The sequence below is a fragment of the Massilia sp. CF038 genome (assembly GCF_900129765.1).
In the GTDB taxonomy this organism is placed as follows: Bacteria; Pseudomonadota; Gammaproteobacteria; order Burkholderiales; family Burkholderiaceae_D; genus Telluria_A.
The window spans coordinates 1,259,879-1,372,371 of sequence record NZ_FQWU01000002.1; the positions used below are offsets into that span (position 1 = coordinate 1,259,879).

A 112,493-nucleotide genomic window follows, 5' to 3' on the forward strand; every position below is an offset into this window, starting at 1 on the left:
CGCCGAAGTAGGCCAGCGCGCGCGCCGCTTCCACCTGCGAGCGCATCGACATGAGCATGCGCCGCACGTCCGGGTGGTGAATGATCGATACCGGACCCGGCGAACCGGCCAGGTCGCGCGACTGCACGCGGTCTTTGGCAAAGGCCACCGCTTGCTGATAGGCGCGGTCGGCCAGGCCGATGCCCTGCATGCCCACGCCGAAGCGTGCTGCATTCATCATGATGAACATGTATTCGAGACCGCGGTTTTCTTCGCCTACCAGGGTGCCGATGGCGCCGCCATGGTCGCCGAACTGCAGCACGGCAGTCGGGCTGGCCTTGATGCCGAGCTTGTGCTCGATCGAGACGCAGTGCGCATCATTGCGCGCGCCCAGGGTGCCGTCGGCATTGACCAGGAATTTCGGCACGATGAACAGCGAAATGCCCTTCACGCCAGGGGGCGCGTCCGGCGTACGCGCCAGGACCAGGTGCACGATGTTCTCGGCCATGTCGTGCTCGCCGTAGGTAATGAAGATCTTGGTGCCGAAGATCTTGTAGGTGCCATCGCCCTGCGGCACGGCGCGGGTGCGCACGGCAGCCAGGTCGGAACCGGCCTGCGGCTCGGTCAGATTCATGGTGCCGGTCCACTTGCCTGATACCAGTGGCTCCAGGTACGTCGCCTTCTGCTGGTCGGAGCCGGCTGTCAGCAGCGCTTCAATGGCACCATCGGACAGCAGCGCCACCAGCGCAAATGAAATCGAAGCCGCATTGAGCATTTCGATGCACGGCGTGGCAACCAGCTTGGGCAAGCCCTGGCCGCCGAATTCGGTCGGGTGCTGCACGCCCTGCCAGCCCGCTTCGGCAAAACTCTTGAACGCTTCCTTGAAGCCCTTGGCAGTGGTGACCTGGCCGTCGTGCCAGAAGCTCGGGTCCTTGTCGCTGGTCCAGTTCAGGGGCGCGACCACGCTGCCGCAGAATTTGGCATTTTCTTCGAGTACCGCTTCGACCGTGTCGGCGGTGGCGTCTTCACAGCCAGGCAGCGCGTTGACGGTGGACAGTCCGGCCAGTTCGTTCATCACGAACAGCATGTCTTTGATGGGGGCGTTGTAGCTCACCATGATCTCCTAGTTTTGTTCTGTAAAAGTTAGCGCCACTTTTATCGCCCTCGCGCAGGTGCAGGCGCATGCGCCTGCCCCATAGCACGCTGACCGAATTCGGACATGTGTTATAGATCCCCGCCTTCGCGAGGACGACACCGCAAAAAAAAACGCATCCCGCCATGGGTTCTTGCCTCATGGTGGAATGCGTCTTTGCGCTGGCTATCAGCCGAGTTGCTTGACCAGGTCTGGCACGACTTCGAACAGATCGCCCACGATGCCGTAGTCGGCGACCGAGAAGATCGGCGCTTCCGGATCCTTGTTGATGGCAACGATGGTCTTCGAATCCTTCATGCCGGCCAAGTGCTGGATCGCGCCCGAGATACCGACGGCGATGTACAGCGATGGCGCCACGATCTTGCCGGTCTGGCCCACTTGCCAGTCGTTTGGCACGAAGCCTGCGTCGACCGCAGCGCGCGACGCGCCCATGGCTGCGCCCAGCTTGTCGGCCAATGGCTCGAGGATCTTGAAGTTGTCGCCCGAACCCATACCACGGCCACCAGACACGATGACTTTGGCAGCGGTCAGTTCCGGACGGTCCGACTTGGCCAGTTCACGGCCAACGAAGGACGATTTGCCCGAATCGGCAACGGCGCCAACTGCTTCGGTGGCGGCCGAACCGCCAGTGGCGGCAGCCGAATCGAAACCGGTGGTGCGCACGGTGATGACCTTGACCTTGTCGGACGACTGCACGGTGGCGATCGCGTTACCGGCGTAGATCGGGCGCTCAAAGGTGTCTGGCGAATCGACCTTGGTGATTTCGGAAATCTGGGCCACGTCCAGCTTGGCGGCCACGCGCGGCAGGATGTTTTTACCGTAGGCGGTGGCAGGCGCGAGGATGTGCGAGTAGGCGCCGGCGATGGCCAGCACTTGCTCGGCCACGTTTTCGGCCAGGCCGTCAGCGTGGTGAGCGGCGTCGGCCACCAGCACCTTGGTCACGCCGGCGATCTGCGCAGCTTCCGCTGCGGCGGCGCCGCAGTTGCTGCCAGCGACCAGGATGTGGACTTCGCCACCGCACTGCGAAGCGGCGGTAACGGTGTGGTGGGTGCTTCCCTTCAGGGATGCGTTGTCGTGTTCTGCGATGACTAATGCGACCATGATCTGTCCTTTATTAAATAACTTTGGCTTCGGTGCGCAGCTTGGCAACCAGGGTTGCGGCGTCCGGAACCTTGATGCCGGCCGAACGCTTGGCTGGCTCGACAACTTTCAGGGTCTTCAGGCGCGCGGCCACATCCACACCCAGGTCTTCCGGCTTGACGACGTCAAGCGGCTTTTTCTTGGCCTTCATGATGTTTGGCAGCGTCACGTAGCGCGGCTCGTTCAGGCGCAGGTCGGTGGTGACGATGGCTGGCAGCGTCAGCGCCAGCGTTTCCAGGCCGCCGTCCACTTCGCGGGTCACGGTCACTTTACCGTCTTCCAGCACCACTTTCGAGGCGAAGGTCGCTTGCGGCCAGCCCAGCAGGGCTGCCAGCATCTGGCCGGTCTGGTTGGAGTCGTCGTCAATGGCTTGCTTGCCCAGGATGATCAGCTGTGGCTGTTCCTTGTCGGCCAGGGCCTTGAGCAGCTTGGCGACTGCCAGCGGCTCGAGTTCGGCGCTGGTTTCCACCAGAATGCCGCGGTCGGCACCAATGGCCATGCCGGTGCGCAGGGTTTCCTGGCACTGGGTTACACCGCAGGACACGGCGATCACTTCGGTCACCTTGCCGGCTTCTTTCAGACGCATCGCTTCTTCGAGTGCGATTTCGTCGAACGGATTCATCGACATCTTGACGTTGGCGATATCGACGCCGCTGCCATCGGACTTGACGCGTACTTTGACGTTGTAATCGACAACGCGTTTGACGGGAACCAGGACTTTCATAGGTATGCCTTTGGGAAATGTAATTGGTGACGTTTGCTAAAGTGGCCTAGATTATAAGAGGAAAATCGTTTCAACACTAAATTAAAGCACGATCGTGCGATTTTTAGCTAGAGGAAAACACCTAATCTTCATGGGCGCGCGATTGAATGGGAAACAAGGGGCGAAGGTACGAGCCTGCCCCAGTGAAAAATGCTTATTTGCGGCGCATCAAAAACGTGAACTCGAAGCCGTTTTGCGAGTGCGACAACAGGGCGTTGCCGGTTTGCTTGGCAAAGGCCTGGAAGTCGCGCACGGAACCGGAATCGGTTGCGACGATTTTCAGCACTTCCCCGGTGGCCATCTCGGCCAATGCCTTCTTGGCTTTCAAGATTGGCAGTGGACAGTTGAGACCGCGGGCATCAAGTTCCTTTTGGAATTCCATGATTTCGTTGTCGAACGTGGTATCGCTCATCGAATGCTCTGCTGGGTTGGTTGTCATGCTCACGGAAGTCAATATACCTGAATTCCATAAATTTGACGCACCGCACCAATATATAAGTTTTTTGTTGCATGGTCACAACGACAATGGACATGTCGCAATTGCCACGTTCTAATGCGGCTGACAGAGGGAGAAACGGGGAGGAACGGCAGGAATGCAGGAGGCATGAGGACTTAGGTAAACCCCACTAAAACGTCGTCCTCGCGAAGGCGGGGACCCATTCCACGTGACCGAAGTTGCTCAACGTGGGATGGGTCCCCGCCTCCGCGAGGACGATGTGGTATTAGGCGCGCTGGGCCACCCAGGCTGCCACGCCTTGCAGCGCTGCTGGCAGGCCGCTTGGATCGGTACCACCAGCTTGCGCCATGTCTGGACGGCCGCCGCCCTTGCCGCCCACCTGCTGGGCGACAAAGTTGACCAGCTCGCCCGCCTTGACCTTGGACGTCGCGTCGGCGGTCACGCCGGCAATCAGGCTGACCTTGCCATCGGCCACGCTGGCCAGCACGATGGCGGCGGTTTTCAGCTTGTCCTTGAGCTTGTCCATCGTCTCGCGCAAGCGCGCCACGTCGGCCCCGTCGAGGGTCGCGGCCAGCACCTTGATACCGTTCACGTCCACTGCCTGGGTCACCAGTTCGTCGCCCTGCCCGGCTGCCAGTTTCGACTTGAGCGCGGCCAGTTCCTTCTCGAGCGACTTGACGTGATCCTGCACCTGGGCGATGCGGGCGGTCAGTTCGTCCGGATGGGTTTTCAGTGCGCCTGCGGCTTCTTTCAGGTTCTTGTCGAGCGACTGCACCACAGCCAGCGCGCCCTCGCCCGTCACCGCTTCCACGCGGCGGATACCGGAAGCGACGCCGCCTTCAGCGACAATTTTAAACAGGCCGATATCGCCCGTGCGCTGCACGTGCACCCCGCCGCACAGCTCTTTCGAGGTGCCGATGTCGAGCACGCGCACTTCGTCGCCGTATTTTTCGCCGAACAGCGCCATGGCGCCATGCTTGACGGCGTCGTCAAACGACATGTGCTGCGCCTGGGTCGCATGGTTGTCGATGATTTCGCGGTTGACAATGGTTTCGACCTTGGCGATTTCTTCGGCCGTCAGCGGCGCGTTGTGCGAGAAGTCGAAGCGGGTACGCTCGGCATCGACCTGCGAGCCTTTTTGCGCCACATGGCCGCCCAGCACTTCGCGCAGCGCCTTGTGCATCAGGTGGGTCGCGGAGTGATTGCGGATGGTGCGCGCGCGGATCGCTTCATCCACATTGGCGCTGACCGCGTCGCCCACCTTCAATGCGCCGGACTTGAGCACCCCGTGGTGGCCGAAGACGTCAGCCTGGATCTTGAGCGTGTCGCTGACGACAAACTGCGCGCTGCCCGCGCTGATGACACCCTGGTCGCCCACCTGGCCGCCCGATTCGGCGTAGAACGGGGTGGTGTCAAGCACCACGATGCCGTCCTGGCCAGGCGCCAGTTCCTGCACTGCGCTGCCATTGGCATACAGTGCCACGACCTTGCTGCTGAAAACGAGATTGTCGTAACCGACGAACTTGTTCTTTTCGCCCGCGTAATCGACCTTGCTGTCCTTGGTGGTCTTGCCGCCTTTGCGCGACAGGTCCTGGCTTTCTTTCAGAGCCGCGTCGTAGCCGGCCTGGTCGAACGACAGACCGCGCTCGCGGCAAATGTCAGCCGTCAGATCGGGCGGAAAGCCATAGGTTTCGTACAGGGTGAAGGCAGTCGCGCCGTCAATGCCCTTGCCGTCTTTGGCCAGCTGCGCTTCCAGTACTTTCATGCCGGTTTCCAGCGTCTCGCCAAAGCGCTCTTCCTCGGCCTTGAGCATCTGGGCGACGCGGTCCTTGGCTTCTTCCAGCTCCGGATAGGCGGCGCCCATCTCGATGGCGAGATCGGCCACCAGCTTGTAGAAGAAGGCCTTGGTCTGACCCAGCTTGTGGCCATGACGCAGGGCGCGGCGGATGATGCGGCGCAGGACGTAGGCACGGCCTTCGCTGCCAGGAATGACGCCGTCGACGATCATGAAGGCGGACGCGCGGATATGGTCAGCGATCACGCGCAGGGACTTGTTTTCCAGGTCGGTGGCGCCGGTTTCGCGCGCAGCGGCTTTAATAAGGGCCTGGAACAGGTCGATCTCGTAGTTCGAATGCACGTGCTGCAGCACGGCGGCCAGGCGTTCCATGCCCATGCCGGTATCGACGCATGGTTTTGGCAGCTTGTGCATCACGCCCGCTTCGTCGCGGTTGAACTGCATGAACACCAGGTTCCAGATTTCGATGAAACGGTCGCCATCTTCGTCGGGCGAGCCAGGCGGACCGCCAGCGATGTCGGCGCCATGGTCGTAGAAGATCTCGGTGCAAGGGCCGCATGGGCCGGTGTCGGCCATCTGCCAGAAATTATCGGACGCGTAGCGCGCACCCTTGTTGTCGCCGATGCGGATGATGCGCTCTTTCGGCACGCCCACTTCGTTGGCCCAGATGTCGTAGGCTTCGTCGTCTTCCATGTAGACAGTGACGGTCAGCTTGTCGGCCGGCAGGCCGTAGACCTTGGTCAGCAGCTCCCAGGCGTAGTTGATGGCGTCGCGCTTGAAGTAGTCGCCAAAGCTGAAATTGCCCAGCATTTCAAAGAAAGTGTGGTGACGCGCGGTGTAGCCGACGTTTTCCAGGTCATTGTGCTTGCCGCCGGCACGCACGCAGCGCTGCACGGAGGTGGCGCGGGTGTAGGGGCGGCTGTCAGTGCCGGTAAACACGTCCTTGAACTGGACCATGCCGCTGTTCGTCAACAACAGGGTGGGGTCATTCCCCGGCACCAGCGAGCTGGAACGGACAATCGTGTGGCCTTTGGATTCGAAGAATTTAAGGAATTTGTCGCGAATTTCGGATGATTTCATGTCGTTTGGGCGAGAAAGAGCAGCATGCTATAAAAAATCGATTATAGCGTAGTCGCCGGGAGGGATATACACAGGGGAGCCTTGCCGACTTCGGGCAAGTGGAATAGCCCCCCGCCTGCGCGAGGGCGATGTTTTGGCGGCGCCAAGATCAGTGTTACATCGCACTCGCGAAGGCGGGTGCCCATGCCACCTCATCGAATTCGGACAAGTGGAATAGCCCCCCGCCTGCGCGAGGGCGATGTGGTAGCGGCGCACGGAGATAAGTGTTACATCGCACTCGCGAAGGCGGGTGCCCATGCCACCTCACCGAATTCGGACAAGTGGAATAGCCCCCCGCCTGCGCGAGGGCGATGTTTTGGCGGCGCCAAGATCAGTGTTACATCGCACTCGCGAAGGCGGGTGCCCATGCCACCTCACCGGATTCGGACAAGTGGAATAGCCCCCCGCCTGCGCGAGGGCGATGTGGTAGCGGCGCACGGAGATCAGTGTTACATCGCACTCGCGCAGGCGGGTGCCCATGCCACCTCATCGAATTCGGACAAGTGGAATAGGCCCCCGCCTGCGCGAGGGCGATGTTTTGGCGGCGCACGGAGATCAGTGTTACATCGCACTCGCGAAGGCGGGTGCCCATGCCGCCTCACCGGATTCGGACCACTGGAATAGGCCCCCGCCTGCGCGAGGGCGATGTGGGGCGGCTCAGCGTGGACCCGCAGGCCCGATCAAATCAATCCGGTCGGTACACATGCCGTCCACACCCCAAGCCATGATTTCCCCGGCACGCGCGGCATCGTTGACGGTGTAGCAAAACAACCCGAACCCGGCATCCTTGATCTGCCTGGCCAGCGCCGGCGTGAGCAACTTGTGATTGGTGTGAACAGCCACCGCTTCCAGCACGCGCGCCTGGGCCAGCCAGTCGGGCGGAACGTCATCAATCAGCAAAGCACGCGGCAGATCCGGTGCGGCGGCCTTGGCAGCGGCCAGCGCCACGGTACTGAACGACGACAGCAGCGGCACCATGGGATCTTCGCGCGCGATCTCCAGCCCGAAGATGGCGCGGGTCAGCTCGGCCACGGCCTTGCCTGTGGCCTCTTCAAAGCCGTCGGCCGGCTTGATCTCGATATTCATCCAGATGCCGTGGGTGCGGCAAAAGTCGACAAACTCGGTAAAGAGCGGCACCGGCTCGCCCTGGAAGCGGGCCCCAAACCAGCTGCCGGCGTCCATGGCCACCAGTTCGGCGGCGTCGTAATCGAACACGTTGCCGCTGCCGGCCACGGTGCGGCCCAGGTAGGGATCGTGCATCACCACCGGCACGCCGTCGCGCGCCAGCATGACGTCGAATTCGACGGCGCGGTAGCCGTGATCGAGGCCGCACTGCAAGCCGGCGATGGTGTTTTCCGGGGCCAGCTTGCCGCCGCCACGGTGCGCGAGAAATCGAGGGTAGGTCCACATGGGCGCCATGCTAGCACTATTGACCGGCGGCGGCGCGAAAACGGCGCCGGTACTCGGCCGGCGTATGGCCGACGTGGCGCTTGAACAGCGCGCCGAAGGTGGCCACATCGCCATAGCCCACCGCCTCGGTCACCTGTGCCACGCTGCACGCATCTGTTTCAAGCAACAACTTGGCCTTGCCAATGCGGGCCTGCTGCAAATACGCCAGCGGCGACTGGCCCGTTTCGTCTTTGAACCGGCGCAGCAAGGTGCGTCCGCTGACGTGGAAGGCGGCAGCCAGCGTCGCCAGGTGGTAGGACTCGGCCAGGCGCAGATCGAGCCAGCGCGCCACGTTGGCGGCGAAGCTCGCTGCAGGGCGCGGCAGCATGCGCTGGTCAACCCATGCCGCCTGGCTGCTGCGTTCATCGAGCAGCGCCATGCGCGCCACTGCGCGCCGCACGCGCGCACTGGCGCTGGCGCCAATGAAGTGGAGCGCCAGGTCAAAGGCCGCGCTGAATGAACCGGTGGTGGCAACGCCACCATCGTCCTGCAAGAGTGCGGCGGGATCGACTTTGGCCGCCGGAAACCGCTGTGCCAGTTCGGCCGCGAACATCCACGAGGTGGTCGCGCGGCGCCCGTCCAGCAAGCCCGCCTCGCCCAGCAAAAACGCGCCAACGCAGACAGCGGCCACGCGGGTGCCGCGGGCAAATGCGCGCGCGATATAGGCCACCTCGGGCGCCAGCTTGGCATGCGGCGCGAGACAGGCGGCGCGGTTGCCCAGGTCCATGCCCGGCACCACCAACAGGCCGCGCGGCGCCCGGGGCGCCCGCTGGGTTCCCAGCCGCAGACCGCCAGCGGCGACGATCTCGCCGCCGGACAGGCTGATCACGCTGACGCTGAACAAGGCTGCACTGCCTGGCTCGAGCGCCTGCGCGACACGGTTGGCCAACAGCAGGGTGTCGGACAGGCCGAATACTTCCATTCCCATGCATCCCGGGTAAGCGAGCAGCGATATGTGTTGTGTCGTCATGCTGGCGATAATGCCATAAAAAATGGCGAAGCCGCCAATACCTGGCACGCAGGAGACAGCCCACAATGCTCCCATCAACCACAGGAGAACCAGAATGCGACTTTCAATTTTGCTGTTTGACGGCTTTACCGCCCTTGATGTGGTGGGCGGCTATGAAGTGCTGGCCAATGTGCCCGGCATGACGCTTGAATTTGCCGCCGCGAGGCCAGGTCCGGTGGCCGCCGACAGCGGCGCGCTGGGCCTGATGGCCACCCTGTCCTACGCCGATCTGCATGCCACCGATCTCCTGTATGTGCCGGGCGGACCTGGCGTGCAGGCAGCGCTGCAGGACAGCGCCCTGCTGGCCTGCATTGAACGCGTGAGCCCGGCCAGCAGCTGGACAATTGGCATCTGCAACGGCGTGCTGCTGCTGGGCGCCGCCGGCTTGCTGCGCGGGCGCCGCGTGACAACCAACTATTTTGCACGCGAACAGGCACGCGCATTCGGGGCCGAGGTGCTGCCCGAGCGTTTTGTGCACGACGGCCGTCTGCTCACCGGCGCCGGGGTTTCCAGCAGCGTTGACACGGCGCTCTACCTGGCCGGCCAGCTTGGCGGCACCACGCTGGCGCGCACCATCCAGCTCGGCATTGAATACTATCCTGCGCCGCCGTTTGGAAATGGCACGCCGGACGGCCAAGCCCAAGCCTTGAAGGATGTGGTGGCGCAAGTCGAACGCACAGCCGCACAGCGCCTGGCAGCACGGCACATCCCCTTTTAAGACAGGCGCACCATGCACATTACCCAACTGCGCAACGCCACCATCATCATTCAAACCGGGGCGCACCGGATTCTGGTTGACCCCATGCTGGCGCCGAAAGGAGCCCTGCCGCCCCTGCGCCTGTTTGACGGCAAACGCTTGCGCAATCCGCTGCTCGATTTGCCAGACGTTGCCGAAGCGGCGCTAGCAGGCGTGACGCACTGCCTCATCACGCACTGCCAAAAAGGCCATTTCGACCATCTGGACCGCGCCGGCAAACGCTTTCTGCGCGAGCGTGCCATACCGGTGTTCTGCAGCGCGAACGACGCGCCGTACTTGCGCGCACGCGGCCTGCATGTTCAGGCGCTGGCGCCGGCCGACGCTGTGCCCGTGCCGTTCCTGGAGGGCAGCATCCAGACGGTACGCTGTACGCATGGCGAGGGGTGGGTGGGGCGCATCATGGAACACGGGGTCGGCTACCTGATCCGCATGCCAGGCGAGCCCAGTCTTTACCTGAGCGGCGACACGATCCTGTCGCAGACGGTGCGCGCCTTTGTGCTGACGCACCAGCCGCAAGTATGCGTGATTCCGGCCGGCGGTGCGCGCCTGGATCTGGGCGGCGAGATCATCATGGGGCCTGATGAAGCGCTGGCGTTTGCGCAGCTGGCCACTGGTGCTGTCATCGCCAACCACCTGGAAGCACTGAGCCACTGCCCGCCCACCCGCGCCGCCCTGGCGCAGGCAGCGCGTGCGTGCGGCCTGGGCGCGCGCCTGCTGGTGCCGGGCGACGGCGAAACGCTGGCGTTTACCGCAAGTGGCGCAGTGGCGACCAGGGTGACACCAGCCAGATGAACAAACCGGCATTCAGGACGATCGTGACCCAGAGGCGGGCGCGGAATGATTGCTTGCTTGATTTGTGACGCAGCAGCGCCTGGGCCAGCACGGCGCCTGGCCAGCCGCAGGCCAGGCCAGCGAGCAGGAGCAAATTTTCGGAGGTGCGCCAGCGCCCTGCACGCGCCGCTGCCTTGTCCATCATGTACATGACGAAGCACAGCACGCTGCCCACGATGTAGGGCGCCGCAATCCAGGGGGTCCGCCCCCACCATTCGATGGCGCCGGCCATGGCGGCTGCAAAGGCAATCAGGGCAAGAAAAAGCATGGCGAATTATTGATGCACGGAAAATTTGAGTGTATGCCGCCAGGCAATACAAGTCCATCCCTTCCCTGTTTTCGGCTGAAAGTCTGTTGCCGCGCTGGCGGCTTTGTGCGATATTTGTTTTTTAAATAAGATTGAGATTCGATCATGCACCCACTTTCCCGCACTGCCCTTCTGCTCGCGCCGCTGCTGCTCGTTGCCTGTGGCAAGAAAGCACCGGATACCACCGCGCCGCCAACCTTGCCCACCCCGGCCCCGGTCGCCGCGCCCGCCGCGCCGGCGCCATCCGCCGAACCAAGCGACGAACAGCGCGCGCAAGCGGAAAAACAAAAGGCACTCGAGTACGCCACGATGGAAGACCAGTACATCAACGATCCGCGCGCGCAATGGGCCAGCACGGCCAGCGCCTCCAGTACCTTTGGCGACCCGGCACCGTCGGACAGCAATCTGCCCAAAAATGCCACCGGCAAGGTTGACGGCGACGATTGGCTCAACAACAACCAGACCATCGGCTTTGATACGCTCGAGCTTGGCTATGAGAAGCCGGTGGCGGCCACCGAAGTGCGGGTGGTGGTGCCCTCGGGCGAAGGGATCGAGGCCATCAGCAAAGTCGAACTGCAAGATACCGAGGGCAAGTGGAATGTGATCTGGAGCGGCGTGCCGGACGCCAAACGCGACGATCGCGGCCCGCGCAGCTGGTACGTGCGCAGCTTTGAAAAAACGCCGTACAAGGTCAAGGCCGTGAAGTACACCTTTGCCAACAACCTCTATCACGGCTATAAAAAAGTGGACGCGGCCCAGTTGATCGGCGATTAAACGGCCTGTCCATGCGCTCGGTGTGATGCCGAACAGATCGATTCGGCCAGACCGCTTACGCTCCAGTGCTCAAGACGGCGCGCCCGGCGCGCCGAAGTTTCTTTCTCGCACAATTGGAGGCACGCAATGGCATTCGATATCGGCAATTTACTGCAGCAATATCTCGGCGGCGCGCCCAACGTGAACGCAGGCCGCGCCCTGGACGACTTCGACCAGGTGGCCCAGAACGCGCCGCGCGCATCCGTCGCGCAGGGCGTGACCGAAGCGCTGCGCTCGGACCAGACGCCACCATTTGCACACATGGTCAGCCAGTTGTTTGACAAGAGCGACGCGACCCAGCGCGCCGGCATGCTCAACCAGATGCTGCGCGGCATCGGGCCCGGCACGCTGGCCTCGCTGGCGGGCGGCGCTCTCAGTCATTTATTCCGCGGCAATGAAAGCCCAGCCGCGCTCACGCCCGAGCAAGCGGCCCAGATGACGCCCGATCAGGTGCGCCAGATTGCCGAAGACGCGCAACAACAGGACCCCGGCATTGTCGAGCGCATGGGCGACTTCTACGCAGAACATCCGACCCTGGTGAAAACCATCGGCGGCGCCGCACTGGCCATTGTCCTGGGGCGTGTTGCCGAAGGCATGCGTCATTAACTTCACCTTAAAGGAGTCACACCGTGGGTATTCTCAGCAATATTTTCCATAAAATTTTCCCATCCTCGCATCCGGCCGTGCAAACCACGCCGGTCACGCCAGGCGGCTCGATGCAGTCCAGCGCACCGCAGGCGGCACCGGCCACGCAGGCAAGCGCAGCGCCGCCTGCCGCGCCGATGGAACAAATCGACGTCGAATCCATTCTAAGTGGCATGCCACAGGCACAAACGCTCAACTGGCGCACCTCGATTGTCGACCTGCTCAAGCTGCTCAATCTGGACAGCAGCCTGCAGTCGCGCAAGGAACTGGCGGCGGAGCTCGAATACAAGGGCGACACCGGCGACTCCGCCTCCATGAATATCTGGCTGCACCGCCAGGTCATGAACAAGCTGGCCGCCAATGGCGGCAAGGTGCCGGCCGACCTGCGCGACTAAGCAGGGCTACCGCGCTCAATCGGGCAGCGCAAGTTGCCCTGGTGCGCCGCACGCAAAGCAGAAGCGCGCAAACGCGCTTTTGCGTGTGTGGCAACTGGCGCATGCATCGAACAAGCCGATGCCACAATGCGGGCAAAAGTCGAGCCCCGTGTTTTTCAGATCCAGCGGCCGCTCGCAGCCGGGACAGACCGACTTGGCCAGGCGCGTATAGACCATGTCATAGCGCAGTGTCTGGCGCCGTTTGGCTTCCGGCAGCGCTTCGCTTGCCTGCTGGCGCGCCAGGTAGCGCTGCAGCGCTGCAATGGCGTAGCGGCCAGCCAGTACCGTAACCACGATCCCGACGATATAGCGCACATAGCCGCCATAGCTTGGCAGGTAAGGCACCAGTTCCACAAAAAACGCAAACGTGGCAAAAAAGATGAAGCCCCAGACAAACGGCCAGGACGGGGTATGGCGTTTTTTGGCAAACAGCCAGCCCGCCACCACCAGCAAGGGCAAGGTCAGCGCCAGGCGATACAGGAACACGCGCAATTCACGCGCCCGCTCCGCCTTTGCCAACGCGGCCCGGGCCGGCGTCTCCAACGCTGCCTGTGCCTTGGCCGCGCGTTCACGCGCCTGGTGTGCGTCCAGCAGGGCCTGATCCTGCTCTTCCACCTGCGCCAGCGCTTGCCGTTCGGCCGCCTTGAGCTGGTCCAGCGCGCGGGTGCGTTCGATCAGTTCGCTGTCCTGGTCGGGCCGCGCCGTGACGCGACGGGTCATCAGCCAGTTGGCAAAGGTGCTCTGGGCCGTGGCGGCGTTGGCGCGCGCCACCTTGTGTTTCTGTGCGGCCTGGTCGCGCGCATCGTCGGCCCGCTGCAATGCGCGCTCGGCCTGTTCGGACGCCAGCTTGACCGCGCCACCCTGTGCAGGATCGATGAACTGTTCCAACCGTAGTGGCGGCTCGACATCCCACAAGTTATCCACCAGCTTACCACCCAGACCAATCAGAAATCCGGCAAAGACAAATGCCACCAGCCAGAGCGCGCGCTGCATCCAGCGCTGCGTCAGACGCAATCGATTGCTCATGTCGCCTCCGTATAGAAAGTGCCAAGGCTCGCATGCCGGCAGGCGCGGGGCCAGCGCGTGCGCGATAGCAGCAGCGCACGCCACGCACGGGATCGGAATCTGCTACTGGTGCCGTGCGTGGGCGCAACAATTGCAGGTAAAATACTTGGGTCACCCATTTACCATTGAGAACCATGAAACCACTGCTGCTTGTAATGTTGCTGGCATCCACACCGGCATTTGCCGATGATGCCGCGGTCCTGACCTGCCGCAACCTGAAGGACCCGGCCTTGCGCCTGGCTTGTTACGACGGCATCAGTGTGGCCGCCAAGCCGCTGGCCAAGGCCACTGAGCCAGCATCGCCAGCGGCCATCAAAGCAGCCGAGCAATCGTTCGGGCAGCCGCAGAAGGCGGTGATCAACGCCATCGAAAGCACGATTCCAGGCAAGTTCGAAGGCTGGGAACCGAACCAGCAATTTACGTTGGCCAACGGTCAAGTGTGGAAGATTGTCGACGGCAGTTCGGCCTATTTCGTCGGCAACGACGTCAAGGTCCGCATTGAAAAGGGATCGTTCAGCGCGATGTTCATGAAAATCGAAGGCAGTACGCAATACCCGACCGTACGGCGTGTCAAATAAAAGCCGGCTCTGAGGCCAATGCAAGACCTATCCACAGCATGACTGCGCTGCGTCAGCTTGCTCCTTGAAATACGAACTTTCCCGTTTTGGTGGCCATCTAATTTTTCAGATGATCACCATGCGGGCAAGCTTCATGACTCAAGCACCGTTCGACCCCAGCGCTGGCCGCCTGCAACTGTGGGGCGGCCTCGAATGCACCGTCAACCGGATTGAAAGCGACTATTTCAACCAGATCGAACGCAATGGTCACCTCCATCGCGATGACGACATTGCCCGTTTTGCCTCGCTCGGCATTGCGGCCATCCGCTACCCTGTGCTCTGGGAAAGTACCGCGCCAGACGGACTGGCCAAGGCCAACTGGTCCTGGCCCGACCGCCGCCTGGAGGCGCTGCGCGCCGCTGGCATTGCGCCCATCGCTGGCCTGGTCCACCACGGCAGCGGGCCGCGCCATACCAGCCTGATCGACGACCACTTTGCCAGCGGGCTGGCCGAATTTGCCGGCGCCGTGGCGCGCCGCTATCCCTGGGTATCCGATTACACGCCCGTCAACGAACCGCTCACGACTGCCCGCTTCAGTGCCCTGTACGGCCTGTGGTACCCGCACGGGCGCAGCAACACCCTGTTCATCCGCGCCCTGCTCAACCAGTGCAAGGCCATCGTGCTGTCCATGCGGGCCATCCGCGCGGTCAATCCCCAGGCCCGGCTGGTGCAAACCGACGATCTGGGCAAAACCTACAGCACCCGGCCCATGCGCGCCACTGCCGCCTTCTACAACGAGCGGCGCTGGCTGGCCTGGGATCTGCTGTGCGGCCGTGTCGGCCCCGGCCATGCACTGTGGCGCTACCTGACCCGTCACGGCGCCACGCCGGCCGAACTGAGCTGGTTCCGCGCGAACCCCTGCCCGCCCGACGTTATCGGCGTCAATTACTACGTCACCAGCGAGCGCTGGCTCGACCATCGGGCCGAGCGCTTCCCTGCCCACTACCGCGGCCACGCAGGCGCGCGCCCCTGCGCCGACATTGAAACGGCGCGGGCGCTGGCTACACCCACGGCCGGCATTGGCCCCCTGCTGGACGAAGTCTGGCAGCGCTACGGCATTGCCCTGGCCGTTACCGAAGCGCATATCGACGCCAATCGCGAAGACCAATTGCGCTGGCTGCGGGAAATCTGGAACGCAAGTCAGCGCGCGCGTCAGCGCGGTATCGACCTGCGCGCGGTCACGGTCTGGGCCCTGCTCGGCTCGTACGACTGGAACAGTCTGGTGACTCAAAACAAGGGCTACTACGAACCCGGTCCGTTCGACGTGCGCGGGCCGCAACCGCGCCCCACCGCGCTGGCCGGCATGATGCGCGAACTGGCGGCCGATGCGCCGCTGTCCCATCCGGTGTTGCACGGACTGGGCTGGTGGCGCCGTTCCGGCCGCTTCCTGTGCCCGCCCATTGCCACGCGCGCCGGAGCGGCGCTGCCGCCTGAGACCAGCGCCGCGGCGCCATCGCCCATTTTGATCACTGGTGCCACCGGCACGCTGGGCCGCGCCTTTGCCCGCATCTGCCAGCGCCGCAATCTCGCTTACCGCCTGCTCACGCGCGAGGAAATGGACATTGCCAACCCGGCTTCGGTAGAGCGGGTCATGCAGCAGTACGCACCCTGGGCCGTGATCAACGCCAGCGGCTATGTGCGCGTTGACGACGCAGAACACGATGTCGAACGCTGTTACCGCGAAAACGTCCAGGGCCCGGCCACGCTGGCCGCCATCTGCGCGCGCCACCAGGTCCACCTGACCACTTTCTCCAGCGACCTGGTGTTCGACGGCATGCAAGCCTTCCCCTACATGGAAGATGCCGAGGTGGGGCCGCTCAGCATCTATGGCCACAGCAAGGCCGCGGCCGAGCAGATCGTGCTTGCCCAGCACGCCGGCGCGCTGATCGTGCGCACCAGTTCCTTCTTCGGCCCCTGGGACAGCGCCAATTTCGTCACCATCGTGCTCGATACCCTGGCGCGCGGCGCCCCGTTTACCGCCGTGAGCGACATCACCGTCTCGCCCACCTATGTGCCCGATCTGGTGCATGCCTGCCTCGACCTGATCATCGACCGCGAGTGCGGGGTGTGGCACCTGACCAACGCCACCGCCCTCACCTGGGGCGAGCTGGCCCATGCAGCCGCATGCCAGGCCGGCATCGATCCTGGCCGGCTCGAACTGCGCCTCGCGGCCGACTTCCATTACCCCGCGCGACGGCCGTATTACAGTGCCCTGAGCAGCCGGCGCGCCATTTTGCTGCCCCCACTGGACGACGCGCTGGGCCGTTACATTGCCATGCGCACAGAGCCTGAACAGCTTGACGAGCGCCTGTTCGTGGCCGAAACACGCCACGTGCCAGGGCAAGCCCAGCGCCAGGCCAGTTAACACGCCATTGCGCAACACCCCTTGCGCTAGAATAGCCGCCAAACTATTCTGCAAGGACGACCCGGTGCAAGAACATGGCTTCCCCTATCTGCGTGAAATTCTCCTGTTCCTCTCACTGGCCGGCATTTTAATTCCCACCCTGGCGCGGCTGCGCATCAACCAGGTGCTTGGCTTCCTGGCCGTCGGGGTCGTGCTGGGTCCGTTTGGCCTGGGGCTGTTTGCCCAGGCCACACCCTGGCTTGCCTACCTGACCTTCCCCCGCGTCGACGGCGTGATGGCACTGGCCGAGCTGGGTGTCATGTTCCTGATGTTCATGATCGGGCTGGAATTATCGGCCGCGCGCCTGTGGGCCATGCGGCGCTGGGTCTTTGGCGCTGGCAGCTTACAAGTGGGCGCCAGTGCCCTGTTGATTGGCGCGGCCAGCTGGCTGCTGTTTGGCCGGCTCGATACCGCCATCATTGTCGGCTTCGTGCTGTCGCTGTCCTCGACCGCGGTGGTGATGCAGTTGCTGACGGCCCAGAACAGCACCACCAGTCCGCTCGGCCAGGCGGCGTTTGCGGTTCTGATGCTGCAGGACCTGGCGGTGGTGCCGCTGCTGATTTTGGTGGGCGCCATGCGCCAGGATGCGCCTGGCAGCCTGGGCGCACTGGTGGCGCTGGCGATGCTCAAGGCGGCGCTGGCCATCGCCATGATTTACCTGGTGGGCGGGCGCGTGGTCCACCCTTTGTTTCGCGCGTTTGCCCGGCACCGCCAGCCGGACGTGTTCATGGCGCTCATTTTGCTGACCACGCTGGGCATTGCCGGCCTGTCGGCGGCAGCGGGCCTGTCCATGGCGCTGGGCGCGCTGATTGCCGGCGTGCTGCTGGCCGAGACCGAATTCAAGCACGAAGTCGAACTGATGATCGAACCGTTCAAGGGTTTGCTGATGGGCTTGTTCTTCATGACGGTGGGCATGAACATGGATGTGCGCCTGATGCTTGCCCATCCATTGTGGCTGGCCGCCGCGGTGGCGGGCCTGTTTGCGGTCAAAGGCAGCGTTGTCGCACTGCTGTTTCGCGCGGGCGGCCTCAGCTGGGGGCGCGCACTGGAAGGTGGCTTGCTGCTCGGTCAGGGCGGCGAATTCGCCTTCATTGTGATCGGCTACGCCGTGGCGGGCAAGCTGGTGGAACCGGGTCTGGGCCAGCTGATCACGCTGGCCGTGGGCCTGTCGCTGTTTGTCACGCCGCCGCTGGCGCGGCTGGGGCGCAGCCTGGGCGAACGCTGGGAAAGCGCGGCTGATTTGGCTGCCGCCGCGCAGGCGCACGACGCGCTCGAAGCGGTGCGCGGACGGATTATCATCGCCGGGTTTGGGCGCGTGGGGCGGCAGCTGGCGCGCCTGCTCACGGCCCAGGGCATCGCGTTTGTGGCGTTTGAAAACGATGCGCGCCTGGTGGCCAAGCTGCGCGCCGAGGGCTTGCCAGTCTACTTTGGCGACGCCTCGCGCGCGGAATTGCTGCGCCGGGTCGACGCCGGCGCGGCACCTGCCATTGTGCTGACCATGGACCACGCCGCATCGGCCCTGCACGCGGTGCGTGGCATCCGGCGCGAATTTCCGAAAGTCGCCGTGTACGCCCGCTCGCGCGACGAAAAGCATGCGCTCGCGCTGAAGCAGGCTGGCGCCACCATGGTGGTCCCCGAAACGCTGGAGGCGAGCTTGCAGTTATCTGCCTCGGTGCTGGAAGCGATGGGCATGGATGCGGCCCATGTCGACCGCATTGTCGACGCCGAACGCGGCCTGTTTCTGGCCGCGCTGGCCGACAAAGCCGGTGCATCCCAGTGATATGATAGCCGTATGAACAAGCACATTGCACAGATGGTGCTGGCGGTGGCAGCGATGCTGGCCGGGATATGGGCCGCGCCGGCGCACGCCGAACCAGTGCATGTCTACACTGCTGCCAATTTCGCGCCGCTGATGCTGGCCGACGGGCGTGGCGTGTATCCGGACCTGGTGGCCTGGCTCAACCGCCAGAACCTGGGCGAGCTGCAGTTTGAATTACATTACATGCCGCGCAAGCGGCTGCAGGTCAAGCTCGAAGACGGCACCCTCGATGGCATTGTGATCGGCATGATGCCCGAATGGCTGGACGACCGCGCGCAGAAAAAATACCACTGGACCGTCCCCTTCGATACCGACCATTTCGCCCTGGTGTCGCTGGCTGCGCGGCCCGTCATGCCGAACCGCCCTGCTTCGCTCAAGGGCGCCACGCTCGGTGTCACGCTGGGTTACGTCTATCCTGGCCTGGATGACTGGATCGAGCGCGCCGGCTTGCTGCGCAGCGGCGGCATCAGCGACGAAAAAAACATTGAAAAGCTGCTGCGCGGGCGCATCGACTGCGTGATCGTGGCCGAATCCATGGCGCGCTACTTCATCCGCACGCACAAGCTGGAACACAAGCTGCGCTTGGCGCCGCTGCCAGGCCAGGCGACCGAGCGCCGCTTCCTGGTACAGCACCGCGACGCGGCCGTATTTGAACTGCTGGCGCCGGCCATGCGCCAGCTGCACGACGACCCCGCCTGGCAACAGGCCCTGCACGCCTACCAGTAAGCGCCGCCGGCACTACGCTAGAATTTTTCGCGCCGCCTCGCAGCCCCACCATGCCGCCTCTTCGAACACAGAAAAACCGGACAGGTCGCCATGCGCGAACAGGATCGGCCCGTCCGCCTCGCGCAACGCACGCAGGCCCGCGTTACTGCGAAAGCCTGGCAGCGGCGCCGCCATGGCGTGACCGCGCAAAGTAATGTCGACCCGCTCCACGTTGGCAGCGAACTTCCAGCCGTAGGCGCTTTGCAGGTCGGTGCTGGCCAGGGCCACCAGCTCGCTGCCGCTGGCGGCCAGCATCCATTTGCGCGCCGCGTCCGGCGTGCGGTCCGACAGCGCCACGTAAGCGCTGAACACGGTTTTGGGCGGTGGCGTCACGCGGATGTCCTGATGGGTCGACACCACATAGCCCAGACCGGGCTCCTGGTACACCACGTTGTCCCACGACAGTGGCGCATCGGGCAGTTCGGGCGGAAACCCCTTCATCAGGAAGTTCGCCACCATCCACGGCGCATACACGGGCGTGTGCAGTTTGGGGTCGAAGCCCAGCGCGGCGATGTCTTCCACCACGCGCGCCGCCACATACAGCGGCATGGCGCAAATCGCGCGGCGCGCCCTGACCAGGTAGGTACTGGGCATGCCATCGGCGAGCGTGAAGCACAGCGCTTCGACGCCGGCCCCGCTGCGCTTGACCGAGACGACCGTGCCAGAGCGCCGTTCAATGCCGGAAAACGCGGCCATTTTTTCGGCCACGGGTTGCAGTCCCCCTGGCCAGGTCAGCCAGGCGCCATTGCCCGCGTTGGCCGCTTTGCCCCAGCGGCTGCAGTAGTAATGCAGGCCGGCCCAGGCCGAGACCTTGTCGTAGCGGGTGCCGTAATCGTCGCGGCAGCAGTAGTTCAGGTACCAGTGCAGGGTTGGCGACGTGTAGGCATTCTGGTCAAGCCAGTCCTTGAGGGTGATCCGGTCCAGGCCATCGTAGGCGGGGTCTCGCGAGGAGCGCACCGTGGGAAAGACGAACACGCGCTGGCCGTCGCTCCCACGCAGCTGGCGCAGGCGCTCGACCTCGGCGAAGAAGCGCCGGTGTTCGGCCAGTTCGGCCGCAGCCAAGCCATGCGTGGGCAGGAAGCCCTCCTGCCAGGCGCCCTGGTACAGCAGCCGCTCCTCCGGGCCGTGCAGGATGAAGCGTTCGTCATAGGTCGGTCTTTCGGCAAACGGGTCGCGCTCGATGATGCCAAGGTCGTACAGGATTTCGCGCACATGCACCGACTCCGGCGAGGGCAAAGGCAGGTAGTGGCCACCGGTCGGATATGCCAGGTCGCCGAACTGGCCGCCGGCCGCGTTGCCGAATGGCTGAGGGCCGTCAATCATCATGGCGCCGCGGTGCCCGCCTTTTTTCAGCTGCATGGCGGCGGCCAGGCCGGCAATGCCCGAGCCAAGGATCACGACGTCGGTGTCGATGCTGGCCGAGGGCGCAGGGAGCGGCTTGCCGCGCAGGTCGCGCAGAAAATGGCCTTCGGCGCGGCCCGGATAATGCACGCGCGGCGTGATCTCCTGCCATTGGTGGAAGGCCAGGCCGCTCAGGGCAGCCGCGCCGGCAGCACCGGCGACAGATAAAAAGGAACGCCGGTCCATCAGCGAATCACCTTGCCCCAGTCGCGTTCAAACTCATTGACCAGCGACTGGGTATTGAGCTGATTGGGCGCCATCACCCGGCGCGGCATATCGGGCGGGAAGATGAACATTTCGCGCGTGGTCGCTTCGTTCAAAAAGCGCATGGGCAAGCGGTACGACACGGGTGGACGGAACGCGGCCTGGGGCGAGGCCATGACAAAGCCCCACTCGCCAAACGACGGTACATAGGCGTGGAAGGGCCAGGTCCGCATGCCCACTTCGCGCAGGGTCGCGTCAATGGTCCAGAAAGCATTCGGCGCAAAAAATGGTGAGGTCGACTGCACCACCACCAGACCGTTGGCAGCCACGTGTTTTTTCACCATGCCGTAGAACGGCACCGAATACAGCTTGCCAAGGGCGAAACTGGAAGGATCGGGGAAATCGATGATCACTGCATCGAACATTTCGGTGCTGTTTTGCAGCCAGATGGCGGCGTCGGTATTGATCACGCGTGCGCGCTTGTCGGAAAACGAGCCGGCGTTGAGCTTGGCCAGTTCGGCGCGCCGGGTGAATGCGCCCGTCATGGCAGGGTCAAGGTCAACCACGGTGGCATGTTCGATATTCGGATAGCGCAGGACTTCGCGCAAGGCCAGGCCATCACCGCCACCGAGGATCAGCACGCGTTTTGCCCAGGGCAGCGACTCCAGCGCGGGATGCACCAGCGCTTCGTGATAGCGGTATTCGTCGCGCGAAGAGAACTGCAAATTGCCGTTGATGTAGAGGCGCGTGTCGTCCTTCCATTGGGTGATCACCAGGCGTTGGTAGGGCGTGGTGGTGGCATACACGATCTGGTCGCCAAACAGGCCATGCTCGCCCCAGCGCACCATGGCGTCCGACAGCGAAAAGCCGCACACCAGCACCAGCATCACGCCAGCGGCGCGCAGAGCGCGTCCCCCCGTATTTTTCAGCTCCTTGCGAAACACATACAGCGTCCAGATGCCCACGCCCACGTTGAGCATCCCGAACAAAAATCCGGTGCGCACCAGGCCCAGGTAAGGCGCCAGCACCAGTGGGAACAGCAGCGAGACCGCCAGTGCGCCCAGGTAGTCAAAGGTCAGCACCCGGCTCACCAGTTCATTGAAGGCGGTGTCGCGTGCGTTCAGCGCGCGCATCACCAGCGGCACTTCCATGCCCACCAGCGCGCCAATTATGAACACCAGCACATACAAGAGGGTGCGAAACGGCGCTGTCATCCATGAAAACGACATGAACAGCAGTGCGGCCGAGACGCCACCAATCAGGCCGACCGCCAGTTCAATATCGATGAAGCGCGCCAGCACGTCGTCTTCGCTGACATACTTGGAGAAGTGCGCGCCCACGCCCATGGCAAACAGGTAGCAGCCGATAATGGTGGAAAACTGCAGGATCGAGTCACCCAGCAGGTAGCTCGACAAGGCGCCGGCAATGAGTTCGTACGCCAGGCCGCAGGAAGCGACAACAAAGACGGACAGGATCAGAATTTTTTTGGTCATGGGGCGCTTTTTAAACTATGATTCCGCAGATGCTGTCAATTTGACTATTTTACTTGGGGAGGACCGCGTGCCCGCCATCCTAAACTATCTGCTGCACCTTGCCACGGCGGTCGCGCTGGTCATGGCGTATTTCGTCATCTACACGCGCATGACGCCGTACGACGAAGTGACGCTGATCCGCCAGGGTAACCAGGCCGCAGCACTGTCCCTGGGCGGCACCCTGATCGGTTTTGCCCTGACCATTGCGTCAGCGCTGATGCATACCCAGGACTACTATCAGTTTCTGGGCTGGGCCGGTGGCGCCATGCTGGTCCAGGTGCTGGTATTCCAGATTGCCACGCGCTTGCTGAACATGTCGAAGGACCAGATCGAAGCGAACAACTGCGCTTTCGGCACCCTGCTCGGTTCCCTGTCGATCGCCATCGGGCTGGCCAACGCCGGCGCCATTTCCTGATTTACCCGCATTCACCGCACCGGAGGCTACCATGTCACTAGGCTCATTCATCAAGAAGCAGTTTATCGACGTTTTGCAGTGGAACGAGGAGACCGAAGGCGTACTGGCCTGGCGCTTCCCGATGCAGGACTTTGAAATCCAGAATGGCGCCATCCTCAATGTGCGCGAATCGCAGGTGGCGGTGTTCGTCAACGAAGGCGTGATCGCCGACGTGTTCGGCCCCGGCACCCACAAGCTGACCACGCAAACGCTGCCGATTCTGACCAACCTGAAAAACTGGGACAAGTTCTTCGATTCGCCATTCAAGTCCGATGTGTACTACTTCAGCACGCGCGTGCAGACCGGGCGCAAATGGGGCACGCCGCAACCGATCACGATTCGTGACAAAGACTTCGACATGATCCGTGTGCGGGCCTTCGGCATGTTCTCGTACCGGGTCGCCGATGCACGTAAATTTTTCACCGAAATCAGCGGCACGCGCGAGGTGTACACCCGCGACGAAGTCGAAGAACAGCTGCGTGGCCTGCTGATGGCCACCATGGCCTCATCCCTGGGCGGCGCCAATGTGGCCTTCCTCGACATGGCAGCCAACCAGGCCCTGATGGCGCAGTCGGTCAAGGGCGACCTGGCTGCCGCGTTTGCCCGCTATGGCATTGGCCTGGATGAATTCAACGTCGCTTCCGTCAGCCTGCCCGAAGAGCTGCAGGCCGCGCTGGACGAGCGCATCTCGGCGGGCATGAAAGGCGGTCTGTCGGCCGACAAGATGGCTGGCTTCACCAAGTTCAATGTCGCCAGCAGCATTCCCCTGGCCGCGCAAAATGAAGGCGGCCTGGCCGGCATTGGCGCTGGCCTGGGTGCCGGCGCGATGCTGGGCCAGGCGATGGCGCAGGGCATGGCCAGTGCCACTGCGCAGCCGGCTGCCCCGGCAGCAGCGGCGGAGGTGCCAATCGAAGAGCGTCTGGCCAAGCTCAAAGGCTTGCTCGACAAGGGGCTCATTTCAGCCGCCGACTACGACAGCACCAAGGCGGAGCTGCTTAAAAAGCTGATCGGCTGACCGCTACTCCATGCAGACTGTCTCCTGTCCGAGCTGCGGCGCCCCGGTTGATTTTCGTTCGCACGCCTCCGTCATGGCGGTGTGCGTGTACTGCCGCGCGTCCGTCATCAAGGATGCCGATGCGGTCAAGGATCTGGGCAAGATATCAGCGGTGCTGGAAGACTTTTCGCCTCTGCAGATCGGCACCGCCGGCACCTTCGGTGGCCGCGGTTTTACCGTGGTCGGGCGCATCCAGCTGCGCTACGACCAGGGCCTGTGGAATGAATGGTATCTGCTGTTCGACGACGGCAGCAGTGCCTGGCTGGGCGACTCGTCCGGCCTGTTTACCATCACCACAGCGCAAGACATCGGTCCGCCCTTGCCGGACTTTCATGAGCTGGTACCCGGCCAGAGCTACCAGATCGGTAGCGAAAATTACACCGCATCCGAAAAACGCGAGGCGCAATGCATCGGCGGTGAAGGCGAGCTGCCGTTCCGGGTGGGCGATGGCTGGACCATCCGCGTGGTCGATTTCCGCCGCGCCAATCTGTTCCTGACGCTCGATTACACTGACGGCGCCGTTCCCGTGGTCTACCGCGGGCAGGCAGTGCTGCTGCCCGAACTGCGCTGCCAGCTGCTGCGCGACGAGGATCAGATCAAGACCAGCACTGGCAAATACCGCGCGCGCGTCGAGGCGCTTGACTGCCCTTCCTGCGGCGGCGCGATCAAGTATGTGCCAGGCATGACGGCCAACCTGGTGTGCCCGAGCTGTGCCACCCAGCTCGACGCGTCCGGCCCCGAGGCCACCGTGCTGGCAGCCGGCGAAACCGTCGAGCGTATGGTCAACACTCTCGCGCTGGGCGCGACCGCCATGATTGCCGGCAGTAGCCATACCGTGATCGGCGCCATGGTGCGCACCGACGAAGAAGGCACCGAATGGACCGAGTATCTGGTCTATAGCGCTCGCGCCGGATTTTTCTGGCTGGTCGAAACTGACGAGGGCTGGTTCCGCGCCAGCGTGCTGCCAAGCTGGCCGGAGCCTGCAGCGCCAGGGGCGCATTCGGTCCGGGTCGACAACCACGCCTACACCAAACTGTACGACTATACGGCCACGGTACGCTATGCCGCCGGCGCCTTCAACTGGCGCGTCGCTGTCGGCGACGAGGTCCGGGTATCGGAATTTGAAAGTGGTCAGGCCACGCTGGCAGCTGAGCTGACCGAACACGAGCTGACCTGGTCGCGTTCCACGACGGTCGCCTTCGATCAGATCAAGACCTGGTTCGGTGCCGACGTCAAGGGCACGGGGCCGGCGGCCGTGAAGGCGCCATCGTCCCTGCTTGGCGGCCAGATGAAATTCGTCTGGTGGATCCTGGGCCTGAACGCGATTCCGATCCTGTTCGCCTTTGGTGAGACCTTCCTCATGACCGTGGCAGCGCTGGTTGCGCTGTTTTACCCGGCCAGTTATTTCCAGGGCAGCGACAACGAATGAACAACAAATACATCGCCTACGCCGTGGTACTGACCATCGCCATCACCATCATCAACTGGTACAGCTTTCTGAGCACGGCCCGCAGCAGTGGCGGGCGCGGTAGCGGCTGGAGTTCGCACAGCAGCAGCGGCTGGGGCGGCGGCAGCGGCGGCGGACATAAATGACGACGTCGTCGCACCGTCCCGCAGGTTCGCACCTGCTGGCCGACTTCTATGGTGTGGCGCCCGAGGCGCTGGTGTCGTGCGACGCCATCGATGCCCTGCTGCGCGATGGTGCTGCCGCTGCCGGCGCCCATATCCTGCACAGTCACTTCCACAGTTTCGGTGCGCAGCAGGGCGTGACGGGCGTGGTGCTGCTGGCCGAATCGCACATTTCAATCCACACCTGGCCCGAATTCGGCTTTGCCGCAGTCGACATTTTCATGTGCGGCAGCGCCCGCCCCGCTCTGGCGCTGGCGGTCATCGAGCAGGCGCTGGGACCGGCGTCCTCGATCGTGCAAACGATCGCCCGGGGCGGAGCTGTCCCGCTATAATTGCTGCCTCTTTTGCAATCAATCACCGACACCATGACACAAGCATTTGAAGCCATGCCCAAGGCACTGGGCCATATCCGCGTTCTCGATCTGTCGCGCGTGCTGGCCGGCCCGTGGTGCTCGCAGAACCTGGCTGACCTGGGTGCCGATGTGATCAAGATCGAACGGCCCGGCGTGGGCGACGACACCCGCGCCTGGGGCCCGCCCTACGCCAAGGATGCCGATGGCAACGACACCACCGAAGCGGCCTACTACCTGGCCGCGAATCGGGGCAAGCGTTCCGTCACGGTCGATATCGCCAGCGCCGATGGACAAGCGCTGATCCGCGAACTTGTGCTGCACGCGGACGTGGTACTGGAAAATTACAAGGTCGGCCAGCTCAAGCGCTATGGTCTCGATTACGATGCGCTCAAGGCGATCAAGCCGGACCTGGTGTACTGCTCGGTCACCGGCTTTGGCCAGGACGGGCCATACGCCCACCGCGCCGGCTACGATTTTCTGATTCAGGGCATGGGCGGACTGATGTCCGTAACCGGTGAACGCGACGACCTGCCCGGCGGCGGCCCGCAGAAGGCCGGCGTGGCGCTGACCGACCTGATGACCGGCATGTACGCCACCGTCGCCGTGCTGGCTGCGCTGACGCACCGCGACCGCAGTGGCCAGGGCCAGCACATCGACATGGCCCTGCTCGACACCCAGGTGGCCATGCTGGCCAATGTGGGCAGCAACTACCTCAATAGCGGCAAGGCGCCCAAGCGCTGGGGCAATGCCCACGCCAACATCGTGCCCTACCAGACCTTTGCCTGTGCTGACGGCCATATCATTGTTGCGACCGGCAATGACGGGCAATACCAGAAGTTCGTGGAAGTGGGCGAACGTCCGGAACTGGCCACGGATGCGCGCTTTGCCACCAACCCGCAGCGCGTCAAGCATCGGGACGTGCTGGTACCGATCCTGGCCGAGATGGTCAGGACGCGCACGCGTGACCAGTGGATTGCGCAGCTGGAGGCGGTGGGCGTGCCCTGTGGCCCGATCAACGATATCGGCGAAGTATTCGACAATCCGCAAGTCAAGGCACGCGGCATCGCTGTCGAAATGGACCATCCGGCGGCCGGCAAGGTCAAGCTGGTACGCAGCCCCATGAAGCTGTCCGTCACGCCGGCCGAGGCAGCACTGCCGCCGCCACTGCTTGGCCAGCATACCGATGAAGTGCTGCGCGAGGTACTGGGCCGCAGCGAGGCGCAGATCGCCACGCTGCGCGCCAACGGCGTGCTATAAGGTTTTTGCAGCTTGCGCGGGACAGGCGTTCAATGTCAGCGCCTGCAGCACGTCTCCCTGGTCGGTCTGCACAAACGCGCTCACGCCCATTGTGTCGGGCGTGGCGCCCGGCGGCAGGGTCAACCAGCGCGCCAGAGACGCTTTGCCGTCCTTCCCCAGCACCGTTGGCGCCAGCCAGTCGCGCACCACAAATGCGTGTTTCAGGGTGCGGCCGCCGTTTTCTCCAGCCGTTACCTTGCTGGTAGCTGACTGCTGGATCAGCGCCACATGCAAGGCCGCGCCCGGCGGTCCCTGCGCGTCGATTCGCACGGGCAGACCGGCAGCCGCGGGCGCATCGAGCTTGATGGCGATGCCGGCGCGCGCCGGCATGGCGTTGATGCGGGCCACGGCCGCGTTCAAGCCACCTTCCCAGTTGCGCAGCTCTTTGCCGGCGACAAAAAACTCGGGCGTGTAGATGGTGCGCGTGTGCGCCAGATCGGACAGCCAGCGCTGCCGCTCAGTGAAGGCTTTGCGCGAGAACGGGTCCGTCCAGCCGATATAGTTCCAGTAATCGACATGCAGCGCCAGCAGAACGGCCTGGCCGGCATGCAGCCCGGCGCTGCGGCGGGAAGCAAGAAACGCATCGGCCGGCGGACAGCTGCTGCAGCCTTCCGACGTGTACAGCTCGACCAGCGCCACGGTCTGGGCGCCACTGGTGGCGCTGCAGCCAAGCGCCCACGCCGACTGTGCGGCCAGCGCAAGCGCGCCGCCCAATAACAATTTTTTCATTCGCGTCTCCCTGTCCTGACGATTGGTCGGCCGACAGCGCCAAACCTTACACCGGCGCGTCGAACCGGTAGCCAACGCCATACACCGATTGCAGACATTCCCCCAGCGCGGGCACGGCGGCCAGCTTGCGGCGAATATTTTTGATATGGGAATCGACCGTCCGGTCATTGATGTCGCGCTGGTCCTCGTGCGCCAGGTCGAGCAGCTGCTGGCGCGAATAGACGCGGCCCGCATGCTCGATCAACTCGGCCAGAATGCGAAACTCCACCGGCGTGAGAGGGAAAACAGCGCCGCCGTGCATGATCCGCAGGCCGCGCCGGTCGACCGCAAGTGGCGTCGCCGTAGCCGCATGCGCGGCCGACCGGCGCAAGTGCGCCCTGACCCGGGCCGCCACTTCGCGCGGACTGAAGGGTTTGCAGATGTAGTCATCGGCCCCGCTATCGAGCCCCAGCAGGCGGTCGACTTCATCGACCCGGGCGGTAATCATGATGATGGTCGCATCCGTAAAGGACCGCGCCTGGCGGCATACTTCCAGCCCATCGAGTCCCGGCAGCATCAGGTCAAGCAAAATCAGGTCGACCGCTTCCTGTCTTAGAAAGGCCAGCGCCTGGGCGCCATCGCCAATACGGCTGACGCGGTGACCATCGGCCTCGAGATAGTCGGCCAACAGGGCGGCAATCTTGACGTCGTCCTCCACCACCAGCACATGCCTTGCACTCATTGCTTGCCTCCTTCGAGTGGCAGGCGCAGTTCCATGCGCACGCCGCCCAGCTGCGACGGATAAGCGGCAAGGGTGCCGCCGTGGGCACTGGCCATCGCCTTGCAGATGGACAGCCCCAGTCCGCTGCCACCGCGCGCGCGCGAACGGGCCGCGTCAACCCGATACAGGCGCTCGAAGATCGCTTCGAGTGCTTCAACGGGCACGCCGGGTGCGCTGTCTTCGACGACCACGCTGGCCCAGGCGCCCTCGCCGCTCAGACTGACAGCAATCCGGCCACCGCTATCGGTATAGCGTACGCTGTTTTCCAACAGATTGACGAACAGCTGGGTGAGCCGGTGGGCATCGGCGCGGACCGGCATGGAGCGCGGCGCCAGCGCCACGTCAAGCGCCAGGCCAGCACCAGCGGCGCGTTCGCGATAGCGCGCCAGCAGCGGGGCCAGCAGCGCGCCCAGATCCACGCGCTGCCATTCAAATTGCAGCCCGCCGGCATCGGCCAGCGTCAGCTGGTGCAGGTCGTCCACCAGTTTATTCAGACGCAGTACTTCTGCATGCAGCGAGGCCAGGGCGCTGGTGTCGGCCGTGCGAATGCCATCGATCAGTGCTTCGATCTCGCCGCGGATGACGGTGAGTGGGGTACGCAGTTCGTGGGCCACATCGGCCAGCAGTTTGCGCCGGTCGCGTTCACTCGATTCGAGCGCCTGCGCCATCGCGTTGACGTGCAGCGCCAGCTCGGCCAGCTCGTCGCGCGACAGCAGCGGCGCCCGTGCCTCGAACTGGCCTTGCGCCAGGCGCGCGGTCACCTCGCGCAGGGCCGCCACGGGCCGCAGCAGATGGCGCGCCAGCCAGAATGCCAGCAAAACGGATACGAGCACCAATATGCACGCGACCAGCACGATATCGCGTACCTGCTCGCGCAGAAACAGCGACGCGGTGGCGTCCTCGCCGGCAGTGCGCACGAGGGGACGCAGGCGAATCGTGGCCACCGTCCTGCCATCGACGACGACCGCGCGCTCGATCGTGCGCGGCACCTCGCGCGGTCCGAACAGGGGTTCGCCATCGGCATCAAAAATGGACAGGCGCGGCGCGATGCCCATCGGGTCGCGCATGCCGGGCCGCTCGCGCATGTCACGGGGGCGTTCGTCAAAGCGCTCTGGTGCTGTGGGCAGGCGGCGCGCTGGAAGCCCGCCCTCGGCCTGCAATTGCGGCGTCATCTGCGCCAGCAGCTCGGTGATGGCGCGCGGGCGGTGCCGCAGCCAGTCGAAATTACCCTCGTCACGATAGCGCCTGGCGAGCAGGCTGCTCATCTGCTCGATGTCCTTGGCCTGCACCTGGTTCAGGTAGGCCACAAAGCCGCGCTGCAAATTGATGCTGGCGACCCAGGCCATCGTGCCGACGCAGAGGATCACAATGGCGATCACGGCCAGCGCGATCTTGCGCGCGATCGTCAGCCGCATGCTGCGCTCTGGTGGTTGCGTATCACGGCTGGCCTTTCCGCTCTAACGGTCAAGGCCCCATCATACCCGCCAAATGTGCAGCGAATGTGGATTCAGGCTGGCAGCGCCTGGGCAGGGGCCAGCGGCTCCAGGGCACGCAGGTGCAGCGCGATGGCCAGCGCCAGACCGAGCGCCAACGCCAGCAGCGCGACCACGCCAGGCCAGGCGCCCCTGCTCCAGACCACACCGGAAAGCGAGCCGATGACGCTCGAACCAACATAGTAAAAGAACAGATAAAGGGCCGATGCGAGCGCATTGGCACCGCGCGCGCGGCGCCCCACCCAGCTGCTGGCCACCGAATGCGAGGCGAAAAAACTGAAGGTAAACACGGCCATGCCAGCGACGATCAGTACCAGGGTATTCGACAGCGTCAGCAGCAGGCCCGCCAGCATGGAGGCAATGACCATCCACAGCACATTGCGCCGGCCAATGCGGTCAGCCAGGCGTCCGGCCCAGACAGCGCTGAACATGCCGATCAGGTACAGCACCGACAACAAGCCGACCGCGCTCTGGCCAATTGCAAAAGGGGCCGCCAGCAGGCGAAAGCCAATGTAGTTGTACAAGCTGACAAAAGCGCCCATCAGCAGGAAGGAGAACAGGAACAGCCAGCGCATGCCGCTGTCGCGCAAATGGCCGCGTGCGTCGTGCAGCAGCGCCAGCGCCCCGCCCTTCTGCACGGGCGCTGGATTGCCTGGCTCGGGCAGGCTGCGCCAGAATTCGAACGCCGCGTACATACCTGCCGCGCCGGCAGCCGCCATCGACCAGCGCCACGAAGCAAAATCGCTGATCAACGATGCCGCGACGCGGCCGACCATGCCACCCACGGCAGTGCCGCCGATGTACACGCCCATCGACAAGCCCAGCGAACCAGGTTCAATTTCGCGTCCCAGATACGCCATCGCCACCGCGGGCATGCCGCCCAGGGCAAAGCCAAGCAAGGCGCGCAGCACCAGCAACTGCAGGAAATTCTGGGCAAATGCGCACAGCAGGGCCAGCACGGCGGCCGCTGCCAGCGCGCCCGACATGAGACGTTTGGCGCCGATCCGGTCCGCGACCGGGCCGCTCAGCAGCAGTGCAATGGCCATGCACAGAGTCGAGATCGACAAGGTCCAGCTGCTCTGCGCCGGCGTCAGCGCGAACGCGTGGCCCAGAACCGGCATCAGGGGCTGGAGGCAGTACAGCAGGGCGAAAGCGGAAAAGCCGCCGTACAGCATGGCTTTGTTAATGCGCTTGAAGGCGGGGCTGCCGGCGGTGGCAGGGTGGTACATGGCGGATCCTTGGAGAGTGCTTATGCACATCGTATGATTGCGCATTAATACTGTCCAATATATATTTGTGCGACATTTAATATAAAAAATCGATTTATTATGGAATTACGCCACCTGCGCTACTTCATCGCTGTCGCCGAGGAATTGCACTTCACCCGTGCTGCCGAGCGCCTGCACATCGGCCAGCCGCCCTTGAGCCAGGCCATCCAGGCGCTGGAAGCGGACGTGGGCGCCCAACTATTCGAACGGACCAAACGCTCGGTGCGGCTGACTGGCGCCGGCCAGCTGTTCCTGGCAGACGCGCGCCGGATCCTGGCGCTGGCCGACGAAGCCACCGACACTGCACGGCGCGCACAGCGTGGCGAGGCGGGCGAACTGCGCATTGGTTTTACCTTTTCCACGCCCCTCACGCCCCTGTTTGCTACCGTGATCAACCGCTACCGGCGGCAGTATCCAGCCGTGAGCCTCAAGCTGCACGAGATGGCCACGCTGCCGCAGCTGGACGCACTGTCGCAGCGCACGCTCGACCTGGGCTTTGTGCGGCCGACGGAGACGGCGGCGCCGCCGGAAATCGTGTTCGATGCGCTGCGCGAGGATCCGCTGGTCGCGGTGTTGTCCACGGCGTCGCCGCTGGCACGCAGACGGCCGGTCGCCATGCACGAGCTGAAGGACATGCCGTTCGTGATGTATCCGCCCACGGCGGGGGTGGGGATCTATCCGCAGATTTTCAGGTTGTGCCGCGAGGCGGGTTTTACGCCAACCATCGGGCATGTGGCGGGGGAAGCATCGACCATCATTGGGCTGGTGGCGGCCGGGTGCGGAGTCTCGGTGCTGCCTTCCTCGTTCAACCGGATTCACATGGATGGGGTGTGCTATCGGCCCATTACCGACAGCGGTGCCACCACCACGCTGCTGCTGGCGCGGCGCAGTGATGAGAAGACCGCGCTAGTGGAGGCGTTTGTGGCGCTGGCGATGGCGGCGGCGAGTGAGTGAGTTTGCAGGGAGAGCTGAGGTGGTATGGGCACCCGCCTGCGCGAGTGCGATGGAGTGGCGGGCTACCACATCGCACTCGCGCAGGCGGGTGCCTATTCAACGCTTGCGCTGGCGTCAGCCGTAATCGGCATCCAGCTCCGAACCGGCATAGTTCTCCAGTTCCGCGAACAGGGTTTTCATGGCAGTGCGGGTCGGGATCTTTTGAATCACGGTGCAGTGGGTGCGATACGATTCGATCCGCTCGGCGATCACCGGCTGGTGCTGCGCCGGCACCTGGGCCAGCAGCGCCGCCCAACCGGCCTCGTAGTCCGGCTTGTTCTTGCGCACTGACTTGACCATGCGCTCGAACTCCTTTTGCCCGGTACGCGCGACAATGCGCCCGCCGCCTTCAATGGCCGAAATGATGGCCACCGCAATCACGCCTTCGGCATTGAGATCGGGATCGTTGATCGGCCCCGCGTAGTGATGGCGCCGCAGCCAGCCTGCCGCACGCACAATTGCCTGCACCTGCTTGCGCTGGGTGTGCTGCTGCTCGTATTTCTCGTAGCCGGCCCAGTTCTGGCCCGGATCGGCGTGGCAGATGTCGACAAACAGCTCCTTCAGGCGGCGCTGCAGGTAGACCGGGTCCTGGTCGTACTCGCCCACCAGCGAATCCTCGGGCAGCGCAGCAAGCTCGCGAATCAGGCGAAACCCCGCCTGGAACGCGTGCTCGGCGCCGTGCTCGATGAGGAAGTCGAGCGCGGCGTCATCGCCCTCGTGCAGCAGTTCGTGCTCCAGCCCGAGCGAAACCCCGCCCACGGTCAGGAACAGCGCCTTCTGAATGCCTTCGGCGGTTTTATCGTTGGTGAATTTTTCAGCCACCATGGCGGTGATACCGGCCAGTTCGTCGGCCAGGATGACGGCTTCATCTTCGACCGGGCGTGTGCCCAGCACGCGCAGCGCGCGCACCAGGCGAGGCAGGCGTTCTACAACGAGTGCTGGCAGCATGGCTGGTGCGGCCCCTGTCACGAGAAGATTCCGGTGCCAATGCTCTTGCGGGTGCCGCGCTTGGGCACCGCGCTGCGGGCCGACGGCACCTGCTTGCGCAGGCGGTACAGCAGCTCCTTGGTCGAGCGCTGCAGGAATTTGGGCTCTTCGTCCGGGTCGTCCGAGAATTCGGCGTCGGCCAGGTCGCCACTGTGGCGGAAATCGGGGAACAGCTCGAACAGGGCGCGGTCCCAGCCATCTTCACTGGCCTTGGCCAGTTCGATCGCCAGCGGCACGATGTCGCTGTCGGACGAGGTCTGGCCGGTGATGTACGGGCCTTTGGCCAGAATTTCGCCTGCCACTTCCAGAATCTCGCGCGGGGCCATCGAGAACAGGATGGCAAACGCGGTCGAGCCATGGTCGCTGGCCGAGGCTTCAGCGAGCAGTTCGTGGCGGCGTTCCACGTCGTCGGTGGAGAACACGATGCCATGCACGTGGGCGAACAGGGTTTCAGCCACGCGCTCGGGATCGTCCTCGATCATGTCGTCGGACCAGGTGGCGGCAAAGAAGGCCAGGCTGTCGGCCCAGGCCTTGGGCGGCACCAGCAGCGTGGCCAGCGAGGTTTTGCCGCCGTCAAAGCCGGACAGGTGCAGCGCGGTGACCTGGGGCGGCAACTGGCCCAGCACGTCGACCACGGCCAGGTCGCCATGCTGCTCGACCGCTTCGGAAAACGCCTGTTCGGCGTGGTGCAGCGAGCCGGCCAAAACCAGCTCGGTGACCTGCTTGTGCAATGCCGGGAGATTGGACTTGTCGCTCATTTACTCTCCTTCCTGGTCGAACATGTTGGCAAAGTCGTCGGACACGCCGTCTTCGTCGGCCACATCGTCGCCGTCATCGTTTTCGCCCAGCTGGTCGAAGGACTGGTCGTCTTCGTCCCACATGCGCGGGTGCTTGAACAGAAAAGCGGTGATGATGGCCTGGCGCGCCAGGTCGGGATGGTTCTCGGTCATGGCTGCATACATGGCCGCGGCCTCGCCTTCGCAGGCAGCCATGGCGAATACTTTGGACGGATTGCCGCCGTCGTATTCGGCAGCTTCCGCCAGCAAGCCCTTGGTATTACTGAAGGTGATGTGATCGACCAGGGCAAAGCTCATCATGTTGACGTCTTCGATGCCGCCGCCGTCGGCGTATTCGCCGATCAGGGCATCCTGCATCATCTGATAGTTCTTGCGGTTTGGCGGGTCGCCCAAAATGCCGTCGATCTGGCCGCCAAGTTCGCGCGACTGGTAGGCAAATTCGGGATGTACTTTTCTCATGTTCTGGTCCTGTTGGTGTTGCTTGTTCTGATTAGGCTGGCAAGGCCACGCCGTTCAACTGGAATACGGAGCGCCATAGCTCGAAGGCTTCGGCCTCGGCATCGAGGATGATGCGGTGGTTCACGCTCTGGTTGTATTCGTCGCGCTTGACCGGATCGGACAGGATTTCGTAGGCCTTGGTGATGCTCTTGAAGCGCACTTCGGCGCCTGGCGCGTCGTTGCGGTCAGGGTGGTAGCGCATGGCGAGCGAGCGGTAGATCTTCTTGATCTCGTCGTCGCTGGCATTGGGCGCCACTCCGAGGATAGCGTATAAATTTTCCACTAGGAAACTCCGGCGGCAGCCAAACTATAAAGCAGGATTATCCTATAGAACGCGGCTGGCTGGTAAAACCGCCAAACATCGTCCTCGCGAATGCGGGGACCCATAGCGCCTTGTCGCCGCCATCCGTTCAACTTCGGCCAGGTGCTATGGGTCCCCGCCTTCGCGAGGACGATGTGGTGGTGTGCTTGCTATGTGTTTATCGGTGGTTTTGGGCATCGCACTGTGCCTTGTACGGTAAAATGCCCGCAACCTGATCATTTCACGCCCTATTCCTTCATGAGCAACGATAAAAGCACTCCCGCGAACGCGCCCTCGTCGAATTTCCTGCGCGGCATCATCGAACACGACCTGGCGGCTGGCACCCACGTGCGCCCGGGTCTGCCGCAGGTCATCACCCGCTTCCCGCCCGAGCCGAACGGCTATCTGCACGTCGGCCACGCCAAGTCGATCTGCGTGAACTTTGGCCTGGCGCGCGACTTTGCCGGCCGCTGCCACCTGCGCTTTGACGATACCAACCCGGAAAAAGAAGACACCGAATACGTCGACACCATCATCGACTCGGTCAAGTGGCTCGGTTTCGACTGGAAGCAGAGCGACGCCGAACACCTGTACTACGCCAGCGACTACTTCGAGCAGCTGTACACCATGGCCGAGTACCTGATCGTCAACGGCCACGCCTATGTGGACAGCCAGAGCGCCGAAGACATGCAGAAAAACCGCGGCAATTTCGGCACGCCGGGCACCAACTCGCCCTTCCGCAGCCGCCCTGCCGAGGAATCGCTGGCGCTGTTCCGCGCCATGCGCGCCGGCCAGTTCAAGGATGGCGAGCATATCCTGCGCGCCAAGATCAGTGAAGACGCGATGGCGTCGCCGAATATGAACATGCGTGACCCGGCCATTTACCGGATCCGCCATGCGCACCACCACCGCACCGGCGACGCCTGGTGCATCTACCCGATGTACGACTACACCCATCCGATTTCAGATGCGCTGGAAAACATCACGCATTCCCTGTGCACGCTCGAATTCCAGGACCACCGCCCGTTCTACGACTGGCTGCTGGCCACCCTGACGCCAGGCGGCTTCTTTGCCCAGCCGGTGCCGCGCCAGTTTGAATTTGCGCGCCTGAACGTGACCTATGTGGTGACCAGCAAGCGCAAGCTGCGCCAGCTGGTGGACCAGGGCATTGTCAGCGGCTGGGACGATCCGCGCATGCCGACCATTGTGGGCCTGCGCCGGCGCGGCTATACGCCTGAATCGATCCAGCTGTTCTGCGACCGCATTGGCGTGTCCAAGGCCGACAGCTGGATCGACATGAGCATCCTGGAAGGCGCCTTGCGCGACGACCTCGATCCGAAGGCGCCGCGCGCCACGGCCGTGCTGCGTCCACTCAAGCTGATCATCGATAACTTCCCCGAAGGCGAAAGCGTCGAGTGCACCTCGCCGGTCCACCCGCACTTCCCGGAGCGGGGCGTGCGCACCTTCCCCATCACGCGCGAACTGTGGATCGAGCAGGACGACTTCATGGAAGTGCCGAGCAAGGGCTACTTCCGCTTCTTCCCGCCAAATGGCGACACCCCTGGCAGCCGGGTGCGCCTGCGCCACGGCTACGTGGTCGAATGCACCGGCTACGACAAGGATGCCAGCGGCGCCGTCACCGCCGTGCACGTGACCTATTTCGAGGACAGCAAATCGGGCACCGAAGGCTCGAACAACTACAAGGTCAAGGGCAATATCCACTGGGTCAGCGCCGCCACCGCGCTGGCGGCTGAAGTGCGCCTGTACGACCGCCTGTTCACCGAAGCGCAGCCCGACGCCGGCGGCAAGGATTTCCTGGCCGCGCTCAATCCAAACGCCCTGGAAGTGGTCAACGCCTACCTGGAGCCGGGCATGAGCGCGGCTGTGGCCGACCAGCGCTTCCAGTTCGAGCGGCACGGCTATTTCGTGGCCGACCGCATCGATTCGCAGCCAGGCAAACCGGTGTTCAACCGCGTCACCACGCTGAAAGATAGCTGGGCAAAATAACAGGCCCGCAGCGTCGCCTTGGCGCGACAAATCGCTCAAGCAATCCCGCTCCGGCTCACGCTGCAGCGGGATTTTTTGATTCCGCGCAATTCTTTCTGTTTGAAACCTATCAGTACCGATAGGTACTTTATTTGCCTCCCATGCGTTAACTTAGATCAAACCATGCATCGCCATTTGCGGCTACCGAAAGGATTGCAACGCGCAATGCGTACCCTACAATCACCTTTGAATCTGTTTTCGACCACGCGGCCGGTCATGTGGGTAGGTTTGCCGCTCTCGCTTGCCGTGGGCCTGGCCTTCTACTTCACCACCGCCAGTTCGATCGAGTCCGATTCGCGCCAGCGCTTCGCCGCCCACGCGCAAAATGCCAGCAACATCATCGTGGCGCGCATCAAGTCGTACACCGATGTCCTGCGCGGCACCGCCAGTATCTTTCAGACCAGTTACCCGCTCACGCGGCGCCAGTTCCATGGCTATGTCAGCGGCCTGCAACTGGAAAAATATTTCCCGGCCATTGAAGCGATCAGCTATGCCGAGTACGTGAAGGACGCCGACCGCGATGCCTTCGAACGACGCATGAATCAGGAGCTGACGACCGACAATGACATGACGCAGCCGTTCAAGATTCGGCCGCCCGGCCGGCGCGCCGAGTACAGCGTGCTGACCTATATCGAGCCGCTCGACAATGGCAACAAGGCGGCCGGCTTCGACCTGCAAGCCAATCCGCTCCAGCATGCCAACCAGATTGCGCTGCGCGATGGCGGCCAGCTGATTTCATCGGGCATGCCGATTGCCGCCATGGCCGGCCCGAACCGCACCGGACTGGGCATGCGCTTGCCCATCTATCTGCCGCATGCACCCACCAATACCATGCAGGAGCGGCGCGACGCCTTTGTCGGCTCGGTCGGGATTGCCTTCTCGGTCGACAAGCTGGTGCTGGGCGTGATCAACCAGATGCCGGTGCAGAATGTGCGCATGATGCTGGTCGATAACGCCGTCAGCATTGAAGGCAAGCGCGGCCGCGTGCTGTTCGACACGGCGCTGGAGGCACCGGCCGTGGAGCACTCCAGTCTGCTGCGCGGCGGGCGCTTTTCCACCACCCTGGCAATTGACTTCAACGGGCGCGCCTGGGATGCCGTGTTCAGCGTCGACGCGAGCGACCTGTACACCGGCTTTGAAGAATTCGTGCCCTGGCTGGCGTTGCTGGCCGGCTTTGTCAGCACCATGCTGCTGTACGCCCTGTTCCATGCCCTGACCTCCTCGCGCCGGCGCGCCATCAAGATGGCCAAGGGCATGACGCGCGAATTGCGCGAAAGCCAGGCCAAGCTGCAGCAGTCGCACCAGAACCTGCGCCGCCTGGCGGCCCACGCCGACCAGATCAAGGAAGGCGAGCGCAAGCGAATAGCGCGCGAAATTCATGACGACCTGGGCCAGAACCTGCTGGCCTTGCGCATCGAAGCAGACATGCTGGCCACCCGCACGCGCGAGCGCCACCCCCGCCTGCATCTGCGCGCGCGCTCGACCCTGTCGCAAATCGACGCCACCATCAAGAGCGTGCGCCAGATCATCAACGACTTGCGCCCGAACGTGCTCGACCTGGGCTTGTCGGCAGCGGTGGAATGGCAGATTGCCGAGTTCAAGCGGCGCACCGGCATTGCCTGCGAACTGATTGACGAACCCAAGGAAGTGCTGCTGGGCGACCATGCCGCCACTGCCTTCTTCCGCATCTTGCAAGAGTCACTGAGCAACATCGTGCGCCATGCGCATGCCACCAGCGTGCGCGTGGAGCTGCGCTCGAATGGCCGCCAGCTGACCATGACGGTGACGGACAACGGGATCGGCCTGGGCGCGCGCGAACGGGGCAAGGTTGGCTCGTTCGGGCTGGTGGGGATCGAGGAGCGTATCAGCATTCTCGGCGGCTCGTTTTCGATCAGCAGTACCGACGGGGAAGGCACAACAGTCTGCGTGTCCGTGCCCCTGCATGCCGAACCGCATCATGCGGTCACGCCCGGCCTGGGCTTGCATGACCGGCACGCCGCCACTGTCTGACACCTGCGCGTGTTGTCCTAAACAGACTCGGGATGATGCAGAAAGCATGCTGTCGGCGGACGCGCTATGCGCTAGGAATAAACCATTTTGTTTGTTGAGTTAAGTCAAAAAGACCAGGACGCACGGGCGCACCATCCTCATCTAGTAACGGGAATCAATGTAATTAGGAAAAATTTCCCACTAGAAATCAGGACGAGGAAATCCACCCGTACTGTCTCCACCGTCACAAAAACCAGGGATGCTTTATCACAACCACACTCTATAAAGAGGTTCAATCATGCTCAACAATTCCACCTTCCAAGCTATCGCCGCGCTCGACCTGGAGCCGATTAAAACCAAGCTCATGCACGTTGCGTCGGGCGAAGGCTGGAGCCAGGCACGGGCCGATGCGATCGAAACCGAATACCGCCGCTTTCTGTACCTGATGCACGCGTTTCCGCAGGAGGAAACCGCGCCAACTGTTGACGTGGACACGTTCTGGCACTATCACATTCTGGACACCATGAAATACGCCACCGATTGCGACCAGGTGTTCGGCTACTTCCTGCACCATTACCCCTACCTGGGCGTGCACGGCGAGAGCGATGCCGGCGCCGAACAGCGCGGTGGCGAACGCATGCGCGAATTGTATGAAGCGACCTTCGGCGAAGCGTATATTCGCGCTGAATCCTATGGCAGCGCCGCAGCGTATTGCATGATCCGTCCCGACCAGCAAGCCGACGCGGCGCAGGCAGCGTACTGCATGATCCGGCCTGACCAGCCAGCCGCCGCGGCGCAGGGCGCCAGTGCCGCGTATTGCATGATTCGCCCTGACGATGCGGCTGGCCAGAGCGCAAATGCGGCGTACTGCATGATTCGTCCTGACAGTGCGGCGGCCAAGGGCGCGAGCGCGGCCTATTGCATGATTCGCCCGGACAGTGTGGCTGCCAACGCTGCGGCGGCGGCATACTGCATGATTCGCCCAAGCACGGGCGCAGCCGCGAAGGCGCAGACAGCCTATTGCATGATCCGGCCTGGGAAGAAAGCAGCCAAGGGCGCTGAAGTGGCGTACTGCATGCTGCGACCGGGAAGCCAGAGCGCCGCGGACGCGCAAGCCGCGTATTGCATGATCAGGCAGGAAGACGCCGCAGCCGCCGGCGCCAGCGACGACGCTGCGCCGCGCGCCATGCTGGTCAGCAGCGCCGGCGTGCAGTGCGCCAATCAGGGTGGGCACACGGCAATGGCCGTGGCGGCATGAGGTAGATGCCCGGCTTCATGCTGGGCTGGGTGGCGCGTCCAGCAGGACGCGCCAGCGGGCACGGCGGCGCTGTGACTGGCAGCCGCCTGCCCCGAAGCTGCAGGGCTTAGCCGGCGGCGTTGAATGGCGTGATCGTCACGCCCATCAAGGATTTCAATTCCCGGATACTGAATTCGCTGACCTCGTGCATGCGCAGCAGAATCGTCGCGCCAATCGGCAAGGTGCGATGGCGAATCTTGCTGATCACGGGCGGCGCCACTTCCAGCGCGCGCGACAGCGCGGCATCATTCTTCAGATTCAAGCGTTCCATGATCGCATCGAGGACCTTGTTGGGGTCATAAGTCGGTTCGGTAGGCACGTGGCGGATCGTCGTCATGAGTCAATTCTTTCAAAAAATCACATTCCGCGGCAAATTCGCCCGCGGCGCTTACATACAGTAAAAAACGCGTCTATATCCCAGGATCGGCAGAACAAACTGTGGCCTCTGCGCGAACAGCAAGATCAACGACAGTCTTGTTGACATTTGCTCAAGCCGTGACATTTTCACACAAAATATCACGTTTTCGAAAATGTTTCTAGCGTGCGTGGTATTGCTGTAGCACTTGTCTCACTGGGGCGAGCATCCAGTCGAGGGCAATTCGGGCCGCTAGCTGCGAGTACGATGTGGGAATTAGATAGAATTGCACCAAAGCAGAAGTGGGCGAAGTTTCCATCCGCCAGCCGAGCTGACGGCGGATTTCTTCCGGCGGTGGCGGGGGACGGCGCGCCACTTCGCGCGCCAGCATGTAGGCGCGAACTTGTTCCTTGGTAGGTTGAATGATGCGGTGCGGCATATGGCGGGCTCTAGCACATGTCCATGCAAGTGTGACGACATGGCTCACGATACGGCCCGCTGCCGGGGCGCACTTGAGAAGACTCAAATGCGCGCGGGGAAGGAATTATTTCTTTTGGCTGGACAGGTAAATCGTCTTGGCATCCTGATGGGCCCGGTCAAGGTTGCGCAAGGCATCGTTCTCGTCATGCGCAACAAAAAACTCGGCATCTTGCGCCTTGACCACCAGCTTGATGGCGGCCGCATCGCTGAGATTGTATTTTTCGGTGATCAGGGTGGTGACCTCATCAAGATATTCTTCGTACGTCATGGCGTTCTCATGGTGCTGGGTTGGAAGCGTCATTTTACCAGCGCCATGGCGGCCACGGCAGGCACCAGATCCGGATAGCGCAGGCGCACGCCCAGCTCGGCCTTGATGCGGCCATTGCGCATGCGGCGCGACTCCGACATGAACGATAGCAGCATGGGCGAGACTTGCGCGGCCAGTTGCGCGCGCGCCACGCGCGGCGGGCGCGGCATGCCGAATGCATCAGCGACGGTGTCGAAATAATCGGCCATCTTCATGTGGGTATCGTCCACCGCATGATAAATCCGTCCAGGCCCGCCCCTGAACAAGGCCAGCGCCACAATGCGCGCCAGGTCGTCGGCATGAATGTGGTTGGTGTACACATCGTCCTGCGCCAGCAGCGCCGGCGTGCCCTGCTCCAGCCGTTTGAGCGGCAAGCGCTCGGGCGCATAGATGCCCGGCACGCGCAGGATGGCCAGATGGCCGCCGCGGCGCCGGGCCCAGGCGCGCAGCACCTGCTCGGCATCGACCCGGCGCCGGGCGCGCGCATTGTGCGGGGCCACCGGCCGCGTTTCATCGATCACGGCCCCACCGCAATCGCCATACACGCCACTGGTGCTGACATAAACCACACGCGCGCCCTCAGGTAGAATGGCGCTCAGATGGCGGGTGCGGCGGTCCAGCAAGCCCTCGGACTGGGGCGGCGCCAGATGCACCACCCGGTGCGCCAGCGCAGCCAGGCGCGCCAGCGTCTGTGGCTGGTCCAGGTCGGCCACGATCGGAATGGCCCCCGCCGCGCGCAACAGCGCACAGCGCGCCGGGTTGCTGGTGACGGCAAACACGCGAAAGCGCGCGCGCACCAGCGGCAGCAAGCGCATGCCGACATCACCGCAACCGAGAATCAGCAGGCGCGGACGCTTGCTCTTGTTATTGATTTGTTTCATAAGGATAGTATGAGTTTCCAGATCACTGTTCAGCCCAGCGGCCACCAATTTGCCTGCGACGCCGACGAAACCGTTCTCTCGGCCGCCATCCGCGCCGGCATCGGCCTGCCTTACGGCTGCAAGAATGGCGCCTGCGGCTCATGCAAGGGCAAGGTCGTCAGCGGCATGGTCGAGCACAAGGCACACCAGCAGCGCGCCCTGACGGACGATGAAAAAGCCGCCGGCTTCGCCCTGTTCTGCTGCGCCACCACCGGCGCCGACCTGGTGATCGAAGCGCGCGAAGTGGGCGGCAGCAGCGAGTATCCAGTCCGCAAAATGCCATCGCGGGTGGCCAGCATCGAAAAAGTCGCGCCGGACGTGGCCGTCATCACCCTGCAACTGCCGGCCAACGAAGTGCTTGCCTACCGGGCCGGACAGTATATCGAGTTTCTGCTGCGCGATGGCAAGCGCCGCAGTTACAGCATGGCCAGTGCGCCGAATCTGGATGGGCCGCTGACGCTGCACATCCGCTACATGGCAGGCGGCATGTTTACCGAACACGTCTTCAACACCATGAAAGAGCGCGACATCCTGCGCTTCGAAGGGCCGCACGGCAGCTTCTTTTTACGCGAAGAATCGGACAAGCCAATCGTGCTGCTGGCCTCGGGTACTGGCTTCGCCCCGATCAAGGCGCTGGTTGAGCACTTGATCCACCTGGGCTCGACGCGGCCCGTGCATTTGTACTGGGGCGGACGGCGCCCGCTCGACCTGTACATGCACACCCTGTGTGAAAGCTGGGCCGCCACGCTGCCGAACTTCCGCTACGTGCCGGTGATCTCGCACGCCTTCCCTGAAGACCACTGGACGGGCCGGACCGGCTTCGTGCATGCAGCGGTGATGGCCGACCTGCCCGACCTGTCCGGCTACCAGGTCTACGCCTGCGGCGCGCCGGTCGTGGTCGATAGCGCGCGGCGCGACTACGTGGCCCAGTGCGGCCTGCCGGCGGACGAATTCTACGCTGACGCCTTCACCAGCGAAGCCGACCTGCACACCTGAGCGTCCGCTCCCGGGCGCACAGCGCCCGCCTTCACAACGTGCCACATCTGCACCCCAGGTCGCAGAACACATCTCTGCCCAAAACTAACCGGGGTCAGACCTCAATACTGCAATTTTTTGGTGCCATAGCCGCAGCTTTGTTTGTGGTTTGTGGCCCGGACGCATCCGTCCTGCGACATCTGGTCCCGCAGGATACGAAAAGTATTGCAGAAACGAAGTTTGGGGCCATGTTGCAGTAATGAGGTCTGACCCCGATTGGGGACATACGCCGATACAGCAACATGTTGGTGTCTTCAGGTCGGGTTGTGTGGCGTTTTGTGGCCAGCGCGCACCGGTTCTTCGACGCCAGGTGATGCAGGCGACGAAAATCTTGCAAAAATGAGGTCTGACCCCGGTGGGGTTAGCGGCGTTTGACGGTGCTGGCGTCGAACTGGTCGCTGTTCTTGCCGGTGATGCCGGCGTAGAACTGCTGGATTTCGGCCATGTCGGCAGCGATGTCGCCAGTGGGCATGAACATGCGGCCGATGCCGCCGGTCTTGTGCTTGAAGTCGAGGTAGGCCAGCGCGATCGGCACACCGGCCCCATGCGCCATGTGGTAAAACCCGGTCTTCCAGTGCGTGACTTTGCCGCGCGTGCCTTCGGGCGCCACGATGATGGCCAGCCGCTCACGCGCGCTGAAGGCGGCAATCGTGTTCTGCACGGTATTGTTGGAGGCGCTGCGGTCAATCGCGATGCCGCCCAGCCAGCGCGAGAGCCAGCCAATCGGCCAGGTAAACAGGCTGGCCTTGGCCATCCAGTACACGCGCAAACGCAGCACGAAGCACAGCATGAGTGTGATCGGGAAATCCCAGTTGCTGGTGTGGGGAGCGGCAATCAGCACGAATTTTGGGTGCTGTTCAATTTCGTCCGGCGTCATGCCTTCGGTGCGCCAGCCGCTGGCACGCATGGCCAGCCCGGACAGCGCGCGCATCACGCGATTGACGATGGGTGTTTCAAATATGGTGTGGTGCATGGCGGAGCGGCCCGGCATGCCCACGCCCGGCAGGCGGACGCAACATCGGGCACAATAGCGGGTTGGTTCTCTAAAGCATCATTTTACCCCAGCGGCATCCCTGCCCCGAAAGTTCTTTATGTCCCTGATGTCGCCGTCCAACGGTGCGAGCGTGCTGCGCCACCGCAATTTCACGTTTTACCTGGGGGCGCGCCTGCTCGGCACGCTGGCGGTGCAGATGCAAAGCGTGGCCATCGGCTGGCAGGTGTACCAGATGACGGGCAGCCTGTTTGACCTGGGCCTGATCGGGCTGGCGCAATTTGCGCCCTTCCTGGTGCTGATCCTGCTGGCCGGCCACGTGGCGGACCGCTTTAACCGGCGCAATATCATCATTGCCTGCCTGGCAACCCAACTGGTGTGCGGGCTGCTCCTGCTGTGGTTCACCCATGCGGGGCTGTCGCAGGTGTGGCCGGTGTTCGCGATCCTGGTCCTGTTCGGCAGTGCGCGTGCCTTCATGATGCCAGCGACCCAGGCTGTGCTGCGCAATCTGGTGCCGACGGAAAGCTTCGGCGCCGCGGTCGCCCTCAGTTCTTCCGCCTTCCATGTGGCCGTGATTGCCGGCCCTGTTATCGGTGGCCTGCTGTATCTGGCCGGCCCGTCCACGGTGTATCTGGTGGCCACGGCTCTGCTGGTGCTGTCGGTGCTGCTGATGGCGCGCACGCGCGCCGCGCCGCAGGTGATCAGCACGGAACCGGCCACCTGGCACACGGTGCTCGAAGGCTTGCGTTTCGTGTGGTCGCGTCCCATCATGCTGGGCGCTATTTCGCTGGATTTGTTCGCGGTCCTGTTTGGCGGCGCCACTGCCTTACTGCCTGCTTATGCGCACGACGTGCTGCAGGTGGGCCCGACCGCGCTGGGCCTGCTGCGCACCGCGCCCGGTGCCGGCGCCGCCTTGTGCTCGGTACTACTGACCTTCTATCCGATCCAGCGCCGGGTCGGCGCGTGGATGTTTGGCGGGGTCGGCCTGTTCGGCCTGGCCACGGTGGTACTGGGGCTGACCGACAACTTGATCATCGCCCTGCTCGCCTTGCTGGTGCTGGGCGCGGGCGACATGGTCAGTGTGTATGTGCGCCATCTGCTGGTGCAGTTCGAGACCCCCGATGAAATCCGCGGCCGCGTCAGCGCGGTCAATGCCGTCTTCATCGGCGCCTCGAATGAACTGGGGGAATTCGAATCAGGACTGACAGCTGGCTGGCTGGGACTGGTGCGCGCGATTCTGTTTGGCGGTGTGGCCACGCTGGCGGTCACGGTGCTGTGGATGGTGCGCTTTCCGGTGCTCTCGCGCATGGACCGCTTCCCCCATCACGAGAAGGAATTGGCGGCGCAAACATAGCGGCGGGGGGCGTTCTTATTGAACCTGAACAAGATTTGCGAAAGGTGTAAGATAAAGCCGTGTGCGACGATGTCACCGGCTCCGGCAGGCCGCCTTTGCGCGCCCTTGCCGCACACGTAAGGCCGGAGTTGGATTTTTTTGAACAACCGGGAGTGAGCTTATGCAAATTAACATCAATACCGACAAAACGATCGAACGCCATCAAGGTCTGGACGACCATGTGCAAGCCGTGGTCTCAGCTGCGGTGCAACGTTTTGCGGACCACATCACTCGCGTCGAAGTTCACCTCAGCGACGAAAACAGCCAGAAATCCGTCGATGGCGGTAACCGTTGCCTGCTTGAAGCGCGCGTCACGGGTTACCAGCCAGTTGCGGTCAGCCATCACGACGTTGCCTTGCATGTCGCAATCAGCGGCGCGGCAGACAAGCTCAAGCGCGCAATCGAAAGCGCCCTGGGCCGTCTGCACGGCAAGACCAAGCATGCCACGCCCACCCTGGTGGACGAGCCAGACGAAGTGAACGAGTAAGCAGCACTTTCCTGGCGGCCGCAAGGGCTGCCAGGCGCCCTACCCGATGCCCAGTTGCTGCGCCAGGCTGCGCAGATAGGCCAGGCCTGCCACCGAGCGGCTGCCATACCAGGACATCATTTCCCCATCGACTAAAAAAACCGGTTTGCCGATCTGGCGCTCCAGCGCGTCGGCATGCGACTGCGTGAAACGGTAGGGCTCAGTTGACAGCAGTACCGCATCGATGCCCTCCACCAGTGCCGCATTCCATTGAAACACCGGATAGCGCGCCTCGCCCAGCGCCGGTGTGCGCCAGCCAATTTCCGCCAGCATGCGCGCAATATAGGTGTCGGCCGAGATGCTCATCCAGGGATCTTGCCAGATGCAGTACAGCACCGTGGCAGGCCGCCCTTTGGGCATGGCTTGCAGCAAGGCGTACTCGCGCTCGAATGCGGCGCACCAAGCGGCCGCGCGCGCTTCCACGCAGAAGATGCCCCCCAGCAGATGGGCCAGCGCCAGGTTGTCGCGCGGCGCCAGCGGATGGGTCACCACCAGATTGGGCACGAACTGCGCCAGCGCGTCCGCCGTGGGCTTTTCATTTTCATCGATATTGAGCACCACGTGCGTGGGCGCCAGCTTGCGAATTTTGTCGAGGTTCACGTCCTTGGTGCCGCCCACCTTGGCAATGTTGCGCACGACATCTGCAGGGTGGATGCAAAAGCCGGTGCGCCCCACCAATTGGGGCGCCAGGCCAAAGTCGCACAGCATTTCGGTGATCGATGGCACCAGCGACACGATGCGCGCAGCAGGCGCTGCGGCGTGGCGGGTACCTTGGGCGTCAGTAAAAGACATGGACAGGGGCTCCAGGCGGGCGAAGCTGCTATTGGAACACTGATATGATGACATTGCCAAGAGTAGACACCCCACACACGAGAGAGATCACTTTGGAACAGACAGGCACCTTCGGCCAATCGAGCTACCGCATCGGCGACTTGCAACTGTTTCGCGATGCCGACCCTGCGCAGCTGGCGCCCTTGCTGGCGTCCTGCCCCATCATCCGCATTGGCGCGGGCCAGCCGGTGGAAGATCCGGCGCGGGCCCGTATGTACATTGTGCTGGCCGGGGCGCTGGCGGTGGCGGCCGATACCGAAAGCGGCATGGCCGACGGCAGTGTCAGCCGCATTTTGCCGGGCGAGAGCGTGGGTGAGCAGGCCGTGCTGGACGAAAGCGCGAATTTGTCGGCCATGTCGGCCATCGTCGATTCGGAACTGCTGGTCATTGATGGCGAGCTGGTGTGGAAGATGATCGACCTGTCCGGTGGCCTGGCGCGCAATCTGTTGCGCATGCTGTCGTTCCGCATACGCGCTGCCAATGCCTTGCTGCGCCGGCGCCAGAAGCTGGGCGAGTTCTACCGCCAGCTATCGATGAACGATGGCTTGACGGGGCTGTACAACCGCTCCTGGCTGAGCGACATGTTGCCCAAGCTGGTGGCCACCGCGCACCGCGCCGGCACCCCGCTGGCCCTGATCATGATAGACCTTGACCACTTCAAAATGTTCAACGATACCCACGGTCACCTGACCGGTGACGATGCCTTGCGCGCCGCGGCCGGCGTGATCAGCGTGGCGCTGCGCCCGTCCGATTATGCGGTCCGCTACGGCGGCGAGGAAATGATGGTGATTTTGCCCGAAACCACGGAACTACTGGCAGTGCTGGTGGCCGAGCGGCTGGTGGCGCGCATGCGCGAAGCGCCGATTTTCCCGGACATGCGACTGCCCTTGCCGCATGTGACGGCCTCGGTGGGCGTGGCCAGCCTGGCCGCCGGCATGGATGAGCAAGGCTTGATCGCAGCGGCCGACGCGGCCCTGTACCGCGCCAAGCACGGCGGGCGCGACCAGGTGGCGCTTTAAACCCTGCCCTTCGGCTTGGCCTTGTCGGTGGCGTCACCTTCTTCAGTGGCAGGCGGCGCTGGCGGTGTGATGAAGTCCTGGTAGCCCTTGAGCACCAGGTCGCGCGTCTTGTTGATGCCGGCGGCAATGTCGCCGCCCAGCACTTTCAGGCCATCGAGCACGTCCTGGGCTTCCTTGAAGCCCTTTTCAAAGCCCCCCTGGATCACGCCAATGAATTCCTTGCGCGTGGCTTCATTGTCTTCCAGCCCTTTTTGTTCGCGGTACGCCTCATAGAAGGCGGTCGACAGGCTCACGATGCGCTGGGCCGTGGCTTCAGCCGAATTGTCCTGGGTGGCGGCCGCATTCTGGATCGCATCCTTGCCCAGGGTGGGCTGCAATTCTTCATTGATGCCATTGATGGCTGATTTAAGCAGCAGCGCCAGCGGCTCGTTACCGGACGACAAAGACACGCTGATCGATGTCTGGACGATGGCACTGTTGAGCGAGGCGCGTGCCTTGGCCGTGCTGGAGGCCGGGCTGTCCACGTCCTTGACCTTGTTGTTCGACTGCGCGTCAAGCTTGTTGTCGTTGTCGACCGTGGCAGGCAGCGCGGAAGGTTTTCCGCCGGTAATAGAAACAGGGATTGACATGGTGCTTCTCCTTAGTCCAGCATAAGCGCCACATCCGGGCGCACAGTCCACCTTCTATTAGCGGCAGCAATGCCAGAACCTGTAGCCCGCTACAGCAAGATTATTTCTATGACCACCCATACTTTCCTTTGGCATGACTATGAAACCTTTGGCGCCCAGCCGCGCCGCGACCGACCGGCCCAGTTTGCCGCCATTCGCACCGATGCCGAATTGAATGAAATTGGGACGCCGATCATGCTGTATTGCCAGCCAGCGCCGGACTTTCTGCCCGACCCGGTGTCCTGCCTGATCACCGGAATTACCCCGCAGCAATGCCTGGAATGGGGCGTGCCGGAACATCAGTTTGCCGCCACCGTGGAAGCCGCCTTCAGCGAACCGGGCACGATCGGGGTGGGCTACAACACCATCCGTTTCGACGATGAGGTCACGCGCTTTCTGTTCTGGCGCAATCTGATCGATCCGTATGCACGCGAGTGGCAGCACAATTGTGGCCGCTGGGATTTACTGGACGTGGTGCGCATGACCTACGCCTTGCGTCCGGAAGGCATTGAATGGCCGCTGCGGGACGATGGCAAGCCCAGTTTCAAGCTGGAACACTTGGCGCGGGCCAACGGCCTGGTGCACGAAGCAGCGCACGACGCGCTGTCGGACGTGCGCGCCACCATCGCGCTGGCGCGCCTGATCCGCCAGCGCCAGCCCAAGCTGTTCGATTTCTGTCTGGCCCTGCACAAGAAGGACAAGGTTTCCGCCGAAATCGGCATGCACCTGGCGCTGCCGCAGCGCCAGCCCTTCCTGCACGTGAGCGGCATGTTCCCTGCCGAGCTCGGCTGCATCGGCCTGGTGTATCCGCTCGGTACCCATCCGACCAACAAGAATGAAGTGCTGGTCTGGGATTGCCGCTACGATCCGGCCGAACTGTTCGGGCTCGATGCCGACACCATCCGCCTGCGCATGTTCAGCAAGAGCGCCGATCTGCCGGAGGGCGTGACACGTTTGCCCATCAAGAGCATCCATCTGAACAAATCGCCGATGCTGGTGTCGAACCTGAAGACGCTGACGCCAGCCATGGCCCAGCGTTGGGATCTGGACCTTGAGCTAGGCCGTGTGCATGCACAGGCGGTCGCGGCGGGGCCAGACATGGGCGCCATGTGGGAGCAGGTTTACCAGCGTCCTGCAGCTGCTGGCGACACCGATGTGGACGAAGATTTGTACGGCGGCTTTATCAGCAAGGACGACAAGCGCAAGCTTGAAACACTGCGCGCAGACAAGCCCGAAAGGCTGGCTGCGGCGCGGCCGTCGTTTGATGACGAACGGTTGGGCGAACTGTTCTTCCGCTACCGCGCGCGCAATTTCCCGCACACGCTCAGCGTGGACGAGGCCGCCCACTGGGAGCAGCACCGCGCCGCACGCCTGTTCGATGGCGAGGCAGGCGCGCGCACGATCGAGCAATTGTTCGCAGAAATTGATACCTTGTCGGAAGAAGCAGATGAACGCGCCGAACAGATCCTTGGCGCGCTGTATGACTACGCCGAAATGATCGCGCCCTCACGCCGCTGAGGCCGCAGCGTCCGGCAGGCGCGCTTAGCGATACAGATTGATCGCGTCGCGCGTTTCCAGGGCCACCCGGCGGGCGGCGTCGGCAAAATCCTCGCCTGCAACTGGCTCGGCATACAAAATGGCGCGCGAAGAATTGATCATCAAGCCGCCGCCGCTGGCTGTTTTACCGGCCCGCACCGTTGCTGCCACATCGCCACCCTGGGCACCGACGCCCGGCACCAGCAAGGGCATCTCGCCGACCAGCGCGCGCACTTGTGCCAGTTCTTCCGGGAAGGTGGCGCCCACCACCAGGGCGCACTGGCCATTCTGGTTCCATTTGTTGCCCACCAGGCTAGCGACGTGCTGATACAGCGGTTTGCCGTCAACATTTAAAAACTGCAGATCGGAGCCGCCCGCGTTGGAGGTACGGCACAGCACGATCACGCCGCGCTCACGCCATTCCATGTAAGGCTCGACTGAATCAAAGCCCATGTACGGATTGACAGTGACCGCGTCGGCACCGTAGCGGTCAAAGGCTTCGCGCGCGTACTGCTTGGCGGTGGCACCGATATCGCCGCGCTTGGCGTCCAGAATCAGCGGCAGATGGGGATAGTTGGCACGCAGGTAAGCGCACACTTGCTCGAGCTGGCGCTCGGCGCCCAGGGCCGCAAAATAGGCAATTTGCGGCTTGAAGGCGCAAGCCAGATCGGCCGTGGCATCAATGATCGCCTTGCAGAAGGTGAAAATACCGTCCGGCTCATTTTGCAGCGCGGCCGGGAGACGGGCCACGTCGGGGTCCAGGCCCACGCACAACATCGATTGATTGGTGGTCCATGCAGCGGACAATTGTTGGATGAAAGTCATGGCGGGCCCCGGGTTGCTTTTGCTAACCCGGCATTGTACCGCGTCCACGTACACGGTTGAAATGGGCATGTTGTTGGCATTTAGCGTATATTTTTGGCTATTCGACAACTCGCAATGGACCAATCATGACCACTATTTACCGCACACGCTGGGTTCAGACCCTGTTTGCCCTGGTGTTTGCCAGCCTGCTGTCGGGCTGCGGCTACAACGATTTCCAGACCAAGGACGAGGCCACCAAGGCAGCCTGGGGCGAAGTCGTGAACCAGTATCAGCGCCGCGCCGATCTGATTCCCAACCTGGTCAATACCGTCAAGGGCTATGCCGCCCATGAAAAGGAAACGCTGGAAGCGGTGACCCGTGCACGTGCGGCAGCGACCAGCTTCCAGATCACGCCGGAAGTGCTCAACGATCCGGCCGCGTTCCAGAAGTTCCAGCAGGTGCAGGGCGAGTTGTCGGGCGCCCTGTCGCGCCTGATGGCGGTGTCCGAGGCCTATCCGAACTTGAAGGCCGATGCCAATTTCCGCGACTTGCAGTCGCAGCTGGAAGGTACTGAAAACCGCATCACGGTGGCGCGCCAGCGTTATATCGCTGCGGTACAAGACTATAACGTGCAGGTTCGCAAATTCCCGACCAATCTGACAGCGATGATGTTCGGCTATGCCGTCAAGCCATCGTTCACGGTCGAGAATGAAAAGGCGATCTCGACCGCTCCTGCCGTCAACTTCGGTAAATAAGATGCACTTGATGCGTCTGCTTTGGCTGTTGCTGCTGGCCAGTGTGGTGCACCTGGCCCAGGCCCAGGATCTGGTGCCCGTCCCGGCTCTGGCTGCGCGCGTGACCGATCAGGCCGGCCTGCTCAGCGCCGAGCAGCGCAGCCGGCTGGAAGCCGTGCTGGCCGATTACGAGAGCAAGACGGGCAGCCAGATCGTGGTGCTCACCGTCAAGAGCACGGCGCCCGAACAGATCGAGCAATACAGCATCCGCGTGACTGACGCCTGGAAACTCGGGCGCAAGGGCGTCGATGACGGTGTGCTGCTGCTGATTGCCCCCGGCAATACCAGCGCCATGCGGCGCCTGCGCATCGAGGCCGGGCGCGGGGTGCAGGGCGTGCTGACTGACGCCCAGTCCAAGCGCATCCTGCAAGACATCATCGCCCCCCATTTCCGCGAGAATCAGTATTACGATGGCCTGGTGGCCGGGGTGGGCGCGATTGCCACTTTGCTCAACAAGGAAGCCTTCCCTGCCCCGCCTGCGCCCGCGCCAGCCAGCGGGCAGCAGGACAGTGGCGGCAGTTCCTTCCTGCTGCCCCTGCTGTTTTTTGGCGCCATCATCCTGATGCGTTTCATGCGGCCGCGCCGGTCACGCCTGGCGCGCGGCGGCTGGGACAGCGGTGCCACCGGTTTTATTTTGGGCAGCATGATCGGCAGTGCGGGCCGGGGCGGCGGCGGTGGCTTCGGTGGTGGTGGTGGTTTCGGCGGCGGCGGTTTTTCGGGTGGCGGCGGCAGTTTTGATGGCGGCGGCGCCTCGGGAGACTGGTGATGGCAGGATTCATGGATCGATGCAAGCGCCAATGGCGGCACTGGCGCGCCAGCAGCAGTCAAGCGCGCAGCCTGTTCCCCGACGCGACGCTGAGCGCGCTGGGCCAGGCCATTGCCAGTGGCGAACAGCGGCACCGGGGCGAAGTGCGCCTGATTGTGGAGCATGCGCTGCCGTCGGAAGCAATCTGGGCTGATGTCAGCATGCGTCAGCGTGCCCTCGCCTTGTTCGCCGAATATGGCGTGTGGGACACAGAAGAGCGTTGCGGCGTGCTGCTGTATGTGAATCTGGCTGAACGGAAGGTGGAAATTGTGGCCGACCGGCAGATTGCCGGCAAAATTGACGCGCCTGTCTGGCAACAGGTGTGCCGGCGGATGACGGATGGCTTTGCGCGTGGTGATTTTCTGACAGGCACGCAAGCGGCGATCGACCAGGTCAACGGCTTGCTGGCGACCCATTTCCCTGCCAACGGCAGTCGTCCGAACGAGCTGCCAGACCGGCCAGTCGTGCTCTGAGTGCAGAAAAACAGCGCGCATGCGGGCCGCAATGGTTAAAATTCGCTCTTTCAACCACGCCTGAAAGCAAGCCATGAGATTAGAACAACGCGTTGCCATCGTCACCGGGGCCACCCAGGGCATCGGACTGGCTTGTGCCGAGCGCTTGCTGCGCGAAGGCGCGCGCGTGATGCTGGTCGATATCAAACCGGAGGGCGCGGCCGTGGCCCAGGCGATGGGCGAGCACGCCCGCTTTTTCGCCGCCGATGTCAGCCTCAAGGTGGACGTGGACGCGATGATCGCCGCCACCATTGCCGCCTTCGGCCGGATCGATATCCTGGTCAATAATGCCGGCGTGACCCATGCGGCCGATTTCCTCGACCTGGCCGAAGACGACTTCGACCGGGTGCTGCGCATTAACCTGAAATCCATGTTCCTGTGTGGCCAGGCTGCCGCGCGCCACATGGTCGGTCAGCGCAGTGGCTGCATCATCAATATGTCCAGCGTCAACGCTGAGCTGGCCATTCCGAACCAGGTGCCTTATGTGGTCTCCAAGGGCGCCATCAACCAGCTGACCAAGGTCATGGCCCTCAATCTGGCCCCGCACGGCATCCGCGTCAACGGCGTCGGTCCCGGTACCATCCTGACCGAACTGGCGAAAAAAGCGGTCCTGGCCAGCCCGGAGGCGCGCCATACCATCCTCTCGCGCACGCCTGCCGGGCGTTGCGGCGAACCGGAAGAAGTCGGCGCCGTCGTGGCTTTCCTGGCCAGCGACGATGCTTCCTACATGACAGGCCAGACCATGTATGTCGATGGCGGCCGCCTCGCTCTCAACTACACGGTACCGGTGAACGAATGAACGATGACGCGAAGCAGGCCGCGACGCCTGGTGTGAACATGCTGGCGCTGGATAACCAGTTCTGCTTCGCGCTGTACTCGGCGTCGCACGCCATGACCAAAACCTACAAGCCCATGCTCGACCGGCTTGGCCTCACCTATCCGCAATACCTGGTGATGCTGGTGCTGTGGGAGCAAGATGCCATTCTGGTCAAAGAAATCGGCGCCCGCCTGTTTCTCGATTCCGGCACCCTGACGCCCTTGCTCAAGCGCCTGGAAGCCAATGGCCTGGTCTCGCGCAACCGCGACCCGCACGATGAACGCCAGGTCCGCATCGTGCTCAGCCCGCATGGCCGGGCCTTGCGCAAGGCGGCCCTGGAAATTCCGCCCCAGGTACTGTGTGCCAGCGGCCAGGAAGTGGCGGCGCTGGGACGGATGCGCAGCGAGCTGGCCCGGGTGCGTGATGATCTGTTCAAGAATCTGGACGGCGAGGCATAAGCGCTGGGCGACAGGCTGTTGAGGCGATAGCGATAATCAATTGCGTACAATTTAATTGTGCGCTATAGTTCATTCATCGGCAACGGATGCCGCCTTCACCCAACCAAGGAGATTCACATGCAAGTACTTTACACAGCACACGCAACGGCAACCGGTGGCCGCGAAGGCCGCGCCAGCTCAAGCGACAAAGCCCTGGATGTGGGCTTGTCCACCCCCAAAGAACTGGGCGGCGCAGGCGGCACTGGCACCAATCCTGAGCAGTTGTTTGCTGCTGGTTACGCAGCTTGCTTCCTGTCGGCCATGAAGCTGGTGGGCGGGCAGATGAAAACGCCGATCCCGGCAGATGCCAGCATCAATGCATCGGTGGGCATTGGCCCGAACGCGCAAGGCGGTTTCGGTTTGAGCGTCACCCTGGCGGTCTCGACCCCGGGCATGGACCAGGCCGCAGCGCAAGCCGTGGTCGACAAGGCGCACCAGGTGTGCCCTTACTCGAATGCAACGCGCGGCAATATCGACGTCAAATTGACCGTCAACGCGTAAGTTATGCTGATTTCGTATGTCTGATATGAGAAATGACAATTAGACATATATGATGCTGCGCACCATAATAGTGCCTGTCTCCACTATTCTCCTCCAAGAAGATAGTTTAAGCCCGCTTTCACCAGCGGGCTTTTTTTTTGGTTGTTTCAGATTCGATTTCGTTCGCCGAAATCGTAGCGATATTGCGCTATGTCATAGCCAAGTCACATTCCCTGACTATACTGAGTTCAGCTTCTGTACATGCAACTGATATGCGTGACAAGGCCAGGTGTGCCGACCTTGATGGCGGCACGCCAACCAAATTCCAACTCTTGCCCGATTTTCTTGGGTTTCGCCCGCCCCAAAAGCGGGCACTTTTTTTCCGATGCGCACCAAAATGAACAAGGGTTGACGCGCCCCAAAATCGCGCTTGAAGGCGACGCACGTTAACCTATTATTAGAATCCTGCCGCATCGTTCTCACCATCGACAACAGGGGAGATTTTAATGAGTGAATATCTACTGGAACCAGAAACGCAAGAAACCCTGGACCGCCCCGTCCACCAGCCCCGTCCGCGCGAACCGCAAGAAGCGCTGATCCTCAGCGAACTGGCGCCAGACACCGTATTTGACCATCTGGACGATGACGGTCCAGTCGACCTGATTACCTTCGGTGCCGTGCGCGAACTGTGCCCTGCCTGCCGTCAATCGCATCTCAAACTGGTCTTGCGGCAACGGCGCGTGCGACTGGCCCACCTGTTCTGCGCTGACTGCCTGCGCTGCTACGACGCGCACTATCCCAACGGCAGCGCAGCTTTGACCATCTGAACCTCGGGTACGGGGCAGCAAGACTGCGCAGTGTCGCGGTACGTGCTATCGTGGCGTTTTTTTTCGCCACCGCTCCATGCAACAATTTCTGCACCTGCTCACGCTCGACCAGCGCCTGCGCCCATGGCGCTTGCGTGCCGCCTTCTGCATGTATGCCCTGATCCTGATCGCCGGCTCGATTCCCGGCGCGCGCGCCGACATCGGCCAGGTCGCGCCCGGCGTCATGCTGCACAGCCTGGCCTATGGCATTCTGACCTTCCTCTTGTTTACCGGCACCGTCGGCAGCCGGACCGCACGCGCCGTGCGCGCCGTGCTGGCCATCGCCGCCATGGGGGCCGCCGACGAAATGGTACAAAGCCTGCTTCCCTACCGTACTGCAGCGGTGGCGGACTGGCTGGTCGACGTCGGCGCCGCCATCGTCTGCGCCAGCCTGCTCTGGGCTCTTCTGCCGGCACCGCAATCCGAGCAGGCACGCTGAACCGCCCGCCCTGCGAGCGCATGGCACCACCCCGCCCGAACCGCCCCACCCTTTGACGTGGCTCATGCGTCCTGAAAGCATGGGGAACGTCGCCCGACATCGCGCCTCTTACCTTGGTGGCACGCGGCACTGTCACGCACACGGCAACATACCCAACCAAAGGAGTGGATCATGAAGCGTATCGAACAAAGCGTGCTGCTGGCGGGCTTGCTGGCACTGGGGCTGGCGGCATGCAGCTCCACTGGCACCAGCGGCAGCGACAGCATGGGCGGCAGCTCGGGCATGAGCAGTACCAGCGGCGGCAGTGGAACGGGCAGCAGCGGCACCAGTGGCAGCGGTGCAGACAGCACCGCCAGCACTGCCGAAAGTGGCGCTACCAGCAGCATTGGCAGCGGTAGCGGCAGTAGCGGCAGCAGCACGGCAGGCAGCAGCGGCGACACCAGCAGCTACGGCAGTACGGCTGGCACCGGCAGCAGCGGCGCAGGCTCAGGTAGCGGCAGCATGGGGGCAAGCGGTACCGGAAGCGCGGGGAGCACCGCGAGCACCGGGAGCGCGGGCAGCCTCGGCAGTACTGGCAGCACCGGCAGCATGGGTAGCACTGGCAGCGCCGGCAGCGGCAGCGTGGCGGGCTCAGGGAGCGGAAGTGGCAGCATGGCAGGAACGGGGAACGCTAGCGGCCAAAGTCACTCTGGTAGCGCCAGCGGTCAAAGTCACTCCGGTAGCGCCACCGGCACTGGTAGCACGTCCGGCACGGCAGCTGCAAGCGCACCAAACAGCACCGTTGCCAGCATTGAAGTGATACAGCGCCAATCCGGCGGGGCAGCAACTGGTGCAGGAACAGGGTCCAGCGCGGCTGTGGGCGGAAGCAACAGCACTGGCACCACCGGCTCCAGCATGACGAGCGATCGCCTCTATCGCATCACCCTGCGCACCGACGACGGCCGGACCCAGGTCATCACGCAGGAATGGGCGCCGACCTTCGCCACCGGCGACCGCGTGCGCCTGGTCAGCGGCGCCATCCAGCGCTAAGGCGCCGAGGGACGGCGTTGGCTCGCAAGCGCAAGCACGAGCGCACGCCGTCCGCACCTTGACCTCGCCTCGCCTCGCCCTGATCTCGTATCACCGGCAAGTTGCCGCAATGTTCAGGTGCACGGGCGGCCCGTCAGTGGGCTGCGCGGCATCCGGTTTGTTGCGGCGACGCCGACTGCAATGCAGGAGTCGCGCTCAGCGGCAGTGGGCATCGTGCTGGCATGCGTTTTTCCGCGCCCAAACGTCAGCGCATTCCTCGCGCTACAGGGCCGCACATGCGAGCCCGCCTTCGTCAGAGCGATGTATTGCCACCCGCGCAGATGCACTGTGACACCCCCTTCTGCTTGCAGCACCTGAACACGCACGCGCGTCAACCGGTGAAGATGGCAAACAAAAAAAACAACGCCAGATAAATGAGCGTCTCAGACGCCAGCGGTGACGTGTCGACGAATCCGCAAACGGCAAGCGTATTCGGCGATACCCGCGCCTGGGCCGTGCGCCAGCGGCGAATCAACAATGCGGCAAACAGGTACGGGGCCGCATGGCAAATCGGCGTTCAGGGCCCAACGCCGATTGTGTTGTTGCGCCCGCACCGTCGTTACGCCCAAACTGCCCAGCTGCATTTACTCGGCACCGGCACGCTTTGCGGCGTCCGCACGCAAACGCAAGACGCTGTCGGCCGCCTTCTTCCCAGCCAGGAAGGCATGATCGGAATTGTAATACTCCCACTCACTATAGCGCCCCGCCAGAATGATATCGTGCCGGGCAAGCCACGCTTTCACCGTGGCCACATTGGCCGCGCGCGCGTGGTCATACACCACGTAGGCGTACGGCATGTCCACCTGGTTGCTTGTGATCATGCGATCTTCCGGCGTGAGCATGCCGACTGCGACACAGTCGGCAATGCAGCGGTCAATCAAGGCCTGGCCTTCAAGCGGCAGCGGCTTGCTCGGTGAATATGAAATCTCGCAAGTGAGGCCGAAGCCGCCAGGCGGGTTGCAATGCGGACTGGCGTTGCCCTGAACAAAAATGCGATGGAAGATCGTCTCTTCGGGATAGTAAATCCAATGCTTGTCCGTGATGTTCTCGCGCGCCACACCCAGGTTCACGCAGCGCACGGAAATGTGACGCAAGCCAGCCGCAGCGCGCTGCACTTCGGGCGGCGCGGCATCGCCCATGAGGCGAATCAGCTCCGGTAACGGCATGGTACTGATCAAGTGATCGTAGCGATACCGGCTGCCATCTGCCATGAGCAGAAGGTGTTCGCGCGGGAACAGCTGCGCGGCCGCCGCATTCATTTCGATCCGGCCCTTTATATGAGGCAAGAAGCCTGACATCAGTGCCTGGAATCCGCCCGACAGCGGGTAGCCGAACCGTGCGTTCGGCCCCATTGGCTTGCCCACCGGTTCCAGCGCGCCTTCGATAATCTGCTCCAGATCAGGCAGCCGTACCCTGCCGCCCAGCCACGACGTTTCCATCTCGTCAAGCGGGACGGTCCACAGTTTGCGGTTGTAGGGAATTGCAAAATGCTTGGCGATACCCTTGCCCCACACTTTGTAGATGAATTCTTCAAAATGCTGGGTCTCCTGGCGCCGCGGCGCAATGGTGGCGGTATTGCCGACCTCTGCGCTGCCGTCGGCGCAGCAATCATCGATCGGCTTGACCGTACAAGGCGGGGTGGATGATGGACCGTCCAGACTGCCAAAGCGTGCCTCGACAGCGCCGACAATGCATTCCGAAATCACCTTCGGCGGCAAGCCATACAGGGCGCCCTGGAAGGGATAGCGCGTGTACACATTCTTGCTGTAGACCCAAGCCTCGCGGTCTTGCCAATGCAGATTTGGACCCAGCAGCATGTCGTACAGCTTGAGCACGTAGGGATCGTTGGAAAACATAATGTGGCCAGCGTGATCGAAGGTGAAGCCGTGGTCGTTGAGCGACCGGCACCAGCCGCCCACGCTCGCGTTCTTCTCCAATAGCAGTGCCCTCTCGCCCAGATGGTAAGCGGCCGACAGGCCTGTGGGGCCCGCGCCGATAATGGCAGTCTGGACTGGCTGCGCCCCACTGTGCGGACGCAGGGCATTGAGTTTGCTACGGCTCTGCTGCGCACTGCCGGCTTGCGCAGCGACCGCGGCGGGAACGAAGCGCGCCGCCTCGCGCCGCGCCGGTGTATGCGCCAGCAAGTCGCGCATTTGTTCAGCCGTGACGTCCCAGGAGGTGGTCTGGACGATCTCGTGCATGCACGTCAGCATGGCAGCGCGGGCCTGTTCGTCCATGGCCAGGGCCGCTTCGCAGGCACGAATGAAAGCGGCGCTATCATGGGCAATCGCCACCACGTGGCCATATGGCTGCGCGACATCGGCTATTGCAGTGCTCACGATCGGCAAGCCCGCGGCCATGTATTCCAGCACCTTGGTCGGACTGATGAAGCGCGTCGCCTCGTTCAGGGCAAACGGCAGCAGGCACACGTCCCAGCCCGCCAAAAAGGCAGGCAAGTCGGCATAGGTTTGCTGGCCCAGGTAATGGATGTTGGCATGCTGCGGCAAGGTGGATGCGTCGATTTTGACGACCGGCCCAACAAGCACGATTTCCCACTCGGGATGGGCAGCGGCGACACAGCCCATCAGCGCGCTGTCGAAGCGCTCGTCAATGACGCCATAGAAACCCAGTCTGGGGCGGCGTATTGCCTGCTGCAGCGGGTGCGCGCTGCCACCAATCTGGGCCCGGGCAAAATGTCTGACGTCCACGCTACTGGGGAAGCAATGCACATTCGCGTGCCGCGCGCGCTTGGCATTGAACAGGCTGGGCCCGCCCGCGAACACCAGATCAGCGCGATTGAGCAAGGCCGATTCGCGTTGCAGCAATTGTTTGGGGGAGTTCTTGAAGGCAGCCAGCTCATCCATGCAGTCATACACCACCAGGCTGGGTTGCAGGTCGCGCAGCAACGGCAAGGCCATCGGCGTGTAGAACCACACGATCGGCGCCTCACCTGGCGGTGCCAGTTCCGCCAGCAGCGGTTGCAGCAAGGGCAGCTGGTCATCATGGAAACCGCTGGCCTGGCTCGGCGTGTGCGGCCGGCAGACCGTGACGTTGGGCACGGGGCTCGATGTTTCGATATGGCTTTCGCCTGCATCATGCACGGGCTCTTCAACAAACAGGATGCGGTAGTGCTGTGCCAACCTTGAAAGTAACTGCTGCGGTCGCTGATACACGAAATCCCAGCGCAGATGACAAAATACGATAATCGTTGGCATGATGGCTCCTTTGGCCCGTGCGGCCGTGCGTGAAAGAATTCTGAATGGGCGTGCGGGTCGGCTCCTTGCTAGGATCCGGCTGGTTTTTCCTCCGTGGTGCCGGCCCGGGTGGCCGCATTGATCATCTCCAGCGCCACCTTGGGGGTGCGGTCAGCGCACAGCAAACCGTTGGCCTCCTGGAAGGTGTCACTGAACTGGGTGTAGCAAAAGCCGCTGAACATGGTCGTCGTGTTGACCACCTCCAGCAGGCGCCGATACAAATCGATAAAGCTGTCCTCGGTATGCGCGCGCGAATAACCCCAGGTTTTCAGTTCCTGCGCGGCATCCTTGTCGAAGGCAATGCCGCCGAACTCGGTCAGGACGATCGGCTGCCCCCGGTGCGGGAAACCATCGAGCGTGAGAATGCGCCCGCCCGGGCGGCGTTGATCAAACAGGGTTCGGGTTGGCTCCGTGGTGGTATACCGCGCCGCCAGTTTGTCGGGATTGCAGTCGTAGTCGTGGATGCCCAGGATATCGGTGGCCGATGCTTCCCAGCCATCGTTGCCAATGACGGGACGGGTGGCATCGAGCGTGCGCGTCAGGTGATACAGCGCCTCGACCGCGTTGCGATGGGCCTGGGTCAGGGTCAGATTCGGCACACCCCACGATTCGTTGAACGCGACCCAGACAATGATGCAGGGGTGGCTGTAGTCGCGCTCAATGGCCTCGGTCCATTCACGCACCATGCGCGTGATGGCCTTGGGGCTGAAGCGGTAAGCCGAGGGCATTTCCTCCCATACAAGCAAGCCCAGCCGATCGGCCCAGTACAGGTAGCGGGGATCCTCGATTTTCTGGTGCTTGCGCACGCCGTTAAAGCCCATGGCCTTGGCCAGCTCGACATCACGCTTGAGGGCGGCATCGGAAGGCGCCGTCAACAGCGAACCGGGCCAGTAGCCCTGATCAAGCACCAGCCGCAGCGCGTACGCGCGGCCGTTGAGCATGAAGCGGTCACGGTTGATGGCCACGGAACGCAAGGCCGTGTACGACACGATGCGATCGAGCACGACGCCCTTATGGTGCAAGGTGACTTCCGCATCGAGCAAGGTCGGCCGCTCAGGACTCCAGAGCAATTCGTTGCGCGAATCATCGATCCCGGGATCGGACAAGGCAATCTTGCGGTTCGCTTCGTGGCCGAGCAGCTTGTAATGGTCATCGGCCAGCAGATTGTCGCCATGCCAGATCTTGACTTCGACGAACAGATCCTCGTTGACATCGCCGGTGGCGAAAATTTCGCAGCCAATTTCGTAGGTTTCGAAGATCGGCGTCCAGCGCAGGGTCTGAATATAGGTGGACGCCACCTGCTCGAGCCACACACTCTGCCAGATGCCCGTGGTGCGCGGATACCAGATTGAATGCGGTTCCAGCAGCCAGTCCTGCTTGCCGCGCGGCTTGGCCAGATCGTGCGGATCGTCCTCCACATACACGGTCACCACTTGCTTGCCGTCTGCACGCAGTGCAGTGCTGATATTGCACGAAAATGGCGTATGGCCACCTTCGTGCTCGGCCACCAGGTGCCCGTTGACCCAGACCCGGGCGCGATAGTCGACTGCCCCGAAATGCAGGATCGTGTGACCGTTGTGCGGGCCGATCTCGAACTCGCGTTCGTACCAGCATACCCAGTGAAACCCGGTGTCGCCGATCCCGCTCGCTGTTGCCTCGGGCGCAAACGGCACCTCGATCGTGTGCGTCCATTCGATCGGGCCGTCCGGAATTTTGTAGGTGCGCTCGTCGTCGTAGCGGAACTTCCAGGGGCCGTTCAGGCTCATCCAATGTTCGCGCACCAACTGCGGGCGCGGGTACTCGAAATCACTCATCTGTCATCCTCTCTGTCGGTCGGAACGGGGATCAGCAGGCTGCCTTGCATGCCGCCGTCGTTGAAGCGAGCCAGTGCAGCCCGGCCGGCGCCGGCTGCCATGCCACGCCGGCACAGCGCCACACAGGCGCCGCCAAAGCCGGCACCGGTCAGGCGCGCGCCGTACACACCTGGCTGCGCGCGCAACATCTCGCTCAGAAAATCAAGGGCCGGGATCGAGACGGCATAATCGTCGCGCAGGCTGGCGTGCGAATCATTCATGAGCTGGCCAAATCGCACAGCATCGATCCCAGCCAGCGCTTCCAGGACGCGCTGGTTTTCATGCACCACGTGGCGCGCGCGTTCGCGCAGTGGCGGGGGCAATGCCTGCACACTGGCCGGATCGGCCACGTCGCGCAGGCTGGCCACGCCGAGCTGGCGCGCGGCGGCGTCGCACTCGCTGCGCCGTTCGTTGTATTTGCTGCCCGCCAGCGTGCGCGGCACGCCGGAATCGATCACGATCAATTCGCTCTCAGGCGGCAGTGGCGTCAGCCGGTGCGCCAGCGTACGCGCATCGATGAACAGCATGTGCGTGCTGTCCGCCAGACTCGCCGCCATCTGGTCCATGATGCCGCAATGGACTTTGGCGTAATGGATCTCGGCCCGCTGCGCCATGCGCGCCAGGGCCACGTCGTCGAAAGGCAAGCCAAGCAAGATCCGCAAGGCACGCAGCATGGCGATTTCAAGCGCAGCGCTGGACGACAGGCCGGCGCCCACCGGCAGGCTGGTGCTCACGTGCACGCGCAGTGGCGGCACGGTGATGCCTTCCTGCTCCACCATGCGGATGCAGCCTTCGAGATAGCGGCCAAAGCCGGGCGGCGCGCTACTGTCGCGGGCAAAGCGCACACTGCTGTCGAGGGTGGACGAATACAGCGTGAAGAAGCCGTCGGCACTGCTTGCCAGCGCCACCTCGGTGCGTTGCGGTGTGGCCACCGGCAGCATGAAGCCGTCGTTATAGTCGGTATGCTCGCCCAGCAGATTGACCCGGCCGGGGGCGGAGGCGTGCGCCTCGGGCGCGCCGCCAAAGAAGGCTGCGGCGCTCAGCATGGCCGCCCTTTTGTGTTCGGCCTCATGGCGCCTCCGGATCGACCGCGACCTGCTGCAGCTGGGCAGCGCTGGCTTCGGGCAACACATCCATGGCAAAGAAGCCCGCGCCCAGTTCGGTGCCGGCAAGATACTTGAGGCGGTCGCGATTGCGGTAAGGCGGAAAGAACTGGGCATGCAGCTGGGTTGCCGGATGGGCGGCGCCGTCGGTGGGCGCCTGATACCAGGCCATCAGGTAGGGGAAAGGCCGGTCCCATAAATGTTCGTACTTGAGCAGGACGGTTTTGAGGGCGCGGGCCAGATCGGCGCGCTGCGGCGCGCTCAGGTCGGCAAATCCGGCGACCGGCACCCGCGGCATGACCCACACCTCGTACGGGTAGCGCGCGCAAGGCGGGACGAAGGCCATGGCGTGTGGGCCTGCATAGACGACCCGGGCGCCGCTGGCTGCTTCGTCGCGCGCCAGGTCGCACAGCAGGTTGCTGCCATGCTCAGCGTGGTATGTACGTTCTTGCGCCAGCATGCGGGCCGGCACCGGGGGCACCACCGGATAGGCGTAGATTTGCCCGTGCGGATGATGCAGCGTCACCCCAACTTCCACACCGCGGTTTTCAAACGGCAGTACATAGGCGATGTCGGCCTGAGCGGCAAGGCGGGTGGTACGGTCGCCCCACACTTGCAGCAGCAAATCGATCCGGGCCAGCGGCAGAGTGCCCAGAGAAGACAGCGCGTCTTGCGTGAACACCACCACTTCGCAGTGGCCCTTGGCCGGCATGGTGGGCACCGTCAGTGCCGGTGCGTCGCTCGCGTCCGGCGCCAGCGAGGGAAAGCGGTTGTCGAAGACCGCAATCTCGTAATCGCCTGCCGGCATTTCGGTCGGATGGGCAGGGTCGCGCATGGGCGCGAGGGGATTGTATTCGGGCGGCGGTTGATAGGTGCGGTGTTGCCGATAGGCCGCGTAGGTGACCCATTCGCCGCGCAGAGGATGCCAGCGCAAATGCGGATTGGCCAGCTGCGGCTGCGGAAACGGACTGGGCGCGGACAGCCCGGCCGCAATGGGCGCGCTGCTGTACAGGGTCATGCTGCGCCCATCGGGTTTGGTCAGATCGAGACTGTGCATGGCGTCGGCGGTTGCGGTCAGGGAGCGGATCCTAGCACGCAGTTTTTGCCGTTATTGACGCCAGTCAGGTGGCTGGATTTCCTCTAAAAAATTGACTTCGACCGCTTGCGCGCAATGCACTCGCATCCCAGATGAACTGCCTATGGGAGGACGATGAAAATCTCACCGCGCAGGTATTGAACACGGTTGCATTGTGTAGGCAGTGACCTACACAATGCATCGGCATTTTTACGGGTGAGATCGAAGCGAACACGTCGCCGTGCGCAGGTCGCATTCGCGGCTTATTTGGCCAACTCCACCATGACCGCGGTCACCATTTCCAGGTTCAGCAGCAATTGCTGCGTCGTGATGAACTCGTGTTCCGAGTGGCCCGTGTAGACCGCGCCCGGCATCGCTGGACCGAACGCGACCGCATGCGGGAACAGGCGCGAATTGGTGCCGCCGCCAATCGCTATCGGTTTCGGGTCGGTCTGCCCGGTGTAGTGCGCGTACACGGACAGCAAGGTCGGCAGCTGCGGCGCATCGTCCTGGACCCATGGTTCGCTGAGCTCGATAGCAACCTTGCCATCATGACCGTGGCGCCCTTGCCAGGCCGTGATCGCCGCGCGGATTTCCTGCTCCAGCACGGCGCCCTGCTTGCCACGGGGACGGCGCAGATTGATGTTCAACTCATCGCCCGCAGGCGAGGCCTTGATTACCGTGGGCGCGAACGTCATCGGCCCCATGAAGGCATCGCGGTAGGCAATCTTGCCGAAGCGCTCGCCATACCAACCTGTCCCCACCAGGTCGTTGAGGAAATTGACCAGGGCACCAGGGCCACGGTCGGGCCAGCTTCTGACCTTGAGCGCGTCGGCCAGCATGCTGATGGCATTGATGCCATCTTCCGGTTTGGAGGAGTGGGCCGAGACGCCACGCGCGGAAATGGCCAGGCGCTTGCCCGTCAGCTTGAACTCGTAATGCATGCCGTTTTGACGCGCGGCCCGTGCGCGCACCGCTGCGGCCAGCGCCGGCGTGGCGTTCTCGATCACTGCGCTGGCGTCTTCCGGGATCTGGCTGCCGAAAAAGCCGCCTGCGAAGGCAGCGACAAACGGGCCGCTACCCGCCGCGCCCTTGGCCGGTGGGAAATTGACGCGCACGGCGCCCCAGCCTTTTTCCGCCACCACGGCCGGATATTCCGCATCGAAGGTCAGATTGATCTGGGGCGGCACATGGGTCTTGAGGAAAACCGTGAGCGGGTCCCAGTCCGATTCTTCCGCCATGTACACATACAACTCGAGCCGCTTCTTCAAGGGCAGATTCTGGTCGCGGATGGCTTTCATGGCAAACATGGCAGTCGCGATCGACCCCTTGTCGTCCTCGCTGCCGCGGCCGAGCAGGCGGCCCGGCTCGCTGGTCCGGTCCAGTTCAAAGGGCGATTTTTTCCACTTGCTGGGGTCGACCGGCTGCACGTCGCCGTGGGTGATGAGGCCGATGCGCTCGCTGCTGTCGCCGAAGCCGATCACCACCACCGCCCCATGATCCTTGAAATCGAGACCCAGGCGCGCGGCTGTTTCCTTCAAGTAGAGCTTGAACGCGATGTGCTGTGGATTGCGTTCCAGCGGCAGCGCCGGGTCGGCAACGGTATTGAAGCTGACCATCGCCGCCAGGCTGTCGACCACCGCATCCTGATAGGTCGTGACGGCATGGCGGGCAGCAGCGCTGGCCTGCGGCGAAGGGGCGCCGGCCATGGCCGCGGTGCTGGCGAAAAAGAGACTGGCAACAAGAGCGGGCAAGCGCATGAGAGCACATCCATGAATTTACGAATCGACAAGTCTAGCACGCAGACGACGGGCTGACCTGGGTCAAGCCAGCGCAGTGAACGGGGGCCACCCGGGCCAGTCGAACCGGGATGATGCGGCGCATGTGCCCCCGCATCCTGGGGGACACACACGATGAGGGAACTTGTATGCATCAGCCACGATGACACCTGGGCTGCGCGGCTGCCCACCTGGGACGTGCAGCTGGTATCCGGCCTGGCCGAGGCGGCGCGCCTGCTGCGCGCCACCCCTTGCCTGACCGGATTGATCGACCTGCCCGCAAGCGAAGGCGAGGCCGGTTTGCGCGCGCTTGACCGTTTCCTGCGCCTGCACTGGCGCACCCACTGGATCGCGCTGGCGCCGCCCAGCGTGGCATGCATGCCCGACTGGGCTGATATCGTGCTCGACCACTTGTTCGATTTCCACACCACACCAGCCGATCCCCTGCGCCTGGCCCATGCGCTGGGCCACGCGCACGGCGTGGCGCTGCTGCGCAGCCAGAGCCTGGCAGGCACTGCGCCGCCGATGGGTTTGGCAGGCAACAGCGCGGCCATTACGCGCCTGCGCGCGCAAATCCGCAAGGTTGCCCGGGCCGAAGCACCGGTCCTGATCTGGGGCGAAAGCGGCAGCGGCAAAGAGCTGGCGGCGCAGGCCATTCATGCGGCGTCCATGCGGGCGCGCGGTCCCTTCGTGCCGATCAATTGCGGCGCGATACCGCCCGCCCTGATCCAGTCGGAACTGTTCGGCCATGCACGCGGCGCCTTCACCGGCGCGGCGCGCGACAAGGCCGGGCTGATCGAGTCGGCGGCGGGTGGCAGCATCTTCCTTGACGAAATTGCCGACCTGCCCAAAGAACTGCAATCGAACCTGCTGCGCTTTTTACAGGAGAAAACCATTTACCGGGTTGGCGCCACGCGCAGCATCACCGTCGACGTGCGTGTGATCGCCGCCTCGCATGTGGACTTGCAGCAAGCCGTCGCCCTCGGTCAGTTTCGCGAGGACTTGTATTACCGCCTCAATGTGCTGCCCCTGACCGTGCCAGCGCTGCGCGAACGGCGCGACGACCTGGCCATTCTGGCTGAACAATTCTTCCGCGCCTACGCGGCGGAAAAATCGCCCCGCCTCAAAGGTTTCAGCTCGGCTGCGCTGCGCGCCCTGCGGGCCCATGCCTGGCCTGGCAATGTACGCGAACTGATCAACCGGGTGCGGCGCGCACTGGTGCTGGCCGAGGGCCGTCTGATCGCACCGCAGGACCTGGGCCTGGCCCCTGCCCATGCCGCTGCGCACGATGGCGCGGCGCTGGGCGTCTCACGCATCGAAGCCGAGCGCGCTGCCATTCTGGCCAGCCTGCAACGCTGGGACGGCAATGTGACACGTGCTGCGCGCGAACTGGCCATCTCGCGCATGACCCTGTACCGCCAGATGGCCAAGCACGGCATTGCCACCTGAATACGGCAGCTGTCACGCCCATGTGCCACTTTGCCCTGTGGCGAGAAACGCCCGGCGCAGCAGCAGAACGCACCGCCAGCGCCGTCTCCGGAATGTGACAGTTCAAGACGAATTCACTGGGGCCGTTGCCATGCGCAACCGGGCCGATACCAGGGCGGCGCGTGAAACAGCCTTTGAATTCAAGTGCTTAGCGCAGCCGCAGCAAACGTGGCACCGCTTTTGCACAGACAGGTAGACCTGACCCGGCAAGCCAGGCTTATTTCAACGACATTTCGAAAACAAAAGGGGCACACATGAAACAAACTATCTTGGCCACAGCAATCACGCTGGCATTCAGCACCGCCGCGCTGGCAGCAGACCCGACCAACAACGCAAGCAATCCCTCGGGCAGCAGCGGCGGTGCGCTGACCCAGACTGCCAGCAATACCACCACCCAGGGCGGCGACGCGCCCCAGGCTAGCGACAACGCAAGCGCGACCCAGACCACGAGTACCGATACCGGCAACGACAAGAGTACTGGACAAAACAATAGCCTGGGCGACGCGCTCGGTGCCGGCCTGAACGCGGCGGCGGCCAACAATGCTTCCACCTCCACGTCGACCATGAGCAATTCATTCAACAATTCCACCGCCACCGCCAGCAGCGCACTGACGGGCACTGTCACGGGGAACACGATCAACAACATCGGCAACCTGGCCAACCATACCGGTAACGCCAGCGGCGGCGCTGCCACGGGCGGCAATGGGGCAGCCGGTGTCGGCGGGCTGGCAGCTGGCGCCGGCGGCGCAGGTGCAGCGGCCACCGGCGCCAATGGCGGCGCTGGCGCCGCTGGCGCCAATGGCAACAACGGCAGCGCCACCAATGGCACTGTTCTGGCCACAGGCAGTGTCGGTGGTGCCGGCGGCGCCGGCGGTGTCGGCGGGGCCGGCGGCCTGGCACTGGGCGGCAATGGCGGCGACGGCGGCCTGGCGCTGGGCGGCAATGGTGGCAGTGGCGGCAATGCTGCCAGTGGCGCTGGCGGCGCGGGCGGCAGCGGGGGCGACGGCGGCCTGGGCCTTGGATCCGTGGCCAGTTCAACGAGTGACGGCACCGGTGGCGCCAGCACCTCGGGCACGCCGGGCGGCGCCACGGGCACCGATCCGGGCACCAGCACCAGCACAGCTGGCGCCGGCACCGGTGGCGCTTCCACCACCACGGCAGGCGACACCACCGTTGGCCCGGCCGGCACCGGCGGCAATGGCGCCAACAGCGGCGACAGCACCGGCGGTGCCGGCGGCGCCGGCGCAACAGCGAGCACGGCCGGTGGTGCCGGCGCGGCAGCCACGGTGGGCGACGGCGGTGCCGGCGGCGCAGGTGCAGCTGGCGGCAGCGGCACCGGTGGCACTGCCAGCAACGGCTCGCCAACGGTGGGCAGTGCCACGGGCGGTGCTGGTGGCGCAGGCGGTACTGCCGGCACCAATACGGGCGGCGCCGGCGGCGATGGCGGTACCAACACGGGCGGCGCCGGCACCGGCGGCGCGGGCGCTTCCGCCACGGGCGGCAATGGCGGCACCACCACGGTCACCGCGGGCACCTTCGACATGTCGAACACGATGAGCAACGTCGGCCAGTCCGCCGCCGGCATCATGGCCGTGACGCAAAACAATGGCTTCTCATCGCTGATTCAGCAAAGCGTCAATGTACAGTCGAACCTGACGGTCGGCCCGTAATTCCCCATGGCCGGCGTCGCTTCGATGCCGGCCTTGTTCCCCTCCGGAGATTGTATGAATCCATCGAGTTCGATTTCCTGCGCCGCCTTGCTGGTCCTGCTCGGCGCCCCGCCAGCCGCCCTGGCGCAGCCGGCGCTGGGCCCGGCGGTGCCGAGCGCCATGCTGGCGCATACCCGCGGTGGCAGCGCCGACCTGCACGCAAGCAGTTCGCTCACGGCCGCAGTCAACAACAATTCGGCAAACCAGGTGGTCACCGGCGCAAATACAGTGCAAGGTGGCGCGTTTCGTGGCGCAGCTGGTATCCCTGTCGTGATCCAGAACACCGGCGCCAATGTGTCGATTCAGAACGCGACCGTGGTCCAGTTGCAGCTTCGATGAAGCGCTCTTTTGTACTCTGGCTGAGCATGGCAATGGTCGTGGCGACGCCGCCCGTGGCAGCGCTTGACATGGCCATTGGCGGGGCGCGCTTTGACGTCCCGGCGTCCAGCCTCAAGGAGATGCGTTTTCGCACCACCATGCGTCAGCAATACGATTTCAGCTGCGGTTCGGCTGCAGTCGCGACCTTGCTCACGTATCACTACGGCCAGCGCTTCACCGAGCAGCAAGTGTTTGAGCAAATGTATGCGCGCGGCGACCAGGCCAGAATTCGCAGAGAGGGCTTTTCCCTGCTCGACATGCAAGCCTTTCTGGCCGCGCACGGTTACCGCGCCGACGGTTTTCAGTTGCCTCTTGAAAAGCTGAGCGAGGCGGGCTTGCCGGCCATCGTACTGCTGTCCGACAAGGGCTACCAGCATTTCGTGGTTGTCAAAGGCATCGCTGGCGATCGCGTGCTGCTGGGTGATCCTGCGCGCGGCACCCGTGCCCTGACACGCGCGGCGTTTCATGCGGCCTGGGTCGGCAAGCTGCTGTTTGTGATTCATGGCGACACCCATGCGGGCAGCTTCAATGCCAGCGCAGAATGGCGCACTGCGCCAGCGGCGCCGTTGGCCGCCGTGTTTGCCCGCGATGGGCTGGGTGCGGCCACCATGGCAAAACTCGGCCCCGGCGATTTTTGAAAGGAAACGATATGTACACAGCGCATGTTGAACGGCAGCGCGGCGCCCTCGCCCTGTTGCTGTGCGCCGTGCTCAGCCCGGCACTGGCCGCGCCACCAGGCTGGATCCCGGTAACCCAAGCGGTGCTGTCTGGGCAGCGCGGCGGCTTTGTCAGCACCAGTGGCCTTGAAGTGGCGCTGGGCATTGAACGCCTGGTGGCCATCAATGGCGTCACGGTCACCCACACCACGGTGCAGATCCCTGACATCACGCGGCTCAGTGTCGAGCAGGCAAGGCAAACCCGCGCAGCTCTGTCCGAGGTCAACTTGGTTCAGAACGGCAGTGGGAATATCTACCTCGCTGCCATGTCGGACGCGGCGCTCGCCGGCACCGTGATTCAAAACACCCTGAACGATCAGCGTATCGACAGCCGCACAACCATCAGCGCGTCCGTCAACAGCATGGACATGCTGAACACACTACACTTTAACGGCAACCTCAGCGACGCGATCGCGCGCGCGGCAGGCCCGTAACGACAGGAGCTTTGCATGCATGGACACCCTTTGCGCCTGGGCGGCGCAGGCGTCACCGCGCTGCTGATTGCGCCGTTCGCATTTGCCCAGCAGGATGTTCGGGCTGAACTGGCACGCGTGCAGCAACAGCTGACCGAGCAACGTCTTCTGATTGACCAGCTGGCGCGCGAACTGGCCGCGCGTCAGGACCTGGCAGCGCCCACCGTGCTCTCCCCCGATCAGCTGGCACAGCAACGTGGCACTGGCGGACAGAGCGTCACGGCCACCGCGAATAGCATGCCGTCAGGTGCGCCCGGCCAGCCGTCGGGCTCATCTGCAGCCCCTGCCGGATCAGCGTCGAAACCAGCGAACGCGTCCGACACGGCATCGGCCCCGCCCCTGCCGCCGCCTTCATCTTCACCGCCGCCAGCGGCACCGGCGCCATCATCCAGCCAGGCAAGCGTGGGCCGCGCGCCGCAGCGCGACCCGCGCCCGCCTGCTGTCGCCCCGCTGTTCGAGCAGCCCGGCGTGCTCACGCCCAAGGGCAAGTATGTCCTGGAGCCGGCGCTGCAATACGGCTACTCGTCCAGCAATCGGGTCGCGCTGGTGGGCTATACCGTGATCCCTGCTTTGCTGATCGGCCTGGTTGACGTACGTGAAATCAAACGCAATACCGTTACAGCCGTGCTGAGCGGAAGAACCGGATTGAGCAACCGCCTCGAAATGGAAATCAAGCTGCCCTATGTGTACCGCTCCGACGCCACCGTCAGCCGCGAAATCTTCACTGGCACTGCGGTCGAAAACGTGTTCGATACCAGCGGCAAGCATATTGGCGACGCGGAAGCGGCCTTGCGCTACCAGCTCAATGATGGCGGCGTGGAACGCGCTTACTATGTGGCTTCGTTGCGCATCAAATCGCGCACCGGGCGCGATCCGTTCGACGTGGTCACCGACTGCACCCGCCGCTGCATTGGTCCCAACGCCACCGGCACCGGCTTGCCGCTCGACTTGCCAACCGGGTCCGGATTTTACTCGGTGCAACCAGGCCTCACCTGGCTGTTCCCGTCTGATCCCGCGGTCTTCTTTGGCAGCGTCAGCTATCTGCACAATTTCAAGCGCAGCCATGTCAGCCGGACCGTCCTCGGTGGCGAGCAAGAACTGCTGGGCGAAATCAAGCCAGGCGACATTGCCGGCTTCAATTTTGGTATGGGACTGGGTTTGAATGAAAAAGCGTCGCTCAGCCTTGGTTACGATCACAGTTCCATCGGACGTACCAGGCAAAACGGGCGCGTGGTGCCAGGCGCCGTGCGTACCCAGCTGGGTACCTTGCTGCTGGGATTTTCCTACCGGCTCAGCGAGCAGCGCAGTCTAAACGTGTCGGTCGGTGCCGGCCTCACGCGCGACACCCCCGACCTGTCACTGACGCTGCGCGTGCCGACCACGTTTTGACGGCGTCGTCCATTCTGGCTACCATGGTTGCCTGTCCCTTGCCGGCCCCATACCATGCAGCCAGTCCCCCTTGTTCAAACCACGCGCGGCTACCCGGAGCACGGATTTACTGTCGAAAACACGCACCTGGGATCAGTCGCGGTGGTCAACGCGCGCGGCGCCTTGCTGTGGTCGGCTGGCGACCCGCATGCGATCGTCTTCACGCGCTCCGCCCTCAAACCCTTCCAGGCACTGCCGTTTGTGCTGGCGGACGGTCCGGCACATTTCGGCCTGAGCAGCGCAGAACTGGCCCTGCTGTGCGCCAGCCACTCGGCCGAGGACAAGCATGTGCAGGCCGTGGAATCGATTCTTGCCAAGATCGGGCTCGACGAATCGCACCTGGCGTGTGGCTGCCATGCGCCGCTGTATTACGACAGCGTTGGCAAGCCGCTGCCGCCGGGTCAGGTATGGCGTCCGGTGCATCACAATTGTTCCGGCAAGCACAGTGGTTTTCTCGCATGGTGCCGCCTGCATGGCGCGCCCACGGCGGGCTATCTCGATCCATCCCATCGTCTGCAGCAATCCATCCGCCACACCCTGGCCGGCCTGACCGGCTTGCCCGCGGACCAGCTGCCAATGGGCATGGATGGCTGCTCGGCGCCGAACTTTGCCATGCCGCTGTCCCGCCTGGCGCACTTGTTTGCCCGCCTGGCACAGGGCAGCGCGGACCCGGTCCACGGCGCCGCGATGGGGGATTTGTGTGACGCCATGCGTGGCCACCCGGACATGGTGTCCGGCCAGGCCAGAGCCGACCTCGCCTACATGAGCGCCGGATGTGGCGATTGGGTCAGCAAGATCGGCGCCGATGCCGTGCAAACCATCGGCATCCGTTCGGCCGGCCTGGGCATTGCCATCAAGATTGCCGACGGCGCCAAGCATGTCTTGCAAAGCGCCACCGTCAGCGTGCTGGAACAGCTGGGCGTGATGGACAGCGTTCAGCAAAGCTTGCTTGCGCACTACCGCAATCCACCGTTACGCAATGCGCGCCAGGCCGTGGTCGGTGCGATCGAGCCGGTCTTTACCTTGCAGGCTGGTCGCCTCTGACCGCAGCGGGCCCGTCTCAGGTTTTTTGAAAACGCGCCCGGAACTGGCTGGGCGCCACTGCCAGGTGGCGCTTGAAGGCCAGGCGCATGGCTTCGGCGGAAGGAAAGCCGCAGCGCGCGGCGACCCGTTCCACCGGCACATCGCCGTCGGTCAGCATGCGGCGCGCAGCGTCGACCCGCAAGGCTTGTACGTACTGGCCGGGCGCCATGTTCATCGCCTCGGCAAAGCGGCGTGCAAAGTTGCGCGGACTCATGGCGCAGCGTTCGGCCAGCAGCGGCACGGACAGGGGCGAGGCCAGATGCTGTCCCATCCACGCGCTCAGCTCGGCGAAGCGGTCGGGGTTGCTCGCTGCCGCCTCTGCAGCAAGCTGCGCGCTGAACTGGGACTGCCCGCCTGGCCGCTTTAAAAACACCACCAGCTCGCGCGCCACTTCCAGCGCGCTGGCGCGGCCGGCATCGTGTTCGACCAGCGCCAGCGCGTAATCGATCCCGGCAGAAATCCCAGCCGATGCGTGAAATTTTCCGTCCATCACAAACAAAGCGTCGCGCTCGATCTGTACCTGTGGGAAGCGTCCGGCAAATTCGTCAAAGTGCGCCCAGTGGGTGGTGGCGCGGCGCCCGTTAAGCACGCCTGTGGCAGCCAGCATGAAGGCGCCGGTACAGATCGATCCGACCCGTTCGGCGCTCCCGATCAGCCCACCCACGGCCTTGACCAGCGCATCGTCAAAGGCGGCGGCACGGGCGCCGGCACCGCCGGCAAGCAGCAGGGTATCGGGCGCCAGGCCCACATCGTGCACGCTGTGGGTGGCCAACAACGCCACGCCGGACGTGGTCTGCAGCGCGCCGATGGCCGGCGCAGCCAGCGTCAGCCGATAAGGCGCTAGTTGCCCGCGCGCTTCCGCCAGGGTATTGGCAACGGCGAATACATCGAGAGGCCCGGTCACATCCAGCATCTGGGCAGGCGGGAAGGCGGCAATGACAACTTGGTGTTGGGTGGACATGCGTCAAGTATGGCAGAAAAAACGGGCAGCATGTCATTTCCGCCAAACGCCGGCAAGCGATACTGAACTCCCCTTCTCGATTGTGACTGTCATGCATCTTATTAAAACCTTGTTCTTGCTGCTCTTGCTCGCCAGCGGCGCCAGCCGTGCCCAGGGCATTGCCCCGTACGAAGCGCGATTGGGCCGCGCCCGCCCTGTGGTCGCCGTCGTGGGTGTCAACAGTGGCACGGAACTAAGCGATTTTCTGGCGCCGTACGCCATCCTGGCCCGTGCCGGCAGCATGGATGTGCTCGCGCTCGGTACCAGCGCCGGCCCGATCCAGATGCGCCCTGCCTTGCGGGTGGCGCCGCATGCCACGCTGGCAGCCTTTGATGCGCAATATCCGGATGGGGCCGATTACATTGTCGTGCCCGCCGTGGCAGCGCCCGATGATCCGGTGCTGCTGCCCTGGCTGGCAGTTCAGGCCGCCAAAGGCGCGACGATTGTCAGTATTTGCGACGGCGCGCTGGTGGTGGCGCGTGCCGGCATCTTCAAGCAGCACCGGGCCACCGGCCACTGGGCCACGCACCGTCAGCGCGTGGCCGACTATCCCGACACCGCATGGCTGGCCAACCGGCGCTACGTGGCCGACGGCAAGGTGGTGTCCAGCGCCGGCATCAGCGCGGCCATCCCCACTGCCCTGGCACTGGTCGAGGCCGTTGCCGGCCGTGCCAGAGCCGATGAGGTGGCAGCCGAGATCGGCGCCAGCGGCTGGAGCGACCAGCACAACAGCGCCCGCTTCGGCCGTACACCGGGCATGCTGCTGACCGCCCTGGGCAACAAGCTGCTGCACGGACAGGCGCGCATTGCGATTGCCTTGCACGACGGGATGGATGAGCTGGAAATGGCATTGCAGGCCGACGCCTTCTCGCGCACGCTGCGCAGCAAGGCCTACGGTGTGGCCGACAGCATGGCCCCCGTGATGACCCGGCATGGCTTGCAAATCTATCCCGACCTGGACCGTTCGGCAGCGGCCGGGACCGTGCCGGTTGCGGGCGGCAACTTGAAACAGATCATCAGCCAGATCCGCACCATGTACGGCGCCGGCACCGCGCACCTGGTGGCGGCCCAGCTGGAATACGATGAACTGGCCGAGGCCAACTTCTAAGCCTCGGTCGACAAGACCAGGGTCTCCTTGATTTCTTCCATCACCACATAGCTCTTGGACTGCGCCGCGCCGGGCAGTTCAAGCAGCATGTCACCCAGCAGCTTGCGGTATTCCGCCATCTCGTGGATGCGCGCCTTGATCAGATAATCAAAGTCGCCCGAGACCAGATGACATTCCTGCACCTCGGGAATGCGCAGCACTTCACGCCGGAACTGCTCAAAGGCCGAGGCCGATTTCTGGTTGAGCGTGATTTCCACAAACACCAGCAGCTTGGCCCCCAGCGCCGCCGGATCAACGCGCGCGTAATAGCCGCTGATCACCCCATCGCGCTCCATGCGCTTGACCCGTTCGATGCAGGGCGTGACGGATAAACCGACGCGCTCGCCCAGGTCCTTCATGGAAATGCGGCCTTCTTCTTGCAGCACGCGCAGGATGTGGCGGTCGAGCTTGTCGAGGGTACGGGTCGATTCTTTTTGAATTCGCATGAAAATCCACCAAATAATCGTATTTTTACGTGAACAAACACTAGTTGAATCGCAATAATATAGCGGAAATTCTTGAACATCCACATAATCCATTGGAGATAGTATGCGTGTCGTGATTCTGGGCAGCGGCGTGATCGGCGTCACAAGTGCGTACTACCTGGCCAAAGCGGGCCACGAGGTCACGGTCATTGACCGCCAGCCGGGTCCCGCCCTGGAAACCAGCTTCGCCAATGCCGGCCAGATTTCCCCTGGCTATGCGTCCCCCTGGGCCGCGCCGGGCATTCCGCTCAAGGCCATGAAGTGGATGCTGCAGCGCCACGCGCCCCTCTCGATCACTCCGGACGGCACCACCTTCCAGCTCAAGTGGATGTGGGAAATGCTGCGCAATTGCACCTCCGACCGCTATGCGACCAACAAGGAACGCATGGTGCGGCTGGCTGAGTACAGTCGCGACTGCTTTAAAGTCTTGCGCGATGAAGCCGGCATTGCCTATGAAAGCCGCCAGCAAGGCACGATGCAACTGTTCCGCACGGAACAGCAATTTGCCAGCGCGCAGAAAGACATCAAGGTCCTGCAAGAGTCGGGCGTGCCTTACGAACTGCTGACCCGCGACCAGCTGGGTAACGCCGAGCCGGCCCTGGCTGCCGCCGGCAGCAAGCTGGTGGGCGCCTTGCGCTTGCCAAATGACGAAACCGGCGATTGCCAGTTGTTCACCACCCGCCTGGCCGCCATGGCCGCGCAGCTGGGCGTGACGTTCCGCTACAACGTCGCCATCGACCGCCTGGCTGTGGCCGGCAACAGCATCACCGGCGTGCATTGCGGTGACGAACTGGTGCAGGCGGACGCCTACGTGCTGGCCCTGGGTGCCCACAGCACCACGCTGCTCAAGAACATCGTCGACATTCCCGTCTACCCGATGAAGGGTTACTCGATCACGGTGCCGATCACCGATGCCCAGCGCGCGCCCGTGTCCACCATTCTCGATGAAACCTACAAGGTGGCAGTGACCCGTTTTGACGACCGCATCCGCGTGGGCGGCATGGCCGAACTGGCCGGCTTCGACCTGCGCCTCAATCCACGCCGCCGCGCCACCCTGGAAATGGTGGTCAACGATCTGTTCCCGGGCGCTGGCGACACGGCCAAGGCCTCGTTCTGGACCGGCCTGCGTCCCATGACGCCGGACGGCACGCCGATCGTCGGCCGTACGCCGCTGGGCAACCTGTTCCTCAATACCGGCCACGGCACGCTGGGCTGGACCATGTCCTGCGGCTCGGCCCAGTTGCTGGCTGATCTGATGTCGGCCAAGCGGCCGGCCATCCCATACGATGACTTGTCGGTCAGCCGCTACAGCGGCAAAGGCGGCAGCACCCAGCTGGATCTGGCCAACGCCTGAGTACCAGCACCCAGGCACCCAGTTGCCTGGGAAACAGGCCTTTGAGATGCACAATAAGCATTGCTTGGCTTTTCGGAACGCTTGAGTGAGAATCGGGAAGTCCCCCGAAAATTGCCAGGCAAGCGTGTTCCATGACTCCAGGCCGCCAATTCTGCGCTATATCGCTGTTGTTGCTGGCCGCCGGCGCACACCTGCCAGCTGCAGCCGGTTGCTCGCGCCCGATCATTGTGCCGGCGTCCGCCACCGGGCAAAGCGTGACCATCAACGGCGCCCAGGTCGGCGGCATGATCCCCGACATGATCAATCAGCTGGGCGTCAAAATCGGCTGCACCTTCCACTGGTCGCCGGTACCGCGCCAACGGCTTGAATCCATGTTCATCGCTGGCAGCGCCGACCTGATGGTCGCCGCCACGCAGGTGGAGCGGCGCGACCAGGCCGGTGTGTTTGTGCCCGTGGTCGAAGCCCGCCCCACCCTCATCTCCGTCGATTTCAACCGCCCGTCGATCCATAGCGTGGCCGATCTGCTCGAACGGCGCCAGCTGCGCGTGGCCCTGGTGCGCGGCTACGATTACGGCCCCGCCTATCAGCAGATGATCAAGACACTCACCAGCCAGGGCCGCCTGTACCTGGAACCGGACGTGCGCACCGTGGCGCGTATGCTTGCCGATGCCATGGCCGACGTGACCATCATGCCGGCCAGCGGCTTTATCGGCGCTCTGCCGGGCGACGCCCGCATCGAGGGCCTGGCCGGCAAGCTGCGCATCGAGCCGCTCGACGAGCTGCCCTGGATCCCGACCGGGATCTACCTGTCCAAAACTTCCCTCACCGAAGCCGACCGCACCCTGCTGCAGCGCGCCCTGGTTGCCTCGGTCAACAGCGGCGTCTGGTGGCAAGCCTTCAAGCGCTATTACCCCTCAGCCGTGTTAATCGATAACACCCGCCCGATCGAAGCGGCGCGCTAGCTAGCGCACCGTGATGGCCAGATCGCGTCCGGCCAGCGCCGTATTGCCGGCAAAGTCAGCGGCCGTGATGCGGATGATGAAGTCGCCCGGCGCCAGCGTGGCGGGGTCCCAGCTGCCAGTCTTCGCTTCGCCGTCGCGCACCGTGTTGGTCACCTGGTACAGGAAGCGCGTGGTCTTGCTGCCGTAGACGGTAATGCCGCTATTGTTCGCATACGCCACCTGCACGCTCTCGCGGTCGGGCGGCAGCTGATTGAATTCGATGTTCATGCGCGGCTGCTCGAAGCCAGGCAGCGCCACCCCGTCCGCACCCAGGATCTGATAACCCACTTTGTACAAACCCAGCTTGCGCCGCGCCGCGTTGCCGTCAGTCTGATCGTAAGCGTCAACGATAATCGCCAGCGGACCGGCCGTGCGCGGCACCAGCAGGCGCTTGCCGGCCTTGGCCACCAGCCTGGCATCGGCGGCGTCGTGCAGCGCGATCGCATCAATGCGGGGAATGACATTGTCTTCAATGCCGGGGAATGGCAGCGCCAGCGGATTGGCCTCGCCTTTGGGCGTGCGTTGAATCAGGTGCACGTGGTACATGCGGTTGATGGTGCCAAGCGCGTCGCCCACGGCAAAGCGGGTGCCGCGCTTGACGCGCACGCGTGCCGGCTTGCCCTTCTCGTCATCGAACAACGCGAAGCGGGCAGGATCGAGCGGCGCATTTTTACCATCGCGTCCGACCCGCATGTGCAGGTAGGTAAAGCTGTCCAGCGCCAGCCCTTCTCCCAGTTCGCCAAAGCCCCAGTTGGGCAAGGGGCTGCTGACTTTTTCGCTTTTGACCGCCAATACCTTCTCGCCCATATTGCCCTGCACGTCCAGGCCATTATGAAAGTGGTGCCGGCTTTCCCCTTCATAGCTGCCACGCACCTCGCCGATAATGCCGACCACTTCGTGCTTGCCAAACTGGGGCTGCAGCGGCCATGGGAACGGCGCCGCTGCAGCAGGTGCAGCAGGTGCGGCAGGTGCAGCAGGTGCAGCAGGTGCAGCAGGTGCAGCAGGTGGCATGGATGGCGCCACCACGGGCACCGCGGCGGCAGCAGGCGCCGCGCCACGCGGCGCAATCTTGCGCAAGACGCGCTGCAGCGCATCGGTCACATACAGGGCGCCATCAGCCGACAGCGCAATGCCAGCCGGTCGGCCGAAGCGGGTAGCGGTGTTGTCACCAATCTGGATATCGATGCCGATGCCGGTCAAGCCGCCAAGCTGGCCCCCTGGCGACAGCTGCAGGATGCGGCCACGCGCCATATCGCCCACATACAAAAAGCCGTCGTGCGTGAGCGCCAGCGCCAAGGGCCGGCGCAGCAAGGGATCGTCCGCTTCCGGGTCCGACAGTGCCAGCGTGCTGACCTGCCCGTCCACGCTCAGTTTGCGGATTGCGCCCAGGCGCGCATCGGCCACGTACAAGGCGCCTGCTGCATCGGCCACCACTGCGGTGGGCGTGTCGAACATCGCTTGGGCGGCAGGACCATCCTGGGCACCGGATATGCCGCTGCCGGCCACGGTGCTGACCGTGCCATCGAGCGCGATCTTGCGCAGCACATCGTTGTAGGTGTCGGCCACATACACATTGCCAGCCCGGTCCAGCGTCACCCCCACGGGCCCGTTAAAGCGCGCCTGACGCGCCGGGCCATCGATATGCCCGGCGCTGCCATCGCCAGCCAGCGTGGTGACCACGCCTTGCGGGCTGACTTTGCGGATAGCGTTGTTACCGGTATCGGCCACCAGCAGGTTGCCGGCGCTGTCGATGGCAATGCCGGACGGCGTATGAAACGCCGCCGCGCTGCCACTGCCGTCGGCGAACCCTTCGACTCCACCGGCCAGCGTCGATACTGTACCGTCAGGGGCCACTTTGCGAATCTGATTATGCTCCCCGGCGTCGGCCAGATAGGCGTTCCCCGCGCGGTCCAGCACCACGCCGAATGGATCGGAAAAGCCGCTGGCCACGGTGCTCACTGCAACCGGCCAGCCCATGACCGTGGCCGGTTCCTTGATGACGATTTGCTTCATGCGCTCCCGCAGCGGCGCGCGGCCCTCGCCAGGCCATACATACACACCTGCTGCCAGTGCCGCCACGGCAAGGAACGCAAGGCCGATCCACTTCTTTTTGTTTTGTTTCAAACCTTCACCATGGGCTGCCAATAAGGAGTCCGAAGCTTACCCGAACGCCTGCTACACTACCAGCAGCTGGCAAACCAGAAAAAGAGGGGACTATGGCACCACACCCAATCAATGCCATGATCGCGGCCGCAGACGATGCGATCAACCGCGAAGACTTTGACGCACTCATGTCCTTTTACACCGACGATGCCACGCTCGTGGTGGTGCCCGGACGGGCCGCCAACGGAAAAGAGGAAATCCGCAAGGCCTTCGTCGCCATCGCCGCGCACTATGAACACACCCTGTATCTCACCCAAGGCGACATGATCGTGATCGAAGCGGGCGACACGGCGCTGGTGATCGCCCAGACCAATGTGCGCGCCAACATGAAAAGCGCCACGCCCACCCTGGAAACCCGTAACGCCAACTATGTGTTCCGGCGCGAGAGCGATGGCGAGTGGCGCTGCATGATCGACAATTCATATGGTGCGGCGCTGCTCAATCATGTGGGCGATTAGGAGCCCGTCTCGGGCAAAAACGCGGCCAGCGCACTGTCGGCGCTGCGCGCTTCCCGGCGCGGTGTGGCGTGCGCCGCAAAGCGCACCTCCTTGACTGCCGCTTCCGCAGCCGGTGTGGTACGCCGGCGCGCGCGGTGATGCAGCACCATGCCCGATGGCGAAATCAGCGACGCTGCCGTCATTGGCCCCTGCGCGTAAATCTCCACGCATTCCGAATGGGCGGTGCTAGACAGCTGGTGGGTACGGCCCTGCGCATCGCAGGTGCCAAATTCGAGCTTGCCGCTGGCGCGCACCACCGCATATTCGCGCCGCGCCAGGGGACGGCCGTCGTGTTCGTCCAGCAGCGCAAACCGGTCGGTAAATACATGGGTGGGAGCGCCGCGCACAATGGGTGCCTCAAGCGCGTGCGACAGGGCACGGCCGGAATCCTTGATCACCTGGCAGCGCAAATTCTGGTTGGGCAGCAGCTTCGGTGCGCTGGCACAGCGGCAGATGCACAGGTCGTTTTCGAGGGCGACGTTTTTGCCGTTCCAGGTCTCGGGGATGCGCGGACCGACGCACAGGATTTTGCCGGCCGTGCGGCATACCGGGCAAGTGACCAGATCGCCTTCCAGCGCGATGGGCATGCCGTCGATATTGCCATCGCTGCTGGCGGAAATGACCTTGCCGCCGCTGCTGCTTGAGGCACCCAGGGTGATCGTATAGCGCCTCATGCCCCCCGGCCCTTATCGCTGTTCACCGCCGCCGCTTTGCTGTTCACCATGTGTTCCCCTCCCCATACTGCGCCACCTGGCGTCGCCGAGTAGTAAGGTTACGGGGAGCATGGTTTCCAGCTTTGATTTTGGTCAACTATTGTCTTGCGCAATCGCCTTGCACGCCGAGGCCTTAACACGACAGAAATGTTTACTTATGGAATTTATTTACCAACGACAAATGGTCTATTTTTTTGTTTATGCTGGCTGCAAAAAGTGGTATTGTCACTTCGTCTGACTCAGTCGGATGTATCTCCGCCGCGCCCAAACCTTGCGCCGCAATCCTCTTCTGCCATCAAAAAAAGAGAGATCTCGCGTGCACGAGCAAGACCGAACCAACACCGATATGGCGCTCATTGTCGAGCAGGGGCTGTCACAGGACCGCGAACACGGTTCCGTGGTGGCGTGGAAATTCCTTGCAGCGCACCATGTACCCGACGAGGTCATCCTGCGCGTACTAGCGGACCCCGCCATGCGCCGTGGCAGTGACGCGCCGGGGCAGATTTCACCTCTGCACCACCCGCCCGCAGCGGACCCGCCCCCATCCTGAACCTTACCTGGCCGTAATCGTTGTCTTACATGCAGGCAGCCCGGCTGCCGACAGCAGAGAAACCGTGTCCGTAGGATAATAATTCCATTATTCAAAATCCACGGCAGGGCCATGCGATTGATTGAACAGCATTATCTCAAGGGACCTAACCGCTGGGGCAGAGGTAATTACCTGCGCCTGCTCATCGACCTGGGCGACCTGCATCTGGCGGCCAGCGCGGACCTGCCCGGCGTGGCTGAGCGTCTGACCGCCCTGCTGCCAGGCCTGGAGGTGCGCGCCGACGTGTTGCAACACCAGGGCCTGCTGGCGGAAATGCTGGGCATGGTCATGCTGGAAATGCAGCGCGCTGCCGGCAATGGCAGTGCCGCGGAGCGTCTGCAATTGCTCATTGGCCGCAAGGGTCAGGTGCGCATGCTCATCTCGTGCGAATCGGAAGCGGAGGGCGTCAAGGCGTGCGCCGCAGCATTCGCAATCTTCGCCGCGGTGCTGGGCGAAAGACCGGCTGGCCAAGCCGCTCCACGGCTTCCGCCAAAGGAAGTCGCTCCCGTCGCGCTGGCGATGGCAGCCGCTATGCCAGCGGGGACGATGCACGCGCCTTGAACCAGGCCGCTGTTTCTTCGTCTGCAGGAAAAAACGTTTCGACCCGCAGTTCGTGCAAGGTCACGTCGCGCGGCGTGCCCAACGTGGAGATGGTGGTAAATAGATTAAGCGCTACCTGATTCTTGCTGATGCCGACCGGCAGGAACGGCAAGGCCGGATGCTCGTTGCCCGACGCGGCATCATTGGCAGCGCTACCTGCCATTGCCGCCAGTTCCGCCAAAAGCTGACTGGCCTGACTGCCCGGCCCGTCACCGAGCGCCTCGCGTGCAATCCATTGCAGCAAGTCACCCGCCACCTCACGCCAGTTGGACAAGTATGGCCGCACGCCGTTCGGGTCCAGCATCAGGCGCAGGACATTGAGCGAGCCATCGAGCGCAATCGGCGTACCGGCCGGCAGATCCAGCAGCCAGCAGAACAGCCCGGCGGCAGGCGGATTGCACATGCGCAGATTCCACAAGCGGTCGACCACCAAGGCCGGGTATGGTGCTTGCTGCGCCAGCATGAAGTCGAGCGCGGTACGCACGGGTCCCAGCTCCGGGTCGGCCAGGTCGCGCTCGCGATAGGCTGGCGCAAAGCCGGCCGCCAGCAACATGACGTTGCGCTGGCGCAGCGGAATATCGAGGGCGATCCCCAGCTTGAGGATGAGATCCTTGCTGGGCTGCGCGCGCCCGCTTTCCAGAAAACTCAGATGGCGTTGCGAGACCGCACCCAGCGTCGACAGCTGCAGCTGGCTGTAGCCGCGCTTGCCACGCCAATAGCGCAGGGCCTCGGGAAAATCACTGAAATAGTCGCGCGGCGCGGCGCTTGCAGAAGTAGGCGTATTCATGCAATCACTCTAGCATGCGTGCCGAGGCGATCCGATTACCTGGCAGGTAATTGCCGCCCTTACGCCCGGCGCGCACACTGGACTCGTCATCAACCAAGGAGAATTGCCATGAAAACGATCCAGCCATCCCCTCTTCTCAAATGGTCCCTGCTTGCCGATGCTATCGCCTGCGCCCCGCTGGCGCTGTTGCAGGTAACGGTACCGGACTGGCTAGCCCGTCAGACTGCCATCCCGGCCAGCTTGCTGACAGGCAGCGGTGCCTTTCTACTGCTCTACACGGCGCTGCTGCTGATTCTGGCAAGCCGTCCCGTGGTCTGGAAAAGCCTGATCGACTTGATCATCGTCGGTAATCTGGGCTGGGCAATCGCGTGCATGGGATTGCTGGTGGCCGGGCCCTTCGCCGCAACCACACTGGGCGGCGCGTATCTGGTCCTGCAAACCCTGGCAGTTGTGGCACTGGCCGTGCTGGAGTGGCGCGGTCTGGCAGCTTCCATCGCTAGTACACGAAGCCGTGACGGCCACGCTCGTCTGGCGTAAGGCCAATAAACCGCACCGTGGCGGCGCGAGCATCCCACACAAAAGGGGCGCCCGTGTAAGGGTTGCGCAGCGCCGCTTGAGAGAGCCGTTTCGGTACTTGGACAGGTAACACACCTGCGGCTCTTAGCTCGGCGGTCAGCAAGGCGGCGCGGCGGCCGCCTTCAATGTCCGCCAATTTACGCGCATAGCCGCCCCAATCGTTGACTTCTCCCAGGATAGTGGCGCGGCCCCACAAGTTATAGGCGTCGAACTCTCGTCCGATCGCGTGCGCTGCCTGTTCCGCCGACGCAGCTTCCTTCAGAGCATCCGCGAGCTGGGGGTAATCAACGTCAAGTGTATCAGCGGCCTTCGACAAACGCGCTGCGTAGGCGTTCATGGTAGCCTGCGGCTGCAGCAACGGTGCTATCACGGACCAGCGGAGCCACAAAAGTGGCTCATCCTTGCTGGCCGCTTCGCTGGCCAGGTCTTGCAGCTGCGTTTTTGTAAACAGGTATTCGCCCAGAAACACGCGCCGAAGCGAACGCTCTTCGATGCTGACAGGGACGCGCCATTGCCCCGGCAAGGCACTCGCTTGCATGCTTGCCGGCAGAGCCGCGAGCACAATATTTCCCCACTCAAAATGGCGCTTCAAGGCCACCGACGCGTACATTTTCCTGATCAAATCATCGCTGGTGGCAAACACCATGCGCCAGAATCGTTGGTCGGACTCGAGCAACTCGCCAACTTGCTGGCTGCGGCCCGCCCGAGCATGCTGCCAGGCAGCGAGCATCAGCAAACGCTGCCCGGCAGAGGCGCTGACCAGATCCGGCAGCCTGTCACTCACCCTGACCGGCAGCGGCGCCTGCCACGCTTTGTTTGCAAGCATGCCGCGGTAGCGGGCCAACATCCATGCCTCGTCATCGAGCACGCTGGCGATATCCTTGTCGCTCGCCTGGAGCAGTTTGCGGCAGGCCTGATCGAGCGCGCTGCAGCCATCGAACAGGGCATCGCGCGCCGCATTTTTCTTTTTTTGAAGGACCGGATCGCCAGCGCGAATGGTGCCCCAGCCGACGAGATAAGTGTGACCATTGTCGCGATCGGCCAGGGGCAGCCTGGCACTGAATTGCTGTTCAAACTGCGCCGCTTCCGGCGCGATCGGATGGTCGTGCCGGTTGATGAAAAGCAGTCCCAGGTACAGTGCCGCTAACAGCAGCAGTGGCCACACCAACAGGCGCACCAGTATGTGCAGGTAGCGCTTCATTTAATAGACAAAGGCATGAACGCCAGGGTCGCCTGCTTCCAGGCCATCGAACACCACGCTGCCTGTTGACGCATGCCACCAGAAGGGCTTGCCGGGATATGGACTCTCCGCCGCCGCCGTCCTCAGCGCTTTCTCGACCTGCTCTGCTGGTACGCCGCTGCTGCGCAGTTCGACTGTCGCCAGCGCAGCCATCCGTACGCCTTCCAGATCGGCCAGACGCAAACCATTTTTCAGCACCACTTCGCGGTTGTCGTCCGCCAACGCTTTGCCGACCAGGTTATAGCCGTTCCAGAAGCGCCCGCTGGATCGCGCCCGCTCAACAATGACCTTGGCTTCGGTTTTGGCAGCAGGCAGTTTGCTGTAATCAACATCCAGCAAGGTCGCAATACCGATCACGTCGGCAGCATAGTCGTTCAAACTGGCCTGCGGCTTTATCAAAGGACGGACAAAGAACGCGGCAAATTCATTCCAGGCGCCTTTCGGATCGTCGGTCCGTGCCAGCATGTCGGTGAGAGTGAACCGAACCAGCCGCATTTCGCCTCCAGCCACAGGCAACACCGAGCGCTCGTCGATCGATATCGGGACCTGCCACATTGCGGGAATGGCGCTTCGCTGTGCTTCAGGTGGCAGACTGCGCAGCACCAAATTACCCCATGTTAGATGCAACTGGGTGCCCTTGGCCGTTATCATTTTCCCCAGGAGATCATCGGATGACGCCAGGGCAATGCGCCAGAACCGCGCATCCTTCTCGAGCAGCGCGCGCACGCCTGCAGCGTCGCCAGCGCGCGCCAGGGTCCAGGCGCGCAGCATCAGCAGGCGCTGGCCATCAAACAGCGGTCTGAAATCGGGCCATGGTCCATCCGCATTGGCGATGGGCGGAAACCGCCAGCCACTGTGCCCAATCAATTGCTCGTATTGCCTCAGCGGCGCCGCGTCTTGCACCAGCCAGGCGCGCACCTCATGCTCGCCTGCGTCGAGCGCGCGCGCACAAACCTGGTCGCGTTGCGTGCACAGTTCAAGCAGGTTCTGAAATGGCGGGGCCAACTTCCGCTTCCGGTGTCCGTCTGTGCCGAACTGCTGCTGCATCGCGATCAGGGCCAGATAGCCATTATCAGAATCGGGCAATGCTGGACGGCGTCCCGCCATCTGTTCCAGCCGGGTTGCCTCGGGTGTGGGCGCAGCATCGCGCCAGTTGATCGCCCATACCAGCAGGTAGAGCAAGACGGGCAGCAACAATGCACCCCCAAGTAGCCTGACGAAGATGCTGTGCGCGCGTGATCGGTTCATTTGTAAGAAGGCGGACATGAGGAATCAGGGAGCGAGTTTAACAAAATACAACTATTCCGGCAGGTAATATTTATATTGCGCAGGATCAAATGTGGTTTTCTGAGAGGAAATAAAGGCGGCGCGTCCGGTATCATGCGTGTGGTCACCTTCCGCCTTGCACGCAATGACCCACGCGCCTGACTTACCCGATTTTCTGGTTCGCCTGTCCCTCGACCTGCATGCGGACACGCGCGCCATTCGCCGCGCCTACGCGCGCGAGTTGCGCCTGATCGATCAAGCCGCGGACCTGTCAGGATTTCAGAATTTGCGCGAGGCCTATGAGACCGCGTTGCACTGGGCCGCGCATCAGCAAGCGCAGGCGCCGCAGGACAATCCGGAACAGCAAGGCAATACCACGGATTCAACCGACGGCGCCGGACCCACGGTAACGCTGTCCAAGCACGGTCCGGCCGCATCGCCGGCGGCAGACCGAAGCGATGCAGCGTCGCCGGGCTCGGCCAGCACGGTCTTCCAGCAGCTGATTGGCGCCTGCTACCATTTGCTGTCCCAGCCCCAAGGCGCAGCGCTGCCTGCATGGATAGACACACTTCGTGCCGCACTGGCCGATCCGGCGTTGATCAGCCTGATCGCGCGCCATAGCTTCGAGCACATGCTTGTCGACTTTCTTGCCAACGGATGGCGCCCCGGCAAGGAAAAGCTGTTGGCAGCGGCGGCTGAGGTCTTCAATTGGGAACACGATCATCGCCACCTGCCGCAGTTTGGCGCGAGCGGCGCCATCGTCCAGCGCGCCATCGACGAACGCGATATCTTTCTGCGCCAGCCGCCAGCCGATCTCGAGATTGACCGCAAGATCATCGAACGTTTGCGCAGCGGCACTGACCCCACACCCAGGCAGCTCAACGACGACATGGCCTACCTGGAACGGATGCTGGGACGCTTTCCGCACCTCATGGCGCTGAGCATTGACGGCGACGCCGTGGCACGCTGGCGCGAGATTTTTGCTGCCAACGGTGGCGTGTTAAAAGAGATCAAAACCGCTGGCGCGCACCACACCACCGCGGAACCTTCGTTCGGCTTCGCCCCCTGGGGTCTGGTTATCATGCTTCTTTTCACCATGCTGCGCGCGTGCGGCACGCACTAGCTTTCGCCGCAAGGCGCGCGTCGGCAACATGCCGAAAATGCTATGCTTTTCGCTCATCAATTGCCGGAGAATCAAATGCACGTTCTGATGGTACTGACCTCGCACGATCAGTTGGGCAACACCGGCCACAAAACCGGCTTCTGGCTGGAAGAATTCGCCGCGCCTTACTACGCCCTCAAAGATGCCGGCGCCAACATCACCCTGGCCTCACCGGCCGGCGGCCAGCCGCCGCTCGATCCCAAAAGCGACGCGCCTGAGTCGCAAACCGAGGCCACGCGGCGCTTCAAGTCCGACCTCGATGCGCAGGCTGTGCTGGCGTCCACCTATCGCCTGGCCGACATGGCCCCGGCCGCGTTTGACGCCGTGTTCTACCCCGGTGGCCACGGCCCGCTGTGGGACCTGGCTGAAGACCGGGATTCCATCGCGCTCATCGAAGCGACCTATGCCGCCGGCAAACCCCTGGCACTGGTGTGCCATGCGCCGGGCGTACTGCGCCATGCCAAGGGTGTGGCAGGCAAACCACTGGTGAGCGGCAAGAAAGTGACCGGTTTCACCAATTCGGAAGAAGAAGCTGTGGGCCTGACCAAGATTGTGCCTTTCCTGGTCGAAGACATGCTGAAGGAAAACGGTGGTCTCTACACCAAGGGCGCCGACTGGCAATCGTACGTTCTGACTGACGGCAATCTAATCACCGGCCAGAATCCTGCCTCATCAGAAGAAGCGGCAAAGGCCTTGCTGGTGCTACTTAAAAAAGGGATTGCTGCGGGCTAGTCAGCGCCGTGAAGTCATCCTGCACGAACGGCAAAATGGCGTCCGCAACGGGCTGCAGCTGGCGTGTCAGGTAATGGTGATAATCAATCGGAGCGCGCCGGGTTTCCAGCGGCTCCGGTCCCGCCACGGTGATCACATAGCGAATCCAGCCGCCATTCTGATACTGCAAGGGGCGCCCCTGCTGCCGATTGAATTCATCGGCCACGCGCGCAGCCCGCACATGGGGCGGGACATTGCGCTCGTAATCGTCCAGTGGGCGGCGCAAACGCTTGCGATACACCAGCAATTCATCAAATTCACCACGCGCGGTACGCAGCACATAATCGCGTACATAATCCCGATACGCCTGACCCTTGAAAATGCGGGCATACAGCTCTTGCTGGAATTGCTGCGCCAGGGGCGTCCAGTCGCTGCGCACGGTCTCCAGGCCCTTGTAAATCATCTGCTCGCTGCCGTCGGCGCGCGTGACCAGGCCTGCATAACGCTTCTTGCTGCCCTCTTCCGAACCGCGAATGGTCGGCATCAGAAAGCGCCGGTAATGGGTTTCAAACTGGAGCTCAAGAGCGCTGTCGAGATTGAACTCATCGCGCAAATGCTGCGCCAGCCATTGGTTCACATGGCCCACCAGTGCCCGCCCAATTTCGGCAGCCTTCTCTTCGGTATGCGCATGCTTGAGCCAGACGAAGGTGGAATCGGTATCGCCGTAAATAACCTGATAGCCCTGCTCTTCAATCAAATCCCGCGTCAAATGCATGATCTGCTGACCGCGCAGTGTAATTGACGATGCCAGGCGCGGATCAAAGAAGCGGCAACCGCTGGAACCGAGCACCCCATAAAACGCGTTCATGATAATTTTCAGCGCCTGCGACAAGGCCTTGTTCTGTTCGCGCTTGGCGGCGTCGCGACCATCCCAGATCTGCTTGACGATGGCGGGCAGGCAGTGCTTGTCGCGCGCAAAGCGGGCGCCAAGAAAGCCTTCCACCGTCGCGCCCTGATCATCGTTGCGCATGCCTTCCACCAGCCCGACCGGATCAATCAGGAAGGTGCGAATGATCGACGGATACAAGCTTTTGTAATCGAGCACCAGGACCGAGTCATACAAGCCGGAACGCGAATCCATCACGTAACCGCCCGGGCTGTTTTCACCGGCAATGTCGCCCAGATTCGGCGCCACAAAGCCCTGGCGGTGCATCATCGGCATGTACAAATGCTCAAACGCGGCCACCGAGCCACCGCTGCGGTCCGCCGCCAGCCCGGTCACACTGGCCCGTTCCAGCAAAAACGTCAGTAATTCGGTCTTGGCGAAAATGCGCGTGACCAGTTCGCAGTCTTTCAGGTTATAGCGCGCCAATGCCGGCTTGTCTTCCGCAAAACGGCGGTCGATTTCGGCCATGCGCTGATACGGGTTATCGATCGACTTTCCTTCCCCCAGCAGCGTTTGCGACACATGCTCCAGACTGAAGGAAGGAAAACTCCAGGTGGCTGATTTGAGCGCCTCGATCCCGTCAATGATCAAACGGCCCGCAGCCGCGGCAAAGAAATGCTGCTGCTTGCCGCCATGCTCGCGCCATTCCATGTCGCTGCCATCACGGCCGAAACGCAGCGCCATCTTGTGCCGTTCGGCGTGCTTGCGCAGCACGCGCAAGTCAAATTGGACCAGGTTCCAGCCAATAATCGCATCCGGATCGTGGCGCGCCATCCAGTCATTGAGGCAGTCGAGCATGTGCGGGTGGCTGTCGCAATACTGCAGATCGAAATCGAGCGTGTCATCACCGCCGTTGGGTGGCCCCAGCATGTACACCTGGCGCTGGCCGCAACCTTCCAGCGCAATCGAATATAACTCGCCGTGGGCGGTCGTTTCAATATCGAGCGATACCAGCTTGAGGGTGGGACGGTAACCCTGCGCGGGTTTGAGATGCGACGCGCCGATCAGCACGGGCGCAGTAATAAAGCGCTCCATCAGGTAACGCTCGGGCGGGCGGATGTCGGATTCGTAGACGTCGATACCAAATTCACGCAAACGCTTGGACAGCTTTTGCAATTGACGATACTGGCTGCAATACAAACCCATCACGGTGCGGTGATGGAAGTCGTACAGCACCAGGGGGCGCAATTCCCAGCCGCGCTCGTCGGCCAGGACTTGTTCGGCGTGCGCCCGCTGTTCGGCCGGCACAAAGGCCACCGAGGTTTGCGGCGGCAGGCACAGCCGCTGCGGGCCGGCATCGGTAGCGAGCCAGAACACGACTTCGGTGCCGTCCGGCGTGTCGCGCCAGTGGCGCGTCAGCAGAAAGCCGGGTTGCAGTGAATCCACGCTTGCCACCTGCGGATCAGACCGGGTCGGCAGCGTCCAGGAAGAAAATGGCGTACGCCTTGGCAGGCTCTTTCTCGGTCGGCTTTTCGATTTGCACCTGGGCGCAGTCATCGGCCACCAGACTGCGCCAGTTTTGCACGCCAGCATTTGAGTAAATCGCGTTTGCCTTCGATGACAGGCTGATATCGAGCGCGATACGGGCGTTGCGCTTGCCGGTCTTGGCATAGTTCACGCCGCGCAGCTCGAACCCGTATGCGGCCAGCCACGGTTCCCACAGGCCCGATTCCACGCCCTGCACAATACGATTGAGCATTTCGTGCAGGGGCAAACCTTTCTTGATCACACGGCGCAGCATGTCCAGCGATGGCGCCATGCGCGCGTCCGGGCTGTTTTTGCCAGCACCGTACTCGGCGATCGCCTTCAGTTCCTTCGAAAACGCCGCATCGCGCTCGGTGTAATCGCGCATTCTGCCGTAGAACTCGGCATCGAGAAAGGGATTGTCCGCGCGGCCGGTGGCAATTTCGGGTTCGCGCTTGGCGACGGGTGGTTTTTTGTTCGACATGGCTTTGGACGCGAGGGATAAGAGGCGTAGTTTAACACTCGCGGCCGCGCGTCATTTCATCACAGTGAGCCGGTGTCGCTTTCCGCCACGGAAGGTGTAGATCGTGAGCACCCCATCTTGCACGTCACCCCGCTTGTCGAAGGCAATCGTACCAGTCACGCCCTTGTGCCGTATTTTGGCAAGAAATGGCAGGTACACCGCAGGATCGGGCGACTTTGCCTGCTGCATGGCATCAACCATGGTCAGCACCGCATCATAGGTGTAGGGCGCATAAGTGAGCACGTCGATGCCGTATTTGCGGCGGTAGGCGACGCGGAAATCATCCATGCCTTTTTGCTGCGAAGCTTCGACCCCGCCCGCCTCGGCGCAGATCACCTGGTCGTCCGACATGCCGTCACCGGCCAGGCGCGGCACCGAATCGGAGCACATGCCATCACCGCCCATGAAGTTGGCCTTGATGCCCAGTTGCTTCATCTGGCGCAACATCGGTCCGGCCACGGCATCCATGCCGCCAAAGAAAATCAGATCTGGCTTGGTACGCTTGATCGCGGTCAGGATGGCGTTGAAATCCGTCGCCTTATCCGTCGTAAATTGCTGCGACACGATGCGCGCGTCGCCGCCCAGGCGCTTGACGTTCTTGATGAACTCGTCGCCCAGGCCCTTGCCATACGCAGTCCGGTCATCGATCACGGCAATGTTCTTTGCCTTGCCAATTTGCACGGCGTATCGCGCCAGGGCTGCGCCCAATTGCTCGTCGTTGGCAATGTTGCGGAAAGTGGTGTTGAAATTCTGGCGCGTGTATTGGGGATTGCTGGCCGAAGGCGAAATTTGCGGAATGCCCGCATTGAAGTAAATGCGCGACGCAGGAATGGTCGTGCCCGACGTTTCATGGCCGATCACGCCATGGACCTTGGCATCGACCAGCTTTTGCGCCACCACCGTGCCCTGCTTCGGATCGGCCGCATCGTCTTCGGCCTGCAGCGCCAGGCGGTAGCGTTTGCCACCAATTACCAGACCCTTGGCATTGACTTCCTCGACGGCCATGCGGGCGCCGTTTTCATTATCCTTGCCCAGGTGGGCAATGGCACCCGAGGTGGCGGCGACGTGGCCAATGCGCACCACATCTTCCGCTTGCACGGCACTTGCCGCCAACAATGCCAACACCCCAACTGAACTTGCCTTCAACATGCTAATCCTCAACGTAAATATACTGCAGCGCAGCAACGATGGGAGAGCATAGCATGCCAAAAACGGGCTTGCTGCCGGGCTTAGCGGCCTTCTTTGACGGCGATGTCGACCAGCTTTTTGCCATCGGCACTGACGACGCAGCGCGCGACCAGGCTCGACGCCATGCCTTGCTCATTTTTGGCTGAAAACTTGAGCGTCATTTCGAGCTGGCCATTGGCGCCCTTGGTGACGGGCGCGGCCGGATCATCCTGGTAGGAAATCGAATTTTTGTTGATGGCACGCGACTCAATGTTGTCCATGCAGATACGGCGCGCGCCTGCGTCCAGCGGGCCTTCCGGTGCGGCAGTCTTGCTGCAAGCGGTCAGGGCAAGCAAGGCCAGCAGGGTTAGTTTTTTCATGGCATCTCCAAAAAATTTGTTGGAAATGATACACGAGGCAAGTGCGCCCTAATCGTCCTTTTCCACAAAGCTCTTGAGCCGTCCCAGCGCCAGTTCCCAGTCGCGTCCGATTGCCTCCAACGTACGCCTGGCCTCATCGATGCCGGCCGGTTCCAATTGCCACAAGCGTTCGCGGCCCACTTTCACGTCACGCACGACGCCAGCTTCGGCCAGCACATTGAGATGCTTGGTCACGCCCTGGCGGCTGATCTCGGTGTTTTGAGTCAGCTGGGCAATCGAGCAGGCAGCGCCTGCGCTGAGCTCGGCGACCAGGCGCAGACGGGTGGGGTCACCCAGCGCGGCGAACACATGGGCCAGCGATTCATTCGCGCGGGAAGAATCGCCGGCCCCAAGCAATGTCTTATTCGCTGACATAGCGCGCCAGATTGTTGAGCTGTGCATCCCAGCCGTTGCCATTCATCTCGAACGCCTTGCGCCGGCGGCCGGCCGGGATCTTGTCAAAACCGGACTCGACAACGGTCAGCAACACGCCCTGCCCTGCCGCATCCTTGAGCGTGAAGGTGACCAGGGTTGGCTCTTCCAGCGAATAGTCGATCGACGTATCCATCGGATAAGGATGCCAGTGCAAAGACATGGTCTCTTGCGGTTCGATGCGCTCGATCTGGGCGCTGAACACCAGGCCGACGCAACTTGGGTGCGTGAACGGTCCGGTCATGGTGCGCCCTGGCTCGAAGGCTTGCCCGCCAAAATCGACACCAAACCAGGCGCCAAACTCGGCCGAATCAGTCAGGGCGCGCCAGACCCGCGCGCGCGTGCCCTTGATCACAATGCTGCGCTCGATGCGGTCGGTCTCCGAAGGGCTGGTCATGCGGTGGCACTCCTTTCCAATGTGTGCGAGGGGGCTGACGGCGTGCCCGTATAGGGTGTTCCGACGCCCGTTTCCAGGTATTGCTGCAAACTTGCCAGGAAGTGTGCCCAGCCATTTTCGCAGATTCCATAGCATTCCAGCGAGGGCAGCAGACCAAGGTGCGCAAAATCGACACGTGTGCCGGCCGCGCCGGCGTCGCTCAGCTGAAAGACGGGCCTGGTGCCCACCCATTCATCCGGTTTGGTGATGTGCTCGCCGAGGGTGTGCGCGCGGGTGCACTGCCAGCGTACTTCGCGTGGGGCATGCGCCGCTTCGACACGCATGTCGTTGTAGCATGCGCCAAAGCGGAAGTGGATGGTCCCGCCAACGGCAGTGCTGCCGTCGCAGTCATTGGTCCACCAGCTGCGCAATCCGGCAATGGTGGTCAGGGCGGCGTACACCGCTTCGGGGCGGGCAGCAATGGTCACACTTTTTTGAAAATGGTTCATTTCGCTTCTCCTTTAAGCAACCAAATGGTTGCGTATTGGAGTATGAACTCCCAAACAGTTAAATGCAACCATTTGGGTGCATTTAATTTTACTGTGTGCCGTCGCTAACGAAGCAGGAGATCGCCTGCGCAGCCTGACCACTAAAACGCAATTTGAATTTGAGACCGCGTACGGTTAAGGCGATACGGGCATAGCCAAACATGTGGTGATCTGTTCTTTGGAGATCGTGCCACGGGACCAGGACAGGCCACATCACCAAGTTGGCAGGAAATGCGGGGCGCAACCACAATCCCTCCGGGTAACATTCCAGAGCGACCCCCAGCCTTCCCCACTTCATCCCGACGTATAACCATCGATACGAGCCGTTTGAAATCATGCGTGTTTCTGGCTTGGGCGCGGGATACAAAGCCCGCAACTCACGCCAGCCCGTGATCCATCCGGACGCGTATGTCGGCAAAAAGAAGAACAGCGAAACGAAAACGAAAAAGCCCAGAACATCAAGCATGCAGAGCCTCCGCAAGGTGCGCCCGGGACTGCCACTTGCGCAAGCCCAACCCGATGAACAGCAGCGATAAGGCAAGCAAGGCCAGCACTTCGACCCGCACCTCGTGCAAGGAAGCGCCCATCTGATTGGTGGCGATAAAACCCTGAATTGCCGCAGTGGACGGGAATAGCCAGCGCACCGGCTGCACGACGTCGGGCAAGGCGCTGATCGGCCAGCTGAGGCCGGACAGGAAAATAATCGGCATCGAAGTGGCCACCAGCAACTGCACGCTGCGCTCCCGAGTGCGGAAAAACAGTCCCATCAACATGCCCAGCGCAGCCACGCAATAGGCGAAGACGATCGTCAGCACCAGGGATCCAACAAAGTTACCGCCGCGTGGATAGTCCTGCCACCAGAACACAAAACCAAAAAAGTACATTGCGTTGAGCACGACCACGAGCGCGAACGCGTTTAACGCGCCAAAGTACGCTGCGCCGCTGCGCTGATAAGGGAAGGATTTGGCACTGGCCCAGGTGCCAAATAGCAAACCAATCCCCAGCAAAAAGGTTTGCTGCATCAACAGCACCACGACGCCTGGCACGATATATGACGCGTAACCTTCGTGCGGATTGAACAAGGGAACCGATTCGGTGGTCAAAGGCTGGCGTTGCTCGTCGATTTGCTGGCGCGATGGGGACGCTGCATTCAAGCGCTTGAGCTCGACACCTGCCGACAGCGTGCCCACCACCTCGGCAAGCGCATTGAGCGCCACTTTGTTCAGCATGAGGTAAGTGCCGTTGCCCGACACATTGATCTCAGGCTGGCGTCCAGCAAGTAGTGTGTGGCTGAAATCGGATGGAATGAGCATGGTGCCCGAGATTGTGCCTTTCCACAGCAAATCCTGCGCCTGTTCCGGTCTGGCCGTCACCGCCACGACTTCCACGCCCGGGTGGGCAGCGGCGTAGCGAATCAACTGGCGCGACAAAGACGAATTGTCTTGATCGATGACCGCGATTGGCACACGCTGCACCGTCTCTTTGCTGTAAGGGAGCGGATAGAAGAAGGAATAAATTATCCCGGACAGGAAGAACAGCGTGATCGCTGCCTTGTCGCTCAGAATCGCACGCCAGGTGATGAGGAACGCTTTCATGTTTTGCCCCAGCTGTCGGGCTGCTTCACACGGCGCAGCAGGAACAGGTAAGCCAGGCCGCCGAAGACCACAGTAAAGGCAAGCAATACCGCAATGTCGCCTATTCCATAGCGTAAGGGCGCGCCAGCGATCCAGGTCCGGTTCAAGAGCGGCAAGTAGTGCGTCAACGGCAAGGACTCAGCCCAGACGCGCGCGGCCAGCGGCATGGCCAGGATCGGAAAACCCTGGCCGGTAAAGGCAAATGCGGGTGCCGTAATGAAGGCGCATGCCGACAAGGCCGCGCGCAGCGAACCCGTTGCGGCGGCAAGAAAGGCGCCCATGGCCAGATACGCAGTAATAAAACATAGCGTGCCCAGTCCCAGCGCCAGCACACTGCCCGCTACTGCCCAGCCGCGCAGCGCGCCAAACAGAATCACAATCAAGGCCGTGTGCACGGCAAAGGCCAGCAGCGGAATCGCCAGCTTGGCCGCCAGGGCAGCCGCCACATTGCCGCGCGCCGACGCCAGCCATTGCGGGACCGTGGCCATGCGCAACTCGCGCCCGACCGCTGTCACCGCCGCCAGCGTAACAAAAATATGGAGCAGGCTGAACGCCACAGGCAGTGCCAGCGCGGGTTCGTAGCTGCCGTTTTCGTTGTACAGGCTGGTCGCCCGGGTGCGGATCGGCTCGTACAATTCCTTCGCCTGAACCGACGCACTGCCGCGCTTGGCGCGTGCCTGCAGCTCGATGCCGACCGACATGGTGGTCACGACGGTCCGCACGTCCCGCGTCATTGACCCCGTATAGGAAGGAAACTGCGCGTTGTAGGCCCATTGCACTTTCACGCTGCGCGCGCCGCTGATATCGCGCTGCATGTCGGCAGGAATGAAGACGATCCCGAACGCCTCGCGCCTACGCAGCAAGGCAATGGCTTCCGCTTCGCTATTGACGCTGTCGGCCACGTGCAAGCCAGGAGACTGCTCGAGCATGCGCGCCAGGGTGCGCGACATGACGGAGTGGTCGCGATCAACAATCACCAACGGCAAGTCGCGTGGAATTCCCGATGAGAAAATCCACCATGCAAAGACGATCAGGGCCAGCGGGATTGCGGTCAGCATGGCCATGTCCCAGTGGTCCGCGCGCAACCTCGCCCATTCGCGCGCGATGGCCGAACGCAGCGGGTGGCCTTGCAGTTCCTCGCTCATCAATGCTCGAAGACGACCGTCATTCCGGGACGCATGCCTGCGACAGCCGTGGTGGGCCGCAGCCTGATCTCAAAGGTGCGCAGGTCGGTGCCGCCGGGACGCGCCGCGCGCCAGGTCGCAAAGGCTGGCAAGGCGGCCACATAGGTCGCCTTGAACTGCGCCCGGGCTTTGAGTGCTGGAATAAATCCTTCGTGCACAGTGCCCACAGCAAAGGGCTTGAATTCATCTTCACGCACCGAGACCACCGCCCAGATGTCGGACAGGTCGACCAGCGTCACCACCGGGAAACCTTGCGGCGCCAGCTCGCCGGTCTGGATCGACAACTTCGCCACTTCGCCTGCCGTCGGGGCCTTGATTTGGGTTTCCGCCAACGCCGCTTCGGTCTCGGCCACCACGCCGCCTACCTGCCGCGTCTGCGCTTCGGCGGCCAGCTTGTCTTCCGGCCGGGCACCGCGCTGCGCCATGTCGTATTGGGCCCGCGCTGCCTGCGCCAGTTGCTCGGCGGCGCGCCATTGCGCCTGCGCTTCGTCACGTTTTTGCTGGGCGATCACCCCTTCCTTGAACATCGCTTCGGCGCGCTGGTATGTCAGCTTGGCAATGCCGGCGCCCGTCTGCGCCCGTTCCCAATTGAACTTTGCTGCAGTCACCTCTTCGGGCCGCGCACCCGCTTGCGCCTTTTGATTCACGGCACCTGCGGCATCTTGCGCCGCCTTGGCTTGCGTCATCTTCGCGCGCACTTCCGGGCTGTCGAGTTCAAACAGGAGTTGGCCTTGCGCGACCTGGGCGCCCAGTGCCACGTGGATCTTGCCAACGCGGCCAGGCACCTTGGATGAGACGTTCGTTTCCTGCGCTTCAAGCTGCCCCTGGATCGGCTGGTGCACAGGCTGGAACGCGGCATACAGTCCCCAGCCCAGCAAGCCGATGACAACAACGGCAGCGATACCGGTACCGTATTTTTTGGAAGAAGCGGCCATGGGATCAGTCTTTCGTAAGTTCAATGATGCTGCCGGCGGAGGTCGACAATGGTGCCAGCCGTTCAGGCTGACCCGTGGTGCCCAGCAGCTTGGCCAGGGCCAGGTCATACTCATAGGCAGCCTGGGCGCGTTCCAGGTGGGACTTGGTCAAATTCAAGGACGCGTCGGCAACATCGCTGGAGGTGGCTTGCGCATTCTTGAAGCCGACCTGTGCCAGGCGCAGCGTTTCCTGCGCCAATTCGATGGCCGACTGCATGGACAGATACCGCAGCCGGGCATTTTCCATCGTGCGCCATTGGTTTTCGGTGAGCGTTGGAATGTCGCGATTGGCTTGCTCGGCCATCACTTCCACCCGTTGCTGCTCCAGGCGGGCCGCTTCGCGCATCTTGGCCTTGTCGATACGGTCCACCAGCGGCACGCTGACCGACATGCCAACCAGCCAGTTGGCGCGCGCATAAGTACCGCCGCCGCGGTTGAGGTTGTAATTGGCCACCGCGACCACGGTGGGACTGTAGGCGCTGCCTTGCAGCTTGAGCGCCCCTTCCGCCTGGGTGCGTTTGCTATCGACCTGTTTGAAGGCGGCATTCGAAGCCAGCGCACGTTCGATGAAGGATGAGAGTGAGCCAACGCTCTCGCCATGCACGAACAAGGGCGTATTCGGCTGCACCACATCCTTGCGCCCCAGCAGGCGATTGAGTGCTAATTGCGCAATTTCCAGGTCGCTGCTGGCCTTGGCTGCTTCGCGCTTTGCATTGTCCATGGCCACATCGGCCTTCAGGCGCTCCACCTTGGAAATCAAGCCCGTGCGTTCCAGTTTGCCCGCCATGGCCTGATGGTCGGCAAACACCGCCACCGCTGCCGTGCGCAAGCGCGCTGCTTCGCGTGCCAGTTGCACCGAGAAATAGCGTTGCGCCAATTGATTGGCAAGCTCATCGTCGCTGGTTTGCAGCGCCGCACCGGCTTCTTCGGCACGTCCTGCAGCAAGCTGCTTGACTGCATCGAGCCGTCCGCCAGTGTAGAGCGGCCACACCGAGGCCAGGCCTAGCGAGCGCAGATTGACAATGCGATCGGTCCCGATGGAATTGGGAATCTCGGGCAAGTTCAGGCCGGGAATCTGCGGCAGATGATCGATGATGGGGTTGCCTGCCTGCGCCAGCCCGCTGGTATCGAGGTTAACGCTGGTCGACACGCGTCCCAGAAAACCGGAGAGCCGCAGATCCGGGCCATCGATGCGCCGCAACGCTGCCGCCTGCAACTGCTTTGCCTGCATGTCGAGCTGCGCGCCCTGCACCGCCCCCGCGTTCTGCCTGGCCAGGTGCAAAGCCTCGCCATAACTGACGGCATTTGCCTCTTGCGCGCGCGCCGCGCTGACGGCGCAGGCCGCCAGCACCACCGCACTCCACATCCTGTTTACCTGCATGTTCACTCCGATCCCGTCCAATTGCTGCATTAGCAACAATACAGCGAATGGTCGCGCACCGTCTACTCAGCAGTTCGAGGGGGCTCTCTACCGAACAGCATGGACAAACATTTCAGCAGATACCGAAATCGGCATCACTGCAAAATCGCTGTTCAGCCCGGCAAGCACGGCTGGCCGTAGAGACAACATTTATTTGTCTTTTTCGTTAACAAAATATGATCGCAAAAGACGACCAAGTAGCTTGACATTGTATGGACGAAGCCGCTAACCTGCCGTACATACGAAAAGTTTTCAAACTTTATTTTTCGTCTGCCAGTCATACAAAAAGCCGCAATCTCACTATGAAGCCGTCACATAACGGCCCCCGAGAATTCCCCAAAGACAACTTTGTATAGTAAAAAACACATGAAACTTTCAGTAAATTATGAAATCGATTTCATTTTGAAACTGTTAAGTGCAATTTGCATCTAAATTTCCAAGAATCAACTTATATTTAACAGTATTGATGTAGCAGTAGCACTCTTGACATACCAGTTTCTTCATAAAAATCACCCAACCACGCAGGAGACTTCCATGATTCGCTTTACCAAAGCCATTCAAAAACGTATGCCGGCACCGCGCCTGAACTGGGCCAGCCGGGCCGTGCTGGCCATCTCGGCCGGCGCAACACTGGGCTTGTCGCTCATGCCGGCAGCCAATGCCGCACCCGATCCCGAGTACAACAAGCGCTTCCTGGCGCAATACCAGAAAATCAAAAATCCGGCGAATGGCTACTTCAGCGCCGAAGGCGTGCCCTACCATTCGGTGGAAACCTTGATGGTCGAGGCCCCCGATCACGGCCACGAGACCACGTCCGAGGCGTACAGCTTCTGGCTCTGGATGGAAGCGCAGTACGGCCGCGCCACCGGCGACTGGGCACCGCTGAACGCCGCCTGGGCCAACATGGAAAAGTACATCATTCCGTCCCAGGCCGACCAGCCCACCAACAGCTTCTACAACCCGAGCAAACCAGCCACCTACGCGGGCGAATACGACCTGCCCAAGAGCTACCCTGCGCCCTTGAACAACGGCGTCCCCGTCGGCATCGATCCGATCGCGAACGAACTGCAAAGCGCCTACGGCACCCGCAACATTTACGGCATGCACTGGCTGCTGGACGTGGACAACTGGTACGGCTACGGCCGCTGCGGCGACGGCACCAGCAAGCCGGCTTACATCAACACTTTCCAGCGCGGCGCACAAGAATCTGTGTGGGAAACCGTGCCCCACCCTTCGTGCGAAACCTTCAAGTGGGGGCGCAACGGCGGGCAACAGGGTTTCCTGAGCCTGTTCATTGGCGACTCCAGCTATGCCAAACAATTCCGCTATACCAATGCACCGGACGCTGACGCGCGCGCCGTGCAAGCGATCTACTGGGCGTCGGTGTGGGCCAAGGCACAGGGCAAAAGCGCTGACGTGGCCGACCTGGTGAAAAAAGCGTCCAAGATGGGCGACTACCTGCGCTACGCCATGTTCGACAAGTACTTTAAAAAAATCGGTAACTGCGTGGGCAACACCACCTGTCCTGGCGGCAGCGGCGCCACCGACAACCAAGGCATGCGCGACAACCAGCACTACCTGATGAGTTGGTATTACGCCTGGGGCGGCGCGACCGACACCAACGCCGGCTGGGCCTGGCGCATTGGTTCCAGCCACAATCACTTCGGCTACCAGAATCCGCTGGCCGCCTGGGTGCTGTCGAGCCTGCCTGACTTCAAACCACTCTCGCCGAGCGCCGCTGGTGACTGGGGTAAAAGTCTGACGCGCCAGCTCGAGTTCTACCGCTGGCTGCAATCGGCCGACGGCGCCATTGCCGGCGGCGCCACCAACAGCTATGGCGGCGATTACCTGGCAGCCCCAGCAGGCACGGCCACCTTCCACGGCATGTTCTACGACGAAAAACCGGTGTACCACGATCCGGCCTCGAATACCTGGTTCGGCTTCCAGGCCTGGTCGATGCAGCGTGTGGCCGAGTACTACTACGCCACCGGCGACGCGCGTGCCAAGACCGTGCTCGACAAGTGGGTCACCTGGGCCCTGTCGCGCACGACCCTGTCGGCCGATGGCAGCTTCGCGATCCCGAACACTCTGTCGTGGAGCGGCCAGCCGGATACCTGGAATGCCGCCGCACCGGGCGCCAATGCCGGCCTGCGCGTGACCGTGGTGGACACCACCAACGACGTGGGCGTTGCCGCAGCCTACGCACGCACGCTGATCTACTACGCAGCCAAGGCCAACCATGCGCCATCGAAAGCGATGGCGAAGCAATTGCTGGACCGTATGTGGGCCAAGAACCAGGATACGCTGGGCCTGGCAGTGGACGAAAAGCGCGCCGATTACCTGCGCTTTGATGACGCTTACGATCCTGCCACCGGCTCGGGCGTCTATATTCCCGCCGGCTGGACTGGCACCAACGGCCAGGGCGCGACCATCAATTCCAGCTCGACCTTCCTGAGCATGCGGCCGAAATACCAGCAGGATCCGCAGTGGCCCAAGCTGAAGGCCTACCTCGATGGCGGCCCTGCCCCGACCTGGCGCTATCACCGCTTCTGGGCCCAGGCGGACATTGCCATGGCCATGACCGACTACGCCAACCTGATCGGCGGCACCGATACCCCATCGGTCCTGGCCAGTGCCGCATCGCTGGCCGTACCCGAGGGCGGCAGCGCCAACGTCGGCATTACCTTGTCGAAAGCGCCGGCAGCCAATGTCACCGTTGCCGTGGCCAAAGTGGCCGGCGGCGATGCCGACCTGAGCACCGCAAGCACCAGCCTGGTGTTCACGCCGGCCAACTACAACGTGGCCCAGCCGGTCACGATCAAGGCCGCGGTCGACGCCGACCAGCTCAACGGCAGCGCCGGCTTTAACTTCAGTGCCACCGGGCACCTGGCAGCGGCGGTTACCGCCACGGAAATCGACAAGGACGTGGTGGTGCCGGTGACGCTGGTGGTCAGCGGTGGTCCGTTGTCTGTACCGGAAGGCAACAGCCGCCCCTTCCAAGTGCGTCTGGGCAGCGCGCCGAAAGCCAACGTCGCCGTCGCGGTAGCGCGTACCTCGGGCGACACAGACCTCGTTGTGACGACGGGTTCGACGCTGACGTTCACGCCGGCCAACTGGAATGTGGCGCAAAACGTGACGATTGCCGCCGCCAACGACGCCGACAGCGTCAATGGCAGCGCCACCTTCACGGTATCGGCCAGCACGGCCACCAGCGTGACAGTGAACGCCACCGAAGTGGACAAGGATGTCGTGGTTGCAGGCAACTGCGCAGTCGAGTTCAATACCAGCAACGACTGGGGTAGCGGCCAGGTACCGGCCATCACTTTGCGCAATACCGGCACGACACCAATTGACGGCTGGGCGCTGACCTGGACCGAGTCGAACGACGTGGTCCTGTCCAACTCATGGAGCGCGACGCTGAGCCAGTCCGGCCGCAATTTCCAGGCATCGGGCGTATCGTACAACCAGTCGGTGCCAGCCAACGGCAGCGTCAGCTTCGGCATGCAACTTGGCTACAGCGGTGCAAAACCTTTGCCGCTGAACCTGAAGTGGGCAGGCCGTAACTGCACCATCGCCGTCAACTAAGGCGCAGGCGCCGCGCACCATCGGCTGCGCGGCGCCTGTAGGTCCCATACCGGAGGACAATGTCCATGAAAACCCGCATCATCAGCCTGACCCTGGTGGCTGCCGCGCTCGCACTTGTTGCGGGCGCTGTCGCTGATACACACCGAAAACTAAATCACTTGCGCGCCAGCAGCGACGAGGCCTGGCGCGAGATCGCTGCCATTCAAGAACAGCGGGTCATCGTGGCGAAAGCAGCGCTCAACAGTGTTGCCGGCAGTGTTGATCCGCAATTGCTACTGCAGCTCAACGATAAATTGCAACGATCGACTGCCATGCCCGCCCGGCTCGTCGCGCTGGATGACCCCGCAGCCATTAACGCGTATAAACAAGGGCACGGTGAACTGACTGGCGCCCTGTTTGTGCTGACGACCCGCGCCACTGTCTCCACCGGGCCGCTGGAACAACTGCGTACGCAACTGCCGCGTGAAGAAGCAGCATTGGCGGACGCACGTGAACGCTATCGCGAGGCAAGTGCCGCATTTAATGCACGCAATAGGGGTGCGCTTGCCGCCCTGCTGCGCTATCGGCCGCTGGAACAGACACTTTAACTTTAACGACAAGGACATCTCATGACAATCCAACACCTTCGCCTGCGCCGCGTTGCGCTTGCCGTGGCCCTGACCCTCGCGGCCGCTGCGCCACTGCAGGCCCATACCGTTTCGGGCACAAAAATACTGAATGACAACGGACAGCAAATCGTGCTGCGCGGCGTTAACTGGTTCGGCTTCGAGACCACAGACAACTCCGTGCACGGCTTATGGGCGCGCAACTGGAAGGACATGCTGACCCAGATGCAGAACAACGGCTTCAACGCCATCCGCGTGCCGTTGTGCCCTGCGGCGTTTCGCGGCAATGGCAAGCCCAACTTCGACGCGACGCTCAATCCCGACCTAGTCGGACTCAATACAAGTCAGTGGCTGGATGTTTTCCTGAAGGAGGTGGACCGCCGCGGCATGTACATCCTGCTGGACCATCACCGCCCAGACTGCCAGGCGATTTCGGAACTGTGGTACACGCCCGCCTATAGCGAGGCGCAATGGCTCACCGATCTGGAATACCTGGCACAGCACTTCTCCGGTCTGCAGAACCTGATCGGCATCGATATCAAGAACGAGCCGCATGGTGGTGCCACTTGGGGCACGGGCAATACCGCAACAGATTGGAACCTGGCGGCGGAACGCGCTTCGGCACGCATTCTGGCAGTCAATCCACGCTTGCTGATCTTTGTCGAAGGCATTGAACGCAACCCTAGTTGCCAGGGGAACGCCGGCCACTTCTGGGGCGGCAATCTGGAACCACTGGCTTGCAAGCCGTTGAACATTCCGCGTAACAAGCTGGTGCTGTCGCCGCACGTGTATGGACCCGACGTGTACAACATGGATTATTTCAACGCGTCCAACTTCCCCGCGAACCTCCCTGCAATCTGGGATGCCCATTTCGGCCGCTATGCCGCTAGCTATCCGGTCGTCATTGGCGAATTCGGCGGCAAGTACGGCCATGGCGGCAACGCGAAAGACAAGATCTGGCAGGACGCCCTGGTGACCTACATGAAGCAGCGCGGCATGACCAGTTCCTTCTACTGGACCTGGAACCCGAACAGCGGTGATACCGGGGGAATTTTGCAGGATGACTGGAAGACGGTATGGGCGGATAAAGTGTCGCTGTTGAAGCGACTGTGGGATACCACGCCAACGCCGACACCGACACCGACGCCAACTCCGACTCCAACGCCGACTCCGACTCCGACGCCTACGCCTACGCCTACTCCAACGCCTACGCCTACGCCAACGCCGACGCCTACGCCTACGCCAACGCCGACGCCGACACCGACACCGACCCCGACACCAACGCCCACGCCAACGCCAACGCCAACGCCACCAGGCATCTCCACTACCCTGCGCGTCAGTTCGGAATGGAACAGTGGCTACTGCGCCGACGTCACGGTCAAGAACAGCGGCACCACGCCGGTCGACTGGAAAGTCCAGCTGACTGTGCGAGGCGCCGTCAACAACCTGTGGAATGCCGACTGGACGCAGACCGGCAGCACCCTGAAGGCGTCCGGCAAGGACTACAACAGGACCGTGCAGCCAAATGGCACCCAGGCGTTCGGGTTCTGTGCGGTAAAGTAGTCGTCTAGCGCCGATCGCCCGGCAGCATTACCTTGTCGGGCGTCATCGGCGTACTGCGCACCCGGCGGCCAGTCGCATGAAAGATGGCATTGCTGACGGCCGCCGCCACGCCGACCTGTCCTATTTCCCCCACGCCTTTTGCGCCGATACTGCTGACGATACGGTCGTCCTCATCCACAAAAATAACGTCGATATCGTGGATGTCGGCATTGACCGGCACGTGGTATTCGCTCAGGTTATGATTCATGAAGCGGCCCAGACGAAGATCGTCGTGGGATTCCTCGTGCAAGGCCTGGCTGATGCCCCACACAACGCCACCCACAATCTGGCTGCGCGCCGCCTTGGCGTTGATGATACGACCAGCTGCAACGGCACTGACCACCCGCGTCACCCGTACGGTGCCAAATTGCTCGTCCACACGCACCTCACAGAAGACGGCGCTGTGCGTGGCGCGCTGGAACTTGCGCTTTTTTAAAGCCGCAGGAATCAACATGTATTTGTCTTCGATGCTGGTCATTGCATTGCCTTGCAGCAGCGCCGTCAACGATATCGCCTGGGCTGGATTCGCGAGCAGGCGGATCGTGCCGGCCGAAAACTCCACCTGCTTGAAATGGGCCTTGGCCAGCGGCGAGTCCGGCATCGCCTTGGCCATGCGGAACAAGCACCACTTCAGTTTGTCGCACACACCTTGCACCGCGGAGCCGACGGTCGCCACATGGGAAGAGCCGCCCTCCACGGGCGCCACCGGCAGGGTCGAGTCGCCCAGCTGGAAGCGCACTTGTTCCAGCGGCAGACCAAGTGCCGCACTGGCGATCATTGCCATTGCCGTATAAGTGCCGGTGCCGATATCGCTGGCCGCGCTGCTGACCACCAGACTGCCGTCCGCATGCAGCACGGCATGCGCCCGCGCAAACATTTGCAATGCGTCCCACATACCAGTTGCCATGCCCCAGCCGACCAGCTCATTGCCGACGCGCATCGAACGCGGCGCAGGTGAACGCATGGCCCAGCCGAAACGCTCCGCGGCTTGCGCGTAGCAGTCGCGCAAGGCCTTGCTGGAATACGGCAAACCGCTGGACGGATCCGTCTCGGCATAATTTTTCAAGCGCAGGGCTAGCGGGTCCATCTGCAGCTCGTAGGCCAGCTCGTCCATGGCAACTTCAAGGGCATGCACGCCGTGCGCCGCGCCGGGCGCGCGCATATCGATGGGTGTAAAACGGTCGAGTTCGACGATATGATAGCCAAGTCGAATATTGTCGCAGGCGTACAACTGACCGGACCAGTTGACCACGGTCTCGACAAATTCTTCATTCTGCGACGTTTCAGCGACAGCCTCATGAATGATGGCGCGCAAGGTGCCGTCCGCATCCGCGCCCAGACGCACCCGCTGCAACGTTTCTGGGCGATGGCCGAAGGTGAACATTTGCTGGCGCGACAGCACCACACGGACCGGGCGCTGCAAATGCAAGGCCGCCATCACCGCCAGCGGCAATTGATATTGCGGCCGCAGACCCGCACCAAAGGCGCCGCCCACATACGGATTGCGCACTGTCACCTTGTCCTTTGGCAGCCCAAAAACATGGGACACGTACCAGCGGCTGTTCTGTGCGCTTTGCGTCTTGTCGTAAATCGTCAGATGCCCATCGGGACCTGGAATGACGGTGCTGGCAAACAGCTCCATTGGATTGTGATGCTCCACCCCGGCGTAGTAGTCACCCTGGATCTTGCGCGGCGCATCGTCCCATGCCTGGTCAGCATTACCTTTTGGTGCCGGCGGTGGTGAATAGCCCGGGCGCTTCTTTTTCGGTTCGTGACTGCGCGCCAGGTTGGCACGCAAGTTCGTATCGTGCGCGGCGCTGTCGTAACGCACTTCGACCAGGCTGGCGGCATGGCGCGCGGCTTCAAATGTGTCCGCGACGACCAGGGCGACGGGCTGACCGTGGCTGAGGATTCTATCGTCACGCAAAGGTTTGAACGGTGCGCCACCCGGCGCGGTCATATCTTTGTAAAACAGATTGAGCGCGCTGATGGCGGGCCGGTTCATGTGCGTCAGCACGGCATGCACACCCGGCACTGCGAGCGCCGCTGCGTCATCAATGGCCGCAATACGTCCCTTGGTAATGGTGGCGCTGACCACCACGCCGAACAGCAAGCCGTCAGCGGGGAATTCCGCCGCATACCTTGCTGCGCCGGTGACTTTGTCGCGTCCATCCACGCGCGACACCGCCATGCCAATAGCAACCTGGCCAGTGCCCGGTTCGGCTGCCGGCGTGCGCAGGGCATCGATCAACTGGCTCATGTCAGCCCTCCCGCTTGCATTAGCGCGCGCACCACGGCGCGATGCGCCATGGGAATCTTGAAGTCATTGCCGCCCTGCCCGACCGCTTCGGCCAGGATGAGGTCCGCGGCCGCACTGAACAAGGCCGGGCTTGCGGCCTGTCCTGCCAGAACTTGCTCCGCCGCAGGCACGCGCCATGGCTTGTGCGCCACGCCGCCCAGGGCGATGCGCGCTTCGCGCACAGTGCCATCGTCGGCCAGGTCGAGCATGGCCGCGACGGACACCAGCGCAAACGCGTAGGAAGCCCGATCGCGAAATTTCAGATAGACCGAGCGCGCCGCAAACTGCGGGGCAGGCGGCAAGGCAATATGGGTAATCAGTTCACCGGGGGCAAGCGTCGTGTCCTGCTCGGGCTGGTCGCCAGGCAGCCGATGAAAATCGGCAAAGGCAATGACGCGCTCACCGTCTGCACCACTGACATGCACGCGCGCTTCAAGCGCCGCCAGCGCCACGCACATATCCGATGGATGCGTGGCGATGCAATGGCGACTGGCGCCGAGAATGGCGTGCTGGCGCGTGACCCCGCCAATGGCCGCGCAGCCGCTGCCCGGATTGCGCTTGTTGCACGCGAGGTCGACATCGTAAAAATAGTGGCAGCGCGTACGCTGCAGCAAATTGCCGCCATTGCTGGCCATGTTGCGGATCTGGGGCGAGGCGCCTGCCAGAATCGCCTGCGACAGCAAAGGATACTCGGTCCGCACGCGGGGGTGATAAGCGGTATCGGCATTGCGCATCAACGCGCCAAGCAGCACACCGCCATCGGGCCCATCTTCCACCTGTGCCAGCGCAAGCTGATTCAGGTCGACCAAGGTACCCGGCTGCGTAACCCGCTCCTTCATCAGGTCAATCAAATTGGTGCCGCCGGCAATCGGCATGCACCCCGCGCCTGCACTCGCGCCCAAGGCGCTGGGCAAGTCGGCGGGAAATTCATAGCGCAGCGGATTCATGCGGGCACCGTGCCGGGCGCATAGTGCCGGTCCGAATCATCTTCGTCTTCCGGCAGGCCCATCACTTCACTGACGGCCGCCACAATCTGCGGATAGGCGCCACAGCGGCAAATGTTCCCGCTCATCAGCTCGCGAATCTCGGCCACGCTGCCAGCCTCGCCTTCCGCGATCAAGCCAACTGCCGAGCACAACTGCCCGGGCGTGCAATAGCCGCATTGGAAGGCGTCGTGATGGATAAATGCTTGCTGCAGCGGATGCAAGCTTTCCCCCTGCGCCAGCCCTTCCACAGTGGTGATGTTTTTTCCGTTCTGCATCACGCCCAGGGTCAGGCAGGCATTGATGCGCTTTCCTTCGACCAAAACCGTGCAAGCGCCGCATTGCCCGTGGTCGCAGCCCTTCTTGGTGCCCGTCAGGCCAAGGCGGTCTCTGAGCAGATCAAGCAGGGAAACCCAGGCCGGCAGCGCCAGCTGATGCGCCTGCCCATTGACAACAATGCGGATCGGGTAAGTTGGTATCTCGGCAGATGCGCCCATGGATGACTTTCAGAAGGTGGTGCCGGAAGAGTAATTACAAACGCCATTTCTGACTGTGCGCTCGCGAACTTATAAATACGGCTTCACAACCAATGGCACGAACGGCAAGGCGGCGTTCACGACCGTCAAGCTCAGCCTGGTCGATATCAAGGGCGGCAGCCACGAAATAGCGCTTGATCAGATCTAGGCGGCGGGCGCCGTGGAATACGCTACACTTTGTGATCCAACAAGGAGCCCGACCATGCGACGTGTCTTAGTAGCCCTGGCCTTCCTGGCCGCCAGCCCTGTATTTGCAGCCCCGCAAGATCACCCTGCCCTGCACCAATTGTTTGCGGACGAGTGGGAGCGTGGTCTGCGTGACAGTCCCGAAAATGCCAGCTACCAGGGCGATGCCCGCTTCAATGACCGCTGGTCGGACATGAGCCTGCAAGCCATCGCCAAGCGCGATGCCGCGGACCGCGACGCGCTTGCTCGCCTGCACAAGATTGATCGCAAGACGCTGTCCAAAATCGACAAGCTCAACTACGACACCTTCGAGTGGCAGCTCAAGCAGTCCGTGGCCCGCCAGCGCTTCCACGAATACTTGCAGCCCATTGGCATGTCGGGCGGCGTGCAGACACTGGACGGCATGGTCGAAGTCCTGCCCTTCAGTACAGAAAAAGATTACAAGGATTGGCTTGTGCGTCTGGCTGCGCTGCCGGCGCTGATCGATCAGAACATTATTTTGATGCAGCAAGGGATCAAGGAAGGCATCATGCCGCCGGCCGTCCTGATGCAGCGCGTCAGCAAGCAGATCGCGCGCCAGGCTGGCGCCAAGCCGCTCGAAAGCGCTTTCTACAAGCCCTTCACCAAGATGCCGGACAGCTTGAGCGAAGCACAAAAATCAGCGTTGCGCAGCCAGGCCGGCAGGGTGATTGGCGAGCAGGTCGTGCCTGCCTACGCACGCCTGTCGAAGTTTTTCGACAGCACTTATTTGCCCAAGTCGCGCAATACCATTGCCGCCTCTGCCCTGCCCAATGGCAAGGCTTATTATGACTTGCTCGCTTCTTACTACACGACAACCGACCTGAGCGCAGACGCGATTCACGCCACCGGTCTGGCGGAAGTGGCGCGCATCCGCGCCCGCATGGAAGAGGTGAAAAACGAAACCGGCTTCAAAGGCACGCTGGAGCAATTCTTTACCTTCCTGCGCAGCGACCCGCAGTTCTTCCACAAGAACGGCGCCGACTTGCTGCTGTCGTACCAGGCAATGAGCAAGCGCATCGATCCAGAACTGGTCAAGGTGTTTTCTGTCTTGCCGCGCCTGACCTACGGCGTGCGCGCCATTCCAGACAACATCGCGCCGGACACCACCACCGCCTATTACCAGCCAGCAGCGGCGGACGGCACCCGCGCCGGCTTCTACTACGTCAATCTGTACAAGCCGGAAGTACGTCCCACCTGGGAAATGCTGGCACTGACACTGCACGAAGCCGTACCTGGCCACCATTTCCAGTTTGCCCGCGGCCTGGAACTGGACGCCTTGCCAATGTTCCGCAAAACCGCCTATTTCGTTGCCTACGGTGAGGGCTGGGGCCTGTATGCCGAGCAACTGGGTTACGACATGGGACTGTACGACAACCCATACGACAAGTTTGGCCAGCTGACCTACGAAATGTGGCGTGCCGTGCGCCTGGTGGTCGATACCGGCATGCACGCAAAAGGCTGGAGCCGGCAGCAAGCCATCGATTACTTCAAGGCCAATGCGCCAAAAACCGAGCAGGACATCGTCAATGAGATCGACCGCTACATCGGCTGGCCTGGCCAGGCACTGGCCTACAAAATCGGCCAGCTGAAGATTTCGGAACTGCGCAAACGCGCCAGCACGGCCCTGGGCCCGCGCTTTGACTTGCGTGCCTTCCACGATGAAATTCTGGGCACCGGCTCCATTCCGCTGGGCGCGCTGGAGACCCACATCGACGCGTGGATTGCCCGCCAACGTGCCAAGTAAGCGGCACGCGCGCGCCATACATACATTGCTGTTGCTGAGGGCGCTTGCCAAACAAATCAGCACAGCAATGCGGTTTGCTACTAAAATATGAGCAATTCAAATCACGACATGCTTATTTGTCAATGAATCGCAACCTGTTCCTTCGTGTCCTGTTATCGCTTCTGCTGCTCGTCTCGCAGCAGTCGGCGATGAGTCACGCCGTGTCCCATTGGACCGGCAGTGCGGACCAGACGGCGCAAGTGCAGGTCAGCGGCAACAGCAGCACGTCGAACAATACCGCCGACGATGCTGGCTGTGTTCAATGTTTAACGTATGCACAAATGGCGTCGGCCATCGGCAGCCCAAGCTATCTGCTGCCAGCGCTGGACACCGCCGCCGTGCATCAGATTGCTGCCATTCCCACGACTGACTGTGTTCGTACAGTCTGCGTCTTCCAGTCCCGCGCCCCGCCTCTAGTCTGACAACGCTCGCTCCTTGATCAGGCCAGCATGCGCGCACGCGCCATGCATGGTTTGGTCGGTTCCGCTATTTGTCTGAGGTAATCCATGTTTTCACGACGCACACATGTTGTTGCGGCGATCCCGGCCATCAACCGGCGCGTTATCCGCCGCTTGCTGCTCGCTTTTGTGCTGCTATGGTCGCAGCACGCTGCGTTCGCCCACGCAGTCACC

The 112,493-nt window shown here is 62.7% G+C and carries 109 protein-coding genes (2 of these 109 running past the window's edge); 56 read left to right on the forward strand and 53 right to left on the reverse strand.

Translation table 11 applies throughout. The features are described 5' to 3' along the window. From BUC24_RS16085 to BUC24_RS16115, 7 genes are all read right to left on the reverse strand, one after another. Positions 1 to 1,093: the 5' portion of an acyl-CoA dehydrogenase gene (locus BUC24_RS16085; RefSeq protein ID WP_073220212.1), read on the reverse strand. It extends 698 nt beyond the left edge of the window; 1,093 of the gene's 1,791 nt are visible here — the first part of the coding sequence; it begins with the start codon at positions 1,091 to 1,093; its stop codon lies beyond the left edge, outside the window. Between the two features lie 207 nt (positions 1,094 to 1,300). Then, positions 1,301 to 2,233, reverse strand: coding sequence for an electron transfer flavoprotein subunit alpha/FixB family protein (locus BUC24_RS16090; RefSeq protein WP_073218285.1), 933 nt, complete (start codon positions 2,231 to 2,233; stop codon positions 1,301 to 1,303). Between the two features lie 13 nt (positions 2,234 to 2,246). After that, positions 2,247 to 2,996 carry an electron transfer flavoprotein subunit beta/FixA family protein gene (locus tag BUC24_RS16095; protein ID WP_073218288.1) on the reverse strand — a complete coding sequence of 250 codons (750 nt, stop codon included), beginning with the start codon at positions 2,994 to 2,996 and terminating at the stop codon, positions 2,247 to 2,249. A gap of 193 nt (positions 2,997 to 3,189) precedes the next feature. Continuing rightward, a complete protein-coding gene (locus BUC24_RS16100) occupies positions 3,190 to 3,417 on the reverse strand; it encodes a sulfurtransferase TusA family protein (protein WP_073220216.1) in 228 nt (75 codons plus the stop codon). A gap of 340 nt (positions 3,418 to 3,757) precedes the next feature. Beyond that, on the reverse strand, positions 3,758 to 6,367 hold the full coding sequence (gene alaS, locus BUC24_RS16105) for an alanine--tRNA ligase (RefSeq protein ID WP_073218292.1): 2,610 nt from the start codon (positions 6,365 to 6,367) through the stop codon (positions 3,758 to 3,760). Between the two features lie 696 nt (positions 6,368 to 7,063). After that, positions 7,064 to 7,816, reverse strand: coding sequence for a glycerophosphodiester phosphodiesterase (gene ugpQ / locus BUC24_RS16110; protein WP_073218295.1), 753 nt, complete (start codon positions 7,814 to 7,816; stop codon positions 7,064 to 7,066). A 16-nt stretch (positions 7,817 to 7,832) separates the two neighbouring features. Next, on the reverse strand, positions 7,833 to 8,825 hold the full coding sequence (locus tag BUC24_RS16115) for a GlxA family transcriptional regulator (protein ID WP_073220219.1): 993 nt from the start codon (positions 8,823 to 8,825) through the stop codon (positions 7,833 to 7,835). A 94-nt stretch (positions 8,826 to 8,919) separates the two neighbouring features. Here BUC24_RS16115 and BUC24_RS16120 point away from each other — a divergent pair, with 94 nt between their 5' ends. Both BUC24_RS16120 and BUC24_RS16125 read left to right on the forward strand, forming a co-directional pair. Next, on the forward strand, positions 8,920 to 9,582 hold the full coding sequence (locus BUC24_RS16120) for a DJ-1/PfpI family protein (protein WP_073218298.1): 663 nt from the start codon (positions 8,920 to 8,922) through the stop codon (positions 9,580 to 9,582). Positions 9,583 to 9,594: 12 nt separating this feature from the next. Continuing rightward, entirely contained in the window at positions 9,595 to 10,413 is an 819-nt protein-coding gene (locus BUC24_RS16125) for an MBL fold metallo-hydrolase (RefSeq protein ID WP_073218300.1), read from the forward strand. Here the strand turns inward: BUC24_RS16125 and BUC24_RS16130 are convergent. After that, the gene (locus BUC24_RS16130) at positions 10,367 to 10,720 is read right to left on the reverse strand and encodes a DUF1294 domain-containing protein (RefSeq protein WP_073218303.1); all 354 of its coding nucleotides are present in this window, start codon (positions 10,718 to 10,720) and stop codon (positions 10,367 to 10,369) included. The genes BUC24_RS16125 and BUC24_RS16130 overlap by 47 nt on opposite strands. Before the next feature lie 144 nt (positions 10,721 to 10,864). Here BUC24_RS16130 and BUC24_RS16135 point away from each other — a divergent pair, with 144 nt between their 5' ends. The 3 genes from BUC24_RS16135 to BUC24_RS16145 all read left to right on the forward strand — a co-directional run bounded on the left by BUC24_RS16135 (position 10,865) and on the right by BUC24_RS16145 (position 12,612). Then, positions 10,865 to 11,533, forward strand: a complete 669-nt coding sequence (locus BUC24_RS16135) for a hypothetical protein (RefSeq protein WP_073218306.1) — start codon at positions 10,865 to 10,867, stop codon at positions 11,531 to 11,533. Between the two features lie 126 nt (positions 11,534 to 11,659). After that, complete coding sequence (locus tag BUC24_RS16140; protein ID WP_073218308.1) at positions 11,660 to 12,178, forward strand: hypothetical protein; 519 nt, start codon at positions 11,660 to 11,662, stop codon at positions 12,176 to 12,178. A 23-nt stretch (positions 12,179 to 12,201) separates the two neighbouring features. After that, positions 12,202 to 12,612, forward strand: coding sequence for a DUF3597 domain-containing protein (locus BUC24_RS16145; protein ID WP_073218311.1), 411 nt, complete (start codon positions 12,202 to 12,204; stop codon positions 12,610 to 12,612). A gap of 15 nt (positions 12,613 to 12,627) precedes the next feature. On the opposite strand, the gene BUC24_RS16150 is transcribed toward BUC24_RS16145, so the two are convergent. Then, entirely contained in the window at positions 12,628 to 13,677 is a 1,050-nt protein-coding gene (locus tag BUC24_RS16150) for a serine endopeptidase (RefSeq protein WP_073218314.1), read from the reverse strand. 173 nt (positions 13,678 to 13,850) lie between these two features. Here BUC24_RS16150 and BUC24_RS16155 point away from each other — a divergent pair, with 173 nt between their 5' ends. From BUC24_RS16155 to BUC24_RS16170, 4 genes are all read left to right on the forward strand, one after another. Next, positions 13,851 to 14,294, forward strand: coding sequence for a hypothetical protein (locus tag BUC24_RS16155; protein ID WP_073218317.1), 444 nt, complete (start codon positions 13,851 to 13,853; stop codon positions 14,292 to 14,294). 133 nt (positions 14,295 to 14,427) lie between these two features. Beyond that, entirely contained in the window at positions 14,428 to 16,698 is a 2,271-nt protein-coding gene (locus tag BUC24_RS16160; RefSeq protein ID WP_073220222.1) for a family 1 glycosylhydrolase, read from the forward strand. Positions 16,699 to 16,762: 64 nt separating this feature from the next. Continuing rightward, a complete protein-coding gene (locus tag BUC24_RS16165; protein WP_073218320.1) occupies positions 16,763 to 18,517 on the forward strand; it encodes a cation:proton antiporter domain-containing protein in 1,755 nt (584 codons plus the stop codon). A 12-nt stretch (positions 18,518 to 18,529) separates the two neighbouring features. Beyond that, a complete protein-coding gene (locus BUC24_RS16170) occupies positions 18,530 to 19,282 on the forward strand; it encodes a substrate-binding periplasmic protein (protein WP_083598949.1) in 753 nt (250 codons plus the stop codon). A 12-nt stretch (positions 19,283 to 19,294) separates the two neighbouring features. On the opposite strand, the gene BUC24_RS16175 is transcribed toward BUC24_RS16170, so the two are convergent. Together BUC24_RS16175 and BUC24_RS16180 are read right to left on the reverse strand one after the other, a co-directional pair. Then, a complete protein-coding gene (locus BUC24_RS16175; protein WP_073218323.1) occupies positions 19,295 to 20,908 on the reverse strand; it encodes an NAD(P)-binding protein in 1,614 nt (537 codons plus the stop codon). Further along, on the reverse strand, positions 20,908 to 22,419 hold the full coding sequence (locus BUC24_RS16180) for a polyamine aminopropyltransferase (protein WP_073218326.1): 1,512 nt from the start codon (positions 22,417 to 22,419) through the stop codon (positions 20,908 to 20,910). Before BUC24_RS16180 ends, BUC24_RS16175 begins: the two co-directional genes overlap by 1 nt. A 67-nt stretch (positions 22,420 to 22,486) precedes the next feature. Here BUC24_RS16180 and BUC24_RS16185 point away from each other — a divergent pair, with 67 nt between their 5' ends. The 6 genes from BUC24_RS16185 to BUC24_RS16205 are packed head-to-tail and all read left to right on the forward strand — an operon-like array spanning position 22,487 to position 27,205. Then, positions 22,487 to 22,873 (forward strand): DUF350 domain-containing protein, encoded by a 387-nt coding sequence (locus BUC24_RS16185; protein WP_073218329.1) that lies wholly within the window; start codon positions 22,487 to 22,489, stop codon positions 22,871 to 22,873. A gap of 31 nt (positions 22,874 to 22,904) precedes the next feature. Further along, positions 22,905 to 23,927 (forward strand): SPFH domain-containing protein, encoded by a 1,023-nt coding sequence (locus tag BUC24_RS16190; protein WP_073218331.1) that lies wholly within the window; start codon positions 22,905 to 22,907, stop codon positions 23,925 to 23,927. Between the two features lie 10 nt (positions 23,928 to 23,937). Further along, positions 23,938 to 25,395 (forward strand): DUF4178 domain-containing protein, encoded by a 1,458-nt coding sequence (locus BUC24_RS16195; protein ID WP_073218334.1) that lies wholly within the window; start codon positions 23,938 to 23,940, stop codon positions 25,393 to 25,395. Next, positions 25,392 to 25,559, forward strand: a complete 168-nt coding sequence (locus BUC24_RS26985; RefSeq protein WP_178372557.1) for a hypothetical protein — start codon at positions 25,392 to 25,394, stop codon at positions 25,557 to 25,559. The genes BUC24_RS16195 and BUC24_RS26985 overlap by 4 nt, the downstream gene beginning before the upstream one ends. Then, the gene (gene speD, locus BUC24_RS16200) at positions 25,556 to 25,927 is read left to right on the forward strand and encodes an adenosylmethionine decarboxylase (protein ID WP_073218336.1); all 372 of its coding nucleotides are present in this window, start codon (positions 25,556 to 25,558) and stop codon (positions 25,925 to 25,927) included. Before BUC24_RS26985 ends, speD begins: the two co-directional genes overlap by 4 nt. 33 nt (positions 25,928 to 25,960) lie before the next feature. Continuing rightward, positions 25,961 to 27,205, forward strand: coding sequence for a CaiB/BaiF CoA transferase family protein (locus BUC24_RS16205; protein ID WP_229448246.1), 1,245 nt, complete (start codon positions 25,961 to 25,963; stop codon positions 27,203 to 27,205). Here BUC24_RS16205 and BUC24_RS16210 read toward each other — a convergent pair. From BUC24_RS16210 to BUC24_RS16225, 4 genes are all read right to left on the reverse strand, one after another. Beyond that, positions 27,200 to 27,973 (reverse strand): DUF1223 domain-containing protein, encoded by a 774-nt coding sequence (locus BUC24_RS16210; protein ID WP_073218339.1) that lies wholly within the window; start codon positions 27,971 to 27,973, stop codon positions 27,200 to 27,202. The genes BUC24_RS16205 and BUC24_RS16210 overlap by 6 nt on opposite strands. A gap of 46 nt (positions 27,974 to 28,019) precedes the next feature. After that, positions 28,020 to 28,694, reverse strand: coding sequence for a response regulator (locus BUC24_RS16215; protein WP_073218342.1), 675 nt, complete (start codon positions 28,692 to 28,694; stop codon positions 28,020 to 28,022). After that, a complete protein-coding gene (locus BUC24_RS16220; protein WP_073218345.1) occupies positions 28,691 to 30,148 on the reverse strand; it encodes an ATP-binding protein in 1,458 nt (485 codons plus the stop codon). Before BUC24_RS16220 ends, BUC24_RS16215 begins: the two co-directional genes overlap by 4 nt. 92 nt (positions 30,149 to 30,240) lie before the next feature. Beyond that, entirely contained in the window at positions 30,241 to 31,455 is a 1,215-nt protein-coding gene (locus BUC24_RS16225) for an MFS transporter (RefSeq protein ID WP_073218348.1), read from the reverse strand. A 99-nt stretch (positions 31,456 to 31,554) separates the two neighbouring features. On the opposite strand from BUC24_RS16225, the gene BUC24_RS16230 reads away from it, so the two are divergent. Further along, a complete protein-coding gene (locus tag BUC24_RS16230) occupies positions 31,555 to 32,448 on the forward strand; it encodes a LysR substrate-binding domain-containing protein (RefSeq protein WP_073218349.1) in 894 nt (297 codons plus the stop codon). A 114-nt stretch (positions 32,449 to 32,562) separates the two neighbouring features. On the opposite strand, the gene BUC24_RS16235 is transcribed toward BUC24_RS16230, so the two are convergent. From BUC24_RS16235 to BUC24_RS16250, 4 genes are read right to left on the reverse strand one after another with little or no spacing between them, the layout of a single operon-like run. Continuing rightward, positions 32,563 to 33,435 (reverse strand): hypothetical protein, encoded by an 873-nt coding sequence (locus tag BUC24_RS16235; protein WP_073218352.1) that lies wholly within the window; start codon positions 33,433 to 33,435, stop codon positions 32,563 to 32,565. Positions 33,436 to 33,452: 17 nt separating this feature from the next. Then, positions 33,453 to 34,232, reverse strand: coding sequence for a hypothetical protein (locus BUC24_RS16240; RefSeq protein WP_073218355.1), 780 nt, complete (start codon positions 34,230 to 34,232; stop codon positions 33,453 to 33,455). Next, positions 34,233 to 34,730, reverse strand: a complete 498-nt coding sequence (locus BUC24_RS16245) for a hypothetical protein (protein WP_073218358.1) — start codon at positions 34,728 to 34,730, stop codon at positions 34,233 to 34,235. It lies immediately after the preceding gene. Positions 34,731 to 34,761: 31 nt separating this feature from the next. Then, positions 34,762 to 35,052 (reverse strand): DnaJ domain-containing protein, encoded by a 291-nt coding sequence (locus tag BUC24_RS16250; protein WP_073218361.1) that lies wholly within the window; start codon positions 35,050 to 35,052, stop codon positions 34,762 to 34,764. Positions 35,053 to 35,328: 276 nt separating this feature from the next. Between BUC24_RS16250 and BUC24_RS16255 the strand changes: the two genes are divergently transcribed. The 3 genes from BUC24_RS16255 (at position 35,329) to BUC24_RS26675 (ending at position 40,363) form a co-directional block, all read left to right on the forward strand. Continuing rightward, positions 35,329 to 37,077 carry a glutamine--tRNA ligase/YqeY domain fusion protein gene (locus BUC24_RS16255; RefSeq protein ID WP_073218363.1) on the forward strand — a complete coding sequence of 583 codons (1,749 nt, stop codon included), beginning with the start codon at positions 35,329 to 35,331 and terminating at the stop codon, positions 37,075 to 37,077. A gap of 204 nt (positions 37,078 to 37,281) precedes the next feature. Further along, the gene (locus BUC24_RS16260; protein ID WP_229448248.1) at positions 37,282 to 39,126 is read left to right on the forward strand and encodes a sensor histidine kinase; all 1,845 of its coding nucleotides are present in this window, start codon (positions 37,282 to 37,284) and stop codon (positions 39,124 to 39,126) included. A 277-nt stretch (positions 39,127 to 39,403) separates the two neighbouring features. After that, positions 39,404 to 40,363 (forward strand): glycine-rich domain-containing protein, encoded by a 960-nt coding sequence (locus tag BUC24_RS26675; RefSeq protein WP_143167546.1) that lies wholly within the window; start codon positions 39,404 to 39,406, stop codon positions 40,361 to 40,363. A 106-nt stretch (positions 40,364 to 40,469) separates the two neighbouring features. Here the strand turns inward: BUC24_RS26675 and BUC24_RS16270 are convergent, their stop codons facing one another. The 3 genes from BUC24_RS16270 to BUC24_RS16285 all read right to left on the reverse strand — a co-directional run bounded on the left by BUC24_RS16270 (position 40,470) and on the right by BUC24_RS16285 (position 42,425). Next, positions 40,470 to 40,739: a hypothetical protein gene (locus BUC24_RS16270; protein WP_073218366.1), complete on the reverse strand. Its 270-nt coding sequence runs from the start codon at positions 40,737 to 40,739 to the stop codon at positions 40,470 to 40,472. 562 nt (positions 40,740 to 41,301) lie between these two features. Further along, positions 41,302 to 41,505 carry a hypothetical protein gene (locus BUC24_RS16280; RefSeq protein WP_073218369.1) on the reverse strand — a complete coding sequence of 68 codons (204 nt, stop codon included), beginning with the start codon at positions 41,503 to 41,505 and terminating at the stop codon, positions 41,302 to 41,304. Between the two features lie 29 nt (positions 41,506 to 41,534). Beyond that, positions 41,535 to 42,425, reverse strand: coding sequence for an SDR family oxidoreductase (locus BUC24_RS16285; RefSeq protein WP_073218372.1), 891 nt, complete (start codon positions 42,423 to 42,425; stop codon positions 41,535 to 41,537). Between the two features lie 9 nt (positions 42,426 to 42,434). Between BUC24_RS16285 and BUC24_RS16290 the strand changes: the two genes are divergently transcribed. Continuing rightward, entirely contained in the window at positions 42,435 to 43,460 is a 1,026-nt protein-coding gene (locus tag BUC24_RS16290) for a CDP-6-deoxy-delta-3,4-glucoseen reductase (protein WP_073218375.1), read from the forward strand. 400 nt (positions 43,461 to 43,860) lie between these two features. On the opposite strand, the gene BUC24_RS16295 is transcribed toward BUC24_RS16290, so the two are convergent. Then, a complete protein-coding gene (locus BUC24_RS16295; protein ID WP_073220238.1) occupies positions 43,861 to 44,472 on the reverse strand; it encodes a lysophospholipid acyltransferase family protein in 612 nt (203 codons plus the stop codon). Positions 44,473 to 44,590: 118 nt separating this feature from the next. Between BUC24_RS16295 and BUC24_RS16300 the strand changes: the two genes are divergently transcribed. Further along, positions 44,591 to 45,844, forward strand: coding sequence for an MFS transporter (locus BUC24_RS16300; RefSeq protein ID WP_073218378.1), 1,254 nt, complete (start codon positions 44,591 to 44,593; stop codon positions 45,842 to 45,844). Between the two features lie 160 nt (positions 45,845 to 46,004). After that, positions 46,005 to 46,370 carry an HPF/RaiA family ribosome-associated protein gene (locus BUC24_RS16305; RefSeq protein ID WP_073218381.1) on the forward strand — a complete coding sequence of 122 codons (366 nt, stop codon included), beginning with the start codon at positions 46,005 to 46,007 and terminating at the stop codon, positions 46,368 to 46,370. Positions 46,371 to 46,409: 39 nt separating this feature from the next. On the opposite strand, the gene BUC24_RS16310 is transcribed toward BUC24_RS16305, so the two are convergent. Continuing rightward, entirely contained in the window at positions 46,410 to 47,201 is a 792-nt protein-coding gene (locus tag BUC24_RS16310) for a helical backbone metal receptor (RefSeq protein ID WP_073218384.1), read from the reverse strand. A 92-nt stretch (positions 47,202 to 47,293) separates the two neighbouring features. On the opposite strand from BUC24_RS16310, the gene BUC24_RS16315 reads away from it, so the two are divergent. Further along, the gene (locus BUC24_RS16315; protein ID WP_073218387.1) at positions 47,294 to 48,259 is read left to right on the forward strand and encodes a diguanylate cyclase; all 966 of its coding nucleotides are present in this window, start codon (positions 47,294 to 47,296) and stop codon (positions 48,257 to 48,259) included. Here BUC24_RS16315 and BUC24_RS16320 read toward each other — a convergent pair. Next, a complete protein-coding gene (locus BUC24_RS16320) occupies positions 48,256 to 48,888 on the reverse strand; it encodes a DUF5610 domain-containing protein (RefSeq protein WP_073218390.1) in 633 nt (210 codons plus the stop codon). The two genes, BUC24_RS16315 and BUC24_RS16320, sit on opposite strands and share 4 nt — an antisense overlap. Before the next feature lie 108 nt (positions 48,889 to 48,996). Here BUC24_RS16320 and sbcB point away from each other — a divergent pair, with 108 nt between their 5' ends. Further along, positions 48,997 to 50,445 (forward strand): exodeoxyribonuclease I, encoded by a 1,449-nt coding sequence (sbcB, locus tag BUC24_RS16325; RefSeq protein ID WP_073218392.1) that lies wholly within the window; start codon positions 48,997 to 48,999, stop codon positions 50,443 to 50,445. Positions 50,446 to 50,469: 24 nt separating this feature from the next. Here sbcB and pyrF read toward each other — a convergent pair whose 3' ends face one another. Further along, complete coding sequence (gene pyrF, locus BUC24_RS16330) at positions 50,470 to 51,288, reverse strand: orotidine-5'-phosphate decarboxylase (protein WP_073218396.1); 819 nt, start codon at positions 51,286 to 51,288, stop codon at positions 50,470 to 50,472. A gap of 125 nt (positions 51,289 to 51,413) precedes the next feature. On the opposite strand from pyrF, the gene BUC24_RS16335 reads away from it, so the two are divergent. The 9 genes from BUC24_RS16335 (at position 51,414) to BUC24_RS16375 (ending at position 57,506) form a co-directional block, all read left to right on the forward strand. Then, the gene (locus BUC24_RS16335) at positions 51,414 to 52,022 is read left to right on the forward strand and encodes a LemA family protein (RefSeq protein WP_073218398.1); all 609 of its coding nucleotides are present in this window, start codon (positions 51,414 to 51,416) and stop codon (positions 52,020 to 52,022) included. A 1-nt stretch (position 52,023) separates the two neighbouring features. After that, complete coding sequence (locus BUC24_RS16340) at positions 52,024 to 52,827, forward strand: TPM domain-containing protein (protein WP_073218401.1); 804 nt, start codon at positions 52,024 to 52,026, stop codon at positions 52,825 to 52,827. 11 nt (positions 52,828 to 52,838) lie between these two features. Then, the gene (locus BUC24_RS16345; RefSeq protein ID WP_229448249.1) at positions 52,839 to 53,339 is read left to right on the forward strand and encodes a TPM domain-containing protein; all 501 of its coding nucleotides are present in this window, start codon (positions 52,839 to 52,841) and stop codon (positions 53,337 to 53,339) included. Positions 53,340 to 53,412: 73 nt separating this feature from the next. Beyond that, entirely contained in the window at positions 53,413 to 54,177 is a 765-nt protein-coding gene (locus BUC24_RS16350; protein ID WP_073218407.1) for an SDR family NAD(P)-dependent oxidoreductase, read from the forward strand. Further along, positions 54,174 to 54,653, forward strand: coding sequence for a MarR family winged helix-turn-helix transcriptional regulator (locus BUC24_RS16355; protein WP_073218410.1), 480 nt, complete (start codon positions 54,174 to 54,176; stop codon positions 54,651 to 54,653). Before BUC24_RS16350 ends, BUC24_RS16355 begins: the two co-directional genes overlap by 4 nt. Positions 54,654 to 54,770: 117 nt before the next feature. After that, the gene (locus tag BUC24_RS16360) at positions 54,771 to 55,193 is read left to right on the forward strand and encodes an organic hydroperoxide resistance protein (RefSeq protein ID WP_073218413.1); all 423 of its coding nucleotides are present in this window, start codon (positions 54,771 to 54,773) and stop codon (positions 55,191 to 55,193) included. Positions 55,194 to 55,678: 485 nt separating this feature from the next. Next, positions 55,679 to 55,999 (forward strand): hypothetical protein, encoded by a 321-nt coding sequence (locus BUC24_RS16365; RefSeq protein ID WP_073218416.1) that lies wholly within the window; start codon positions 55,679 to 55,681, stop codon positions 55,997 to 55,999. A gap of 76 nt (positions 56,000 to 56,075) precedes the next feature. Continuing rightward, a complete protein-coding gene (locus tag BUC24_RS16370) occupies positions 56,076 to 56,477 on the forward strand; it encodes a VanZ family protein (RefSeq protein ID WP_083598952.1) in 402 nt (133 codons plus the stop codon). A 171-nt stretch (positions 56,478 to 56,648) separates the two neighbouring features. Beyond that, complete coding sequence (locus BUC24_RS16375; protein ID WP_073218419.1) at positions 56,649 to 57,506, forward strand: hypothetical protein; 858 nt, start codon at positions 56,649 to 56,651, stop codon at positions 57,504 to 57,506. 623 nt (positions 57,507 to 58,129) lie between these two features. Here BUC24_RS16375 and BUC24_RS16380 read toward each other — a convergent pair. From BUC24_RS16380 to BUC24_RS16400, 5 genes are all read right to left on the reverse strand, one after another. Next, complete coding sequence (locus tag BUC24_RS16380; protein ID WP_073218422.1) at positions 58,130 to 60,760, reverse strand: NAD(P)-binding protein; 2,631 nt, start codon at positions 60,758 to 60,760, stop codon at positions 58,130 to 58,132. A 68-nt stretch (positions 60,761 to 60,828) separates the two neighbouring features. Beyond that, positions 60,829 to 62,613 carry a glycoside hydrolase family 2 TIM barrel-domain containing protein gene (locus tag BUC24_RS16385; RefSeq protein ID WP_073218425.1) on the reverse strand — a complete coding sequence of 595 codons (1,785 nt, stop codon included), beginning with the start codon at positions 62,611 to 62,613 and terminating at the stop codon, positions 60,829 to 60,831. Further along, positions 62,610 to 63,698, reverse strand: coding sequence for a galactokinase (galK, locus tag BUC24_RS16390; RefSeq protein ID WP_073218428.1), 1,089 nt, complete (start codon positions 63,696 to 63,698; stop codon positions 62,610 to 62,612). The genes BUC24_RS16385 and galK overlap by 4 nt, the downstream gene beginning before the upstream one ends. A gap of 22 nt (positions 63,699 to 63,720) precedes the next feature. Beyond that, positions 63,721 to 64,812: a galactose-1-phosphate uridylyltransferase gene (gene galT / locus BUC24_RS16395; RefSeq protein ID WP_073218432.1), complete on the reverse strand. Its 1,092-nt coding sequence runs from the start codon at positions 64,810 to 64,812 to the stop codon at positions 63,721 to 63,723. Positions 64,813 to 65,093: 281 nt separating this feature from the next. Beyond that, positions 65,094 to 66,590 carry a dipeptidase gene (locus BUC24_RS16400; RefSeq protein ID WP_073218435.1) on the reverse strand — a complete coding sequence of 499 codons (1,497 nt, stop codon included), beginning with the start codon at positions 66,588 to 66,590 and terminating at the stop codon, positions 65,094 to 65,096. Between the two features lie 153 nt (positions 66,591 to 66,743). Here BUC24_RS16400 and BUC24_RS16405 point away from each other — a divergent pair, with 153 nt between their 5' ends. From BUC24_RS16405 to BUC24_RS16435, 7 genes are all read left to right on the forward strand, one after another. Next, positions 66,744 to 68,057 (forward strand): sigma-54 dependent transcriptional regulator, encoded by a 1,314-nt coding sequence (locus tag BUC24_RS16405; RefSeq protein WP_073218438.1) that lies wholly within the window; start codon positions 66,744 to 66,746, stop codon positions 68,055 to 68,057. A 293-nt stretch (positions 68,058 to 68,350) separates the two neighbouring features. Then, positions 68,351 to 69,766, forward strand: coding sequence for a hypothetical protein (locus tag BUC24_RS16410; protein WP_073218441.1), 1,416 nt, complete (start codon positions 68,351 to 68,353; stop codon positions 69,764 to 69,766). Positions 69,767 to 69,820: 54 nt separating this feature from the next. After that, positions 69,821 to 70,144, forward strand: coding sequence for a hypothetical protein (locus BUC24_RS16415; RefSeq protein WP_218606511.1), 324 nt, complete (start codon positions 69,821 to 69,823; stop codon positions 70,142 to 70,144). Further along, a complete protein-coding gene (locus BUC24_RS16420; RefSeq protein WP_073218443.1) occupies positions 70,141 to 70,821 on the forward strand; it encodes a C39 family peptidase in 681 nt (226 codons plus the stop codon). Before BUC24_RS16415 ends, BUC24_RS16420 begins: the two co-directional genes overlap by 4 nt. Before the next feature lie 11 nt (positions 70,822 to 70,832). Beyond that, on the forward strand, positions 70,833 to 71,333 hold the full coding sequence (locus tag BUC24_RS16425; RefSeq protein ID WP_073218447.1) for a hypothetical protein: 501 nt from the start codon (positions 70,833 to 70,835) through the stop codon (positions 71,331 to 71,333). A gap of 15 nt (positions 71,334 to 71,348) precedes the next feature. Further along, positions 71,349 to 72,761, forward strand: coding sequence for an acetate kinase (locus BUC24_RS16430; RefSeq protein WP_073218450.1), 1,413 nt, complete (start codon positions 71,349 to 71,351; stop codon positions 72,759 to 72,761). A 54-nt stretch (positions 72,762 to 72,815) separates the two neighbouring features. Beyond that, on the forward strand, positions 72,816 to 73,844 hold the full coding sequence (locus tag BUC24_RS16435; protein WP_073218452.1) for an asparaginase: 1,029 nt from the start codon (positions 72,816 to 72,818) through the stop codon (positions 73,842 to 73,844). 16 nt (positions 73,845 to 73,860) lie between these two features. Here the strand turns inward: BUC24_RS16435 and BUC24_RS16440 are convergent, their stop codons facing one another. Next, a complete protein-coding gene (locus tag BUC24_RS16440) occupies positions 73,861 to 74,844 on the reverse strand; it encodes a GlxA family transcriptional regulator (RefSeq protein WP_073218455.1) in 984 nt (327 codons plus the stop codon). 91 nt (positions 74,845 to 74,935) lie between these two features. On the opposite strand from BUC24_RS16440, the gene BUC24_RS16445 reads away from it, so the two are divergent. Next, positions 74,936 to 75,991 carry a DJ-1/PfpI family protein gene (locus BUC24_RS16445; protein ID WP_143167547.1) on the forward strand — a complete coding sequence of 352 codons (1,056 nt, stop codon included), beginning with the start codon at positions 74,936 to 74,938 and terminating at the stop codon, positions 75,989 to 75,991. Here BUC24_RS16445 and BUC24_RS16450 read toward each other — a convergent pair. Continuing rightward, positions 75,988 to 76,476: an Lrp/AsnC ligand binding domain-containing protein gene (locus BUC24_RS16450; RefSeq protein WP_073218457.1), complete on the reverse strand. Its 489-nt coding sequence runs from the start codon at positions 76,474 to 76,476 to the stop codon at positions 75,988 to 75,990. The two genes, BUC24_RS16445 and BUC24_RS16450, sit on opposite strands and share 4 nt — an antisense overlap. A gap of 103 nt (positions 76,477 to 76,579) precedes the next feature. Here BUC24_RS16450 and BUC24_RS16455 point away from each other — a divergent pair, with 103 nt between their 5' ends. Both BUC24_RS16455 and BUC24_RS16460 read left to right on the forward strand, forming a co-directional pair. Further along, positions 76,580 to 77,869 carry a D-amino acid dehydrogenase gene (locus BUC24_RS16455; protein ID WP_073218460.1) on the forward strand — a complete coding sequence of 430 codons (1,290 nt, stop codon included), beginning with the start codon at positions 76,580 to 76,582 and terminating at the stop codon, positions 77,867 to 77,869. 131 nt (positions 77,870 to 78,000) lie between these two features. Beyond that, a complete protein-coding gene (locus BUC24_RS16460; RefSeq protein ID WP_073218463.1) occupies positions 78,001 to 78,831 on the forward strand; it encodes a substrate-binding periplasmic protein in 831 nt (276 codons plus the stop codon). Here the strand turns inward: BUC24_RS16460 and BUC24_RS16465 are convergent, their stop codons facing one another. Next, positions 78,832 to 80,994 carry an NHL repeat-containing protein gene (locus tag BUC24_RS16465; protein WP_073220248.1) on the reverse strand — a complete coding sequence of 721 codons (2,163 nt, stop codon included), beginning with the start codon at positions 80,992 to 80,994 and terminating at the stop codon, positions 78,832 to 78,834. A 92-nt stretch (positions 80,995 to 81,086) separates the two neighbouring features. Here BUC24_RS16465 and BUC24_RS16470 point away from each other — a divergent pair, with 92 nt between their 5' ends. Next, positions 81,087 to 81,491 carry a YybH family protein gene (locus BUC24_RS16470; RefSeq protein WP_073218466.1) on the forward strand — a complete coding sequence of 135 codons (405 nt, stop codon included), beginning with the start codon at positions 81,087 to 81,089 and terminating at the stop codon, positions 81,489 to 81,491. Here the strand turns inward: BUC24_RS16470 and BUC24_RS16475 are convergent. Beyond that, complete coding sequence (locus BUC24_RS16475; RefSeq protein ID WP_073218469.1) at positions 81,488 to 82,204, reverse strand: PAAR domain-containing protein; 717 nt, start codon at positions 82,202 to 82,204, stop codon at positions 81,488 to 81,490. The two genes, BUC24_RS16470 and BUC24_RS16475, sit on opposite strands and share 4 nt — an antisense overlap. 355 nt (positions 82,205 to 82,559) lie before the next feature. Between BUC24_RS16475 and BUC24_RS26680 the strand changes: the two genes are divergently transcribed. Both BUC24_RS26680 and BUC24_RS16480 read left to right on the forward strand, forming a co-directional pair. Further along, complete coding sequence (locus tag BUC24_RS26680) at positions 82,560 to 82,793, forward strand: hypothetical protein (RefSeq protein WP_143167548.1); 234 nt, start codon at positions 82,560 to 82,562, stop codon at positions 82,791 to 82,793. Between the two features lie 111 nt (positions 82,794 to 82,904). Further along, positions 82,905 to 83,393 (forward strand): hypothetical protein, encoded by a 489-nt coding sequence (locus tag BUC24_RS16480; protein WP_073218472.1) that lies wholly within the window; start codon positions 82,905 to 82,907, stop codon positions 83,391 to 83,393. Here BUC24_RS16480 and BUC24_RS16485 read toward each other — a convergent pair. Further along, the gene (locus BUC24_RS16485) at positions 83,362 to 84,219 is read right to left on the reverse strand and encodes a helix-turn-helix domain-containing protein (protein ID WP_073218475.1); all 858 of its coding nucleotides are present in this window, start codon (positions 84,217 to 84,219) and stop codon (positions 83,362 to 83,364) included. The two genes, BUC24_RS16480 and BUC24_RS16485, sit on opposite strands and share 32 nt — an antisense overlap. Positions 84,220 to 84,327: 108 nt before the next feature. Here BUC24_RS16485 and BUC24_RS16490 point away from each other — a divergent pair, with 108 nt between their 5' ends. Further along, positions 84,328 to 84,756, forward strand: coding sequence for a hypothetical protein (locus BUC24_RS16490; RefSeq protein ID WP_073218478.1), 429 nt, complete (start codon positions 84,328 to 84,330; stop codon positions 84,754 to 84,756). Here BUC24_RS16490 and BUC24_RS16495 read toward each other — a convergent pair. Next, complete coding sequence (locus tag BUC24_RS16495; protein ID WP_073218481.1) at positions 84,716 to 85,996, reverse strand: hypothetical protein; 1,281 nt, start codon at positions 85,994 to 85,996, stop codon at positions 84,716 to 84,718. The genes BUC24_RS16490 and BUC24_RS16495 overlap by 41 nt on opposite strands. Beyond that, positions 85,997 to 87,301 (reverse strand): hypothetical protein, encoded by a 1,305-nt coding sequence (locus BUC24_RS16500; protein WP_143167549.1) that lies wholly within the window; start codon positions 87,299 to 87,301, stop codon positions 85,997 to 85,999. A 241-nt stretch (positions 87,302 to 87,542) separates the two neighbouring features. On the opposite strand from BUC24_RS16500, the gene BUC24_RS16505 reads away from it, so the two are divergent. Both BUC24_RS16505 and BUC24_RS16510 read left to right on the forward strand, forming a co-directional pair. Further along, on the forward strand, positions 87,543 to 88,424 hold the full coding sequence (locus tag BUC24_RS16505) for a hypothetical protein (RefSeq protein ID WP_143167550.1): 882 nt from the start codon (positions 87,543 to 87,545) through the stop codon (positions 88,422 to 88,424). Positions 88,425 to 88,499: 75 nt separating this feature from the next. Continuing rightward, entirely contained in the window at positions 88,500 to 89,195 is a 696-nt protein-coding gene (locus tag BUC24_RS16510; protein WP_073218489.1) for a type 1 glutamine amidotransferase domain-containing protein, read from the forward strand. Here the strand turns inward: BUC24_RS16510 and BUC24_RS16515 are convergent. From BUC24_RS16515 to BUC24_RS16570, 12 genes are all read right to left on the reverse strand, one after another. Further along, positions 89,170 to 91,506 (reverse strand): DNA polymerase II, encoded by a 2,337-nt coding sequence (locus tag BUC24_RS16515; protein WP_073218492.1) that lies wholly within the window; start codon positions 91,504 to 91,506, stop codon positions 89,170 to 89,172. The two genes, BUC24_RS16510 and BUC24_RS16515, sit on opposite strands and share 26 nt — an antisense overlap. 16 nt (positions 91,507 to 91,522) lie before the next feature. Beyond that, a complete protein-coding gene (locus BUC24_RS16520; protein WP_073218493.1) occupies positions 91,523 to 92,068 on the reverse strand; it encodes a hypothetical protein in 546 nt (181 codons plus the stop codon). Between the two features lie 51 nt (positions 92,069 to 92,119). Further along, positions 92,120 to 93,256, reverse strand: a complete 1,137-nt coding sequence (locus BUC24_RS16525) for a branched-chain amino acid ABC transporter substrate-binding protein (protein WP_073218496.1) — start codon at positions 93,254 to 93,256, stop codon at positions 92,120 to 92,122. A gap of 80 nt (positions 93,257 to 93,336) precedes the next feature. Beyond that, entirely contained in the window at positions 93,337 to 93,654 is a 318-nt protein-coding gene (locus BUC24_RS16530; protein ID WP_073218499.1) for a hypothetical protein, read from the reverse strand. 48 nt (positions 93,655 to 93,702) lie between these two features. Then, positions 93,703 to 94,068, reverse strand: a complete 366-nt coding sequence (locus tag BUC24_RS16535; RefSeq protein ID WP_073218501.1) for an ArsR/SmtB family transcription factor — start codon at positions 94,066 to 94,068, stop codon at positions 93,703 to 93,705. Continuing rightward, positions 94,055 to 94,522 (reverse strand): SRPBCC family protein, encoded by a 468-nt coding sequence (locus BUC24_RS16540; RefSeq protein ID WP_073218504.1) that lies wholly within the window; start codon positions 94,520 to 94,522, stop codon positions 94,055 to 94,057. Before BUC24_RS16540 ends, BUC24_RS16535 begins: the two co-directional genes overlap by 14 nt. Beyond that, entirely contained in the window at positions 94,519 to 95,010 is a 492-nt protein-coding gene (locus tag BUC24_RS16545; protein WP_073218517.1) for an SRPBCC family protein, read from the reverse strand. Before BUC24_RS16545 ends, BUC24_RS16540 begins: the two co-directional genes overlap by 4 nt. Positions 95,011 to 95,098: 88 nt before the next feature. Beyond that, positions 95,099 to 95,515 (reverse strand): hypothetical protein, encoded by a 417-nt coding sequence (locus BUC24_RS16550; protein ID WP_073218520.1) that lies wholly within the window; start codon positions 95,513 to 95,515, stop codon positions 95,099 to 95,101. Next, complete coding sequence (locus tag BUC24_RS16555) at positions 95,508 to 96,644, reverse strand: ABC transporter permease (protein WP_073218522.1); 1,137 nt, start codon at positions 96,642 to 96,644, stop codon at positions 95,508 to 95,510. Before BUC24_RS16555 ends, BUC24_RS16550 begins: the two co-directional genes overlap by 8 nt. Beyond that, positions 96,641 to 97,828 carry an ABC transporter permease gene (locus BUC24_RS16560; RefSeq protein WP_073218525.1) on the reverse strand — a complete coding sequence of 396 codons (1,188 nt, stop codon included), beginning with the start codon at positions 97,826 to 97,828 and terminating at the stop codon, positions 96,641 to 96,643. Before BUC24_RS16560 ends, BUC24_RS16555 begins: the two co-directional genes overlap by 4 nt. Next, positions 97,828 to 98,802 carry an HlyD family secretion protein gene (locus BUC24_RS16565; protein ID WP_073218528.1) on the reverse strand — a complete coding sequence of 325 codons (975 nt, stop codon included), beginning with the start codon at positions 98,800 to 98,802 and terminating at the stop codon, positions 97,828 to 97,830. The genes BUC24_RS16560 and BUC24_RS16565 overlap by 1 nt, the downstream gene beginning before the upstream one ends. Positions 98,803 to 98,806: 4 nt before the next feature. Further along, on the reverse strand, positions 98,807 to 100,222 hold the full coding sequence (locus tag BUC24_RS16570) for a TolC family protein (protein WP_073218530.1): 1,416 nt from the start codon (positions 100,220 to 100,222) through the stop codon (positions 98,807 to 98,809). Between the two features lie 573 nt (positions 100,223 to 100,795). Between BUC24_RS16570 and BUC24_RS16575 the strand changes: the two genes are divergently transcribed. From BUC24_RS16575 to BUC24_RS16585, 3 genes are all read left to right on the forward strand, one after another. Continuing rightward, entirely contained in the window at positions 100,796 to 103,846 is a 3,051-nt protein-coding gene (locus tag BUC24_RS16575) for a glycoside hydrolase family 48 protein (protein WP_073218533.1), read from the forward strand. A 65-nt stretch (positions 103,847 to 103,911) separates the two neighbouring features. Next, entirely contained in the window at positions 103,912 to 104,433 is a 522-nt protein-coding gene (locus tag BUC24_RS16580) for a hypothetical protein (protein WP_073218536.1), read from the forward strand. Positions 104,434 to 104,454: 21 nt separating this feature from the next. Next, positions 104,455 to 106,014 carry a cellulase family glycosylhydrolase gene (locus BUC24_RS16585; protein WP_073218538.1) on the forward strand — a complete coding sequence of 520 codons (1,560 nt, stop codon included), beginning with the start codon at positions 104,455 to 104,457 and terminating at the stop codon, positions 106,012 to 106,014. Positions 106,015 to 106,018: 4 nt separating this feature from the next. On the opposite strand, the gene BUC24_RS16590 is transcribed toward BUC24_RS16585, so the two are convergent. Genes BUC24_RS16590 through BUC24_RS16600 form a run of 3 tightly spaced genes read right to left on the reverse strand, consistent with a single transcriptional unit; the run spans position 106,019 to position 109,832 of the window. Next, complete coding sequence (locus BUC24_RS16590; protein WP_073218541.1) at positions 106,019 to 108,313, reverse strand: xanthine dehydrogenase family protein molybdopterin-binding subunit; 2,295 nt, start codon at positions 108,311 to 108,313, stop codon at positions 106,019 to 106,021. Beyond that, positions 108,310 to 109,299: an FAD binding domain-containing protein gene (locus BUC24_RS16595; protein ID WP_073218544.1), complete on the reverse strand. Its 990-nt coding sequence runs from the start codon at positions 109,297 to 109,299 to the stop codon at positions 108,310 to 108,312. The genes BUC24_RS16590 and BUC24_RS16595 overlap by 4 nt, the downstream gene beginning before the upstream one ends. Then, the gene (locus BUC24_RS16600; protein ID WP_073218547.1) at positions 109,296 to 109,832 is read right to left on the reverse strand and encodes a (2Fe-2S)-binding protein; all 537 of its coding nucleotides are present in this window, start codon (positions 109,830 to 109,832) and stop codon (positions 109,296 to 109,298) included. Before BUC24_RS16600 ends, BUC24_RS16595 begins: the two co-directional genes overlap by 4 nt. Before the next feature lie 55 nt (positions 109,833 to 109,887). Between BUC24_RS16600 and BUC24_RS27470 the strand changes: the two genes are divergently transcribed. From BUC24_RS27470 to BUC24_RS26685, 4 genes are all read left to right on the forward strand, one after another. Continuing rightward, complete coding sequence (locus tag BUC24_RS27470; RefSeq protein WP_267873480.1) at positions 109,888 to 110,019, forward strand: hypothetical protein; 132 nt, start codon at positions 109,888 to 109,890, stop codon at positions 110,017 to 110,019. Positions 110,020 to 110,073: 54 nt separating this feature from the next. After that, on the forward strand, positions 110,074 to 111,822 hold the full coding sequence (locus BUC24_RS16605; RefSeq protein WP_073218549.1) for a DUF885 domain-containing protein: 1,749 nt from the start codon (positions 110,074 to 110,076) through the stop codon (positions 111,820 to 111,822). Positions 111,823 to 112,022: 200 nt separating this feature from the next. Then, on the forward strand, positions 112,023 to 112,283 hold the full coding sequence (locus BUC24_RS16610) for a hypothetical protein (RefSeq protein ID WP_143167551.1): 261 nt from the start codon (positions 112,023 to 112,025) through the stop codon (positions 112,281 to 112,283). 84 nt (positions 112,284 to 112,367) lie between these two features. Continuing rightward, positions 112,368 to 112,493, forward strand: the 5' portion of a protein-coding gene (locus BUC24_RS26685; protein WP_143167552.1) for a hypothetical protein. The gene runs 222 nt beyond the window's last position; 126 of the gene's 348 nt are visible here — the first part of the coding sequence; its start codon is at positions 112,368 to 112,370; its stop codon lies off the right edge, out of view.

Excerpts from the sequence above, each read along its gene's own strand:
- BUC24_RS16470 (WP_073218466.1), top strand. The coding sequence starts at position 81,087 with ATGGCACCACACCCAATCAATGCCATGATCGCGGCCGCAGACGATGCG.
- BUC24_RS16405 (WP_073218438.1), top strand. The coding sequence starts at position 66,744 with ATGAGGGAACTTGTATGCATCAGCCACGATGACACCTGGGCTGCGCGG.
- BUC24_RS16245 (WP_073218358.1), bottom strand. The coding sequence starts at position 34,730 with ATGAGAAAAGTACATCCCGAATTTGCCTACCAGTCGCGCGAACTTGGC.
- sbcB (WP_073218392.1), top strand. The coding sequence starts at position 48,997 with ATGACCACCCATACTTTCCTTTGGCATGACTATGAAACCTTTGGCGCC.
- BUC24_RS16360 (WP_073218413.1), top strand. The coding sequence starts at position 54,771 with ATGCAAGTACTTTACACAGCACACGCAACGGCAACCGGTGGCCGCGAA.
- BUC24_RS16375 (WP_073218419.1), top strand. The coding sequence starts at position 56,649 with ATGAAGCGTATCGAACAAAGCGTGCTGCTGGCGGGCTTGCTGGCACTG.
- BUC24_RS16410 (WP_073218441.1), top strand. The coding sequence starts at position 68,351 with ATGAAACAAACTATCTTGGCCACAGCAATCACGCTGGCATTCAGCACC.
- BUC24_RS16170 (WP_083598949.1), top strand. The coding sequence starts at position 18,530 with ATGAACAAGCACATTGCACAGATGGTGCTGGCGGTGGCAGCGATGCTG.
- BUC24_RS16545 (WP_073218517.1), bottom strand. The coding sequence starts at position 95,010 with ATGAACCATTTTCAAAAAAGTGTGACCATTGCTGCCCGCCCCGAAGCG.
- BUC24_RS16345 (WP_229448249.1), top strand. The coding sequence starts at position 52,839 with ATGGATCGATGCAAGCGCCAATGGCGGCACTGGCGCGCCAGCAGCAGT.
- BUC24_RS16100 (WP_073220216.1), bottom strand. The coding sequence starts at position 3,417 with ATGGAATTCCAAAAGGAACTTGATGCCCGCGGTCTCAACTGTCCACTG.
- BUC24_RS16560 (WP_073218525.1), bottom strand. The coding sequence starts at position 97,828 with ATGAGCGAGGAACTGCAAGGCCACCCGCTGCGTTCGGCCATCGCGCGC.
- BUC24_RS16335 (WP_073218398.1), top strand. The coding sequence starts at position 51,414 with ATGACCACTATTTACCGCACACGCTGGGTTCAGACCCTGTTTGCCCTG.
- BUC24_RS16570 (WP_073218530.1), bottom strand. The coding sequence starts at position 100,222 with ATGCAGGTAAACAGGATGTGGAGTGCGGTGGTGCTGGCGGCCTGCGCC.
- BUC24_RS16530 (WP_073218499.1), bottom strand. The coding sequence starts at position 93,654 with ATGAAAAAACTAACCCTGCTGGCCTTGCTTGCCCTGACCGCTTGCAGC.
- BUC24_RS16540 (WP_073218504.1), bottom strand. The coding sequence starts at position 94,522 with ATGACCAGCCCTTCGGAGACCGACCGCATCGAGCGCAGCATTGTGATC.
- BUC24_RS16500 (WP_143167549.1), bottom strand. The coding sequence starts at position 87,301 with ATGTCCGCCTTCTTACAAATGAACCGATCACGCGCGCACAGCATCTTC.
- BUC24_RS16160 (WP_073220222.1), top strand. The coding sequence starts at position 14,428 with ATGACTCAAGCACCGTTCGACCCCAGCGCTGGCCGCCTGCAACTGTGG.
- BUC24_RS16340 (WP_073218401.1), top strand. The coding sequence starts at position 52,024 with ATGCACTTGATGCGTCTGCTTTGGCTGTTGCTGCTGGCCAGTGTGGTG.
- BUC24_RS16220 (WP_073218345.1), bottom strand. The coding sequence starts at position 30,148 with ATGCGGCTGACGATCGCGCGCAAGATCGCGCTGGCCGTGATCGCCATT.
- BUC24_RS16450 (WP_073218457.1), bottom strand. The coding sequence starts at position 76,476 with ATGCGAATTCAAAAAGAATCGACCCGTACCCTCGACAAGCTCGACCGC.
- BUC24_RS16475 (WP_073218469.1), bottom strand. The coding sequence starts at position 82,204 with ATGAGGCGCTATACGATCACCCTGGGTGCCTCAAGCAGCAGCGGCGGC.
- BUC24_RS16225 (WP_073218348.1), bottom strand. The coding sequence starts at position 31,455 with ATGTACCACCCTGCCACCGCCGGCAGCCCCGCCTTCAAGCGCATTAAC.
- BUC24_RS16565 (WP_073218528.1), bottom strand. The coding sequence starts at position 98,802 with ATGGCCGCTTCTTCCAAAAAATACGGTACCGGTATCGCTGCCGTTGTT.
- BUC24_RS16385 (WP_073218425.1), bottom strand. The coding sequence starts at position 62,613 with ATGAGTGATTTCGAGTACCCGCGCCCGCAGTTGGTGCGCGAACATTGG.
- BUC24_RS16150 (WP_073218314.1), bottom strand. The coding sequence starts at position 13,677 with ATGAGCAATCGATTGCGTCTGACGCAGCGCTGGATGCAGCGCGCGCTC.
- BUC24_RS16605 (WP_073218549.1), top strand. The coding sequence starts at position 110,074 with ATGCGACGTGTCTTAGTAGCCCTGGCCTTCCTGGCCGCCAGCCCTGTA.
- BUC24_RS16370 (WP_083598952.1), top strand. The coding sequence starts at position 56,076 with ATGCAACAATTTCTGCACCTGCTCACGCTCGACCAGCGCCTGCGCCCA.
- BUC24_RS16380 (WP_073218422.1), bottom strand. The coding sequence starts at position 60,760 with ATGCCAACGATTATCGTATTTTGTCATCTGCGCTGGGATTTCGTGTAT.
- galK (WP_073218428.1), bottom strand. The coding sequence starts at position 63,698 with ATGCTGAGCGCCGCAGCCTTCTTTGGCGGCGCGCCCGAGGCGCACGCC.
- BUC24_RS16600 (WP_073218547.1), bottom strand. The coding sequence starts at position 109,832 with ATGGGCGCATCTGCCGAGATACCAACTTACCCGATCCGCATTGTTGTC.
- BUC24_RS16460 (WP_073218463.1), top strand. The coding sequence starts at position 78,001 with ATGACTCCAGGCCGCCAATTCTGCGCTATATCGCTGTTGTTGCTGGCC.
- BUC24_RS16195 (WP_073218334.1), top strand. The coding sequence starts at position 23,938 with ATGCAGACTGTCTCCTGTCCGAGCTGCGGCGCCCCGGTTGATTTTCGT.
- BUC24_RS16090 (WP_073218285.1), bottom strand. The coding sequence starts at position 2,233 with ATGGTCGCATTAGTCATCGCAGAACACGACAACGCATCCCTGAAGGGA.
- BUC24_RS16175 (WP_073218323.1), bottom strand. The coding sequence starts at position 20,908 with ATGGACCGGCGTTCCTTTTTATCTGTCGCCGGTGCTGCCGGCGCGGCT.
- BUC24_RS26985 (WP_178372557.1), top strand. The coding sequence starts at position 25,392 with ATGAACAACAAATACATCGCCTACGCCGTGGTACTGACCATCGCCATC.
- BUC24_RS16295 (WP_073220238.1), bottom strand. The coding sequence starts at position 44,472 with ATGCACCACACCATATTTGAAACACCCATCGTCAATCGCGTGATGCGC.
- BUC24_RS16585 (WP_073218538.1), top strand. The coding sequence starts at position 104,455 with ATGACAATCCAACACCTTCGCCTGCGCCGCGTTGCGCTTGCCGTGGCC.
- BUC24_RS16125 (WP_073218300.1), top strand. The coding sequence starts at position 9,595 with ATGCACATTACCCAACTGCGCAACGCCACCATCATCATTCAAACCGGG.
- BUC24_RS16430 (WP_073218450.1), top strand. The coding sequence starts at position 71,349 with ATGCATGGACACCCTTTGCGCCTGGGCGGCGCAGGCGTCACCGCGCTG.
- BUC24_RS16310 (WP_073218384.1), bottom strand. The coding sequence starts at position 47,201 with ATGTCTTTTACTGACGCCCAAGGTACCCGCCACGCCGCAGCGCCTGCT.
- BUC24_RS16210 (WP_073218339.1), bottom strand. The coding sequence starts at position 27,973 with ATGAAAAAATTGTTATTGGGCGGCGCGCTTGCGCTGGCCGCACAGTCG.
- BUC24_RS16240 (WP_073218355.1), bottom strand. The coding sequence starts at position 34,232 with ATGAGCGACAAGTCCAATCTCCCGGCATTGCACAAGCAGGTCACCGAG.
- BUC24_RS16550 (WP_073218520.1), bottom strand. The coding sequence starts at position 95,515 with ATGCTTGATGTTCTGGGCTTTTTCGTTTTCGTTTCGCTGTTCTTCTTT.
- BUC24_RS16445 (WP_143167547.1), top strand. The coding sequence starts at position 74,936 with ATGCATCTTATTAAAACCTTGTTCTTGCTGCTCTTGCTCGCCAGCGGC.
- BUC24_RS16300 (WP_073218378.1), top strand. The coding sequence starts at position 44,591 with ATGTCCCTGATGTCGCCGTCCAACGGTGCGAGCGTGCTGCGCCACCGC.
- BUC24_RS16455 (WP_073218460.1), top strand. The coding sequence starts at position 76,580 with ATGCGTGTCGTGATTCTGGGCAGCGGCGTGATCGGCGTCACAAGTGCG.
- BUC24_RS16115 (WP_073220219.1), bottom strand. The coding sequence starts at position 8,825 with ATGACGACACAACACATATCGCTGCTCGCTTACCCGGGATGCATGGGA.
- galT (WP_073218432.1), bottom strand. The coding sequence starts at position 64,812 with ATGCACAGTCTCGATCTGACCAAACCCGATGGGCGCAGCATGACCCTG.
- BUC24_RS16480 (WP_073218472.1), top strand. The coding sequence starts at position 82,905 with ATGCGATTGATTGAACAGCATTATCTCAAGGGACCTAACCGCTGGGGC.
- BUC24_RS16095 (WP_073218288.1), bottom strand. The coding sequence starts at position 2,996 with ATGAAAGTCCTGGTTCCCGTCAAACGCGTTGTCGATTACAACGTCAAA.
- BUC24_RS16190 (WP_073218331.1), top strand. The coding sequence starts at position 22,905 with ATGTCACTAGGCTCATTCATCAAGAAGCAGTTTATCGACGTTTTGCAG.
- BUC24_RS16320 (WP_073218390.1), bottom strand. The coding sequence starts at position 48,888 with ATGTCAATCCCTGTTTCTATTACCGGCGGAAAACCTTCCGCGCTGCCT.
- BUC24_RS16135 (WP_073218306.1), top strand. The coding sequence starts at position 10,865 with ATGCACCCACTTTCCCGCACTGCCCTTCTGCTCGCGCCGCTGCTGCTC.
- BUC24_RS16590 (WP_073218541.1), bottom strand. The coding sequence starts at position 108,313 with ATGAGCCAGTTGATCGATGCCCTGCGCACGCCGGCAGCCGAACCGGGC.
- BUC24_RS16290 (WP_073218375.1), top strand. The coding sequence starts at position 42,435 with ATGAGTTTCCAGATCACTGTTCAGCCCAGCGGCCACCAATTTGCCTGC.
- BUC24_RS16215 (WP_073218342.1), bottom strand. The coding sequence starts at position 28,694 with ATGAGTGCAAGGCATGTGCTGGTGGTGGAGGACGACGTCAAGATTGCC.
- BUC24_RS16230 (WP_073218349.1), top strand. The coding sequence starts at position 31,555 with ATGGAATTACGCCACCTGCGCTACTTCATCGCTGTCGCCGAGGAATTG.
- BUC24_RS16435 (WP_073218452.1), top strand. The coding sequence starts at position 72,816 with ATGCAGCCAGTCCCCCTTGTTCAAACCACGCGCGGCTACCCGGAGCAC.
- BUC24_RS16365 (WP_073218416.1), top strand. The coding sequence starts at position 55,679 with ATGAGTGAATATCTACTGGAACCAGAAACGCAAGAAACCCTGGACCGC.
- alaS (WP_073218292.1), bottom strand. The coding sequence starts at position 6,367 with ATGAAATCATCCGAAATTCGCGACAAATTCCTTAAATTCTTCGAATCC.
- BUC24_RS16260 (WP_229448248.1), top strand. The coding sequence starts at position 37,282 with ATGCGTACCCTACAATCACCTTTGAATCTGTTTTCGACCACGCGGCCG.
- BUC24_RS16415 (WP_218606511.1), top strand. The coding sequence starts at position 69,821 with ATGAATCCATCGAGTTCGATTTCCTGCGCCGCCTTGCTGGTCCTGCTC.
- BUC24_RS16305 (WP_073218381.1), top strand. The coding sequence starts at position 46,005 with ATGCAAATTAACATCAATACCGACAAAACGATCGAACGCCATCAAGGT.
- BUC24_RS16490 (WP_073218478.1), top strand. The coding sequence starts at position 84,328 with ATGAAAACGATCCAGCCATCCCCTCTTCTCAAATGGTCCCTGCTTGCC.
- BUC24_RS16130 (WP_073218303.1), bottom strand. The coding sequence starts at position 10,720 with ATGCTTTTTCTTGCCCTGATTGCCTTTGCAGCCGCCATGGCCGGCGCC.
- BUC24_RS16280 (WP_073218369.1), bottom strand. The coding sequence starts at position 41,505 with ATGACGTACGAAGAATATCTTGATGAGGTCACCACCCTGATCACCGAA.
- BUC24_RS16440 (WP_073218455.1), bottom strand. The coding sequence starts at position 74,844 with ATGTCCACCCAACACCAAGTTGTCATTGCCGCCTTCCCGCCTGCCCAG.
- BUC24_RS16555 (WP_073218522.1), bottom strand. The coding sequence starts at position 96,644 with ATGAAAGCGTTCCTCATCACCTGGCGTGCGATTCTGAGCGACAAGGCA.
- BUC24_RS16525 (WP_073218496.1), bottom strand. The coding sequence starts at position 93,256 with ATGTTGAAGGCAAGTTCAGTTGGGGTGTTGGCATTGTTGGCGGCAAGT.
- BUC24_RS16120 (WP_073218298.1), top strand. The coding sequence starts at position 8,920 with ATGCGACTTTCAATTTTGCTGTTTGACGGCTTTACCGCCCTTGATGTG.
- pyrF (WP_073218396.1), bottom strand. The coding sequence starts at position 51,288 with ATGACTTTCATCCAACAATTGTCCGCTGCATGGACCACCAATCAATCG.
- BUC24_RS16235 (WP_073218352.1), bottom strand. The coding sequence starts at position 33,435 with ATGCTGCCAGCACTCGTTGTAGAACGCCTGCCTCGCCTGGTGCGCGCG.
- BUC24_RS16425 (WP_073218447.1), top strand. The coding sequence starts at position 70,833 with ATGTACACAGCGCATGTTGAACGGCAGCGCGGCGCCCTCGCCCTGTTG.
- BUC24_RS16520 (WP_073218493.1), bottom strand. The coding sequence starts at position 92,068 with ATGTCGAACAAAAAACCACCCGTCGCCAAGCGCGAACCCGAAATTGCC.
- ugpQ (WP_073218295.1), bottom strand. The coding sequence starts at position 7,816 with ATGTGGACCTACCCTCGATTTCTCGCGCACCGTGGCGGCGGCAAGCTG.
- BUC24_RS16575 (WP_073218533.1), top strand. The coding sequence starts at position 100,796 with ATGATTCGCTTTACCAAAGCCATTCAAAAACGTATGCCGGCACCGCGC.
- BUC24_RS16595 (WP_073218544.1), bottom strand. The coding sequence starts at position 109,299 with ATGAATCCGCTGCGCTATGAATTTCCCGCCGACTTGCCCAGCGCCTTG.
- BUC24_RS16355 (WP_073218410.1), top strand. The coding sequence starts at position 54,174 with ATGAACGATGACGCGAAGCAGGCCGCGACGCCTGGTGTGAACATGCTG.
- BUC24_RS16155 (WP_073218317.1), top strand. The coding sequence starts at position 13,851 with ATGAAACCACTGCTGCTTGTAATGTTGCTGGCATCCACACCGGCATTT.
- speD (WP_073218336.1), top strand. The coding sequence starts at position 25,556 with ATGACGACGTCGTCGCACCGTCCCGCAGGTTCGCACCTGCTGGCCGAC.
- BUC24_RS16485 (WP_073218475.1), bottom strand. The coding sequence starts at position 84,219 with ATGAATACGCCTACTTCTGCAAGCGCCGCGCCGCGCGACTATTTCAGT.
- BUC24_RS16285 (WP_073218372.1), bottom strand. The coding sequence starts at position 42,425 with ATGAAACAAATCAATAACAAGAGCAAGCGTCCGCGCCTGCTGATTCTC.
- BUC24_RS26675 (WP_143167546.1), top strand. The coding sequence starts at position 39,404 with ATGCTCAACAATTCCACCTTCCAAGCTATCGCCGCGCTCGACCTGGAG.
- BUC24_RS16255 (WP_073218363.1), top strand. The coding sequence starts at position 35,329 with ATGAGCAACGATAAAAGCACTCCCGCGAACGCGCCCTCGTCGAATTTC.
- BUC24_RS16510 (WP_073218489.1), top strand. The coding sequence starts at position 88,500 with ATGCACGTTCTGATGGTACTGACCTCGCACGATCAGTTGGGCAACACC.
- BUC24_RS16400 (WP_073218435.1), bottom strand. The coding sequence starts at position 66,590 with ATGCGCTTGCCCGCTCTTGTTGCCAGTCTCTTTTTCGCCAGCACCGCG.
- BUC24_RS16495 (WP_073218481.1), bottom strand. The coding sequence starts at position 85,996 with ATGAAGCGCTACCTGCACATACTGGTGCGCCTGTTGGTGTGGCCACTG.
- BUC24_RS16205 (WP_229448246.1), top strand. The coding sequence starts at position 25,961 with ATGACACAAGCATTTGAAGCCATGCCCAAGGCACTGGGCCATATCCGC.
- BUC24_RS16270 (WP_073218366.1), bottom strand. The coding sequence starts at position 40,739 with ATGACGACGATCCGCCACGTGCCTACCGAACCGACTTATGACCCCAAC.
- BUC24_RS16180 (WP_073218326.1), bottom strand. The coding sequence starts at position 22,419 with ATGACCAAAAAAATTCTGATCCTGTCCGTCTTTGTTGTCGCTTCCTGC.
- BUC24_RS16420 (WP_073218443.1), top strand. The coding sequence starts at position 70,141 with ATGAAGCGCTCTTTTGTACTCTGGCTGAGCATGGCAATGGTCGTGGCG.
- BUC24_RS16580 (WP_073218536.1), top strand. The coding sequence starts at position 103,912 with ATGAAAACCCGCATCATCAGCCTGACCCTGGTGGCTGCCGCGCTCGCA.
- BUC24_RS16140 (WP_073218308.1), top strand. The coding sequence starts at position 11,660 with ATGGCATTCGATATCGGCAATTTACTGCAGCAATATCTCGGCGGCGCG.
- BUC24_RS16350 (WP_073218407.1), top strand. The coding sequence starts at position 53,413 with ATGAGATTAGAACAACGCGTTGCCATCGTCACCGGGGCCACCCAGGGC.
- BUC24_RS16535 (WP_073218501.1), bottom strand. The coding sequence starts at position 94,068 with ATGTCAGCGAATAAGACATTGCTTGGGGCCGGCGATTCTTCCCGCGCG.